At 64.5% G+C, this 112,373-nt stretch carries 107 protein-coding genes and 1 tRNA gene (2 of these 108 cut by a window edge); 50 read left to right on the plus strand and 58 right to left on the minus strand.

What is annotated here, in order from left to right; all coding sequences use genetic code 11:
* Positions 1 to 144, minus strand: partial view of an N-formylglutamate amidohydrolase gene (locus ACTEK7_RS18295; RefSeq protein ID WP_036021434.1) — the start only. It extends 747 nt beyond the left edge of the window; 144 of the gene's 891 nt are visible here — the first part of the coding sequence; its start codon is at positions 142 to 144; its stop codon lies beyond the left edge, outside the window.
* Positions 145 to 477: 333 nt separating this feature from the next.
* Here ACTEK7_RS18295 and cpdR point away from each other — a divergent pair, with 333 nt between their 5' ends.
* The 4 genes from cpdR (at position 478) to ACTEK7_RS18315 (ending at position 1,925) form a co-directional block, all read left to right on the plus strand.
* Positions 478 to 837: a cell cycle two-component system response regulator CpdR gene (gene cpdR, locus ACTEK7_RS18300; protein ID WP_007597092.1), complete on the plus strand. Its 360-nt coding sequence runs from the start codon at positions 478 to 480 to the stop codon at positions 835 to 837.
* 74 nt (positions 838 to 911) lie between these two features.
* A tRNA-Val gene (locus tag ACTEK7_RS18305) sits at positions 912 to 986 on the plus strand.
* Positions 987 to 1,200: 214 nt separating this feature from the next.
* Positions 1,201 to 1,674 (plus strand): L-2-amino-thiazoline-4-carboxylic acid hydrolase, encoded by a 474-nt coding sequence (locus ACTEK7_RS18310; protein WP_225146359.1) that lies wholly within the window; start codon positions 1,201 to 1,203, stop codon positions 1,672 to 1,674.
* 8 nt (positions 1,675 to 1,682) lie between these two features.
* On the plus strand, positions 1,683 to 1,925 hold the full coding sequence (locus ACTEK7_RS18315; protein ID WP_036021432.1) for a hypothetical protein: 243 nt from the start codon (positions 1,683 to 1,685) through the stop codon (positions 1,923 to 1,925).
* Between the two features lie 11 nt (positions 1,926 to 1,936).
* Here the strand turns inward: ACTEK7_RS18315 and ACTEK7_RS18320 are convergent, their stop codons facing one another.
* The 3 genes from ACTEK7_RS18320 to ACTEK7_RS18330 all read right to left on the minus strand — a co-directional run bounded on the left by ACTEK7_RS18320 (position 1,937) and on the right by ACTEK7_RS18330 (position 4,650).
* Positions 1,937 to 2,998, minus strand: coding sequence for a glyoxalase superfamily protein (locus tag ACTEK7_RS18320; RefSeq protein ID WP_225146360.1), 1,062 nt, complete (start codon positions 2,996 to 2,998; stop codon positions 1,937 to 1,939).
* A gap of 3 nt (positions 2,999 to 3,001) precedes the next feature.
* The gene (locus ACTEK7_RS18325; protein ID WP_225146361.1) at positions 3,002 to 3,478 is read right to left on the minus strand and encodes an NUDIX hydrolase; all 477 of its coding nucleotides are present in this window, start codon (positions 3,476 to 3,478) and stop codon (positions 3,002 to 3,004) included.
* Between the two features lie 80 nt (positions 3,479 to 3,558).
* A complete protein-coding gene (locus ACTEK7_RS18330; RefSeq protein WP_036021436.1) occupies positions 3,559 to 4,650 on the minus strand; it encodes an enolase C-terminal domain-like protein in 1,092 nt (363 codons plus the stop codon).
* 192 nt (positions 4,651 to 4,842) lie between these two features.
* On the opposite strand from ACTEK7_RS18330, the gene ACTEK7_RS18335 reads away from it, so the two are divergent.
* Positions 4,843 to 6,405: an adenylate/guanylate cyclase domain-containing protein gene (locus ACTEK7_RS18335; protein WP_225146362.1), complete on the plus strand. Its 1,563-nt coding sequence runs from the start codon at positions 4,843 to 4,845 to the stop codon at positions 6,403 to 6,405.
* Between the two features lie 222 nt (positions 6,406 to 6,627).
* On the opposite strand, the gene ACTEK7_RS18340 is transcribed toward ACTEK7_RS18335, so the two are convergent.
* The 3 genes from ACTEK7_RS18340 to ACTEK7_RS18350 all read right to left on the minus strand — a co-directional run bounded on the left by ACTEK7_RS18340 (position 6,628) and on the right by ACTEK7_RS18350 (position 9,717).
* Positions 6,628 to 7,854, minus strand: coding sequence for an ABC transporter substrate-binding protein (locus ACTEK7_RS18340; RefSeq protein WP_225146363.1), 1,227 nt, complete (start codon positions 7,852 to 7,854; stop codon positions 6,628 to 6,630).
* A gap of 134 nt (positions 7,855 to 7,988) precedes the next feature.
* Positions 7,989 to 8,918 (minus strand): alpha/beta hydrolase, encoded by a 930-nt coding sequence (locus ACTEK7_RS18345; protein WP_225146364.1) that lies wholly within the window; start codon positions 8,916 to 8,918, stop codon positions 7,989 to 7,991.
* Between the two features lie 229 nt (positions 8,919 to 9,147).
* Entirely contained in the window at positions 9,148 to 9,717 is a 570-nt protein-coding gene (locus ACTEK7_RS18350) for an alpha-ketoglutarate-dependent dioxygenase AlkB (protein ID WP_225146365.1), read from the minus strand.
* A 79-nt stretch (positions 9,718 to 9,796) separates the two neighbouring features.
* Between ACTEK7_RS18350 and ACTEK7_RS18355 the strand changes: the two genes are divergently transcribed.
* Positions 9,797 to 9,937 (plus strand): hypothetical protein, encoded by a 141-nt coding sequence (locus tag ACTEK7_RS18355; protein ID WP_167361649.1) that lies wholly within the window; start codon positions 9,797 to 9,799, stop codon positions 9,935 to 9,937.
* On the opposite strand, the gene ACTEK7_RS18360 is transcribed toward ACTEK7_RS18355, so the two are convergent.
* From ACTEK7_RS18360 to ACTEK7_RS18370, 3 genes are read right to left on the minus strand one after another with little or no spacing between them, the layout of a single operon-like run.
* Positions 9,934 to 11,520 (minus strand): ATP-binding protein, encoded by a 1,587-nt coding sequence (locus tag ACTEK7_RS18360; RefSeq protein ID WP_225111643.1) that lies wholly within the window; start codon positions 11,518 to 11,520, stop codon positions 9,934 to 9,936. The two genes, ACTEK7_RS18355 and ACTEK7_RS18360, sit on opposite strands and share 4 nt — an antisense overlap.
* Positions 11,517 to 12,221: a response regulator transcription factor gene (locus ACTEK7_RS18365; protein WP_109142397.1), complete on the minus strand. Its 705-nt coding sequence runs from the start codon at positions 12,219 to 12,221 to the stop codon at positions 11,517 to 11,519. Before ACTEK7_RS18365 ends, ACTEK7_RS18360 begins: the two co-directional genes overlap by 4 nt.
* 19 nt (positions 12,222 to 12,240) lie before the next feature.
* Entirely contained in the window at positions 12,241 to 13,749 is a 1,509-nt protein-coding gene (locus ACTEK7_RS18370) for a DUF4153 domain-containing protein (protein WP_225146366.1), read from the minus strand.
* Between the two features lie 188 nt (positions 13,750 to 13,937).
* Between ACTEK7_RS18370 and ACTEK7_RS18375 the strand changes: the two genes are divergently transcribed.
* Positions 13,938 to 15,281 (plus strand): glycoside hydrolase family 3 N-terminal domain-containing protein, encoded by a 1,344-nt coding sequence (locus ACTEK7_RS18375; RefSeq protein WP_225146367.1) that lies wholly within the window; start codon positions 13,938 to 13,940, stop codon positions 15,279 to 15,281.
* Here ACTEK7_RS18375 and ACTEK7_RS18380 read toward each other — a convergent pair.
* From ACTEK7_RS18380 to ACTEK7_RS18395, 4 genes are all read right to left on the minus strand, one after another.
* Positions 15,278 to 16,900: an ABC transporter substrate-binding protein gene (locus ACTEK7_RS18380; RefSeq protein ID WP_225146368.1), complete on the minus strand. Its 1,623-nt coding sequence runs from the start codon at positions 16,898 to 16,900 to the stop codon at positions 15,278 to 15,280. The two genes, ACTEK7_RS18375 and ACTEK7_RS18380, sit on opposite strands and share 4 nt — an antisense overlap.
* 127 nt (positions 16,901 to 17,027) lie before the next feature.
* The gene (locus ACTEK7_RS18385) at positions 17,028 to 18,299 is read right to left on the minus strand and encodes a DUF892 family protein (protein WP_225139339.1); all 1,272 of its coding nucleotides are present in this window, start codon (positions 18,297 to 18,299) and stop codon (positions 17,028 to 17,030) included.
* Between the two features lie 120 nt (positions 18,300 to 18,419).
* Positions 18,420 to 19,874: a dihydropyrimidinase gene (gene hydA, locus ACTEK7_RS18390; protein ID WP_225146369.1), complete on the minus strand. Its 1,455-nt coding sequence runs from the start codon at positions 19,872 to 19,874 to the stop codon at positions 18,420 to 18,422.
* Positions 19,875 to 19,944: 70 nt separating this feature from the next.
* Positions 19,945 to 20,574 carry a TetR/AcrR family transcriptional regulator gene (locus ACTEK7_RS18395; protein ID WP_074447688.1) on the minus strand — a complete coding sequence of 210 codons (630 nt, stop codon included), beginning with the start codon at positions 20,572 to 20,574 and terminating at the stop codon, positions 19,945 to 19,947.
* A 99-nt stretch (positions 20,575 to 20,673) separates the two neighbouring features.
* Between ACTEK7_RS18395 and ACTEK7_RS18400 the strand changes: the two genes are divergently transcribed.
* From ACTEK7_RS18400 to ACTEK7_RS18410, 3 genes are all read left to right on the plus strand, one after another.
* Positions 20,674 to 21,369, plus strand: coding sequence for a PspA/IM30 family protein (locus tag ACTEK7_RS18400; protein ID WP_225146370.1), 696 nt, complete (start codon positions 20,674 to 20,676; stop codon positions 21,367 to 21,369).
* A gap of 52 nt (positions 21,370 to 21,421) precedes the next feature.
* Positions 21,422 to 21,697 carry a YiaA/YiaB family inner membrane protein gene (locus tag ACTEK7_RS18405; RefSeq protein ID WP_035997898.1) on the plus strand — a complete coding sequence of 92 codons (276 nt, stop codon included), beginning with the start codon at positions 21,422 to 21,424 and terminating at the stop codon, positions 21,695 to 21,697.
* 119 nt (positions 21,698 to 21,816) lie between these two features.
* Positions 21,817 to 22,023, plus strand: a complete 207-nt coding sequence (locus ACTEK7_RS18410; RefSeq protein ID WP_025033895.1) for a hypothetical protein — start codon at positions 21,817 to 21,819, stop codon at positions 22,021 to 22,023.
* Between the two features lie 83 nt (positions 22,024 to 22,106).
* On the opposite strand, the gene ACTEK7_RS18415 is transcribed toward ACTEK7_RS18410, so the two are convergent.
* The 4 genes from ACTEK7_RS18415 to ACTEK7_RS18430 all read right to left on the minus strand — a co-directional run bounded on the left by ACTEK7_RS18415 (position 22,107) and on the right by ACTEK7_RS18430 (position 25,841).
* Positions 22,107 to 22,568, minus strand: coding sequence for a DUF3237 domain-containing protein (locus ACTEK7_RS18415; protein WP_035997901.1), 462 nt, complete (start codon positions 22,566 to 22,568; stop codon positions 22,107 to 22,109).
* A gap of 203 nt (positions 22,569 to 22,771) precedes the next feature.
* The gene (locus ACTEK7_RS18420; protein WP_225146371.1) at positions 22,772 to 24,091 is read right to left on the minus strand and encodes a TRAP transporter large permease; all 1,320 of its coding nucleotides are present in this window, start codon (positions 24,089 to 24,091) and stop codon (positions 22,772 to 22,774) included.
* Positions 24,092 to 24,093: 2 nt separating this feature from the next.
* Complete coding sequence (locus tag ACTEK7_RS18425; RefSeq protein WP_035997911.1) at positions 24,094 to 24,603, minus strand: TRAP transporter small permease; 510 nt, start codon at positions 24,601 to 24,603, stop codon at positions 24,094 to 24,096.
* 221 nt (positions 24,604 to 24,824) lie between these two features.
* Complete coding sequence (locus ACTEK7_RS18430; protein ID WP_225146372.1) at positions 24,825 to 25,841, minus strand: TRAP transporter substrate-binding protein; 1,017 nt, start codon at positions 25,839 to 25,841, stop codon at positions 24,825 to 24,827.
* Between the two features lie 415 nt (positions 25,842 to 26,256).
* Between ACTEK7_RS18430 and ACTEK7_RS18435 the strand changes: the two genes are divergently transcribed.
* On the plus strand, positions 26,257 to 26,676 hold the full coding sequence (locus ACTEK7_RS18435) for a PaaI family thioesterase (protein WP_225146373.1): 420 nt from the start codon (positions 26,257 to 26,259) through the stop codon (positions 26,674 to 26,676).
* 84 nt (positions 26,677 to 26,760) lie between these two features.
* Here the strand turns inward: ACTEK7_RS18435 and ACTEK7_RS18440 are convergent, their stop codons facing one another.
* Positions 26,761 to 27,645: a LysR family transcriptional regulator gene (locus ACTEK7_RS18440; protein ID WP_225146374.1), complete on the minus strand. Its 885-nt coding sequence runs from the start codon at positions 27,643 to 27,645 to the stop codon at positions 26,761 to 26,763.
* A 121-nt stretch (positions 27,646 to 27,766) separates the two neighbouring features.
* Here ACTEK7_RS18440 and ACTEK7_RS18445 point away from each other — a divergent pair, with 121 nt between their 5' ends.
* Complete coding sequence (locus ACTEK7_RS18445) at positions 27,767 to 28,375, plus strand: pyridoxamine 5'-phosphate oxidase family protein (RefSeq protein WP_225126449.1); 609 nt, start codon at positions 27,767 to 27,769, stop codon at positions 28,373 to 28,375.
* Positions 28,376 to 28,589: 214 nt separating this feature from the next.
* Here ACTEK7_RS18445 and ACTEK7_RS18450 read toward each other — a convergent pair whose 3' ends face one another.
* The 3 genes from ACTEK7_RS18450 to ACTEK7_RS18460 are packed head-to-tail and all read right to left on the minus strand — an operon-like array spanning position 28,590 to position 32,133.
* A complete protein-coding gene (locus ACTEK7_RS18450) occupies positions 28,590 to 29,321 on the minus strand; it encodes an ABC transporter ATP-binding protein (protein ID WP_225111652.1) in 732 nt (243 codons plus the stop codon).
* Positions 29,318 to 31,087: a branched-chain amino acid ABC transporter ATP-binding protein/permease gene (locus tag ACTEK7_RS18455; RefSeq protein WP_225146375.1), complete on the minus strand. Its 1,770-nt coding sequence runs from the start codon at positions 31,085 to 31,087 to the stop codon at positions 29,318 to 29,320. The genes ACTEK7_RS18450 and ACTEK7_RS18455 overlap by 4 nt, the downstream gene beginning before the upstream one ends.
* A 5-nt stretch (positions 31,088 to 31,092) precedes the next feature.
* Positions 31,093 to 32,133: a branched-chain amino acid ABC transporter permease gene (locus tag ACTEK7_RS18460; RefSeq protein WP_035997923.1), complete on the minus strand. Its 1,041-nt coding sequence runs from the start codon at positions 32,131 to 32,133 to the stop codon at positions 31,093 to 31,095.
* A 173-nt stretch (positions 32,134 to 32,306) separates the two neighbouring features.
* On the opposite strand from ACTEK7_RS18460, the gene ACTEK7_RS18465 reads away from it, so the two are divergent.
* Positions 32,307 to 32,828 (plus strand): MarR family winged helix-turn-helix transcriptional regulator, encoded by a 522-nt coding sequence (locus ACTEK7_RS18465; RefSeq protein ID WP_036021509.1) that lies wholly within the window; start codon positions 32,307 to 32,309, stop codon positions 32,826 to 32,828.
* Between the two features lie 31 nt (positions 32,829 to 32,859).
* Here the strand turns inward: ACTEK7_RS18465 and ACTEK7_RS18470 are convergent, their stop codons facing one another.
* The 10 genes from ACTEK7_RS18470 to ACTEK7_RS18515 all read right to left on the minus strand — a co-directional run bounded on the left by ACTEK7_RS18470 (position 32,860) and on the right by ACTEK7_RS18515 (position 44,183).
* Positions 32,860 to 34,143, minus strand: a complete 1,284-nt coding sequence (locus ACTEK7_RS18470; protein WP_225146376.1) for a glycerate kinase type-2 family protein — start codon at positions 34,141 to 34,143, stop codon at positions 32,860 to 32,862.
* Between the two features lie 190 nt (positions 34,144 to 34,333).
* Positions 34,334 to 35,563 carry an ABC transporter substrate-binding protein gene (locus tag ACTEK7_RS18475; RefSeq protein ID WP_035997932.1) on the minus strand — a complete coding sequence of 410 codons (1,230 nt, stop codon included), beginning with the start codon at positions 35,561 to 35,563 and terminating at the stop codon, positions 34,334 to 34,336.
* A gap of 178 nt (positions 35,564 to 35,741) precedes the next feature.
* Complete coding sequence (locus ACTEK7_RS18480) at positions 35,742 to 36,971, minus strand: ABC transporter substrate-binding protein (protein ID WP_035997935.1); 1,230 nt, start codon at positions 36,969 to 36,971, stop codon at positions 35,742 to 35,744.
* Positions 36,972 to 37,219: 248 nt separating this feature from the next.
* The gene (locus ACTEK7_RS18485) at positions 37,220 to 38,446 is read right to left on the minus strand and encodes an ABC transporter substrate-binding protein (protein ID WP_225146377.1); all 1,227 of its coding nucleotides are present in this window, start codon (positions 38,444 to 38,446) and stop codon (positions 37,220 to 37,222) included.
* Between the two features lie 116 nt (positions 38,447 to 38,562).
* Positions 38,563 to 39,798: an ABC transporter substrate-binding protein gene (locus ACTEK7_RS18490; protein WP_036021515.1), complete on the minus strand. Its 1,236-nt coding sequence runs from the start codon at positions 39,796 to 39,798 to the stop codon at positions 38,563 to 38,565.
* Positions 39,799 to 39,828: 30 nt separating this feature from the next.
* The gene (locus ACTEK7_RS18495; RefSeq protein ID WP_036021517.1) at positions 39,829 to 40,848 is read right to left on the minus strand and encodes a branched-chain amino acid ABC transporter permease; all 1,020 of its coding nucleotides are present in this window, start codon (positions 40,846 to 40,848) and stop codon (positions 39,829 to 39,831) included.
* 2 nt (positions 40,849 to 40,850) lie between these two features.
* Positions 40,851 to 41,729, minus strand: a complete 879-nt coding sequence (locus ACTEK7_RS18500) for a branched-chain amino acid ABC transporter permease (protein WP_035997949.1) — start codon at positions 41,727 to 41,729, stop codon at positions 40,851 to 40,853.
* 13 nt (positions 41,730 to 41,742) lie between these two features.
* A complete protein-coding gene (locus ACTEK7_RS18505; RefSeq protein ID WP_035997952.1) occupies positions 41,743 to 42,456 on the minus strand; it encodes an ABC transporter ATP-binding protein in 714 nt (237 codons plus the stop codon).
* The gene (locus ACTEK7_RS18510; RefSeq protein ID WP_225134601.1) at positions 42,453 to 43,250 is read right to left on the minus strand and encodes an ABC transporter ATP-binding protein; all 798 of its coding nucleotides are present in this window, start codon (positions 43,248 to 43,250) and stop codon (positions 42,453 to 42,455) included. Before ACTEK7_RS18510 ends, ACTEK7_RS18505 begins: the two co-directional genes overlap by 4 nt.
* 66 nt (positions 43,251 to 43,316) lie before the next feature.
* Positions 43,317 to 44,183 (minus strand): IclR family transcriptional regulator, encoded by an 867-nt coding sequence (locus tag ACTEK7_RS18515; protein WP_198399743.1) that lies wholly within the window; start codon positions 44,181 to 44,183, stop codon positions 43,317 to 43,319.
* A 130-nt stretch (positions 44,184 to 44,313) separates the two neighbouring features.
* Here ACTEK7_RS18515 and ACTEK7_RS18520 point away from each other — a divergent pair, with 130 nt between their 5' ends.
* From ACTEK7_RS18520 to ACTEK7_RS18550, 7 genes are all read left to right on the plus strand, one after another.
* Entirely contained in the window at positions 44,314 to 46,410 is a 2,097-nt protein-coding gene (locus ACTEK7_RS18520; protein ID WP_225146378.1) for a 3-hydroxyacyl-CoA dehydrogenase NAD-binding domain-containing protein, read from the plus strand.
* A 158-nt stretch (positions 46,411 to 46,568) separates the two neighbouring features.
* Positions 46,569 to 48,263 (plus strand): dicarboxylate--CoA ligase PimA, encoded by a 1,695-nt coding sequence (pimA, locus tag ACTEK7_RS18525; RefSeq protein ID WP_225146379.1) that lies wholly within the window; start codon positions 46,569 to 46,571, stop codon positions 48,261 to 48,263.
* A gap of 19 nt (positions 48,264 to 48,282) precedes the next feature.
* A complete protein-coding gene (gene pimC, locus ACTEK7_RS18530; protein WP_035997966.1) occupies positions 48,283 to 49,473 on the plus strand; it encodes a pimeloyl-CoA dehydrogenase large subunit in 1,191 nt (396 codons plus the stop codon).
* Positions 49,474 to 49,656: 183 nt separating this feature from the next.
* Positions 49,657 to 50,799 carry a pimeloyl-CoA dehydrogenase small subunit gene (gene pimD / locus ACTEK7_RS18535; protein ID WP_225134604.1) on the plus strand — a complete coding sequence of 381 codons (1,143 nt, stop codon included), beginning with the start codon at positions 49,657 to 49,659 and terminating at the stop codon, positions 50,797 to 50,799.
* 121 nt (positions 50,800 to 50,920) lie between these two features.
* On the plus strand, positions 50,921 to 51,694 hold the full coding sequence (locus ACTEK7_RS18540) for an SDR family NAD(P)-dependent oxidoreductase (protein WP_225134605.1): 774 nt from the start codon (positions 50,921 to 50,923) through the stop codon (positions 51,692 to 51,694).
* Between the two features lie 378 nt (positions 51,695 to 52,072).
* Complete coding sequence (glpK, locus tag ACTEK7_RS18545; protein WP_225146380.1) at positions 52,073 to 53,578, plus strand: glycerol kinase GlpK; 1,506 nt, start codon at positions 52,073 to 52,075, stop codon at positions 53,576 to 53,578.
* A 268-nt stretch (positions 53,579 to 53,846) separates the two neighbouring features.
* Positions 53,847 to 54,440 (plus strand): GNAT family N-acetyltransferase, encoded by a 594-nt coding sequence (locus ACTEK7_RS18550; protein WP_225146381.1) that lies wholly within the window; start codon positions 53,847 to 53,849, stop codon positions 54,438 to 54,440.
* 130 nt (positions 54,441 to 54,570) lie between these two features.
* On the opposite strand, the gene ACTEK7_RS18555 is transcribed toward ACTEK7_RS18550, so the two are convergent.
* Positions 54,571 to 54,990, minus strand: a complete 420-nt coding sequence (locus ACTEK7_RS18555; RefSeq protein WP_225146382.1) for a DUF6636 domain-containing protein — start codon at positions 54,988 to 54,990, stop codon at positions 54,571 to 54,573.
* Between the two features lie 11 nt (positions 54,991 to 55,001).
* A complete protein-coding gene (locus ACTEK7_RS18560; protein WP_225146383.1) occupies positions 55,002 to 55,985 on the minus strand; it encodes a threonine/serine dehydratase in 984 nt (327 codons plus the stop codon).
* Between the two features lie 27 nt (positions 55,986 to 56,012).
* Here ACTEK7_RS18560 and ACTEK7_RS18565 point away from each other — a divergent pair, with 27 nt between their 5' ends.
* Both ACTEK7_RS18565 and ACTEK7_RS18570 read left to right on the plus strand, forming a co-directional pair.
* Complete coding sequence (locus ACTEK7_RS18565) at positions 56,013 to 56,315, plus strand: ArsR/SmtB family transcription factor (RefSeq protein ID WP_036021541.1); 303 nt, start codon at positions 56,013 to 56,015, stop codon at positions 56,313 to 56,315.
* Between the two features lie 130 nt (positions 56,316 to 56,445).
* Positions 56,446 to 57,075, plus strand: coding sequence for a glutathione S-transferase family protein (locus tag ACTEK7_RS18570; RefSeq protein WP_225146384.1), 630 nt, complete (start codon positions 56,446 to 56,448; stop codon positions 57,073 to 57,075).
* Positions 57,076 to 57,356: 281 nt separating this feature from the next.
* Here ACTEK7_RS18570 and metH read toward each other — a convergent pair whose 3' ends face one another.
* Together metH and metF are read right to left on the minus strand one after the other, a co-directional pair.
* Positions 57,357 to 61,199: a methionine synthase gene (gene metH / locus ACTEK7_RS18575; RefSeq protein ID WP_225146385.1), complete on the minus strand. Its 3,843-nt coding sequence runs from the start codon at positions 61,197 to 61,199 to the stop codon at positions 57,357 to 57,359.
* A 6-nt stretch (positions 61,200 to 61,205) separates the two neighbouring features.
* Positions 61,206 to 62,126 (minus strand): methylenetetrahydrofolate reductase [NAD(P)H], encoded by a 921-nt coding sequence (gene metF / locus ACTEK7_RS18580; protein ID WP_225139323.1) that lies wholly within the window; start codon positions 62,124 to 62,126, stop codon positions 61,206 to 61,208.
* Between the two features lie 374 nt (positions 62,127 to 62,500).
* Here metF and ACTEK7_RS18585 point away from each other — a divergent pair, with 374 nt between their 5' ends.
* Positions 62,501 to 63,514: an LLM class flavin-dependent oxidoreductase gene (locus tag ACTEK7_RS18585; protein ID WP_225146386.1), complete on the plus strand. Its 1,014-nt coding sequence runs from the start codon at positions 62,501 to 62,503 to the stop codon at positions 63,512 to 63,514.
* Positions 63,515 to 63,698: 184 nt separating this feature from the next.
* Here the strand turns inward: ACTEK7_RS18585 and ACTEK7_RS18590 are convergent, their stop codons facing one another.
* Positions 63,699 to 64,556, minus strand: coding sequence for a prephenate dehydratase (locus ACTEK7_RS18590; protein ID WP_057028168.1), 858 nt, complete (start codon positions 64,554 to 64,556; stop codon positions 63,699 to 63,701).
* Positions 64,557 to 64,577: 21 nt separating this feature from the next.
* Positions 64,578 to 65,318, minus strand: coding sequence for a 3-deoxy-manno-octulosonate cytidylyltransferase (locus tag ACTEK7_RS18595; protein WP_035998024.1), 741 nt, complete (start codon positions 65,316 to 65,318; stop codon positions 64,578 to 64,580).
* A 231-nt stretch (positions 65,319 to 65,549) separates the two neighbouring features.
* Here ACTEK7_RS18595 and ACTEK7_RS18600 point away from each other — a divergent pair, with 231 nt between their 5' ends.
* From ACTEK7_RS18600 to ACTEK7_RS18625, 6 genes are all read left to right on the plus strand, one after another.
* On the plus strand, positions 65,550 to 66,101 hold the full coding sequence (locus ACTEK7_RS18600) for a c-type cytochrome (RefSeq protein ID WP_035998026.1): 552 nt from the start codon (positions 65,550 to 65,552) through the stop codon (positions 66,099 to 66,101).
* A 209-nt stretch (positions 66,102 to 66,310) separates the two neighbouring features.
* Positions 66,311 to 68,224 carry an extracellular solute-binding protein gene (locus tag ACTEK7_RS18605; protein WP_225146387.1) on the plus strand — a complete coding sequence of 638 codons (1,914 nt, stop codon included), beginning with the start codon at positions 66,311 to 66,313 and terminating at the stop codon, positions 68,222 to 68,224.
* A gap of 14 nt (positions 68,225 to 68,238) precedes the next feature.
* Positions 68,239 to 70,125, plus strand: coding sequence for an extracellular solute-binding protein (locus ACTEK7_RS18610; RefSeq protein ID WP_057028564.1), 1,887 nt, complete (start codon positions 68,239 to 68,241; stop codon positions 70,123 to 70,125).
* A 2-nt stretch (positions 70,126 to 70,127) separates the two neighbouring features.
* The gene (locus ACTEK7_RS18615) at positions 70,128 to 71,237 is read left to right on the plus strand and encodes a microcin C ABC transporter permease YejB (protein ID WP_035998032.1); all 1,110 of its coding nucleotides are present in this window, start codon (positions 70,128 to 70,130) and stop codon (positions 71,235 to 71,237) included.
* Positions 71,237 to 72,415 (plus strand): ABC transporter permease, encoded by a 1,179-nt coding sequence (locus ACTEK7_RS18620; RefSeq protein ID WP_035998035.1) that lies wholly within the window; start codon positions 71,237 to 71,239, stop codon positions 72,413 to 72,415. The genes ACTEK7_RS18615 and ACTEK7_RS18620 overlap by 1 nt, the downstream gene beginning before the upstream one ends.
* Positions 72,416 to 72,419: 4 nt before the next feature.
* Positions 72,420 to 74,057 carry an ABC transporter ATP-binding protein gene (locus tag ACTEK7_RS18625; protein ID WP_225146388.1) on the plus strand — a complete coding sequence of 546 codons (1,638 nt, stop codon included), beginning with the start codon at positions 72,420 to 72,422 and terminating at the stop codon, positions 74,055 to 74,057.
* Positions 74,058 to 74,064: 7 nt separating this feature from the next.
* Here the strand turns inward: ACTEK7_RS18625 and ACTEK7_RS18630 are convergent, their stop codons facing one another.
* Positions 74,065 to 74,919, minus strand: coding sequence for a C40 family peptidase (locus tag ACTEK7_RS18630; protein WP_109142425.1), 855 nt, complete (start codon positions 74,917 to 74,919; stop codon positions 74,065 to 74,067).
* Positions 74,912 to 76,285, minus strand: coding sequence for a leucyl aminopeptidase family protein (locus tag ACTEK7_RS18635; protein WP_225146389.1), 1,374 nt, complete (start codon positions 76,283 to 76,285; stop codon positions 74,912 to 74,914). Before ACTEK7_RS18635 ends, ACTEK7_RS18630 begins: the two co-directional genes overlap by 8 nt.
* A gap of 450 nt (positions 76,286 to 76,735) precedes the next feature.
* On the opposite strand from ACTEK7_RS18635, the gene ACTEK7_RS18640 reads away from it, so the two are divergent.
* The gene (locus ACTEK7_RS18640; RefSeq protein ID WP_225146390.1) at positions 76,736 to 78,241 is read left to right on the plus strand and encodes a metallophosphoesterase family protein; all 1,506 of its coding nucleotides are present in this window, start codon (positions 76,736 to 76,738) and stop codon (positions 78,239 to 78,241) included.
* Positions 78,242 to 78,337: 96 nt separating this feature from the next.
* Positions 78,338 to 79,165 (plus strand): tetratricopeptide repeat protein, encoded by an 828-nt coding sequence (locus ACTEK7_RS18645; RefSeq protein WP_036021589.1) that lies wholly within the window; start codon positions 78,338 to 78,340, stop codon positions 79,163 to 79,165.
* A gap of 48 nt (positions 79,166 to 79,213) precedes the next feature.
* On the opposite strand, the gene ACTEK7_RS18650 is transcribed toward ACTEK7_RS18645, so the two are convergent.
* The 10 genes from ACTEK7_RS18650 to ACTEK7_RS18695 form a co-directional block, all read right to left on the minus strand.
* The gene (locus ACTEK7_RS18650; RefSeq protein WP_036021591.1) at positions 79,214 to 80,188 is read right to left on the minus strand and encodes a type II secretion system F family protein; all 975 of its coding nucleotides are present in this window, start codon (positions 80,186 to 80,188) and stop codon (positions 79,214 to 79,216) included.
* A gap of 9 nt (positions 80,189 to 80,197) precedes the next feature.
* Positions 80,198 to 81,175: a type II secretion system F family protein gene (locus ACTEK7_RS18655; protein ID WP_057028159.1), complete on the minus strand. Its 978-nt coding sequence runs from the start codon at positions 81,173 to 81,175 to the stop codon at positions 80,198 to 80,200.
* A 16-nt stretch (positions 81,176 to 81,191) separates the two neighbouring features.
* On the minus strand, positions 81,192 to 82,661 hold the full coding sequence (locus tag ACTEK7_RS18660; RefSeq protein ID WP_036036829.1) for a TadA family conjugal transfer-associated ATPase: 1,470 nt from the start codon (positions 82,659 to 82,661) through the stop codon (positions 81,192 to 81,194).
* A gap of 21 nt (positions 82,662 to 82,682) precedes the next feature.
* The gene (locus ACTEK7_RS18665) at positions 82,683 to 83,951 is read right to left on the minus strand and encodes a CpaE/TadZ family protein (RefSeq protein WP_035998070.1); all 1,269 of its coding nucleotides are present in this window, start codon (positions 83,949 to 83,951) and stop codon (positions 82,683 to 82,685) included.
* Complete coding sequence (locus ACTEK7_RS18670; RefSeq protein WP_035998073.1) at positions 83,948 to 84,682, minus strand: CpaD family pilus assembly protein; 735 nt, start codon at positions 84,680 to 84,682, stop codon at positions 83,948 to 83,950. Before ACTEK7_RS18670 ends, ACTEK7_RS18665 begins: the two co-directional genes overlap by 4 nt.
* 20 nt (positions 84,683 to 84,702) lie before the next feature.
* Complete coding sequence (locus ACTEK7_RS18675; protein WP_085971991.1) at positions 84,703 to 86,193, minus strand: type II and III secretion system protein family protein; 1,491 nt, start codon at positions 86,191 to 86,193, stop codon at positions 84,703 to 84,705.
* Positions 86,190 to 86,987 carry a Flp pilus assembly protein CpaB gene (gene cpaB, locus ACTEK7_RS18680; protein WP_036021604.1) on the minus strand — a complete coding sequence of 266 codons (798 nt, stop codon included), beginning with the start codon at positions 86,985 to 86,987 and terminating at the stop codon, positions 86,190 to 86,192. Before cpaB ends, ACTEK7_RS18675 begins: the two co-directional genes overlap by 4 nt.
* Before the next feature lie 129 nt (positions 86,988 to 87,116).
* Positions 87,117 to 87,641: an A24 family peptidase gene (locus ACTEK7_RS18685; RefSeq protein ID WP_036021607.1), complete on the minus strand. Its 525-nt coding sequence runs from the start codon at positions 87,639 to 87,641 to the stop codon at positions 87,117 to 87,119.
* Positions 87,642 to 87,763: 122 nt separating this feature from the next.
* A complete protein-coding gene (locus tag ACTEK7_RS18690; RefSeq protein ID WP_225146511.1) occupies positions 87,764 to 87,904 on the minus strand; it encodes a hypothetical protein in 141 nt (46 codons plus the stop codon).
* Between the two features lie 77 nt (positions 87,905 to 87,981).
* Positions 87,982 to 88,146, minus strand: coding sequence for a Flp family type IVb pilin (locus tag ACTEK7_RS18695; protein WP_025033956.1), 165 nt, complete (start codon positions 88,144 to 88,146; stop codon positions 87,982 to 87,984).
* A 272-nt stretch (positions 88,147 to 88,418) separates the two neighbouring features.
* On the opposite strand from ACTEK7_RS18695, the gene ACTEK7_RS18700 reads away from it, so the two are divergent.
* The 4 genes from ACTEK7_RS18700 to ACTEK7_RS18715 all read left to right on the plus strand — a co-directional run bounded on the left by ACTEK7_RS18700 (position 88,419) and on the right by ACTEK7_RS18715 (position 91,425).
* Positions 88,419 to 89,246 (plus strand): sterol desaturase family protein, encoded by an 828-nt coding sequence (locus tag ACTEK7_RS18700; RefSeq protein WP_225146391.1) that lies wholly within the window; start codon positions 88,419 to 88,421, stop codon positions 89,244 to 89,246.
* Positions 89,247 to 89,496: 250 nt separating this feature from the next.
* Entirely contained in the window at positions 89,497 to 90,000 is a 504-nt protein-coding gene (locus tag ACTEK7_RS18705) for a pilus assembly protein N-terminal domain-containing protein (protein ID WP_057028157.1), read from the plus strand.
* A gap of 205 nt (positions 90,001 to 90,205) precedes the next feature.
* The gene (locus ACTEK7_RS18710; RefSeq protein WP_035998094.1) at positions 90,206 to 90,787 is read left to right on the plus strand and encodes a TadE/TadG family type IV pilus assembly protein; all 582 of its coding nucleotides are present in this window, start codon (positions 90,206 to 90,208) and stop codon (positions 90,785 to 90,787) included.
* 5 nt (positions 90,788 to 90,792) lie between these two features.
* Positions 90,793 to 91,425 (plus strand): TadE/TadG family type IV pilus assembly protein, encoded by a 633-nt coding sequence (locus tag ACTEK7_RS18715; protein WP_225146506.1) that lies wholly within the window; start codon positions 90,793 to 90,795, stop codon positions 91,423 to 91,425.
* 91 nt (positions 91,426 to 91,516) lie between these two features.
* Here the strand turns inward: ACTEK7_RS18715 and ACTEK7_RS18720 are convergent, their stop codons facing one another.
* The 3 genes from ACTEK7_RS18720 to ACTEK7_RS18730 form a co-directional block, all read right to left on the minus strand.
* The gene (locus tag ACTEK7_RS18720) at positions 91,517 to 91,729 is read right to left on the minus strand and encodes a cold-shock protein (RefSeq protein WP_035998097.1); all 213 of its coding nucleotides are present in this window, start codon (positions 91,727 to 91,729) and stop codon (positions 91,517 to 91,519) included.
* A 259-nt stretch (positions 91,730 to 91,988) separates the two neighbouring features.
* Positions 91,989 to 92,276, minus strand: coding sequence for a translation initiation factor IF-1 (gene infA, locus ACTEK7_RS18725; protein ID WP_035998101.1), 288 nt, complete (start codon positions 92,274 to 92,276; stop codon positions 91,989 to 91,991).
* A gap of 23 nt (positions 92,277 to 92,299) precedes the next feature.
* Entirely contained in the window at positions 92,300 to 93,883 is a 1,584-nt protein-coding gene (locus ACTEK7_RS18730; protein ID WP_225146392.1) for a DEAD/DEAH box helicase, read from the minus strand.
* A 480-nt stretch (positions 93,884 to 94,363) separates the two neighbouring features.
* Here ACTEK7_RS18730 and urtA point away from each other — a divergent pair, with 480 nt between their 5' ends.
* The 15 genes from urtA to ACTEK7_RS18805 all read left to right on the plus strand — a co-directional run bounded on the left by urtA (position 94,364) and on the right by ACTEK7_RS18805 (position 108,346).
* Positions 94,364 to 95,686 (plus strand): urea ABC transporter substrate-binding protein, encoded by a 1,323-nt coding sequence (gene urtA / locus ACTEK7_RS18735; protein ID WP_035998103.1) that lies wholly within the window; start codon positions 94,364 to 94,366, stop codon positions 95,684 to 95,686.
* Positions 95,687 to 95,770: 84 nt separating this feature from the next.
* Entirely contained in the window at positions 95,771 to 97,378 is a 1,608-nt protein-coding gene (urtB, locus tag ACTEK7_RS18740; RefSeq protein WP_035998106.1) for an urea ABC transporter permease subunit UrtB, read from the plus strand.
* A complete protein-coding gene (urtC, locus tag ACTEK7_RS18745; protein ID WP_225146393.1) occupies positions 97,375 to 98,544 on the plus strand; it encodes an urea ABC transporter permease subunit UrtC in 1,170 nt (389 codons plus the stop codon). Before urtB ends, urtC begins: the two co-directional genes overlap by 4 nt.
* A gap of 6 nt (positions 98,545 to 98,550) precedes the next feature.
* Positions 98,551 to 99,312, plus strand: coding sequence for an urea ABC transporter ATP-binding protein UrtD (urtD, locus tag ACTEK7_RS18750; protein WP_036021617.1), 762 nt, complete (start codon positions 98,551 to 98,553; stop codon positions 99,310 to 99,312).
* Between the two features lie 88 nt (positions 99,313 to 99,400).
* Positions 99,401 to 100,096: an urea ABC transporter ATP-binding subunit UrtE gene (gene urtE / locus ACTEK7_RS18755; RefSeq protein WP_225141073.1), complete on the plus strand. Its 696-nt coding sequence runs from the start codon at positions 99,401 to 99,403 to the stop codon at positions 100,094 to 100,096.
* Between the two features lie 43 nt (positions 100,097 to 100,139).
* On the plus strand, positions 100,140 to 100,958 hold the full coding sequence (locus tag ACTEK7_RS18760) for an urease accessory protein UreD (RefSeq protein WP_463671648.1): 819 nt from the start codon (positions 100,140 to 100,142) through the stop codon (positions 100,956 to 100,958).
* Between the two features lie 38 nt (positions 100,959 to 100,996).
* Complete coding sequence (locus ACTEK7_RS18765; protein WP_007605424.1) at positions 100,997 to 101,299, plus strand: urease subunit gamma; 303 nt, start codon at positions 100,997 to 100,999, stop codon at positions 101,297 to 101,299.
* A 9-nt stretch (positions 101,300 to 101,308) separates the two neighbouring features.
* Positions 101,309 to 101,614 (plus strand): urease subunit beta, encoded by a 306-nt coding sequence (locus ACTEK7_RS18770; protein ID WP_026202067.1) that lies wholly within the window; start codon positions 101,309 to 101,311, stop codon positions 101,612 to 101,614.
* A 57-nt stretch (positions 101,615 to 101,671) separates the two neighbouring features.
* Positions 101,672 to 102,211 (plus strand): HD domain-containing protein, encoded by a 540-nt coding sequence (locus ACTEK7_RS18775; protein ID WP_036021623.1) that lies wholly within the window; start codon positions 101,672 to 101,674, stop codon positions 102,209 to 102,211.
* A gap of 34 nt (positions 102,212 to 102,245) precedes the next feature.
* Positions 102,246 to 103,961 carry an urease subunit alpha gene (gene ureC / locus ACTEK7_RS18780; RefSeq protein WP_057028153.1) on the plus strand — a complete coding sequence of 572 codons (1,716 nt, stop codon included), beginning with the start codon at positions 102,246 to 102,248 and terminating at the stop codon, positions 103,959 to 103,961.
* 129 nt (positions 103,962 to 104,090) lie between these two features.
* Entirely contained in the window at positions 104,091 to 104,390 is a 300-nt protein-coding gene (locus ACTEK7_RS18785; RefSeq protein ID WP_035998129.1) for a putative quinol monooxygenase, read from the plus strand.
* Between the two features lie 13 nt (positions 104,391 to 104,403).
* Complete coding sequence (locus tag ACTEK7_RS18790) at positions 104,404 to 105,015, plus strand: urease accessory protein UreE (protein WP_225146395.1); 612 nt, start codon at positions 104,404 to 104,406, stop codon at positions 105,013 to 105,015.
* Entirely contained in the window at positions 104,996 to 105,724 is a 729-nt protein-coding gene (locus ACTEK7_RS18795) for an urease accessory protein UreF (protein ID WP_225146507.1), read from the plus strand. The genes ACTEK7_RS18790 and ACTEK7_RS18795 overlap by 20 nt, the downstream gene beginning before the upstream one ends.
* A gap of 39 nt (positions 105,725 to 105,763) precedes the next feature.
* Positions 105,764 to 106,387, plus strand: coding sequence for an urease accessory protein UreG (gene ureG, locus ACTEK7_RS18800; RefSeq protein WP_025033975.1), 624 nt, complete (start codon positions 105,764 to 105,766; stop codon positions 106,385 to 106,387).
* Positions 106,388 to 106,687: 300 nt separating this feature from the next.
* Positions 106,688 to 108,346: a CHASE domain-containing protein gene (locus tag ACTEK7_RS18805; protein WP_225146396.1), complete on the plus strand. Its 1,659-nt coding sequence runs from the start codon at positions 106,688 to 106,690 to the stop codon at positions 108,344 to 108,346.
* On the opposite strand, the gene ACTEK7_RS18810 is transcribed toward ACTEK7_RS18805, so the two are convergent.
* The 5 genes from ACTEK7_RS18810 to ACTEK7_RS18830 form a co-directional block, all read right to left on the minus strand.
* Positions 108,343 to 108,951, minus strand: coding sequence for a TetR/AcrR family transcriptional regulator (locus ACTEK7_RS18810; protein ID WP_225146508.1), 609 nt, complete (start codon positions 108,949 to 108,951; stop codon positions 108,343 to 108,345). The genes ACTEK7_RS18805 and ACTEK7_RS18810 overlap by 4 nt on opposite strands.
* Positions 108,952 to 109,041: 90 nt before the next feature.
* Positions 109,042 to 110,190: an OpgC domain-containing protein gene (locus ACTEK7_RS18815; protein ID WP_225146397.1), complete on the minus strand. Its 1,149-nt coding sequence runs from the start codon at positions 110,188 to 110,190 to the stop codon at positions 109,042 to 109,044.
* Positions 110,191 to 110,358: 168 nt separating this feature from the next.
* Positions 110,359 to 110,814: a hypothetical protein gene (locus ACTEK7_RS18820; RefSeq protein ID WP_057028148.1), complete on the minus strand. Its 456-nt coding sequence runs from the start codon at positions 110,812 to 110,814 to the stop codon at positions 110,359 to 110,361.
* An 88-nt stretch (positions 110,815 to 110,902) separates the two neighbouring features.
* Positions 110,903 to 111,274, minus strand: a complete 372-nt coding sequence (locus tag ACTEK7_RS18825) for an ElaB/YgaM/YqjD family protein (protein WP_225146398.1) — start codon at positions 111,272 to 111,274, stop codon at positions 110,903 to 110,905.
* A 78-nt stretch (positions 111,275 to 111,352) separates the two neighbouring features.
* Positions 111,353 to 112,373 carry the 3' portion of an AI-2E family transporter gene (locus ACTEK7_RS18830; RefSeq protein WP_035998174.1) on the minus strand. The gene runs 92 nt beyond the window's last position, so only the last 1,021 of its 1,113 coding nucleotides appear in the window; its start codon lies off the right edge, out of view; the stop codon is at positions 111,353 to 111,355.

The following is a 112,373-nucleotide window of genomic DNA, read 5'->3' on the forward strand; positions in this document are numbered from 1 at the left end:
GGGCAGGTCGATCCGCGACGCCGCCAGGAATTCTTCAGGATAGGTCGAGCCGGAATGCGGCGAGTTGAAGATGACGGGCGCGCGCCATTCGGCAGGCTCGAAGATCTCGAAGGCTGGCGACATGTCGCCGTCAAAGCGGGTCATCTTCTCAGGCTTCGTCCCTTCGTGCCGCACGATCCGGACAAGCTCCGGGTCCAATGATTCGGCCGATCTCGCGGCTCTTATGTGTCGTCATTGTCCGGAATCGCAACCATTCTGCCAAGCGAAAAGATGTCATGGCCCCTTGGAACACGTCTTAACCGTGCAGGCATCGGGATGGGGACGCGCCGGTCCGGCTCGATTGATCTGGACCTCGTTCCGGTCCACAAAGAGCCGGCAGCGGGGCCGGCGCAGGGTTAAGATTTTCACCCCAAATTTACCCTCTGTCGGGCTTAGTGACCTCTGCTGATATCCTCTGGGGATTCGACGTTTCCTGCCATGCCAAAGATCCTGCTCGCCGAAGACGACAACGACATGCGCCGTTTCCTGGTCAAGGCGCTGGAAAACGCCGGTTTTCAGGTCTCGTCCCACGACAACGGCATGGCCGCCTATCAGCGGCTGCGGGAAGAGCCGTTCGAGATGCTGTTGACCGACATCGTCATGCCGGAAATGGACGGCATCGAGCTCGCCCGCCGAGCCTCGGAACTCGACCCCGACATCAAGATCATGTTCATCACTGGCTTTGCCGCGGTCGCCCTGAACTCGGATTCGGACGCCCCCAAGAACGCCAAGGTCCTGTCCAAGCCGGTGCATCTGCGCGAATTGGTCAGCGAAGTGAACAAGATGCTGGCGGCCTGAATCGGCCCCCTTCCGTCCTTGCGCCGGCTCCCCTGAGCCGTTATAGGGACCCCACCCGACACAAGTGGACTTTAGGGCACGTAGCTCAGCGGGAGAGCACTACCTTGACATGGTAGGGGTCACAGGTTCGATCCCTGTCGTGCCCACCACGCTTCGCCTTCGGCTTCGCGTGGCACAGCCTGGAAGATTGCGGCGAAGCGTGTCCGGCGTAGCTCGAAGAGCGAAGACGGACTGGTGCGGCTTGCTCGAAAGCTTCTAGCCCGTTGCAGCGACGCGCAATCCGGCCGCAGTTTCCCGGCCGCTGTCCCGGATGACCCTGCACTCCATCCGGGCTACAATGACATCTCCGACACGAGGCCGCCCATGACCGTGTCCGTCATCGAGCAAGCGAAGATCCAGGCGCAGGTGCTGGTGCCGCTGATCAAGACGTTGCAGGCCGAGCTCGGCGAGGCGCGCGCCAATGCGCTGGTGCGCAAGGCGCTCGGCGATCTCTATCGCGGCTTCGGCGAGGCGTTCTGGAAGGCCAAGAACGAGAGCAATCTCGGCAAGGCCGTGTCGTCGGCCTTCAAAACTTATGCCCGCGACGATGCGCTCGCTTATGACATGATCGAACAGACGGCGGACGCCTTCGCGTTCGACGTGACGCGCTGCGCCTATGCCGAGTTCTACAAGGCCCTGGGCGAGCCCGAACTCGGCTTCCTGCTGATCTGCACCGCGGACTTTGCGACCGCGGAGGGGTTCGGTCCCGACGTCAGGCTCACGCGCACGCAGACCATCATGCAGGGCGCCTCTCATTGCGATTTCCGCTACCGCCGGGATGGAGGCGGATCACAGTGAGAGGAGCGATGCGGACGATCTGTCTCGCCATGGCGATGCTGGCGCTGATGGCGCCGCGCGCCGACGCCGCGATCGTCGACTGGCAAGCCGAGCTCCAGCGCTGCCGCAGCTTGCGCCAGAACGTGGCGCCGCTGCTTCAGGCCGGCGAGGGGATCTCCGCCGTCGGCCGCTCCAGCAGGTCCGTCCGCCGCTGCATCTGGATCCAGCGGATGGCGGTGCGGAAGAGAATTCCCGGCGCGGAGGTGTGGTAGCCTGACCGAGCTCATGGCCCCGGCGTGACGAAGGCGGAGATGATCGTGCCGTCGTTGCCGAGCGCGATGTGCCAGTGCGAGGCTGCGCCACCCTGATGCCAGACGGAATAGACGTCCTGTCCTTGTGCGTTCACACCGAGGAATTCGATCGAGGTGATCGGACCCATTTCGGCAAGGCCCGGCTGCAGGCGCGGCAATTGCTTGCGTGTCGCCTCGGCCAAGTCGGCGCTCATCTCGCCGTAATTGGGCTGGCCCGATGCGACGCTCTCGATCAGACGGCGAAGCGCGGCCGCGGTCCCGGGATTGGCGGACCGGCTGCTCATACGAGACTCGATCGCGCGTTGGAGCTCTTGCGCCGTGCTCGTGTCGATGCGTGGCATGGTGTGATCGTTGCCGTGCTGGCGCAGGATCACGGCGGTAGGCACCCCATCCGGCCCGAGGGTAAACCGTAGCTCGACATCGATCTCCCGCGCGGCGAATTCCGTTTCGCCCACCGCGTAATATTGCGCCGAGCTTTGACCGCTCAGCCGTCCGGACAGATGATCCTGTTCACGCGTCACGGTGAAGACGGCGCTATGGAATTGGTATGTTCCGGCATAACGATCCAGCACCGCCTGCGGCAACTGAGTTTCTTTGGCTCTCGAGCGGAGCTGATCCGCAGCATCGGTCTTGGTGCTTTCCTCGTTGCTGCGGCCCGAGCCGGCCTGCTCCGCAGAACGGATTCGGGCCGCCAGGACATTCCAATCGGCCAGCCCGAACAACCTCGCGATGAGCTCGAGGCTCTCGCTGACGGTGAGGGAGACCGATCGGGCGTTGAGGGATTCTCGGAGCGTCTGCGCCATGGCTTTGGCGTCGCGGAAATCGCGCATACTCTGTTCCTTTGCAACATGAACGGAGAATGTCAGGGCTTGCGTTACTGACCCGTTCGCGTGAGCAAAGGAAGCGGGCGGCGGTCCGATACACTTCACCATACCCCGAAGGGCGCAAGCGGCCGGCGGTATCAACCTTTCGAAATTTTGCTTGAGAGCGCCATGCTTGTCAACCGACGTCGTCGGCGTCTCGACAAGGATCACGCATCACTCTTCCGTTGATGCACGACGCGCAGGCTGCAGCAGCAAGTCCTTCAGTCCGGTCGGATAGAGCTTCGGCCCGCCGTCCAGGTCGAGATCGGCAAGGTCGAACCACCGCGCGACGATCTGCTCTCCATTGTCCTCGCGGAAGTCGATGCGCTCCCGGCCGGCGAATGCGCCATCCGGAAACGCGACCTCCGCGATGTACATCACCTCGTGCCCGGTCGATCCCTCGTGCACAAAGATGTTCTCCAGCATCAAGGGCTCACCCACGATGCCGACGTCGATGCCGAGCTCTTCGTTGAATTCCCGCACCAAGGCCGCGCGCCAGCTCTCGCCGAACTCGATCGCGCCGCCGAGCGGGCGCCCCCCCTTGATCCGCCCCGCGTCGTCGCGCACCTCGGCCGCCAGCAGCCGCCCGCCGCGCCAATGCAGGCCGATCGCGACGACGCGGATACCGGGATGTGGGCGCCAAGTGGTCATGGCGGATCGTTAATCCGTGTCGCATGCTTTCGCAACGAGGGACGAGATCGTGTGCTTGCGATGGCGAGATGAGAGACCCGTCACTCCACCAGATACTTTTTCACCGCCGCTTCGTCCCACGCGATCCCGTTGCCCGGCTCCTCGCTCGGCAGCGCAAAGCCGTCCTTGATCTGCAGCCGCGTTGCCAGCACCGCGTCGGCCCAGTCGACATATTCCAGCCAATGCGCGGTCGGCGTCACGCAGAGCAGATGCGCGCTGACTTCAGAGAACAGGTGCGACGACATCTCGATGCCGGCAGCATGGGCAAGCGAAGCGGCGCGGAGCCAGCCGGTGACGCCGCCGATGCGCTGGACATCAGGCATCACGTAGTCGCAGGCCTCTGCCGAGAGCGCGGCTTGCATGGAAAACGCGCTGTCAAAATTCTCGCCGATCTGGACCGGCGTCTGCAGCGCGTCGGCAATGCGGGCGCAGCCGGCATGATCGTCGTGGCGGATCGGCTCCTCGATCCAGCTGAGGCCCTCGTCGTCGAGCATCTCACCGCGGCGGATCGCTTCGGTGACCGTCAGCGCCTGGTTGTAGTCGCACATCAGCGTGACCTCGTCGCCGACGGCCTTGCGCACCGCGCGCACGACGGCGAGATCCTCCCGCGCATCGCGTCGGCCGACGCGGATCTTTGCGGCGTGAAACCCCTCGGCCAGCAGCTTGTGGGCTTCCTCCACCGCGGCGCCTGCCGGCATGATGCCGAGCCCCTTCGAGTTGTAGGCGCGCACCGGCTTCGGCGTGCCGCCGAGCAGGCGGGCGAGCGGCAGGCCGCGCGAGCGCGCCAGCGCGTCCCATGCCGCCATGTCGATGCCGGATTGCGCCAGCCGCTGCAGGCCGGCGAGGCCCAGCAGCGTGAAGCGCTGGCTCAGCTTGCGCTCGATCTCGAACGGCAGCAGCTCGTCGCCGGCGACGAGGTCCGACATTTCCGTGACCATCGCCGCCAGCGGCTTCAAGGCCGAGGGCGTGAGCGAGAACAGATAGGAATGACCCACCGCGCCGTGGTCGGTCTCGCAGTCGATCAGCACCAGCGGTGCCTTGGCGACCGCCCCGGTCGCGGTCTGGAGCGGCAGGTTCATCGGCACGATCACGGGACGTGCCTGGAAGCGCTTGATGCGGACGGTCTCGGTCATGGCTCTCTCCCGGCGGAGCGGATGCAGGTCGGCGCCGATCTTAAGCATCCGTGATCAAACGAAAAGGCGCTTGCTGCGACCACCATAAAATGGGGTTGCGCCGGCCGGCAATTCTTGGCTCTGTGCCGCCGCATGCATTGTCTCGGATTCCGGAAGGATTTGCGACAAAATCGCACAGAACGGAGCCACAGGGTGAAACAAGAGATCTCCGAACAACAGCGCAAGAGTGGCATTCTCACGGGTGCCGCGATCGTCTTCCTCCTGCTCGCCCTGCCGGTCGCGGTGTGGCTGGACCTGACCGAGCTCAGCAAGACGGCGCTGCGCCGGCAGGCGATCGATCTCAACTCGGTGATCACGAGCGTGCGCAGCTACTACGCCTCCAACGTGGTCGGCCGCGTGCTGGCCAATCCGAACGGCAGCACCAAGGTCGTTCACAACTACGAATCCGTGCCCGGCGCGATCCCGATCCCCGCGACGCTGTCGCTGGAGCTCGGCCGGGTGATCGGAGCCCAGCAGGAGAACATCACTTATCGCTTCGTCTCGGACTTCCCGTTCCAGAACCGCGCTCCGCACCAGCTCGACAAGTTCGAGAAGGACGCGCTCGATGCGCTGCGCCGGGATCCCGAGCAGAAGATCGTGGAGACCGAGACCTCGCTGTTCAACGACAAGGTCCGCCTGGTTGCGCCCGTCACGATGGGTCCGGCCTGCGTCAGCTGCCACAACAGCCACCCCGAGAGCCCGAAGAAGGACTGGAAGGTGGGGGATGTCCGCGGCATCCAGGAGGTGATCATCGCCCAGCCGATCGCCGCCAACATCTTCTCGTTCAAGTTCCTGCTGGCCTATTTCGTGATCGCCGCCGGGAGCGGACTGGCGTTCCTGTCATTGCAGCGCCGTCAGGCGCGCCGCATCAAGAACATGAACAAGGAGCTCGAATCCGCCAACGACTTCCTGGCCTCGCTGTCGATGAAGATCTCGCGCTACATCCCGCCGCAGGTCTACAAGAGCATCTTCTCGGGCCAGAAGGACGTCACCATCCATACCGAGCGCAAGAAGCTCACCATCTTCTTTTCCGACATCCAGAATTTCACCGCCACCGCCGAGCGGCTGCAGCCGGAGCAGCTGACCCAGCTCCTCAACGAATATTTCACGGAGATGTCGGCGATCGCCCACGAATATGGCGGCACCATCGACAAGTTCATCGGCGATGCCATGCTGATCTTCTTCGGCGACCCCGAGACCAGGGGCGACCGTGCCGATGCACAGGCCTGCCTGCAGATGGCCTGGCGCATGCAGCAACGCCTTGCCGAGCTGAACGCGAAATGGCGGGCGTCCGGCATCGAGCAGCCGTTCCGCTCGCGCATGGGCATCAACTCGGGCTATTGCAATGTCGGAAATTTCGGGAGCGCCGACCGTATGGACTACACCATCATCGGTGCGGAGGCGAACCTCGCCGCGCGCCTGCAATCGATCGCTGAGCCCGGCGGCATCGTGCTGAGTTACGAGACCTTCGCCCTCGTCAGCGACATCGTCCGCGCCCACGCGCTGCCGGCGATCACGATGAAGGGCATCAGCCGCGAGGTGATCCCCTATTCGGTGGATGCACTGAGCGACAAAGCTGCGGAGAACAGCGGCATCATCACCGAACGCGCGCCGGGCCTCGAGCTCTATCTCGACCCCGCCGTGGTGAAATCAGGCGATGCCGCGCGCGTCCGCTCGCTGCTGGAGAACGCACTGGCCTCGCTGAAGCCGGCGTGAGGGTTTCTTACCCTCCCCTGGAGGGGTCCGGGACGAGCGTAGCTCGCCCGTAGGTCGATCGCGCGCAGCGCGAGCGGGGTGGGGTGATCTCTCAACACGGGCAGTTTACGACGTGGAGAGACCGTCACCCCACCCCGCTACGCATTCCGCTTCGCTGCATGCGTAGCGACCTACGGGCGAGCTACGCTCGTCCCGGACCCCTCCAGGGGAGGGTAAGTGACCTCACCTTGCCGCCCCTTCCGTGAACGCCGTCTCGATCACATCCCCAAACGGCTGCCACGACCGCCCGTCGAACTGCACCAGCCGCATCTGCCGGATCGGCAGGTAGCGACTGGGCGAGGTGTTCATCCTGATGTTGGGCAATGCGACCGAAGGCTGATAGTCCCTGAGCGAAGCCGCCTGGCGCATGATGTTGTCGCGTGAAAAATCGTCGCCGCATTGCTTCAGCACCTGCGTCAGCGCCTCGGCCGCGGCGTAGCCATAGACGGCCGCACTGTTGTTGGTGCTTTCGACCCGATGGTATTTGTCCATGAAGGCGAACCAGTCCTTCATGCCGGGATCGTCCTTCCAGGCGGGATCGCTCGGATCCTTCAAAAAGGCCGCCGAAATCACCCCGGCAGAGTTTTCCAGCCCCGCGGGCGCCATCGCGTTGGCGATCGAGGCGGAGGCATCGTTAACGATGAAGACGGGACGCCAATTCAGGGACGCTGCCAGCTTGATCACCTTGGATGCGGTCGAGGGCACGCCGAGGAAGACGAAGATGTCGGCGCCGGCGCGCTTGAGGATCGAGACGTGCCCGTCGAGATGCTCGTCGGCAAGGTCGAAGGCGATGTCGACCAGGACGTGACGGTTGAGATCGCCGAGTCCCTCCTGGATGCCCTTGTAGAGCATGCGCCCGAACTGGTCGTTCTGCCAGAGCACGACGATCTTCTTCCTCGGGTAAGAGGCCTGGATGTAGTTGGCGTAGATGCGCCCTTCCGACCGGAACGACGGCTGCCAGCCCATGGTCCAGGGAAACGCGCTCGGCTGGCTCAGCTCCTCGTCGCCGGAGGCGACGAACAGTTGCGGGATCTTCTTCTCGTTCAGGTACGAGCGCGTGACGAGATTACCGGGCGTGCCGAACGAGCCGAACATCAGGTGCACGCCGTCCTTCTCGACCAGCTTGCGCGTCAGCTCGAGCGCGGTCGCCGGATCGGAATTGTCGTCGCGGGTGATGAAGCGGATCTTGCGGCCATTGATGCCGCCGCGCGCGTTGACCATGTCGAAATAGGCCGCTTCCGCCTGGCCGATCGCGCCGAATTCCGAGAGCGGCCCCGAATACGGCATGACATTGCCGATGCGGATTTCCTCATCGCTTGCGGGTTGATCCGAGTGCTGCTGCCGCGACATCGCGCCCAGCGATGCGATGGCAATCACGGAAACGAACAGCATCCTGCCGATGACGCGCATGTTCGATGCCTTGTGGTTGGCCCCCAACGAGGTCGGCTCAGTCCCCACCAAGGCCGCTTGATCTAGGTCAAGCGTTTGGCAATCGTGTGGCTGTCGCGCTTCGATGAAAGCGGCAGGCGTGCTGCCGCAACGCGTTACGGCAACCCCCGCGCCTCGAGCTGACGCACCAGCAGCAGCGTCGGCTCCGCGAGGCTGTCGCCGGAACCATCGAGGCCGAAGGCGTTCGCGATGCCGTCGCGGCTGCGCAGCAGCGTGCTGCGCGGGCAATGGCCGGCGCCGCACAGCGTCTTCTTCAGCGTCTCGCCTTGCGCCACGAGGCCGGCGGAATCATCCGCGGCCCAGGCCAGCACGATCGGCACGTCGACATTGAGGATGCCGGGGAATACCGAGCGCTTGTCGTACTGGGTGGCATCGCCGCCGAGATAGGCCTTCTCGCTGTCGCTCGCGTCCTTGTCGACGCGGTAGATCCCGGACACCAGCACCACGCCCGCGACGTCGGCGCCGGCTGTCTGCAGCTCGGGATGCGCCAGCATGGTCGCGACGTGGAAGGCGCCGGCGCCGTAGCCGACCGCGACGATCTCGCGGGCATCGCCGTTGAAGAGGTCGATATTGCCATGAACCCAGGACAGCGCCGCGGCCACATCGGACGCGCCGGCCGGCCAGGTCGCCACAGGCGCCAGGCGATAATTGACGCGGACCCCGATCATGCCGTTGCGCGCGGCAAAGCACATGGCCTGGTCCTGGATCTGGCGCGCCAGCTCCGGCGCTCCGCGGTCGCCGGTGAAGGTATCCCCAGTCACGAACAGCAGCACCGGCCGCGGCGTATCGGCCTTGGTCGCGCTGGCCGCGACATCGAGCACATTGGCCTCGCTCTCGCCATAACGCAGGCCGCGCGAGAAGGTGACCTGCTCGCAGAGTCGCGCGGTGCCGCCGGCGCTGGTGTCGGAATCGGTGAGGCCCACCTGCACGAGACCCGAGGGCGGCCGGAGCCGGCCCGGCACGGGTCCGTGCGCGGAGGCCGCGGTCATGGCCAGAAACAGGAAAAATGTCAGATAATGCTTCATGGGTGTGGCGGCCTTGCGGGGCTCCATATCGGCTCGCTGATCTGGCCCGTCTTTTCAATTCATCTCATTAGTCAGCCGGCCTTGAGGCGAATTCGCGGCACCTTGGATGCGCAGCCGCCGTTTATCCCGATCCGTCAGGCCGTTGTCCAGCGCCGCCGAGGCTCGCGCCTGAAACGGCTTTCTACTGTGCATGGGGTTGTTTTCGCACCTTTTGTTTTGGCCTGGTCCGTCAGGCCCGCTTCATCGTCCGGAAGGTGATGGAATAGCGCCGCGCCGCGACCGGGGGGATGCTGTGCTCCCACTGCGACCGCGCCTCGCCGTCCATCATGTAGAGCGAGCGCGGCAGGGCGGTGAGCGTGTGGCGCTCCCAGGTCTCGCCCTTGCGGCGGCGGAAGCGGAAGTTGCACGGCGAGCCCAGTGACAGGCCGAGCACCTTGTCGAAATGCGGCTTGTCGCGATGCCAGCCGATGCCGACGCCGACCTCGTATTCGGTGCACAGCACCTGCCGGACGCTGCCTTCCGGCAGCGCCGCCCAGGCCTCGGCCTGCCGCGCGACCGGCCGCACCCAGTCCGGGATCGGATCGGCCTCGGCGAGACGCTGCAGCGTGTAGTCATAGCGATAGCCGAACGACGCCACCCGGCGGTTGCCCTCGAACGCGCCGAACTGAAAGCGCTGGAGCGGCAATGCTGCGATGCGGCCGATCAGATCCTGCTCGGCGGCCCGATCGATAAAATCGTCCGTGTAGCGAAGTCCGGCCGGGCCTTTCTGCGGGTCGGCGAACAAACCTAGCTGCGTCATGCCTCGCATTTCCGTGATGGAACCTCTTTGCGGCTGATGCGACTTATCTATGACGCGGGAAGAAACGTGCGAGGCTGTCATGGCAGAGAAGCATACCGCCGATCCGGTTGAGATCATGCGGGCGACCGGTCATCCTGAGTTGGAATACGCCGCCGGCTGGACCATCGCCGGTCTCGCCACCATCGGCACCATCGTCGCCGTCTGGGTCTTTGCGATCTAGGCAACCGGAAACTGGAGCTCGAAGGCTGCGCCCTCGTCGGTCGGCTTAAGCCTGATCGAGCCGCCATGGCTCGCCATCACCGCGCGCGCGATCGCCAGCCCCATCCCGGTGCCGCCCTGGTCGCGGCGGGTGGTGAAGAACGCATCGAAGATCCTGTCGCGGTTCGGCGCCGAGATCGGCTCGCCGTCATTGCTGACCGTCACAAGCACGGTCGTCCGTGCGTCGACCGCCTCCAGCCTGATCGTGCCGGCCTTGTGCCGCACCGCATTGTCGGCGATGTGCGACAGCACGATCAGCGCCTTCTCCGAGGACATTCCGATCGCCCGGTCGAGGCTGCCGCTGGCCTCGATCGCGCTTGCCGGAAACCGGCTTCTGAGATCGGCGATCACGGGTGCCAGCTCGGTGCGCTCGTTCTGCGGCAGGCTCTCGGCGCGGGCGAGCTCCCGCAGCCGCTGCGCCATCGCCTCCAGCCGCTGGGTATCAGACAGGATGTTGGCGATGAAGGTGTTCTGCTCGGCCGGCGTCAGGCCCTCGGCCTTGCCCTGAACCGAATCCTGCAACAGCTCGGCTGCGCCCTTGATCGAGGTCAGCGGCGATTTCAGCTCGTGGGTGAGATGGGCCGAAAAGGTCGCGATATAGTCGGAGCGCCGCGCCAGCTGCTCGGCCATGCCGAGGAAGCTGTGCGAGAGCTGGGCGAACTCGCGCGTGCCGTAATGCTTCAGCGGCTGGAACGCCTCCCGGTCGCCGCGGCCGATTCGGGCGGCGCGGTCGATCAGCTCGCGCATCGGCAGCGTGATGGTGCGCGAGAACACGAGGCCGATCGCGATGGTGCCGAGGATGACGGCAAGGCCGGCCAGCACGAACTTGGCCCGCTCCTGGTAGAGATGGTCGAAAATGTTGCTCGGCGTGCGCGTCGTGTAGATCACGCCGGCGACGCGGTTGTTGACGATGACGGGCATCGCCGAAAACACGTGCACGCCGAGGCCGCGGCTGAAGGAATAGATCGGCGGCGGCGGCTTGTCCGGCACGCGGTTGCGTAAAGTCGCGCGGTATTGCCCGTGCAGGGCGTCCGCGACTTCCTCGATATGGGCGAGCGACTGCCCGACCTCCTGCCGCCCGGCAATCACGACGCCTTGCGGATCGAGGATGCGAAAGCCGGCCAACGTCACCTTCTGGGTCTCGCGGATGATCGGCGTCAGCCTGGCCCCGATCTCGACATAGGCTGCTTGCGCCTGCCCGGGCGCGGGCAATGCGTCGGGCCGCCGCCGCAACAGGTCGTTCGCGGTGAGGTCGAGCGCGGGGCGGATCGGTGTGACCTGGTCGCCGGGATCGGGCAGCACGCCCGGCGGCACCTCGGCGCCGAGCACGAGGCCGCTGTCGAGCCGGGCCGTCACCTCCTGCGCATAGATCGTCGCCAGCACGCGGCTCTGTGCGATCAGCTCGGCCTGGGTCTGGCGGATCAGCTGGTTGTCGTAGAGACGGAAGAAGAACAGGCCGACCAGCGGCAATATGCCAACCGTCGCCAGCACCGTGAAGATCACGAGGGTGAGTGACGGCCGCCATTTGTCGGGCGCGGCGCTCATGCCTCTTTCTCGCAGCGGCCGAGCTTGAAGCCGACGCCGTGGATGGTCTCGATCACGTTGTCGCAAGCAAGCGCCGCGAGCTTGGCGCGGATGTTGCGGATATGGCTGTCGATGGTGCGGTCGGAGACCTGGATGTTGAGCTGATAGGCTGCGCGCATCAACTGCTCGCGGTTGAACACCGATGTCGGCCGGGACAGGAACGCGCGCAGGATGCCGAACTCGATCGCGGTCAGCTTCAGCGGCGTGCCGGCAAAGGACGCGACATGCTGTTCGGGATCGATCAGCAGCCCGCCTTGCGTCAGCGCGGTGGGCCCGGCCTTGGCCTCGCCGTTGCGCGGGCTGAGGCGGCGCAGGATGACATTGACCCGCGCCACCAGCTCGCGCGGGCTGAACGGCTTCGTGACGTAGTCGTCGCCGCCGATCTCGAGGCCCAGGATACGGTCGATCTCCTCGTCGCGCGCCGACAGGAACAGGATCGGCACGTCGGAGCCTTTGCGAATCTCGCGGCAGACGTCGAGGCCGTCGAACTCGGGCATGCCGATGTCCAGCACGATGAGATCGGGCCTGTCGGCGGCAAAGCGGAGAAGCGCCTCCTTGCCGTCGCGGGCCTCGATCACGTCCATGCCGGCCTTCTTCAGGGCGACGCGGATGACCTCGCGGATGTGGCCTTCGTCGTCGACGATGAGAATGCGATGCGCCAAGAAACTCTCCGTGTCCTCGTCAACTCGCCGGCTGGCTGCCGGCCTGAGCTTTCGCCTCGGCGTCCAGCCTGCGCTGGAGTCGCCAGTTGCGAAAGCCCCAGCTTCGCCAGGCCAGGTCCTGACGCTGCTGTTCTACAAGGCGGTCGCGGCGTGACACAAGGCAGCCCTCTTTGACGGCGGGCCGTAGCGCGATCGCCTTGTCGATGGCTGGCACCGCCTGCGGCCCGAGCGTCAGGAGATAGTCGATGTCGATCTGCACGCCTTTTCCCGAAACTTCCCGGCTGTGGACGACATTGTAGTCGGCGATGAAGGCGTCGAAGTTCACGAGCGAGCAGCCATAGAGCACGATCGCCAATGCGGCGAGATTGGCGCCGATCAGCCATTGATTGGACCTGTCGAGCACGATGCGCGCGACGATCAGGATCAGGCCGAGCGCTACCAGTCCCATCCAGACGAACGCTGCAATCCGCCAATAGGTCAGCATGTAGATGTCGACATAGAGATCGAGCCGGCGGATGGAGGAGACGACCAGCAGCACGTTCTGTCCGACCCAGAGATAGACCAGCGGCCGGATCACCTTCGATTTCTCGGCCGGCCCGCCCGGACGCATCGCCACCAGCACGAAGGCAGCGGCGAGGAGGGCGGTTGCGATCAGCGGATAGGCGCCGCGATGGGCGTAGGCCGCATAGGTCATGTTGTCGGGCAGCGCCGCGTGGCCCCAGAGATAGATGCCGTCGAGAATGGACTGTGCCGCGAACAGCAGGTTGAACAGGATCAGCGAGCGCAGGATGGTGGAGGCGCCGAGAAATTCCGCCGAGACCATGGGCGGCAGCGGCGGTGGCACGGGGCCCTCGGCCACGGCGGCGGCGACGACCGCCCTGCGCCGCCAGCGCACATGGATGAACGGCCAGACCAGAGCCAGCATCAAGGTCCAGAACAGGACGCGCCACATGTTGACATAGTCGAGCATGACCTTGGGATTGAGCAGCGACACCCATTGCTCGATCACCGGATTTGCGGCGGCGAACAATGCGATGAAGACGGTGCTGAGCGCCGCGGGCATCAGCCAGAGCGCGATGCCGCGGGTGAAGGCCGACATGTTGAAGGCTTGGGGCGCATCGAGGAAGAACCTGAAGGGACCGAGCAGGAGGAAATTGCACAGCGCGCGGGCGCGGTCGGTGAGCCCGGTCGTATCGGGATTGGTTGCAAGCAACAGCGCAATCGTCAGCGACGCGACGAGGATCAGGAACGATAGCGTGTTGAGCTCTTCCATGGCCGGCACAAGGCCGAGCACGAGGATCGCGCCGCTGATCGCCGCGCGCCGCCAGTCCACGGCCGCGTGATTGAACAGCACCGACACGCAGGCGGTCGCGACCGCAAACAGCGTCAGCGACAGCCCGATCCGCTGACCGTAGAACAGCCAGTCGGCGAGCCCGGCCAGCAGCAGCGCCATTGCGAGCTTGGCCGACAGTGCAGACGGCCTGATCGGTTGGATGTCCGTCGTCGACGTCGAAGCCAGGCTCGTCATGTCCAGAAAGTCTCCGTGAATGGTGGCATCACGAACTCTGAACGGTGCTTGCGCAGAAGCCGCGGCCATCGTCTGCACGGTTTCAGGAGTCTTTTGCAGTTTTCGTGCAGGCGCGCTTTTGCCTCTCGCGCGGCGCGATTCGCCTTGTTAGGTGCGAAGCGTTCATCGCCCATCGCACGTGGTGCATCATGCAATTCCTCCGCCGTATTTGTCTCGTCCTGCTCTGGCTGGCCGCCCCGATCGCTGCATTTGCGGCTGCGAACAAGAACGATCCCTATCTGCTCGTGCTGCGCGGCGCCGGAAACATCTCCCTTGTCGTCGCAAGCATCGCAATCGTCGCTCTTCTGCTGCGCGGAGGTCACTGGCGCACCTTCGCCGGCAAGGCGCTCGTCGTGCTCTGGTGCGTGCCGCCTGTCTTGATTTCCGCCGCGCATCTGAAGTTCGAGCTGCGCAAGCATGACGTTCTCGGCGCCGGCGCCGCCCAAGCGCGGCAGCTCGGGCCGCACTTCATGGTCGGCTATTCCTCCTTTCCCGAGGTCGCGCGTCTCGCCAGGCAGGGCCTGATCGGCGGCGTCTATGTCACCCGGCACAACATCCGCGGCCGTGCCATCGAGACGCTGTGGGCCGAGATCGCGGCGCTGCAGGATCTCAGGCGCGCAGCCGGCCTGCCGCCGCTGATCGTCGCCGCCGATCAGGAGGGCGGCATCGTCGGACATCTTGCGCCGCCGCTGACGAAAGTGCCGGCGCTGGCGACGCTCACGGGACTGGCTTCCGATGAGCAGCAGGCCAAGGCCGAGGAGTTCGGCCGCATCCACGGCCGCGAGCTCGCCCACGTCGGCGTCAACCTCAATCTTGCGCCGGTGCTCGACCTCAAGCCGCCGGCGCGGCGCAACCGCCTCGATTTTCACACGCTGATCGGCCAGCGCGCGATTGCGAGCGATCCCGCCGTCGTCAGCACCATCGCGAGCGCCTATGTGCGCGGGCTGGAAGAGACGGGCGTCGGCGCCACGCTCAAGCATTTTCCCGGCATTGGCCGCGTGCGCGCCGACACGCATCATTTCAGCGCCAATCTTGACACGCCGGTGAAGGAGCTGGAAGCAACCGACTGGCTCCCGTTCCGCGAGGTGCTGTCGCATTCGCGCAGCGCCCTCATGGTCGGCCACGTCACGCTCACAGCCGTCGATCCCGATCGCGCCGCCTCGCATTCGAAGCGCGTCGTCGAGGGGATCATTCGTGGGACGTGGGGTTACCAGGGCGTGGTGATGACCGACGATCTCATCATGGGCGCGATCTACCAGAACGACGTCTGCAAGGCCGTGGTCGAGGCGATCAATGCCGGCGTCGATCTGCTGCTGGTCGCCTACGACGGCGCGCAGTTCTACCGTGTCTTTGCCTGCGCCCTGGAAGGATCGCGACAGGGCAGGCTCGACGCGGCGATGCTGCATGCGAGCACCGCGCGCCTGGAGCGCGGCTTTTCGACCATGCAGGCACGAGCTGCCTCACGCGCCATCAGCGTCGCCCGGCAGAACTAGCCCTTCGCGAACTGGCGGTAGTCCGGTTCACGGTGAAACCAGAATTCGTAGCCGGAGATGCCCTTTTGCATGGCAACGTCGTGGATCGGCTGGTTGAGCGGAACCACGGGGACGTCGCGCATACAGAGCGCGATGAAATCCTTCACCGTCCTGTCGTATTCGGCGGCATCGGTGGTGAAGCGCGCCTTGTCGATCAGGGCGTCCATCTCCTTGTTCTTGTATGAGGAGATGTTGAAGATCGAGTTGTTGCCGTGGAAATTCCAGTAGAAGTAATATTCGGGATAATCGAGCCAGCCGCTGAAGCGGTTGAGCGCGAGCGGCAGCTCCTTCTTGTTCAGCGTCGTGCGCCAGTTCGCGCCGGGAATCTTTTCGATTGCCGCCTTGATGCCGATCTTGGCGAGATTCTCCTGGATCAGGATCGCGGTCGGCTCGCCGACGGTGGCGGTGCCGGCGTCCAGCGACAGCATCGTCTCCAGGCCGGATTCGAAACCCGCTTCCTTCAGCAGAGCCCTGGCCTTGTCGAGATCGGTGACGTAAGGAAACGGTTGCGGCCACACCGGCTTTGAGACTTCGGCGGTGCCGCCATACATGGGAACGGCGCGGCCGAAGAAGGCGCTGGTCTGAATCTGCTCGTACGGCATGGCCCAGGCGATGGCCTGGCGCAGCTTGACATTGTCGAACGGCGGCTTGGCGGTGTTCAGCGCGACGTACCACAGCGCGTTCGGGATCGGCACGCCCGAGACCTTGACCTTGCCCTCCTTGATGATCTGCTCGAAATCGCGCGGGGCAAAGCCGCTGGAAATATCCGCATCGCCCCGCTCCAGCATGGCACGGCGCGTGCCGGCGGAGGGAACGTCGCGGGCAATCACGCGCTTGACCTTCGGCAGCGGCCCGCTCTTCCAGTCGTCGAAGCGCGTCAGCACGGTCTCGCTGCCCGGCTTCCAGCTCTCGATCTTGTAGGCGCCGCCGCCGGCCTCGTTGTTCTTCAGCCAGGCCAGCGCCCACGGATCTTCCGGCGTCGCGTTCTTCCTGGCGAGCTCGGAATTGATGATGAAGGGCACGACGACGGCCACGTTGAACAGCAGCATCTTGTCATTGCGGACATAGTCGATACGGAAAGTGTGGTCGTCGACCACCACGAACTGCTCCGGCTTCTCCAGCGATCCCGCCGACATCTGGAAGGTCGGAAAGCCGCCGACCTTCACGGCGCGGTCGAACGACCATTTGACGTCCTTGGCGGTCACAGGCGTGCCGTCGTGGAATCTGGCATCCTTGCGAAGCTTGAAGGTGCAGGACATGCCGTCGGCGGCGACCTCCCAGCTCTCGGCGAGCTCGGGCGCGAGCTTCTCGCGGTCATACGACAACGTGCCGTCCGGCAGTGTCTTGGAGGCGTAGGTGAGCAGGCGGTCGTAGCAATTCCAGGACAGGCCGTTCACGGTCTGGTTGGAGCCGACGCCCTGCATGTCCAGCGAATTCGGCCCCAGCTCCTGCACCACCAGCAACGTCTCGCTGCGTCCCTGCGCCCAGGCAAGACGCGGCGCAAAAGCTGCCGTACCGGCGACACCGAGGCCGCCGAGCATGACGCTCCGGCGGTTCAAATCGAGGGGTGAAATGCTCAAGAGTGCCTCCCGTTCCGGAATTGTCCGGCATCGAGAGGCAAGCTGTATGCCAGAGCCAGGAAGCCCCAAGCCGCCCCGCGACAAGGCGAGGCGGCTTGGATCGATAGGTGTTGCGCGTCGGCGCGGACTACTCGGCCTGCTCCAGCGCGGCGGGCATCTTCGCCACCGACATCAGCGATCGCGCGACCTGGTTGAGCAGGAGATCGGCATTCTCTTCTTCCGCAAGGGATTTGGAGAGCAGGGCGACGATCGCGCTGTGGCGCAGCTGCTGCGCGAGGTTGCGCGCGGTGGTGTAGCCGGACATCTCGTAATGCTCGACGCGTTGCGCCGCAGAGATCAGCGCGAGGTCGGCGGCTGCATCCTCCTTCTCTTGGCTTTCCTTCATGACCTCCTGGCCTTCCTCGATCAGGCCCATCATGCCCTTGCAAGGCTTGGCGCGCGCGTTCTCGCCGAGCAGCTCGAAGCACTCGTTGATGCGCTCGACCTGATTTTCGGTCTCGGCCAGATGCTGCTCGAACAGTTCCCGCAACTGGTCGAAGCGGGCGGACTGCGCCATCTTCGGGAGCGCCTTGGTCAGCTGCTTCTCGGCATGGAGGATGTCACGCAGCTCATGGAGCAGCAGATCGGTCAGGCCGGCCTCGTCGACAGGCGGCGAGCTCTCCGTGACGATCGGGGTGGCAGCGCCGGGATCGGCGGATTGCAGCGCAGGCGATTCCGTGAACACCCAGTCCTCGCCCTCGTTCCACGGGCCGCGGGTGTCGATTTCGCCGTGGTCGCCGCTGCCGGTGGAATCGTTGAAGTACTGGTTCACGAGGCCGGGCGTCGGGGCAATCCGGCCGATGCTGAAGGCCGGCTTCGACAGGCTCTCGAGTGCGCGCGCGAACGCCTTCATATGCGTGATCTCGCGTGTCATCAGGAATTGCAGCGCGTCCTTGCTGCCGGCATCGTCGCAAAAATTGATCAGGCGCTCGTAGACGATCTTGGCACGCGCTTCGGCGGCGATGTTGCTGCGGAGATCGACGTCGAGCTCGCCCGTGATCTTGAGATAATCGGCGGTCCAGGGATTGCCTTGCGAGTTGAACAGATTGACGCCGCCTCCGCCGGCAATCGCTATCAGAGGATCGGCCTCCGCCGCCTGGCGGTCATTCCGCGAGGGCGCAAGATGCATCCGGGCGAGGCAACCGACGACCTCGAGATGGCTGAGCTCTTCGGTGCCGATATCCATCAAGAGGTCCTTGCGGTCGGGATCCTCGCAATTCAGTCCCTGAATCGAATATTGCATCGCAGCCGCAAGTTCGCCGTTGGCGCCGCCGAACTGCTCGAGGAGCATATTGCCGAAGCGCGGATCGGGTTCGTCGACGCGCACGGTGAACATCAGCTTCTTGACGTGGTGATACATGGGGAGACTCGCGTGCTGGAGAGAAACTACGCGACAACGAGGCCTCCAGCCGTTCGTTCCTAAGTCTCTCCAGGATCGAGGCTGTCGTTGCCCCGGACCTCTGCCAGGGAGCGCGATGGCTTACGGCGTCACCGCACTGCGCGCGACGGCGCGCGGGGCCGTCAGTTCCTTCCAGGTCGAATTTGCCACATGCACCGGCGAGAAGGCGGGACGTTCGACGTATTGTCCATCGCCGGCCTCGGCGCGCAGGTCGCCATCCTTCCAGACGATACGGCCGCGCGACAGCGTCGCGGCCGCACCGCCGGTGCAGGCAAAACCCTCGAACACGTTGTAATCGATCCGGCTCATCTGCCGCTTGGCGCTGATGGTCTTGCTCGCCTTGGGATCCCACACCACGATATCGGCATCCGAGCCGACGGCGACCGCGCCCTTGCGCGGATAGATGTTGAGGATGCGGGCGATGTTCGCCGAGGTCACCGCGACGAATTCCTCTTTGGTCAGCCGCCCCGTGGCGACGCCCGCGGTCCAGAGCAGCGCCAGGCGATCTTCGAGGCCGCCGGTGCCGTTCGGGATCTTCCTGAAATCGCCGCGCCCGAACCGCTTCTGCTCGGTGGTGAAGGCGCAATGATCGGTCGCAACCACCTGGAGCGAGCCGGCTTGCAGGCCGGCCCAGAGGCTGTCCTGATGCTGTTTGTCGCGGAACGGCGGCGACATCACGCGCTGTGCGGCATGATCCCAGTCCTTGTTCTGATATTCACGCTCATCCAGCAGCAGATGCTGGATCAGCGGCTCGCCATAGACGCGGTTGCCGGCGGCGCGTGCCCGCGCGATGGCCTCATGCGCCTCGCGGCAGCTGGTGTGCACGATATAGACCGGCGTGCCTGTCATATCGGCGATCATGATGGCGCGGTTGGTGGCTTCGCCCTCGACCTCCGGCGGCCGTGAATAGGCGTGGCCTTCCGGGCCCGTGACGCCGCGCGCGATCAGGGCGTCCTGCATCAGGGCGACGACGTCGCCGTTCTCAGCATGGACAACCGGCATGGCGCCGAGATGGGCGCAGCGCGCGAACGAATTGTAGAGCTCGTCGTCGTTCACCATCAGCGCGCCCTTGTAGGCCATGAAATGCTTGAAGGTGTTGATGCCGTAGGTTTTGACCACAATCTCCATCTCGTCATGGATCTGCTTCGACCATGACGTCACCGCCATGTGGAAGCCGTAGTCGCTGGCCGCCTTCTCGGATTTGTGCCGCCACTCCTGATATGCCGCGAGCATGGATTGGCCGGGATCGGGCAGGCAGAAATCCACCACCATCGTGGTGCCGCCGCTCAGCGCCGCCTTGGTTCCGGATTCGAAGTCGTCGGCGGTGACGGTGCCCATGAACGGCATTTCGAGATGGGTGTGCGGATCGATCCCGCCCGGGATGACGTAGGCGCCGCCTGCATCGATGACCTCGCTACCTGTCGGCGCATCGAGCGCTGCGCCGATCGCGACGATGGTCTCGCCGTCGATCAGCACGTCCGCGCGGCGCGAATGATCGTGATTGACGACGGTGCCGCCGCGGATGAGGAGGGGCATGAGGTGCTCCGAGAGGTGAAGGGACGGCTCGAAGGCTAAGCGCGCGACTGGCGATGCGACAGGTGAAATTTTAGTCAGCCGCCGCCGCTCCTTTCACGTCGTGCGCGATCAGCCCGTCGATCATCGCGCGCACGAGGCCCGTGATCTCCTTGCGCAGCGCCGGCAGCGGCACGGCCACCAGCTTCCGCTCCAGCCCGAGCGCCGCCATGCCATGCACGGCCGAGAACAGGCTGCGTGCGGTGATGCCGAGTTCCTCCGGGCTGCGCCCAGGAAACAGTGCGGCCAGCGGCTGGTAGATATGACGGAACAGCTGCATCTGGTCGTGCACGGACCAATCCGGCACCAGCTTGCCCGTCTCCATCCGGTGCTCGAACAGCGCGCGCCAGAGCTGGAGGTTTTCGGCGGCGAAATCGCAATAGGCGAGGGCGATGCGGACCAGGGATTCCCGTGGCGATGGCTCGCCGGCATTTGTTGCGAGAGTCAGCGTCTCGTCGAGCCGGAGCAGCGTGCGCGAGCCGACCCGCAGGATCAGTTCGTCGACATCAGCCACGAGATTGTAGACCGCGCCATTGGCGCAGCCGATCTCGCGGGCCAAATCGCGGGTCTTGAGACCCGCCAGCCCCCGCTCGGCGATCATCTGTTCGGCCGCCTGGATCAGGGCCGCACGCAATTTCTCTCGCCGTTCCAGGGCCTTAGTCATTCTTAACCAAATTCTTGAGCGTCGCTCAAAATAATATTGAACGATGTTCAAGGTTCCTGCTACCATCTGTGAGCAACGCTCATAGACAGGGAGCAACCAATGTTCAAGACCGTCGTGACCCTCTTCCGCGGCAGCGTCGCCGCTGCGGGCGAGGGACTGGAAGATCGCACCGCCCTTCTGATCCTGGATCAGCAGATGCGCGATGCAGCCGCAGCCGTCGAGCGCAGCAAGCGCACGCTGGCGCTGGCGATCGCGCAGGACCAGCAGGAAGGCCGCAAGCTCGAGGCAACGAATGCGCGCATCGCCGATCTCGAGACCCGTGCCGTTGCGGCGCTGGATGGCGGCCGCGAGGACCTCGCCAAGGAGGCCGCCGAAGCCATTGCGGCGCTGGAGGCCGATCGCGATGCGGCCATGACGGCGCGCGCGCTGTTCGCGACCGAGATCATCAGGCTGAAGCGCCACGTCGCCAACGCGCAGGCCCGCATCACCGAGCTCGATCGCGGTCGCCGGATCGCCCGCGCCTCGGAAGCGGTGCGCTCGCTTCGCCGCAGCGGCATCGAGGCCGCGCGCCCCTATGAATCGACATTGCCGGAGGCGGAGGGGACGCTGAGGCGTCTGCGCGAGCGGCAGATGGAGGCTCAGGCGGCCGACGATGCCCTGGTCGAGCTCGACGCGGCCACCGGCCCGCTCGCCACCGCCGAACGACTCGCCGAGCAGGGCTTCGGCCCGCGGCTCAAGACGACCGCCGACGATGTGCTGGCGCGCTTGAAGTCCAGGCGCATGCCGGCGGGCTGATCTCAAGTTCCAATCCGAACGCAATCATCATTCCAATCGACAGGAGACCATCATGAACCAGAATGGCCAGCCCCACAGCGGCGCCTGGGTGAGCTTCACCTACGCGTCCTTCGCAGCTTCCGCCTTCCTCGTCGCCATCGGCATCTTCTTCCTGCCGATCGACCTCTGGATGAAGGGTTATCTCACCATGGGCATCGTGATGATGATCCAGACCTGCGTCACCCTGACCAAGACCGTGCGCGACAATCATGAGAGCAGCCGCCTCGTGAACCGCATCGAAGATGCCAAGGCCGAGCGGCTGCTGATGGAGGTCTCCAAGGCGGCGTAAGGCGAACGGTCGCAGCGCGCGCTCTGGGGCGACAGGGGCGCGCGCGGCAGGCAGGGTGCATTGTGCTTCGCGTGCAGGTGCGATATGGCTCTCGCGCTTTCCAGAGGCGGAGACGAGCTTTGTCGAAACAATCCCTGCGCGAGGAGGCCGAGCGCCTGATCCGCGAATCGATGGAAAAGAAGACCATCGTGGTCAAGCAGGGCACGACCCGCATCGAGGCTGTCTGCGGCAAGTGCGGAGCGCCGAACCGGGTGCAGGCGGAGAAGGGCCAGACCCGCGTCAAGTTCGCCTGCAAGAACTGCGGGCATAAGCAAGAGACGTTGTAGGCGTCTTCGCCTCTACCGGGGTCGCTTCGGCGATGCGCAGCATCGTCTGCCGCGATCCGGGTGAGGGCCCTACGGCCTCTCCCTCACATCACCTGATGCACGTCGATCACGACGCGATCCGCATGGCGCGCCGCTGACGCCACGAAGATGTGCTCCATCAGCCAGCGGTACGTCTCGTGCCCGGTCTCGAACTTCGGCACGGTGCGGAAATAGATCAGCTTCGGATCGACCGGCTCGCCGCGCTTGAGCTTGTGCAACAGCTCGACCGGGCCGAAGCGCATACCCTTGTTCTCGACGTAGACGGTCGCACCGTCGTCGGTCTCGAAGGCGTATTTCGCTTCGAGATCGATCAACTCGTTGGGCCGGATGGTCTGGAAATCGGCGCCGAAGGGGAGCACCTTTCCGCTGACCGCGCCCGTCACCTCGCCGCCGATGATCGGAATGATGCGGCGGACGCCGATCCCGGTCTCGCCCGCGGTCACGACGTCGCCGATCCGCGCGGTGATGGTGAAAACGTATCTTGTTTCGAGGGTCGGGGTGGTCATCTCTGCCTCCAATTATCGACGAGCCTTCCCTTCTCCCCTTGTGGGAGAAGGTGGCGCGAAGCGCCGGATGAGGGGTCTATCTCCACAAGCGTGCTCGCGGAGAGAGATCCCTCACCCGTCTCGCCGCTATCGCGGCGAGCCACCCTCTCCCACAAGGGGAGAGGGGAAGCAGCCACGCCGTGCGGCATTCAATCTTGTCACCTCTAATGCGCCATCATCCGCGTCGGCAGCCAGGTTGCCAGCAGCGGGAAGGCGATCAGGATCACGAGGCGCACGAGGTCCGTTGCCACGAACGGGCTTACGCCCTTGAAGATGGTGGAGAAGGAGACGTCCTTCACCACGCTTTTTATGACGAAGACGTTCATGCCCACGGGCGGAGTGATCAGGCCGAGCTCGACGGTCACGACGATGATGATGCCGAACCAGATCGGATGGAACCCCAGATGCATGATCACCGGGAAGATGATCGGCACGGTCAGGATGATCATCGCCATGGCATCCATCAGGCAGCCGAGCACGAGATACATCACCATGATCAGCGCCAGCACGCCGTAGGGGCCGAGGCCGAGCCCGGTGAGGAATTCCGTCACCTTCTGCGGCGTCTGCGTCACCGTGAGGAAATAGCCGAAGATCAGCGCGCCGATCAGCACGGTGAACACCGCAGCCGCGGTGCGCGTCGCCTGCAGCAGCGAGGCCAGCACCTTCTCGCGGTCGAGCCGGCCGGTCAGCACGCCGATGATGAAGGCCCCGGTCGCGCCGACGCCGCCGGCCTCGGTCGGCGTGAAGCGCGGCAGGAAGGGCAGGCCGTAGAGGCCGCCGATGACGAAGATGAACAGCAGCACCGGTGCCCAGATCTCCTTCAATCCGGCAAAGCGCTCGCGCCACGGCGTCACCTTGCCCTTGGGCAGGAACTCGGGGCGGAAATAGCCGATCAGGGAGATCGTGATCATGTACATGGTCATCGCGAGCAGGCCCGGGATGATGCCGGCGATGAACAGCTTGCCGATGTCCTGCTCGGTGATGATGCCGTAGACGGCGAGCACGGTGGAGGGCGGCAGCATCGCGCCCAGGGTGCCGCCGGCCGCGATCACGCCGGTGGCGAAGGATTGCGGATAGCCGAAGCGGCGCATCTCGGGATAGGCGACGGCGGAGAAGGTCGCGGCGGTCGCGACCGAGGAGCCGCAGATTGCGGCAAAGCCGCCGCAGGCGCCGACGGTGGCAATGCCGAGTCCGCCGCGCAAATGTCCGACGAAACCGTTGGCGGCGCGGAATAGCTCGCGGCTCATGCCGGAATTGCTGACGAAGGAGCCCATCAGCAGGAACATCGGGATGACGCCGAAGGTGTAGTCGGTCACCGTGCGCATGGTGACCTGACCGACCATCTTCAGGGCCGGTGTCGAGCCCACGAGATAGCTGAAGCCGCACACGCCGACGAGGCCCATGGCCATGCCGACCGGCACGCGCAGCAGCATCAGGGCGAACAGGGCGACGAAGCCGATGACGGCGACGGCGTCGGTACTCATGGTTACTCCGTCACCTTGATCTTGGGTTCATGCATGTCTTCGGGGTGGAAGATCAGCCGGTACGTGCGGATCGCGATCAGCAGCACGGCGCAGACGTCACCGATCCACGCGACGAGGAAGAACGGCCATGTCGGCATGTGCAGGTCGAAGGTCTGAACGTTGTCGTTGTAGGTCAGCCGGACCTTGTCGAACAGCGTCCAGGTCTGCACGGTGACGACGAACAGCAGCACCAGGGTCGCGAACACGTCGATCCAGCGCTGATGGCGCGGCCCGACATTGCCCCAGACCAGGTCGACGGTGATGTGGGTGCCGCGATAGGAGGTTGCCGCGATGCCCCAGAAAATGAGGATGCCGAGCAGCATTCGGCCGATGTCGAAGCTGTCGGGGATCGAATAGTTCAGCGTGTTGCGCAAGAGCACCGACAGGAAGATGTCGAGCGCGACGATGCCGACGAAGCCGGCCGCGATCCATTCGATCGAGTCGATCACGCGATCCATCCAGGAGCGCTTCATGGGGTGGTCCTACCGGGTGAGGTGATTCGTTTAAGCCAGATGTCGCCGCGCACTTCGCCTCTCCCCGCGTGCGGGGAGAGGTCGCAGCGCATCGAAGATGCGATGCGGGTGAGGGCGACTCTCCGCGAGTCCGTCTGTCATCATCTTTGCAGAAGCAGCCCCTCACCCCGACCCTCTCCCCGTAAGGACGGGGAGAGGGGGAGAGAGAGCTCGCCACCACGTCACTCCGCCAGCGCGTTGTACTTCTTCAGCGAGGCTTTGAGCTCCGCGAGCGCCGCATCCGGTTCGGCGCCGGCCTTCTTGGCGCCGTCGCCCCAGGTCTTGACCAGCGGCTCGGCGGCCTTCTTCCAGGCGGCGATCTGCTCGGGCGTCAGCTTGTAGACCTCATGGCTGGATTCCGCCTTCACCTTGGCGATGCCGGCGTCCTCGAACTTGCCCCAATGCTCGCCGACCGCGCCTGCCATCTCGACCGTGCAGTTCTTGTCGATCGCGGCCTTCTGCTTGTCGGACATCGCATTGTACTTGTCCTTGTTGATCACGAACACGAAGGTCGTGGTGTAGAGCGGCGCCTCCATGTCGTATTTGGTCACCTTGTCGATGCCGAACAGCACCAGTGAGCCCCAGGGGAAGGTGACGCCGTCGGCGACGCCGCGCTCGATGATGTCGCGCACTTCCGGCGCCGAGGACTGCACATTGGTGCCGCCAAGCGAGGTGACGAAGTTCGCCATGGTAGCGTGCGCCGGGCGGATCTTCATGCCCTTCACGTCCTCGGGGTTGACGATCTTCTTGGTGCGGGAATGGAACGAGGAGGGCGAGTGGACGAAGGCGAGGCAGTATTTGACGTCCTTCATCTCCTTCTCGGCAAATTTGCGATACCACGCGTCGAGCCCCATCGAGCCGCCCTTGGCATCCGAGATCAGGAACGGCAATTCCCCGGCGCCGATGATCGGGAAGCGGCCGGGCTGGTAGCCGGGATTGACATAGGTGACGTCGGCGATGCCGTCGCGCGCCATGTCGTAATGGTCGAAGGCCTTGCCGAGCTGCTGGGCCGGAAACACCTTGCCGGTAATGGTGCCGCCGGAATCCTTGTTCACCGCAGCCACCCAGTCTTCCAGCGATTTCTGCAGCGGATGCGATGCCGGCACCCAGTGCGAGACCTTCAGGTCAAATGTCTTGTCCTGCGCGAGCGCGGGGCTCACGCTTGCTGCCAGCAGCAAGGCCAGACAGGCTTTCCTCATCACGCGTCTCTCCCTTTTGCGACGGCGGGCTTCGTTGGCCCGGTCTCGTTAATTAACATGTTATCTAATTCGCCGGCGCGTTCAAGCCGGAACTGAGGCCCGCCGTGTCGCGCCATCTACGTCAGTCATGTTGCATGGATTTGTCGCTGCTCGGGCGACCACCGCTCTCCCTTTGCGCAAACGTTATATGGTATAATTATCGCCTGCGAGCCTTTGCCACAAGCAGGCTGCGGCCAAAGCCTAACAGGATCGGAAGCAGCATGTATTGCGGACAAAGGTCGCAATCGTCGGGCCGTTGCGGCGATGGCGGGGCTCGTTTCAAACATCTGCACAAATTCCGTTTAAATCTTTGTAGGTGATGCATTCCTCGCGTCATTCGCTTCCAATGCAGCCGAGGCAATGAAGCGAGACCGCCATGACCCCCACCGACATCCCCGCCGGCTACGAGCCACATTTCCGCAAAGCGCCGCTGACCGATCCCTGGGAGCCGCTCTATTCGAAGAAGACCGATAAGGGCGTCACTGTCGGACTGCGCCTGGCGACGCCGCACACCAACGCCCGCGGATTGATCCATGGCGGGCTGATCGCGGCGCTCGCTGACGCCGCCATGGGCTACAGCTGCGCCCAGGCGACGGGCTGGACCACGTCATTCGTCACCATCTCGCTGTCGGTCGACTATGTCGGCGCCGCCGAGATCGGCCAATGGCTGGCGGTCGAGGGCGAGGCGATCAAGACCGGGAACACGATCTGCTTCGCGCAATGCCTGGTGAAGGCGGACGACGCCGTGATCGCGCGGGCCAGCGGCACGTTCCGCGTGGTGCCGAAGAAGGGGTAGTGTCGTTCCGGGGCGGTGCGAAGCACCGAACCCGGAACCTCGAGATTCCGGGTTCTGGCTTCGCGAGCCCCGGAATGACAATGATCACCCAAACCTCCACTCCGCGGTCTCCACCACGAGGTCGACGAACGCGCGCACCTTGGCCGAGAGCAGGCGCGAGGTCGGGTAGACGATGTGGATCGGCAACGCCGGCTGCTCGTATTGCGCCAGCACGATCTTCAGGCGTCCGCGCTTCAGGCCCTCGGCGGCCTGATAGGCCAGCACCCGCGTCACGCCGCCGCCGGCCTCGGCATATTGCAGGGCGGCGTCGGCGCTGTTGCTGATGAAGCGAGGCGACAGCGGCAGCCCGATATCGCGGCCGTCGCGCAGGAAACGCCATTCGGACCAGGGGCCGAACTGGATGGTCTGGTGCGTGGCGAGCGCTTCCGGCGTCTTCGGCTCGCCGTTGCGCTTGAGATAACCGGGCGCGGCCACCACGACCCGCCGCATCTCGCCGACCTGGCGCGCCACAAGCGAGGAATCGGCGAGATGGCCGATCCGCACCGCGGCATCGACGGCGTCCTCGACGAGGTTGACGAGATGGTCGGACAGCCTGAGTTCGGCGGCGACCTCGGGATAGCGCTTGAGATAGGCGGTCATGAGAGGCCCGACATGCAGCCGGCCGAAGCCGACCGGCGCGGACACGACGAGACGCCCGCTCGGCTGGTTGCGCTCCTCCCGCGCCGAGCCGTCGGCCTCCTCGACGTCGGCGAGGATGCGCCGCGCGCGCTCCAGGTAGCGCGTGCCGACGTCGGTCAGCGCCACCTGCCGCGTGGTCCGCTGCAGCAGGCGCGCGCCGAGATGCTCCTCCAGCGCCGCGATCATCCGCGTCACCGCCGACGGCGACAGCCGCAGTTTGCGCGCGGCCGGCGCGAAGCCGCGCAGGTCGGCGACCGTGACGAAGACGTGCATGGCTTCCAGGCGGTCCATGGACACTATTGCATAAATCGCAATGATGAAGTGTCAAGCTGCTCAATTGTTTTAGACGCCGAAAGGTCCAGATTAGGCGCGGAAGACGCAGCAATGCGCCGGAATTTCAGGAGACGTTCCGATGACGGCAGTTCACACCTATGCCAGCGACGTGGCCTTTTCGCCGGCGGTGAAGACGATCCAGGCGCGCAAGGGCTCGCGCGAGGCCTATGCGCGCAGCGAGCAGCGCGGCTGGCGCACCGAGGTCGACGACAATCTCGCCGCGTTCCTGGCCGACGCCAACAGCTTCTATTTCGCCACGGCTTCAGCCGACGGCCAGCCCTACATCCAGCACCGCGGCGGCCCGAAGGGCTTTCTCAAGGTGCTGGACAAGCAGACGCTCGCCTTCGCCGACTACGCCGGCAACCAGCAGTTCATCACGCAAGGAAATCTCTCGGAGAATCCCAAGGCCTACATCTTCGTGATGGACTACGCCCACCGCCGCCGGGTGAAGATCTGGGGCGAGGCGCGCGTGGTCGAGGACGACGAAGCCCTGACCACGTCGCTGATGCCGAAAGGCTACCGCGCCCGGCCCGAGCAGGTGATCCTGTTCAAGATCGCGGCCTGGGACACCAACTGCCCGCAGCACATCCCGCAGAAGTTTGATGCAGCCGATGTCGCGGCCGCGCTCGCCGCGAGGGATCAGCGGATCGCAGAGCTGGAAGCGGAGGTTGCGGCGCTGAAGGGGTAGGCGGCGAGCTTAGCCTCTAACGAAAGCTGAAGCAGGCTGCGCGGTGCACCCTCTCCCCTTGTGGGAGAGGGTGGATTCGATGCGAAGCGAAGCATCGAAGCCGGGTGAGGGGTTCTATCCTCTCGGACGGTCTCACGCGCGGAGAGAACCCCTCATCCGGCGCTTCGCGCCACCTTCTCCCACAAGGGGAGAAGGGAAGAAGAGCGCTGAATCGCTAAATCGCACTCTCGCCTTCGTGCTGGAAGCCGAGATAGCTCGCGGCCACCCGTTCGTTGGCGGCGATGTCGCTGGCCTTGCCGCTGAGCACGAACTCGCCGAGCTCCATGACGTAGGCGTGGTCCGCGATCTTCAGCGCGGCCTGCGCGTTCTGCTCGACCAGCAGCACGGAGACGCCGGCGGCGCGGAGCTCGGTGACGATGCGGAAAATGTCGGCGACGATGATCGGGGCCAGGCCCAGGCTCGGCTCGTCCAGCATCAAGAGCTTCGGCTCGCCCATCAGCGCGCGGCCCATCGCGAGCATCTGCTGCTCGCCGCCGGAGAGCGTGCCGGCGAGCTGCTTGCGCCGCTCCTTCAGCCGCGGAAACAGCGCATAGACCCGCTCCATCGAGGCTTTGGCCTTGCTGCGCTCGATCCGGAACGCGCCCAGCTCGAGATTGTCCTCGACGTTCATGGTCACGAACAATTCGCGGTGCTCGGGAACGAGACCGAGCCCCATCGCGACACGGTCCTCGATGTCGAGCCGGGCGAGATCCTGCCCGGCAAAGGCGACGCGGCCCTTCAGCGGCAGGATGCCCATGATGGCCGAGAGCAGCGTGGTCTTGCCGGCGCCGTTGGCGCCGACAATGGTGACGATCTCGTTGGCGCCCACCTCGAGCGAGACCGAACGCACCGCCTCGACCTTGCCATAGGCGACATGCGCGTCGGTGACGGACAACAGCGTGCTCATGCCGCCACTCCGAGATAGGCCTTGATCACTTCGGGATTGGTCTTGATCGTCGCCGGCGTGCCCTCCGCGATCTTGGTGCCGAAATCGAGCACCACGATGCGGTCGGCAAGGTTCATCACGAAGCCCATGTCGTGCTCGACCAAAAGGACGGACATCCCGCCGTCGCGCAGCTCGCGGAGCAGTGTTGCCAGCCGCTGCTTTTCCATGTGGCGCAGTCCGGCTGCCGGCTCGTCGAGCAGCAGCAGCATCGGATCGACGCAGAGCGCACGGGCGATCTCGACGATGCGCTGCTGGCCGAGCGAGAGCGAGCCTGCCAGCTGGTGCATCTGCTCGGCGAGGCCGACGCGCTCGATCTGGCGGGCGGCCTCGGCGAGCAGCTTGGCCTCGTCAGCGCGGTCGAGCCGCAGCATCGAGGAGATTGGGCCGGAATGGCCGCGCAAATGTGCGCCGATCGCGACGTTCTCCAGCACGGTCATGTCGGGGACGAGCTTGACGTGCTGGAAGGTCCTGCTGATACCGAGCTTGACGATCTCCTGCGGCGGCGCGTTGTCGACCTTCCTGCCGAGCACCGAGATCGAGCCCGAGGTCGCCGACAGCACGCCGGTAATCAGGTTGAAGGTCGTGCTCTTGCCGGCACCGTTCGGGCCGATCAGCGCGACGATCTCGCGGGCCTGCACGTCGAAGGACACGTTGTTCACCGCGACCACGCCGCCAAACTGCTTTCGCGCCTTCTCGACCTGAAGCAGGACGCCGGTCTCGGCGGGCGCGCGGGTGCGATGCTCCAGCTTCAACGAGGTGTCCGGCTTCCTGCCGTCGGTGCGCTCGGGCAAGAACGACATCAGCCAGGGCCAGAGGCCGCCGGGCGCAAGCTGCAGCAGCGCCACCAGCATGATGCCGAACACGATGGTCTCGACCTGGCCGGAGCCCGGCAGGATCAGCGGCAGATAGCTCTGCAGCACCTCTTTCAGGATCACGACAATCGCGGCGCCCAGCACGCCGCCCCAGACATAGCCGGCGCCGCCGACCACTGCGATGAAAAGGTATTCGATGCCCATATGCGCACCGAACGGCGTCGGGTTCACGGCGCGCTGGAGATGGGCGTAGAGCCACCCGGACAGGCCCGCGAGCACCGCGGCATGGATGAACACCAGCAGCTTTGCACGCGGCGTGTGGACGCCGAAGGCCTCGGCCGCGACATGGCCGCGGCGCAGCGCGCGGATGGCGCGGCCGGTGCGGGAGTCCAAGAGGTTCATCGTCAGCAGGGCCGAGAGGATCACGGCGATCCAGATCGCGTAATAGATCGAGCCGGGCGAGAGCATCTTGAAGGCACCGATCGACAGCGGCGGGATCGCCGAGATGCCGTCGTTGCGTCCGAGAAACTCCAGCTTGCTGAACAGGTAGAATAGCCCGAGCCCCCAGGCGAGCGTGCCGAGCGGCAGATAATGCCCCGAGAGGCGCACCGTGATCAGCCCGAGCAGCACCGCGAGCGAGCCGCTGACCAGAAGCGACAGCGGCAGCGTCAGCCAGGGCGACAGGCCATAGGCCGTCGTCAGCACGGCGGTGGTGTAGGCACCGAAACCGACGAAGGCGGCCTGGCCGAACGAGGTGAGGCCGCCGACGCCGGTCAGCAGCACGAGGCCCATCGCGACCAGCGCGGCAAGGCCGATATTGTCGAGCAGCACGATCCAGAACGGGGGCACGCCCGGGATGAGCGGGATCGCCGCCATGAGAATCGCAAAGACGAGGATGGGAAGCCGGCTCTGCATCGGGCTCAGTCCTTCTCTTCCTCGACCGCGGGTGCGGCGAGCGAGCGCAGCAGCAGCACGGGGATCAGCAGCATGAAGACGATCACCTCCTTGTAGTTGGAGGCATAGAAGGACGAGAACGCCTCGACGATGCCGACCACCAGCGCCGCGACGGCGGTGAGGGGATAGCTGACGAGGCCGCCGATGATCGCGGCAACGAAGCCCTTCAGCCCGATCAGGAAGCCGGAGTCGTAATACAGTGTCGTGATCGGCACGATCAGGATGCCGGAGAGTGCGCCGATCACGGAAGCCAGCAGGAAGGCGATCTGGCCCGACAGCGTGGTGCGGATGCCGGCAAGCCGCGCCCCGAGCCGGTTGACCGCGGTCGCGCGCAGCGCCTTGCCGTAGAGCGTCAGGCCGAAGAACAGCCAGAGCGCGACGATGAAGGCGATGGTGATGGCATAGACGGTGATGCTCTGGCCGGTGAAGCGCAATGCGCCGGCGGTGAAGGCGCCGGACAGCACGGCAGGCCCGCGCTGGCCTTCGGCGCCGAAGAACAACAGGCCAAGTCCCTGCAGCGCGAGGTGGACGCCGACCGAGGCGATCAGCAGCACCAGCACCGAGGTGTGCGCCAGCGGCTGGAAGGCGATGCGATAGAGATAGAGGCCGATCATCGCCACGATCACCAGCGACAGCGCGATGCAGACTGCGACCGGCGGCTTCTGCGCGGCGAGCGACAGGGTCAGCGCCAGCACGATCGCGGGCAGCACGACGTTGGCGATGAAGCTGCGGACGACCAGCCGCCCGTGCAGCGCCTTGCGCGCCACGAACAGGTCGAAGACGAAGGCGCCGATGCCGAGCGCCAGCGCCAGCTTTGCCGTGCCCGGCATCTGGCCGGCGGCCAGCGAGGCATAGGTCAGCGCGCCGTAGGTGACGAATTCGCCCTGGGGAATGAGGATGACGCGGGTGACGGCGAACACCAGCACCAGCGCCAGGCCGAGCAGCGCATAGATCGCGCCATTGGTGATGCCGTCCTGCACCAGGAACAGCATGATGGTGGTATTCAAGACCGGACGCTCCCCCTAATCCGGACCGGTCCCCTCGATTGCGGTGGACGGTCCGCTCACAGCCATTGAAAAACGCAGGCGATATTTGGTATGGTCCATAACAATTATCAAATATAACTTCAAGGGTGGGAACGACCCGCCCCGGAATTTAGCGGGATTACGAGCACGAGGCGATGACCGTTTCCAAAACCGCTGAAAAGTCCTCCGACAAGCCGGCCGACGTGGCCAAGGGCCGCAAGGACGCGAGCGAGCCGCAGGCGGAGGCCCTCCAGCTCGGCGAGCTTTCCGAGCAGCTCGGCTATGTCCTGAAACGTGCACAGCTCAAGGTGTTCGAGAATTTTCTGCGCTGCATGGCCTCGCTCCAGCTGACGCCGGCGCAGTTCTCGGTGCTGCTGCTGGTCGAGAAGAACCCCGGCCGTAACCAGACCGAGATCGCCTCCACGCTCGGCATCCTCAGGCCGAACTTCGTAGCCATGCTCGACAATCTGGAGAGCCGCGACCTCTGCGCGCGGATCCGCTCCACCAACGACCGCCGCTCGCACATCCTGGTCTTGACCGACAAGGGCAAGGCCGTGCTGGCGCGCGCCAAGAAGCTCGTCGCCACCAAGCACGAGGCCCGGCTGAACGACTTGCTCGGCCAGGCCAACCGCGAAGCCCTGATCGGGATGCTCGCGAAGATCGCCAACGAGTTTTGACTCTTACCCTCCAGGGGAGGGTAAGCGAACGTCAATCCACCAAAATCACCCTGATGTCGTTCACGTTGGTCAGCGTCGGTCCAGGCTGTAGCAGGTCGCCGGTCGCCTCGAAAAACGTGGTGGCGTCGTTGTTGGCGAGATAGGCCTGCGGCTCGAGCCCCAGCGCCTTCATCTTCGCGAACGTCGCCGCATCGATCAGCGCGCCGGCGGGGTCGGTCGGGTGGCCGGCGCCGCCATCGGCGCCGTCGGTGTCGCCGGCCAGCGCCGCGATGCCGGAAGTGTCCTTCAAGAGCGAGGCCAGGGCCAGCGCGTATTCCTGGTTCGGCCCGCCGCGCCCGTTGCCGCGCACGGTGACCGTGAGCTCGCCGCCGGAGAGAATCGCGACGCGCTTGCCCTGGCTGCGTGCCTGAAGCGCCAGCCTGGCGTGATCGGCGGCGACCTCGCGCGCCTCGCCTTCGAGATCGGCGCCGAGATCGATGGTCTCGTAGCCGGCCTCGCGCGCGAGCTTGACCGCAGCGTCCAGCGACTGCTTGGGCCGCGCGATCAGCTCGAACGACGCGTGCGCAAAGGCGGCGTCGCCCGGCTTGCAGCTCTCGTTGTTGGGATCGTCGAGCGCGCGCCGCACCGCATCGTCGATGTCGAGCCTGTATTTCGCCACGATCGCGCGCGCATCCGCCAGCGTGGTCGGATCGGGCACGGTGGGGCCGGAGGCGATCGCGGACGGATCGTCATGCGGCACGTCGGAGATCGCGAGCGTCACGATCTCCGCGGCGTTGCTGCCAGCGCGGGCGAGGCGGCCGCCCTTGATCCGCGACAGGTGCTTGCGCACGACGTTCATCTCGCCGATCGGCGCGCCCGAGCGCAGCAGCGCCTTGTTGACCGCCTGCTTCTGCGCGAAGCTGATGCCCTCCACCGGCGCGATCCAGTTGGCCGAGCCGCCGCCGGTGAGCAGCACCAGCAGGAGATCGTCCGGCCCGGCCTCGCCCGCGAGTGCGAGCGTGTCGGCCGCGCCCTTCAGGCCGGCTTCGTCAGGCACGGGATGACCGGCCTCGACCACGCGAATGCTGCGCGTCGGCACGCCGTAGCCGTGGCGCGTGGTGGCGATGCCGACGAGGCGCTCCGGCGCCAATCCCAGCGCATCGAGATAATGCCGCTCCGCGGCTGCGGCCATCGCGCCGGCGCCCTTGCCGGCCGCGAGGCAGATCACGCGCCCCCTGGGCGCAGGTCGCAGGTGAGGGGCCAGCACCATTTCGGGATGGGCGGCGGCGACGGCCGCGTCGTAGAGCGCGCGGAGCAGGGGACGTCGGTCGGTCATGGACAATGGCCTTGCGCAGACTGGACTGGCGGCGACGAGGTCGCCGCCATCTGCCTACCGCATCGTGTGCCAAAGCGTAAGCGCCTTCGCCGTCATTCGATTGTGCAATCGCGTGATCACAATTGCCACACAAAGCAAAAGCCCCCTGCGCGATCAGCGCAGGGGGCTCGTCGTCCGCGCGTTGCAGTTTCTAGCCGCCGGCGTCGGCGCTGATCACCTCGCCGAACAGGTCCCACTTGTCGCCCTTGAACTTCATCAGCTGCAGCGAGCTGATCGGCGCGAAGTCGTTCGGCCCGGTACTGATCTTGATGCCGGGCAGCAGCACTTCGGTGCGGAAGTCCTTCAGGCTCGCCGCCTGCTTCATGACGTTCTCGCGCGTGAGATTGTCGCCGCACTTCTTCAGCACCTCAACCAGCGTCTGCGCGACGCCGTAGCCGACGATGGTGCCGCCGTCGAGCTTGTCGCCCTCGGGGAAGTACTTCGTCATGAACTCCAGGAACGCCTTCATGCCGGCGTCGTCCTTCCACTGCGGATCGGAGACGTCCTTCAGATAGGCGGCCGAGATGATGTCCTGCGAATTCTCGAAGCCGGCGGGCTTGATCACGCTGCCGACCGAGGCCGAGACGTTGTTGAGGAAGTGGGTCGGCTTCCAGCCGATCTCGGAGATCTTCTTGATCGCCTGCGCCGCGAACTTCGGCGTGGTGATGTTGATGAAGACGTCGGCGCCGGTGGCTTTCAGCTTGACGATGTGGTTGTCGATGGTCGGCTCCGAAGTCTCGTAGCTTTCCTCCAGCACGATCATGCTCGCGGCCTTGGCCCCCAAGCCGTCCTTCAGGCCCTTCAGGTAATCCTTGCCGTAATCGTCGTTCTGGTAGAGCACGCCGATCTTGGCGTTCGGCATGGCCTTGAGGATGTATTTCGCGTAGATCTGCGTCTCGCTCTGGTAGTTGGGTTGCCAGCCCATGGTCCACGGGAAGTTCTGCGGATCGTTCCACTTGGTGGCGCCGGTGGCGACGAACAGCTGCGGCACCTTCTTCGAGTTCATGTATTTCTGGATCGCGGAGTTCGGCGGCGTGCCGAGCGAGTTGAAGACGAGCAGCACCTCGTCGCTCTCGACCAGCTTGCGTGCCTGCTCCACCGTCTTCGGCGGCGAGTAGGCGTCGTCGTAGGAGACGAAATTGATCTTGCGGCCGTTGATGCCGCCCTCTTCGTTGATCTTCTTGAAATAGGCGGCTTCGGTGCGACCGATGATGCCGTAGGCGGAGGCCGGTCCGCTGTAGGGCATGATGTTGCCGATCTTGATCTCGGTGTCGGTCGCACCGGTATCGTATTTTTTCTGGGCCGTTGCGGTTGAGGCCGAGGCCGCGATGAGCGCGAGCGCCAATGATGCGGCCGCAAGCTTGCCGGTGACAGCAGGCATTCCAATCTCCCTGTTTTTTCTTTGTGTGTGCGTCCCTTTTCTTGTCTCGTTTTTCTTCGCGACGCGGCCGCAATTCAATACGATTTGCCTGAACGCTTCAAGGAAAAGCCCCTGCGGCATGGCCGCAGGGGCTGCGTCTTTAGTCGATTTGGCTACATCTTGAGCAAGTGGTTAATGGTCAGCCGCCGACGTCGCCGCTCAGCACCTCGCCAAATGGCACCCAATGCTCGCCCTTGAACCGGATCAGCTGCAGTTGCGAGAGCGGCGCGAAATCGGTCGCCGAGGTGTTGACCTTGATGCCCGGCAACAGGCCCGCCGGCTCGAAGTCCTTGATGTTGGCGGCCTGCTTCATGATGTTCTCGCGGGTGAGATTGTCACCGCAGGCCTTGAGCACGTGAACGAGGCCTTGGGCGACGATGTAGCCGTACATTACCGAGGCATCGGCGCGGTTCGCTTCCGGATAGTACTTATCCAGAAATTCGTTCCAGGCGATCATCGCCTTGTCGTTTTTCCACTGCGCGTCGGTCGGATCCTTGAAATATTGCGACGAGATGATGTCCTGCGCGTTCTCGAATCCGGCCGGCTTGATTACGCTGCCGATCGAGGCCGAGACGTTGTTGAGGAAGTGCAGCGGCTTCCAGCCGATCTCGGCGTTCTTCTTGATCGCCTGTGCCGCGAATTTCGGCGTCGTGATGTTGAAGAACACGTCGGCGTTGGTCGACTTCATCTTGACGATGTGGGAGTCGATGGTCGGCTCGGAGACTTCGTAGCTGTCCTCGATGACGATCATCGAGGCGGCCTTGGCTCCGAGCCCGTCCTTGAACCCCTTCAGATAGTCCTTGCCGTAATCGTCGTTCTGGTAGAGCACGGCGATCTTGGCGTTCGGATGGTTCTTCAGGATGTACTTGGCGTAGATGATCGACTCGATCTGGTAGTTGGGTTGCCAGCCCATCGTCCACGGGAAGGTCTGCGGGTCGTTCCACTTCGTGGCGCCGGTGGCGACGAACAGCTGCGGAACCTTCTTCTGGTTCATGTACTTCTGGATCGCCGAGTTCGGCGGGGTGCCGAGCGAGTTGAAGATCAGCAGCACCTCGTCGCTCTCGACCAGCTTGCGCGCCTGCTCCACGGTCTTCGGCGGGGAATAGGCGTCGTCATAGGTGATGAAGTTGATCTTGCGGCCGTTAATGCCGCCTTCTGCGTTGATCTTGCGGAAATAGGCCTCTTCGGTCTTGCCGATCACGCCGTAGGCGGACGCGGGACCGCTATAGGGCATGATGTTGCCGATCTTGATCTCCGTGTCGGATGCGCCGGTGTCGTATTTCTTCTGCGCGAGCGCTGTCGTGGACAGCGTGGCGGCTAGCACGAGGGCAGCCGAGAAGGCCCCCAATCGCACATGCATTGCAGGCATTTTGATCTCCCTGGACAGGATTGAATGTGTCGTTTGTTCTTATTGGGAGCGATCGTTGCGCGTCGCTCCGTCACGCATTCAATACCTATCCACGGCCGTCAGCAAGAAGAACGCCTGCACGGGCCTCGCGCAGGCGGCGATCTCGTCGAAGGCGGTGCTGAATATTCCGGCGCGTGAGATTCTTTTTGCGGGGCAAACTCACCGCTTGAGTTGCTTTACGAGAAGGCGGCTATTTTGAATTGCGTCGTTCAGTGGCTCATCTCGCTCGAGATGATGTCGCCGAACAGCTCCCATTTCCTGCCCTTGAAGCGCATCATCTGCAGCTGCTCGATCGGGGCGAAATCGTCGGGCGCGGTGTTGATCTTGATGCCTGGCAGCAGCGTGTCGGGTGCGAAGTCCTTCAGGCTGGCGGCCTGCTTCATGACGTTCTCGCGGGTGAGATCGTCGCCGCACATCTGCAGCACCTTCACGATGGTCTGTGCGGCGGCATAGCCGTACACGACGCCGGCATCGAGCTTGTTGGCCCTGGGCTCGTATTGCGCGAGGAAACTGTAGAACTTCTTCATGCCGTCGTCGGCATTCCACTGCGGGTCGGAGCCGTCCTTGGTGTAGGTCGCCGACAGGATGCCTTGCGAGACTTCAATGCCCGCCGGCTCCAATACGCCGCTGACCGAAGCCGAGACGTTGGAGATGATGTGCATCGGATGCCAGTTGATCTCCGCGGCTTTCTTGATTCCCTGCGCGGCGAATTTCTGGTTGGTGAGGCTGATGAAGATATCGGCGCCGGCCGCCTTCAGCTTCACGACTCGCTCGTCGATTGCGGGCTCGGACGTGTCGTAGGCTTCCTCCCGCACGATCATCGAAGCCTTGGCGCCGAGGCCCTCCTTCAACCCGTTTAGATAGTCCTTGCCGAAATCGTCGTTCTGGTAGAGCACGCCGATCTTTCCGTTTGGCTTCTCCTTCATGATGTATTTGGCATAGATCCGGGCCTCGCTGACGTAGCTCGGCTGCCAGCCCATGGTCCAGGGATATTGCTTGGGGTCGTTCCATTTCGAGGCGCCGCTCGCCACGAACAATTGCGGCACCTTCTTCTCGTTCATGTACTTGCGGATGGCGCTGTTGGTGGAGGTGCCGAGCGAGCCGAACATCAGCAGCACGTTGTCGCTCTCGATCAGTTTTCGCGCCTGTTCCACCGTCTTCGGCGGCGAATAGCCGTCGTCATAGGAGATGAATCTGATCTTGCGGCCGTTGATGCCGCCCTCGGCATTGATCTTGTTGAAGTAGGCTTCCTCGGTCCTGCCGATCGCAGCATAGCCGGAGGCCGGACCGCTGTAGGGCATGATGTTACCGATCTTGATCTCGGTATCGGACGCGCCGCTGTCGTATTTCTTCTGCGCCAGCGCCTCGCCGCTCATTGCAGTGCACAAGGCAAGCGCGGCCCAGAGCGTCGCAACCTGGGAACGAACGGCGGCCATTGCTCTCCTACCCCGGGATGGATCGATCGCATTGAACAAGATTGGCGCCTGTCGTCAACAAAAAGCCCCCGCGACTGTCCGCGGGGGCTCCTCGTCCTCGATCATCGCGTCACGCGTCACTCGGAGGCGACGTCACCGCTGATGATCTCGCCGAACAGTTCCCACTTCTCGCCCTTGAAGCGCATCATCTGCAGCTGCGCGATCGGAGCGAAGTCGGTGGCGCTGGTGTTGATCTTGACGCCGGGCAGCAGCGTATCCGGAGCAAAGTCCTTCAACGAGGCGGCCTGCTTCATGATGTTGGCGCGGGTGAGATCGTCACCGCACATCTCCAGCACCTTGGCCAGCGTCGAGGCGGCGCCATAGCCATAAACCATGCTGGTGTCCGACTTGTCGGCACCCGGCATGTACTTGTCGACGAACTCGTTCCACTTCTTCATGCCGGGGTCGTTGGCCCATTGCGGATCCGTGGAGTCCTTGGCGTAGGCGGCCGACAGCACGCCCTGCGCGTTCTCGAAGCCGGCCGGCTTCATCACGCTACCGACCGAGATCGACACGTTGGTGAGGATCTGGAGCGGCTTCCAGCTGAGCTCGGCGGTCTTCTTGATGGTCTGGGCCGCGAACTTCGGCGTGGTGTAGATCAGCAGCACGTCGGGATTGGCGGCCTTGATCTTGACGATATGGCCGTCGATCGACGGCTCGGAGACCTCGTAGCTCTCCTCCATGACGATCATGGACGAGGCCTTGGCGCCGAGGCCGTCCTTGGTGCCCTTGAGGTAGTCTTTGCCGAAATCGTCGTTCTGGTAGAGGATAGCGATCTTGGCGTCCGGCTTCTCCTTCATCAGCCATTTCGCGTAGATCTGCGCTTCGCTCTGGTAGGAGGGCTGCCAGCCCATGGTCCAGGGGAAGTTCTTCGGGTCGTTCCACTTGGTGGCGCCGGTCGCGACGAAGAGCTGCGGGATCTTCTTGGAGTTCAGATACTTCTGGATCGCACTGTTCGAGGGCGTGCCGAGCGGATTGAAAACGACCAGCACCTCGTCGCTCTCGACCAGCTTGCGGACCTGCTCGACGGCCTTCGGCGGCGAATAGCCGTCGTCATAGGTGACGAAGTTGATCTTGCGGCCGTTGATGCCGCCCTTGTCGTTGATCATCTTGAAATAGGCTTCTTCGGTCTTGCCGATGATGCCATAGGCCGACGCCGGACCGCTGTACGGCATGATGTTGCCGATCTTGATCTCGGTATCGGACGCGCCGGTGTCGTATTTCTTTTGGGCGAGTGCAGCGCCGGAGGTGAGAGTGATGGCCGCCGTTGCCGTGATCAGCGCGGCGGCTCGCAGTGTTCTTCCAAAATACAATTCGGTCTCCTTGGTTAATTCAACGGGTCTTCAGTTCTTCCTGAGCTTGCCGACGAGTTGCTGGCCCAGGATCGCCACCTGCCTTGCGCCATGCGGCACGAGGTAGATGACGAGGAACAGCAGCACGCCGAACACTGCGCCGGAGAGGCCCTTGGAGATGCTCTCCGCCATGTTCGGCACGAAGATGATGAAGGCCGCGCCGACGAACGAGCCGGGCAGCCAGCCGACGCCGCCGACCACCATGCCGAGGAACAGCGAGATCGCGAGCGTGATGGTGTAGCTGTCGGGCGCGACGAACTGCACCGCGATGGCGCCGAGCGAGCCGGCAACGCCGGTGATGCCGGCGGACACGCCGAAGGCCAGCGTCTTGTATAGCGCGACGTTGACGCCCATGGAGGAGGCCGCGATCTCGTTGTCGCGGATCGCCATGAAGGCGCGGCCCGAGCGGGAGCGCAACAGGTTCACCGAGAAGATGTAGATCGCGACCGTCACGGCGAGCGTGAAGTAGTACAGCCACATGTCCTGCGACATCGGCAAGCCGAACGGTGCGTCCGGCTTGGTGACGACGAGGCCCTGCACGCCGCCGGTCCAGTGCTCGAGGAAGTTCAGCTTGAGCAACTGCGGCATCGCGGTCGCGAGCGCAAAGGTCGCGAGCGCGAGATAGATGCCCGACAGCCGCAGCGCCGGCTTGCCGAACAGGTAACCGAATCCGAAGCAAATCACGGCGGAGATCGGAATGGTCAGCGCGTAGTTGACGTTGGCATGTTCCATCAGCACCGCAGACACATAGGCGCCGACGGCGTAGAACGCGCTCTGGCCGAGCGAGAACTGGCCGCTTCCGCCGGTCAGGATGTTCAGCGCCAGCACCGCGAGCCCGTAGATCAGGAGCATCGTCATCTGGAAGATGATGAAGTTCTTGACGAACATCGGCACGATCAACAGCGCGGCCAGCACCACCAGCGAGGTGCCGGTGCCCAGCGTCATGGCCCGCTTCGGAACCGCCTCGACCGCCTCGTGGCCCTCAGCGACGACTTCTTCTGCTGCGCTCATGATCAAACTCGCTTGACGATATGCCGGCCGAACAGACCAGCGGGTTTGACGACCAGGACGGAGATGATCAGCGCGAGCGCGATCGGGAGTTTCAGCTCATTGCCGACGCCGGGAATGTAGGTACCGGCGAGATTCTCGAACACGCCGACCAGGAAGCCGCCGACCACGGCGCCGAACGGGCTCGACAGCCCGCCGAGCACCGCCGCGGCGAAGCCGTAGATCAGCACGCCGCCCATCATGTTCGGCTCGAGGAACACGACAGGCGCGATCAGCATGCCGGCGATCGAGCCGATCGCGGTCGCCATGCCCCAGCCGAGCGCGATCATCCAACTCGTGTTGATGCCGACGAGGCGGGCCGATTCGGGCACCGACGCTGCGGCTCGCATCGCAAGGCCAATGCGCGTGTACTGGAAGAAGAAATAGAGCGCGAGCAGCAGCGCCACGGTGACGCCGATCATGCCGGCCTGGTGCGTCGAGATCAGCTGGCTGCCGAGGAACGGTGCGGAGCCGAACGGGGTCGGATATTGCTTGATCGTGAAGTCCCAGATCAGGCCCGCCGAGGAGTTGATGATCGCAAACAACGCGATGAAGCCGGCGACGTTGGTGAGCACCGGCGCCTTGACGAGCGGCTTGAACAGGATGCGCTCGATCGCGATGCCGGCAACGAAAGAAAATGCCAGCGTGATCAGGAAGGCAGCCCAATAAGACACGCCCCACTGCATCAGCTGCCATGAGATGAAAGTCGAGAACATCGCCATCTCGCCTTGCGCGAAGTTGAGATGGTCGATGGCCTGGTAGATCATGACCACGGCGAGCGCCATGCAGGCATAAATCGCCCCCGTGGCGATGCCGGCCAGGACCTGGTTGGTGAACAGCTCCATTGTGCCGGCTCCCTCAGTAACCCAGATAGGATTTGCGGATTTCTTCGTTGTTCGCGATGTCCTTGGCCTTGCCCGACATCACGATGCGCCCGGTCTCGATCACATAGGCCTGGTCGGCGAGTTCGAGCGCGAGCTGGGCGTTCTGCTCGACCACCAGGATCGAGACCTTGTCCTCGCGGTTGATCTTGCCGAGGATGCCGAACAGGTCGCGCACCACCAGAGGCGCGAGGCCGAAGGAGGGCTCGTCGAGCAGCATCAGCCGCGGCCGCAGCATCAGCGCGCGGGCGACCGCGAGCATCTGCTGCTCGCCGCCGGAGAGCGTGCCGGCCTGCTGGGTATGGCGCTGCTTCAACACCGGGAAATGCGCGTACATGCGCTCGATGTCGGAGACGATGCCGGCGCGGTCCTTGCGGGTGATGGCCCCGAGCTGGAGGTTCTCTTCCACCGTCATGTTGGTGAAGGTGCCGCGGCCCTGCGGCACGTGGGCGATGCCGAACCGCACGATGCTCTCGGTCGAACGGTTGTTCAGCGGCTTGCCTTCGAACTCGACGCCGCCGGTGGAGCGCACCATGTTGCAGATCGCGCGCAGTGTGGTGGTCTTGCCGGCGCCGTTGGCGCCCAGCAGCGTCACGAGCGAGCCCTCGTTGAGCGAGAAGGAAAGGCCATGGAGCGCCTGGACCTGGCCGTAATAAGCGCGCAGGTCCTTGACGTTGAGCAGTGGCGTCATTGATCCTTGCTCCCGAGATAGGCCTTGATGACGTCCGGGTCCGCCTGCACCTGGGCGGGCGTGCCTTCCGCGAGCTTCTTGCCGAAATTCAGCGCGACGACATGGTCGGCGATCGACATCACGAGGCCCATGTGATGCTCGACCAGGAGCACGGTCATATGGCGCTCGTCGCGGATTTTGCGGATGAGATCGCCGAGCACATGAACTTCCTCGTGGTTGAGGCCGCCGGCGGGTTCGTCGAGCAGCAGGATCTTCGGATCGGCCGCCAGCGCACGCGCCAGCTCGACCCGCTTCTGCGTACCGAACGGTAGGCCGGACACGACGGTATGGGCGACGTCCTCGAGGTCGAGGTAAGCAAGGATCTCGTGCACCTTCTTGTTGATGCTGGTCTCGCTGCGCCGGACCCAGGCAAGCTTCAGGGAGTCGCTGATAATGTCGCTCGAGGTCTTCGAATGGGCGCCGACGCGGACGTTGTCCATCACCGAAAGGTTGGGAAACAGCGCCACGTTCTGGAAGGTGCGGCCGATGCCGATCTCGGCGATCCGGTGCGGCGGCCGCGTCAGGATGCTCACGCCGTCCATCAAGATGTCGCCGGACGACGGCTGGTACAGCCGCGACAGGCAGTTGAAGAGCGTGGTCTTGCCGGCGCCGTTCGGGCCGATCAATCCGAGGATGGCTCCCTTGTGCATGTCGAAGGACACGCCGTTGAGCGCGACGATGCCGCCGAACACGACGCTGACGTCGCGAACCGCGAGCAGGGGCGATCTACCCTGCGCGAGCTGTGCCTGCGTCATCTCGTCTCGCTCACGACGTTCAGTGAGCGATGGGGCGATGCGAGCCGCTCCCGATGATGACAAAGGCTATCTGAATCCCTCGGCCACACGCGCAACTTTTCCTCCTGATTTCAGCTTTTTGCTGCTGTCTTTTTTTGAATGCGGCATCAGACCCCCGAGCGCCGCCTCGATGTTCCTTACCATCGCTAAGAGACGCGGTCCAATGTCGTTGATCAAACGCTCTTCCGTGAAACGGAATGCGGGCGCGCCGCAATTGAATGCGTAAGGTCCGGTTCCGTCGTTGAGCTTGAGTGCGACGCCGGCGGCGCCGATGTCGTCGTGCCAATCGCCGACCGAAATCGCAAAGCCGTACTTCGCGACCGTCTCGCCGGAACGTTCCAATCCCTCGCGCATCTTCGGCCAGCGGCTGCCGTAATGTTCGCGCAGGATGCGCGACACTTCGGCGCGACCTTCGTCATCGAGTGCCCAGAAATAGGCGCGGCCCATCGCGCTGGTTGCAATCGGCACGCGCGAGCCGACGTCAAGTTGAACGCCGACGGTCTCGCTGCCGCGGCTCTGCCCGAAATAGATCATGCTGTGGCGGTCACGGCCGCCGACGGCGACGGCGCCGCCGGTCGCGCGCATCACCTCTTCGCGGAACGGCTCGGACAAATGCCGAACGCCCAGATTGGCCAACGCCGCGTAGCCGAGCGACATCGCTGCCGGGGCGAGCTGGTACTTCTCGAAGCGGGGAACCGGCGTCAGATAGCCAAGCTTGGTCAGCGTGTAGGTCAGCCGCGACACGGTGGGCTTGGGCAGATTGGTGCGGGACGCAATCTCCTGATTGCCCAGCAGGCCGTCATTGGGTTGGAACGCGCGCAATACTTCCAGTCCGCGGGAAAGCGCGACGACGAAATTCCGATCGGTCGCGGTCTTCTTTCCTGTACGCTTCATCCCTGATCTGCTTCTTGCGCGGAGTCGTTGACAACGTCCGTGCTTCAAAATAACCCTGCCGTCAAGATGCGGAATTAAATTCCGCAATGCGAAATCGAATAAAAGTAAATCCCCACCAAGGAGGGACACCGTGAGCGAAGTGGTCAAGCTTGAGCGTCATGATGAAGTCGGGATCGTCACGGTCAACAGCCCGCCGGTCAATGCGCTGAGTGCCGCAGTCCGCGGCGGGATCCTCGAGTGCATCAAGGCCGCGATCGCCGATCCCGCCATCAAGGGCATCGTGCTGACCTGCGCCGGTCGCACCTTCATTGCCGGTGCCGACATCACCGAGTTCGGCAAGCCGCCGAAGCCGCCCGCGCTCAACGACGTGCTGTCCGAGATCGAAAACTCGCCCAAGCCGGTCGTTGCCGCGATCCACGGCACCGCGCTCGGCGGCGGCCTCGAGGTCGCGCTGGCCTGCCATTTCCGCGTCGCGGTGAAAGAGGCCAAGCTCGGCCTGCCCGAGGTGAAGCTCGGACTTCTGCCCGGCGCCGGTGGCACCCAGCGCCTGCCCCGTGCGGTGGGCCCGGAGCTTGCGGTCAAGATGATCGTCGGCGGCGACCCGATCGGGGCGGCGGAGGCGCTGAAGAACGGCCTGATCGAGGAGATCGTCGAGGGCCCGGCCTCCGGCGGCGAGGCTTTCGTGCGCAAGCTGCTCGCGGAGAAGCGCCCGCTGCGCCGCCTGCGCGACGACGATTCCAAGCTCGCAGCCGCCAAGGCCGACCGCTCGATCTTCACCAATGCGGTCGCCGCCATGACCAAGAAGTCGCGCGGCCTCGAGGCGCCGTTCGCCGCCGCCGATGCCGTCGGCTACGCCATCGACCTGCCGTTCGACGAAGGCCTGAAGAAGGAGCGCGAGGGCTTCCTCAAGCTCGTCGCCAGCGACCAGTCCAAGGCGCAGCGTTACGCCTTCTTCGCCGAGCGCGAGGCCAACAAGATCGCCGGCGTTCCTGAAGGCACCAAGCCGCGGCCGGTGAACCGCGTCGCCATTCTCGGCGCCGGCACAATGGGCGGCGGCATCGCGATGTCCTTCGCCAATGCCGGCATTCCCGTCACCCTGATCGAGACCGGCGAGGAGCAGCTCAAGCGCGGCATGGGCATCATGCAGAAGAACTGGGAGGCGACCGCCGCGCGCGGCGGCATCCCGGCCGATGCGCCCGCCAAGCGCATGGCGCTGATCAACGGCGTCGTCGGCATCGAGAATGTCGGCGATGCCGATCTCGTCATCGAGGCCGTGTTCGAGACCATGGCGGTCAAGAAGGAGGTGTTCGGCAAGCTCGACCAGTACGCCAAGCCGGGCGCCGTGCTCGCCTCCAACACCTCGTATCTCAACATCGACGAGATCGCGAAGTCGACCAAGCGTCCGCAGGACGTGCTCGGCATGCACTTCTTCTCGCCGGCCAACGTCATGAAGCTGTGCGAGATCGTGCGTGCGGACAAGACCGCGCCGGATGCGCTGGTGACTGCGGTGACGATCGCGCGAAAAATCGCGAAGGTGCCGGCCGTGGTCGGCGTCTGCGACGGCTTCGTCGGCAACCGCATGCTCGCCCAGCGCGGCAAGCAGTCCGAGAAGCTGCTGTTCGAGGGCGCGCTGCCGCAGCAGGTCGATGCCGTCGTCACCAAGTTCGGCATGCCGATGGGCCCGTTCGCGATGAGCGATCTCGCCGGCCTCGACATCGGCTGGCGCTCGCGTAAGGACCGCGGCATCAAGTCGGAGATCGCGGACGCGCTGTGCGAGGCCGGCCGCTTCGGCCAGAAGACCGGCAAGGGCTATTACAAGTACGAGCAGGGTTCTCGTGCGCCGCTGCCCGACCCCGACGTCGAGAAGCTGATCGACGAGACCTTGCTGCGTCTCGGCCGCAAGAAGCGCATCGTCAGCGACGAGGAGATCCTCGAGCGCATGATGTATCCGATGATCAACGAGGGCGCGAAGATCCTGGAAGAGGGTATCGCCGCGCGTCCCAGCGACATCGACGTGGTCTGGCTCTACGGCTATGGCTGGCCGATCTACCGTGGCGGCCCGATGTTCTGGGCCGACAGCATCGGCCTCAAGCACATCGCCGAGCGCCTCGCCTTCTACGCTAAGGAGACCAACGATCCGAGCCTCGAGCCCGCCCCGCTGCTGAAGAAGCTCGCCGCGGAGGGCAAGACGTTTGCGTCGCTGGCTGCGGAGTCTAAAGCAGCGTGATCGGGGCTTCGTCCCAACCTTCGTCATTCCAGGATGCGCCGCAAGGCGCAGGCCCGGAATCCATAACCCCAGCTGGTGGTTATGGATTCCGGGCTCGCGACTTCGTCGCGCCCCGGAATGACGGTCTGTGTTAGTTGTTCGCTCGAGCAATCAGGAAAATGACCCATCCCGGCGAACAGTTTTACCCCGAGGGCGTGCGGTGGGACGACACCATCGTCCAGGGCACGCTGCCGGACCTTCTCGCCAAGGCCGCCGCCGATTACGGCCCGCGCACCGCGCTGGAATTCCGCGACCGGCCGATCAGCTACACCGAGCTCGTAAGCTTGGCCGATCGCGCCGCCGCAGCGTTCCTGCGCGCTGGCATCGGCAGGAACAGCTCGGTCGCGCTGTTCCTCGGCAACACGCCCGATCATCCCGTCAGCTTCTTCGGCGCGCTGAAGGCCGGGGGCCGCGTCGCGCATCTGTCGCCGCTCGACGGCGAGATCGCGCTGACGCACAAGATCACCGATTCCGGCTCGCGCCTGCTCGTCACCTCCAACCTCCAGGCCCTGCTGCCGACCGCGCTGAAATTCCTGGAGAAGGGCCTGATCGACACGCTCGTCGTCTGCGAGGACGATCATTGGGGCAAGGTCGGCACGCCGCAGGCGGCAATCCCCGACGATCCCCGCATCGTCACCTTCGCGGCTTTCGTCGAGGGCGCCGCCGCGCCGGCGCAATGGCCTGTCGTTGCGGCCGACGACGTCGCGCTGCTGCAATATACCGGCGGCACCACCGGCCTGCCGAAGGGCGCGATGCTCACGCACGGCAATCTCACCTCGGCGGTGTCGATCTACGACGTTTGGGGCAGGCCGGCCCGCGCCGCCCGCGGCGAGACAATCGAGCGCGTGATCTGCGTGCTGCCGCTATTCCACATCTACGCGCTCACGGTGGTGCTGCTGTCCTCGCTCCGCCGCGGCAATCTGATCTCGCTGCATCAGCGCTTCGACGTCGAAGCCGTGATGCGCGACATCGAGGTCAAGCGTGCGACGTATTTCCCAGGCGTGCCGACGATGTGGATCGCGATCGCCGCGCTGCCCGATCTCGACAAACGCGACTTCTCCTCGCTCGTCACCATCGGCTCCGGCGGCGCGCCGCTGCCGGTGGAGATCGCGAGCTTCTTCGAGCGCAAGGTCGGCAAGAAGCTGAAGAGCGGTTGGGGCATGACCGAGACTTGCTCGCCCGGCACCGGCCATCCGCCCGAGGGCCCCGAGAAACCGGGCTCGATCGGCCTGACGCTGCCCGGCATCGAGCTCGACGTCGTCGCGCTCGACGATCCCAGGCGCGTGCTGCCGCCGGGCGAAATCGGCGAGATCCGCATCAAGGGCCCGAACGTCACCAAGGGCTACTGGAACAAGCCGGAGGGATCCACGGAAGCCTTCGTCGATGGCCGCTTTCTCACCGGCGACATCGGCTATGTCGATGCCGACGGCTATTTCTTCCTGGTCGACCGCAAGAAGGACATGATCATCTCCGGCGGCTTCAACGTCTACCCGCAGATGATCGAGCAGGCGATCTACACCATTCCGGGCGTGCACGAGGTGATCGTGCTCGGCATTCCCGACCCCTATCGCGGCGAAGCCGCCAAGGCCTTCATCAAGTTGAGGCCCGAGGCAAAGCCGTTCACGCTCGACGAGCTGCGCGCGCAGCTTGCCGGCAAGCTCGGCAGGCACGAATTGCCGGCCGCGGTCGAGTTCGTCGACGACCTGCCGCGGACGCCGGTCGGGAAATTGTCGCGCCACGAATTGCGCCAGCAGCAGAAATCGTCTTCCGGGATTCGCGCTGCTGATGCCCCCGCAATGACGAAGATGAAGTAACGTTTCACAGGAGGATCCGATGGATCTCGCATTCACTAGAGAAGAGCAGGCGTTCCGCGACGAAGTGCGGCAGTTCTTCCGCGACAACGTGCCGCCGGATACGCGGCGCAAGCTGGTCGAGGGCCGTCACCTCTCCAAGGACGAGATGGTGACGTGGTGGCGCATCCTCAACAAGAAGGGCTGGGGCGTCAGCCATTGGCCGAAGGAATATGGCGGCACCGGCTGGACCAGCGTGCAGCACTACATCTTCAACGAGGAGCTGCAGTCCTATCCGGCGCCGCAGCCGCTCGCCTTCGGCGTCAGCATGGTCGGCCCCGTCATCTACACCTTCGGCAACGAGGAGCAGAAGAAGAAGTACCTGCCGCGCATCGCCAATGTCGACGATTGGTGGTGCCAGGGCTTTTCGGAGCCCGGCTCCGGCTCCGACCTCGCCTCGCTCAAGACCAAGGCCGAGCGCCGTGGCGACAAATGGATCATCAACGGCCAGAAGACCTGGACCACGCTCGCCCAGCACGCCGACATGATCTTCTGCCTCTGCCGCACCGACAACAACGCCAAGAAGCAGATGGGCATCTCCTTCATCGTGTTCTCGATGAAGTCGAAGGGCGTCACCGTGCGCCCGATCCAGACCATCGACGGCGGCCGTGAGGTCAACGAGGTCTTCTTCGACGACGTCGAGGTGCCCTACGAGAACCTGATCGGCGAGGAGAACAAGGGTTGGGACTACGCCAAATTCCTGCTCGGCAATGAGCGCACCGGCATCGCCCGCGTCGGCGTCTCCAAGGAGCGCATCCGCCGCATCAAGGACCTGGCGTCGAAGGTCGAATCCGCCGGCAAGCCGATCATCCAGGATCCCGCCTTCCGCGAGAAGCTGGCGGCCTGCGAGATCGAGCTGAAGGCGCTCGAGCTCACCCAGCTGCGCGTCGTCGCCGACGAAGGCAAGCACGGCAAGGGCAAGCCCAATCCGGCCTCCTCGGTGCTGAAGATCAAGGGCTCGGAGATCCAGCAGACCACCACCGAGCTGCTGATGGAAGTGATCGGCCCGTTCGCCGCGCCCTACGACGTACACGGCGACGACGGCTCGAACGAAGCCATGGACTGGACCGCCCAGATCGCGCCGAGCTATTTCAACAACCGTAAGGTCTCGATCTACGGCGGCTCCAACGAGATCCAGCGCAACATCATCGCCAAGGCGGTGCTGGGGCTGTGATCTGCCACCTCTCCGCGACCGCGGGGAGGGCAACATTCCACCGTCATTCCGGGGCGCGACGAAGTCGCGAACCCGGAATCCATCGGGCCGCATACGCTGAGGCGAAATGGATTCCGGGCCTGGCCATTCGGGCCATCCCGGAATGACGAAGCCAAATAAGTCCGGGTACGAGGAACCAAAGAAATGGATTTTGATCTGAACGAGGAGCAGCGGCTTCTCAAGGAAAGCATCGACGGCCTCTTGACCGATTCCTACGATTTCGAGCAGCGCAAGAAGTACATGGCGGAGAAGGGCGGCTGGAGCAAAACGGTCTGGCTCAAGCTCGCCGAGCAGGGGCTTTTGGGCCTGCCCTTCAGCGAGGCCGATGGCGGCTTCGGCGGCGGCGGCGTCGAGACCATGATCGTGATGGAGGCGCTCGGCAAGTCGCTGGTGCTCGAACCCTATCTCGCCACCGTCGTGATCGGCGGCGGCTTCCTGCGTCATGCCGGCACCGATGCGCAGAAGGCCGCGCACGTGCCCGGGATCATCGACGGCAGCAAGACGTTTGCGTTCGCCCAGCTCGAGAAGAACTCGCGCTACGATCTGTTCGACGTCGTCACGACCGCGAAGAAGAAGGGCGACGCCTACGTGATCGACGGCGAGAAGTTCGTCGTGCTGAACGGCGAGAACGCGGAGACCCTGATCGTCACCGCGCGCACCAAGGGCGACCGCCGCGACAAGTCAGGCATCGGCGTGTTCCTGGTTCCGGCCAATGCCAAGGGCGTCGCGAAAAAGTCCTATCCGACCCAGGACGGCCTGCACGCCGCCGACATCACCTTCACCGGTGTCGAGGTCGGTCCCGACGCCGTGCTCGGCAACCCCGAGGATTCGCTCGCGCTGATCGAGCGCGTGGTGGACGAAGCCCGCGTCGCGCTCTGCGCCGAGGCGGTCGGCCTGATGGACGAATCGCTCAAGACCACGGTCGAGTACATCAAGACGCGCAAGCAATTCGGCGTCGCGATCGGCTCGTTCCAGTCGCTGCAGCACCGCGCCTCCGACATGTTCGTCGCCACCGAGCAGGCGCGCTCGATGTCGATGTTCGCGACCATGGCGAACGACTTCGAGGACGCCAAGGAGCGCAGCAACGCGATCGCCGCGGCCAAGGTGCAGATCGGCAAGTCGCTGAAGTTCGTCGGCCAGCAGTCGATCCAGCTTCACGGCGGCATCGGCATGACCATGGAGGCCAAGATCGGCCACTACTTCAAGCGCCTCACCATGATCGAGAACACCTTTGGCGACACCGACTACCACCAGCGCCGCGTCGCAGACGCGGGCGGGTTGATCTGACCTGTCATCCCGGGGCGCGCGAAGCGCGAGCCCGGGATCCATAGCCACGATCGGGAGTATGGATTCCGGGCTCGCGCCAAGAGGCGCGCCCCGGAATGACGAAGCATCTGAGGCAACAGCAATGCAAAACACCCCGTTCGATCTCACCGGCAAGGTCGCCGTGGTCACCGGCTCCAGCCGCGGCATCGGCCGCTCCTCCGCCGAGTTGCTCGCCAAGTTAGGCGCCAAGGTGGTTGTCTCCTCGCGCAAGGCCGACGCTTGCAAGGAAGTCGCCGACGGCATCAATGCCGCTGGCGGCGATGCCATCGTCATTCCCTGCAACATCGCGCGCAAGAACGAGGTCGAGGCGCTGATCGCGGGCGCGACGAAGCATTACAGCAAAATCGACATTCTCGTCTGCAACGCCGCCGTGAATCCCTATTACGGCCCGCTGCTCGACATATCAGATGAAGCCTTCGACAAGATCATGGGCTCGAACGTCAAGAGCAACATCTGGCTCTCCGCGCTCGCGATCCCTGAGATGGCCGAGCGCGGCAAGGGCTCGGTGATCATCATCTCCTCGATCGGGGGCCTGCGCGGCTCCACCGTGATTGGCGCCTACGGCATCTCCAAGGCCGCCGACTTCGCGCTGTGCCGTTCGCTCGCCGGCGAATGGGGTCCGAAAGGCGTCCGCGTCAACTGCATCGCGCCCGGCCTGGTCAAGACCGACTTCGCCCGCGCGCTCTGGGAAGACGAAGCCAATCTGAAGCGCCGCACCGCCACCACGCCGCTCCGCCGCATCGGCGAACCCGACGAGATCGCCGGCGCCGTCGCCTACCTCGCCTCCGACGCCTCGAGCTTCATGACCGGCCAGACCATCGTCATCGACGGCGGCGTGACAACGGCGGCGGTGTAGGGTTCTTCCCCTCTCCCCTTGCGGGAGAGGGTGGCATAGGCGGCCTTCGGCCGCCGTTCTCAAGAACGCCGATGCTTCGCATCGGCTATGGCGAAGCGGCGAGACGGGTGAGGGGTATCCCTCCGCGTGTGACTCTTTTGCGGCTGTGTTCGCCGAAGCATACCCCTCATCCGGCGCCGTAGCCGAAGTCTTGCTTCGGCGTTCTTGAGAACGGCGGCCGACGGCCGCCTATGCCACCTTCTCCCACAAGGGGAGAAGGAAGGGCAGCGGCCCCCACTGATCCAAACCTTGACCTTGCCGCCCTAATCCGCTCCCTTTGGCGCGACACAATGACCCCTCCAGGGAAGACGCCCAAAGAAAACGCCAAGGTAAGCCGCCATGTCTTTTGTCCTCGCCATCGACCAGGGCACCACCTCCTCGCGCGCGATCGTGTTTCGCTCCGATATTTCCATTGCGGCGAAGGCGCAGGCCGAGTTTCCGCAGCACTTTCCGGCCTCCGGCTGGGTCGAGCACGAGCCGGAGGACATCTGGACCTCGACCGTGATGGTCTGCCGCGAGGCGATCGAGCACGCCGGCATCAGCGCAAAGGACATCGCCGCGATCGGCATCACCAACCAGCGCGAGACCACCGTGGTGTGGGACCGCGCCACCGGCCAGGCCGTGCACCGCGCCATTGTCTGGCAGGACCGCCGCACCGCCGACATCTGCGCCAAGCTCAAGGCAGAAGGCCGCGAGCCCGTGATCTCTGAGAAGACCGGCCTGATCATCGATCCCTATTTCTCCGGAACCAAAGTCGCCTGGATCCTCGACCACGTTCCCGGTGCGCGGGCCCGCGCCGCGCGCGGCGAATTGATGTTCGGCACCATCGATTGCTATCTGCTCTGGCGCCTTACCGGCGGCAAGGTGCACGCCACCGACGCCACCAACGCCTCGCGCACGCTGCTGTTCAACATCCACACTGGCGCGTGGGACGACGAGCTCCTGGAGATCATCGGCGTGCCACGCTCGATGCTGCCCGAGGTGAAGGATTCCTCCGCCCGCTTCGGCGAGAGCACGCCGGACCTGTTCGGCGGCCCGATCGTCATCGCCGGCATCGCCGGCGACCAGCAGGCCGCCACCATCGGCCAGGCCTGCTTCCGCCCGGGCATGATGAAGTCGACCTACGGCACCGGTTGTTTCGCGCTGCTCAACACCGGCACCACGCCGGTCGTCTCCAAGAACAAGCTGCTCACCACCGTCGCCTATCAGCTCGATGGCAAACGCACCTACGCGCTGGAAGGCTCGATCTTCGTCGCCGGCTCCGCCGTGCAATGGCTGCGCGACGGCCTCGGCATCATCAAGCATGCCGCCGAAACCGGACCGCTTGCCGATCAGTCGGACTCCATGCAGAGCGTCTACCTGGTCCCCGCCTTCGTCGGCATGGGCGCGCCCTATTGGAATCCGCGCGTCCGCGGCGCGCTGTTCGGCCTCACCCGCAACACCGGCCCCGCCGAGCTCGCCCATGCCGCGCTGGAAAGCGTCTGCTACCAGACCTTCGACCTCTGGGCCGCAATGCGCGCGGACTGGCCGAGCTCGGAAACCGTCAGCGTCGTGCTCCGCGTCGACGGCGGCATGACCGCCTCCGACTGGACCATGCAGCGTCTCGCCGATCTGCTGGATGCACCGGTCGACCGTCCCGTGATCCAGGAAACCACGGCGCTGGGTGCCGCCTACCTCGCCGGCCTCCAGGCGGGCGTCTATCCCGAGCCGACCAAATTCGCCGACAATTGGCGCCTCGAGCACCGCTTCAAGCCGAACATGAGCCAGGCCACGCGCGAGCGGAAGCTCGCCGGCTGGGCGCGCGCGGTAAAGGGCGTGCTGGCGAGCGACGAGGGGGAGGGGTAGCGGCAAATGTCGTAGCCCGGATGGAGCGCAGCGTAATCCGGGTCCGCTGTCGATGGTGGCACAAATCCCGGATTGCGCTGCGCTCCATCCGGGCTACACCACCGCCTCTACACCGTCATTGCGAGGAGCTCTTGCGACGAAGCAATCCAGACTGCCTCTGCGGAAAGATCCTGGATTGCTTCGCTGCGCTCGCAATGACGGAGTGTGGCGCTGCTGTGGTGCCTCCAACGGCGCCGCCCGCAACCGCTAACAAAAGAAGAAACGAAACATGATCGTCCCCGACGGCTATTCCGACGTCCCGAACGGCAAGATCGCCGCAATCGTCACCCATCTGGAGATGACTGCACCGCCCGCGAGCCGCGACGATCCGCCCGGCGCCTGGACCCTGCGCAAGGTCGATGCCCCCGCGCTTCCCTGGTACCGCGATCTCTTCCGCCGCGTCGGCGAGGGCTGGCTGTGGTTCTCGCGCGCCCGCATCACCGACGCCGAACTCGCCGCGATCATCCATGCGCCTGGAATCGAGGTCTATGCCCTCGTCCTCGACGGCCGCGACGAAGGCCTGCTCGAGCTCGACTTCCGCGAGCCCGGCCAGTGCGAACTGACCTATTTCGGCGTCACCGCTCCCCTGATCGGCACCGGCGCCGCCCGCTTCCTGATGAACCGCGCGCTGGAGCGCGCCTGGTCGCGCGACGTCCGCCGCGTCTGGGTTCACACCTGCACCTTCGATCATCCCTCCGCCGTCGCGTTCTATCAACGCTCCGGCTTTCGCCCCTTCCGCCGCCAGATCGAAGTGGCGGATGATCCGCGGCTTGATGGCACGGCGCCGCGCGATGCGGCGAAGCACGTGCCGATCATTGAATAGTGCGCGACTGCCTCCTCACCGTCATTGCGAGGAGCCCTTGCGACGAAGCAATCCAGAGTCCGCACGGAGAGATTCTGGATTGCTTCGCTGCGCTCGCAATGACGGGAGTCTGCGCTGCCGTTCTACGATCTCAAAACACCTCCTGCCTCCCCCGCGCCAGCGAAAATCCCCGCTGCATCGCGCTAAAGCACGTCAGCCCCGACTGCTCCGACCGGCAGGTAAATCCCCCGCGCTGCCACACTTCGCCATAGGCCAGAACCGGCAGCGAGGGGTCCATCACGGTGTCGCCGGCGCAGATGCGGCCGGCGGTGCCCTTCGCGCTCATCTCGAAGGCGGGGCCCCAGTCGAACTCGCAATCGGCTGGTCGGCGCGGGCGCGCGTCCGTGTTCATGATGTCGCAGCGGAGCACGCCCTGACCGTTGTCGGTGAAGAACTGGCAGGCGATGTTCTTCGACGGCGTCAGAAAGCCGATCGGGCGGTCCTGCGCGTGGGCGGCGCCGATCATCGGCAGCAGGATCGCCATCAGGACCAGTCCGCGCGGTCGCGTCATGTCATTCCCGCTCAGCTCTCGAAAGTCACCGCCGTCGTGTTTGCCCCGCAGACCAGAACTGCGACGCGCTCGGTAGGTGAGGGACGATAGCGGCCGGAGAGCACCGCGGCAAATGCAGCTGCGCCGCCGGGCTCGGCCACGAGGCGCAAGTGCGACCATAGCGCGGCCTGGGCCTGCCGGATTGCATCGTCGCTGACCAGAACGACGCGCTCGACATGGGCTCGCGCGACCGGAAACATCAGCTCGCCGACGCGTCGCGGCGCAAGGCTGTCGGCGGCGATGCCGCCGGCCGGCGCATCGACCGGCGCGCCCGCCTCGAACGCGGCATGCAGCGTTGGCGATTGCTCCGGCTCGACCGCAACGATGCGTGTCCTGCCGGCGTACCACGCCGCAATGCCGCCGATCAGCCCGCCGCCGCCGACCGCAACCAGCAGCGTGTCGATGCCGGGAGCATCCTGCTCCAGCTCCAACCCGACGCTGCCCTGGCCGAGCAGGGTTTCGGCCTGATCGAAGGCATGGACGGCCAGCGCGCCGGTCTTCGCGACATGCGCCTCGCTCGCGGTGAGCGCATCGGCGTAGCGGCTGCCCGCGATCACGAGCTTTGCGCCATAGGTCCTGATCCGCTCGGCCTTGGCCGGCGAGGTGATGTCGGGCACGAAGATCGTGGCGGGAATGCCGAGCCGCTGCGCCGCATAGGCCACGGCCGCGCCGTGATTGCCGCCGGACGCGGCGACGACACCGGACTGCGGCACCTGCCGCAGCAGCAGATTGGCAAAGGCGCCGCGCGCCTTGAACGATCCGGAATGCTGCAGCATCTCGAGCTTGAACGTGACGGGTGCTGCCGGCAGGCCGAAATCGGCGAGGTCGGCCTGAAGCAGCGGCGTGCGTCTGATATGTGGACGGATGACCGGCTCGGTCGCCGCGATCCGCTCCCGCGTGATGTCCATTGTCGCTGTCATGATGCCGTCCAGGATAGCCCAACTGAGAGTTGACATCAATTAGGTAATTAGCAAAATGGCTAAATGAAATTTGCCGTCGCCCTGCGCGCGCTCGCCAACGAACGCCGCCTGCAGATCCTGGAATGGCTGCGGGATCCGCGGAAGCATTTTCGCGAGCAGGAAGACGGCGACCTAGTCGAGGACGGCGTCTGCGGATTGCTGATCGCCGAAAAGCTCGGGGTCAGCGCGCCGACATTGAGCGAGCACATGCGGGTGCTGACGGCAGCCAAGCTGGTGCGCGCCAAGCGGATCAAGCAGTGGACGATGTACAAGCGCAACGAGACCGCCATTGCCGCGATCAAGCGCTCGATCCAGGACGGCCTTTGAGCGCAAGGCGGTCGCGGGTCGTTGCAGCCGGCGCAATGCTCCGTTTCCGAGATATTTGTTGCGCCGCGCCGAGCTGGTCGTGGAGACTGATCGGCCCTGTCGTGTTCAATGATCGAGAAGAGCGAGAACCATGTTCCTGATCGGCCAATATGATTCCCCCTTCGTCCGCCGCGTCGCGATTGCGCTGCGGCTCTACGGGCTCGCCTTCGAGCACAGGCCATGGTCGACCTTCGGCGATGCCGACAAGATCGCGCCGTACAATCCGCTCCGCCGCGTGCCGACGCTGGTGCTCGACGACGGCGAGGCCCTGATCGAGAGCATGATCATCCTCGATTATCTCGATGACCTCGTCGGCGCGGACAAGGCCATGCTGCCGCGCGGCGGCATCGAGCGGCGCAGGCATTTGCGCATCTGCGCGCTGGCTTCCGGTCTCGGCGACAAGGCGGTCAGCCTGCTCTACGAGCGCGTGCTGCGGAAGGAGCAGCTCGCGCTGTGGGTCGAGCGTTGCCAGGCGCAGATCGCGGACGTGCTAGAGGTACTCGAAGCCGAGCGCGCCAGGGTGACGACGCCGTACTGGCTGGGTGACCGCATCGGCCACGCAGACGTTGCCGTCGCCTGCGTCGTCCGCTTCACCCGCGAAGCGCATCCGCAGCTGTTCGATGCCGCGCGCTATCCGGCGCTCGCGGCCCATAGCGAGCGCTGCGAGGCGCTGGCCCCGTTCAACGAGATCGCGCAGCCGCTGTCCCCGCCGAAGGGGTGAAGCGCTCTGTCATTCCGGGGCGCGCGAAGCGCGAGCCCGGAATCCGTGCAGCGGATGATGTGGAGCAATGGATTCCGGGCTCGCGCCAAGAGGCGCGCCCCGGAATGACAGCGCGGGGCCTGGCGAGAGTATCGGACGGCCACCGCAGTCGATGATGCAATAATACCCCTGTTTTGCCCGACGCCGCAACCGTGTTTTCGGCAAGTCCGAAAACGTCAAGCCTTTCAACCCCATCGCTACTGTGCATGGGGTTGTTTTTCACGTTTGTGTTTCGGCGGCGTCTACCCCGCCCCCGCGCGCTTCTTCTGCCAGACCAAGTGCACCGCGCAGGTGCAGCCCGGCGGATGCGAGGCGAGGTCTTTCGGCATTTCGTCGTTCGCCGGCGTGGCGGCGAAGGGCTTGTCCTGCGAGGGGATGTAGTTCAGCACCGGCGCGAGCCAGCGCTCGGCTTCGGCCACGCTCATGCCCTTGCGCGCGGCGTAGTCCTCGACCTGGTCGCGCTCGATCTTGCCGACGCCGAAATAATAGCTTTCGGGGCTGGCAAAATAGAGCCCGGAGACGGACGAGCCCGGCCACATCGCAAAGCTCTCCGTCAGCTTCACCCCGGCGGTGGCTTCTGCGTCGAGCAGCTCGAACAGCGTCGCCTTCTCGGTGTGGTCGGGCTGGGCGGGATAGCCGGGCGCGGGGCGGATCCCGGAGTACTTCTCCAGGATCAGCTCCTCGTTGGAGAGCGCCTCGCTAGGTGCATAGGCCCAGAACTCGCGCCGCACGCGGGCGTGCATGCGTTCGGCGAAGGCCTCGGCGAGACGGTCGGCCAGCGCCTTGCACAGGATCGAGGAATAGTCGTCGTTGGCCATCTTGAAGCGGTCGGCGACTGCGTCCTCGCCGATCCCCGCGGTGACGACGAAGCCGCCGATGTAATCGGGCACACCGGCAGGCGCGATGAAGTCGGAGAGGGCAGCGTTGAAGCGGCCCTCGCGCTTCTCCAGCTGCTGGCGCAGCGTGTGTAGCGTCGCGATTGCCTTGGTCCTGTTATCGTCGGCATAGAGCACGATGTCGTCGCCTTGCGCGTTCGCCGGCCAGAAGCCGATCGTCGCCCGCGCCCGGAACCACTTCTCCTTGACGATCGTGTCGAGCATCTTGCGCGCATCGTCATAGAGCGAGCGCGCGACCTCGCCGACCTTGGCGTCGTCGAGGATGGCGGGGAAGCGTCCGGCGAGCTCCCAGGTCTGGAAGAACGGCGTCCAGTCGATATAGGGCACGAGCTCGGCGAGGTCGTAGTCGTCAAAGCTCCTAATACCGAGGAAAGTCGGCTTCACCGGCTTGCTCTTGGCAAAATCGACTGGCACGCGGTTGGCGCGCGCGTCAGCCAGCTTCAGCCGCTTCTTGTCGGCCTGCGCGCGCAGATGCGCCTCCGAGATCTTGGCGTATTCGGCCCGCACCTCGGCCGCATAGGCCTCGCGCTTCTCCGGCGAGAGCAGCGCGGAGGCGACGCCGACCGCGCGGCTGGCGTCGTTGACATGCACGACGGGACCGGCGCGATAGCTCGGGTCGATCTTGACGGCCGTATGCACGCGGCTGGTGGTGGCGCCGCCGATCAGCAGCGGCAGCCTCAAGCCCTCGCGCTGCAATTCGCCGGCGAAGAACGCCATCTCGTCGAGCGAGGGCGTGATCAGGCCGGACAGGCCGACGATGTCGGCCTTCTCGGCCTTCACGGTCTCGACGATCTTCGCCGCCGGCACCATCACGCCAAGGTCGATCACCTCGAAATTGTTGCACTGGAGCACGATGCCGACGATGTTCTTGCCGATGTCGTGGACGTCGCCCTTCACCGTCGCGAGCACGATCTTGCCGGCGGACGAGGAGCCCTCGGTGCCGATGCCGCTCGCAAGGTTGCGCGCCTTCTCCTCCTCCATGAACGGCATGAGGTAAGCGACGGCCTGCTTCATGACGCGGGCGGACTTCACCACCTGCGGCAGGAACATCTTGCCGTCGCCGAAGAGGTCGCCGACCACGTTCATGCCGGCCATCAGCGGGCCCTCGATGACGTCGAGCGGGCGCGAGGATTTCTTGCGGGCCTCCTCGGTGTCCTGCTCGATGAACTCGGTGATGCCGTGCACCAGCGAATGCGACAGCCGCTTCTCCACCGGCCATTCGCGCCAGGCGAGATCGGCTTCCTTGCTTTCCGTCTTCTTGCCGCGGAATTTCTCGGCGAGCGCGAGCAGCCGCTCGGAGGCGCCCGGATCGCGGTTGAGGACGACGTCCTCGCACACTTGCCGCAGCTCGGGATCGATGTCGTCATAGACGATCATCTGCCCGGCATTGACGATCCCCATATCCATGCCGGCCTTGATGGCGTGATACAGGAACACCGAGTGCATGGCCTCGCGCACCGGCTCGTTGCCGCGGAACGAGAACGACAAATTGGAGACGCCGCCCGAGACATGCGCGCCCGGCAGGTTCTGGCGGATCCAGCGCGTCGCCTCGATGAAGTCGACGCCGTAATTGTTGTGCTCCTCGAGGCCGGTCGCGATCGCGAAGATGTTCGGATCGAAGATGATGTCTTCCGGCGGGAAGCCGACCTTGTTCACCAGGATGTCGTAGGCGCGCTTGCAGATCTCGGTCTTGCGCGCGAACGTGTCGGCCTGGCCGACCTCGTCGAACGCCATCACGACAACGGCCGCGCCGTGGCGACGGGCGATCTTGGCCTCAAGGATGAACTTCTCCTCGCCTTCCTTCATCGAGATCGAGTTGACGACCGGCTTGCCCTGCACGCATTTCAGGCCGGCCTCGATCACCGAGAATTTCGAGGAATCGACCATGATGGGCACGCGCGCGACGTCGGGCTCGGCGGCGACGAGGTTGAGGAAGGTCACCATCGCCGCTTCGGAATCGAGCAGGCCCTCGTCCATGTTGACGTCGATGATCTGGGCCCCGTTCTCGACCTGATCGCGCGCGACCTGGAGCGCGGCGGTGTAGTCGCCAGCGGTGATCAGCTTGCGGAAGCGGGCCGAGCCGGTGACGTTGGTGCGCTCGCCGACATTGACGAAGGGAATCGCGTCCGTCAGCACGAACGGCTCGAGGCCGGAGAGCCGCAGGCGCGGGGTGATCTCCGGCACGATGCGCGGCTTGTGCGGCGCCACTGCGGCAGCAATCGCCGCGATATGGTCCGGGGTGGTGCCGCAGCAGCCGCCGACGATGTTGACGAGCCCGTCGCGCGCGAACTCGCCGATCAGCCGCGCCATGTATTCGGGCGTCTCGTCATACTGGCCGAACTCGTTCGGCAAGCCGGCATTGGGATAGGCGCAGACCAGCGTGTTGGCGACGCGGCCGATATCGGCGATATGCGCGCGCAGGTCTTCGGCGCCGAGCGCGCAGTTGAAGCCGATGGTAACGGGCTTGGCGTGCCGCACCGAATTCCAGAACGCTTCCGGCATCTGGCCCGACAGCAGGCGGCCGGACTTGTCGGTGATGGTGCCCGACACCATCACGGGAACGTCGATGCCGAGCTCTTCGGTGATCTCGGCGATCGCATAGAGCGCCGCCTTGGCGTTGAGCGTGTCGAAGATGGTCTCGACCAGCAGGAGATCGACGCCGCCGTCGATCAGGCCGCGGATCTGCTCGCCATAGGATTTTCGTAAGTCATCGAAGGTGACGGCGCGGTAACCGGGATTGGAAACGTCGGGCGAGATCGAGGCCGTGCGGTTGGTGGGGCCGATGGCGCCGGCGACGAAGCGCGGCTTGCTGTCCTCGGCTTCGACGCGCCGTGCGGCATTGCCGGCGAGGCGGGCGCCTTCACGCGCCATCTCGTAGACGATGTCGGTGAGGTCGTAATCGGCCTGCGCGATCGAGGTCGTCGAGAACGTGTTGGTCGCGACGATGTCGGCGCCGGCGCGCAAATAGGCGGCGTGGATGTCCTCGATCGCCTGCGGCTGCGTCAGGATCAACAAATCGTTGTTGCCGCGCAGGTCGCGATGGAAGTTCTTGAAGCGCTCGCCGCGGAAGGCGGCTTCATCGAGCTGGAGGTTCTGGATCATCGTGCCCATGGCGCCGTCGAGCACCAGGATGCGCTCGCGCGCGGCGTTCAGAAGGGCAGTTCGCTTCGGAGAGACGGTCACGGTCATGTTCTCTTACGCCGCCTTCTGCGCGCTCTTGGCGCGAATGCCGAGCAAATGGCTGATCGCGAACACGAGATCGGCGCGGTTCATGGTGTAGAAATGGAAGGTGTCGACGCCGTGCTTGGCGAGCTTCTGCACCTGGCCGGCCGCAACGGTCGCGGCCACCAGCTTGCGCGTTTCGGCATCGTCATCGAGCCCTTCGAACTTCGCCGCGAACCAGTCGGGCACTGTGGTGCCGGCACGGGTCACGAAATTGCGCGCCTGCTTGAAGTTGTGCATGGGCATGATGCCCGGCACTACGGGGATGTCGATGCCGCGCGCACGCACGCGGTCGAGATAGCGGAAGTAGAGATCGTTGTCGAAGAACACCTGCGTGATCGCGCGCGTCGCGCCCGCATCGACCTTCGCCTTGAGCGTGTCGATATCGGCATCGAAGTCGCGCGCTTCGGGGTGCTTCTCGGGGTAGGCAGAGACCGAGACCTCGATGTCGCCGTGCCGCTTCTTGATGCCGGCGACGAGCTCGGCCGAGCTCTGATAACCCTCGGGATGGCTCGAATAGGGCGTGCCGATGCCGCCGACGGGATCGCCGCGCAAGGCCACGATGTGGCGGACGCCGACCTCGTGATAACGGTCGACGATCTCGTCGATCTCGCCGCGCGAAGCACCGACGCAGGTCAGGTGCGCCGCCGGCAGCAGCGCGGTCTCTTTCAGGATGCGCGTGATGGTCGAATGGGTGCGCTCGCGGGTCGAGCCGCCGGCGCCATAGGTCACCGAGACGAACTTCGGCTCGAGCGGGGCCAGCCGGTTGATGGTCTCCCAGAGATTGCGCTCCATCTCTTCCGTCTTCGGCGGAAAGAACTCGAAGGAGATCGCGGGCCGCTTCAGGTGCCTGTCCTGCCGGTCGGCTGTCGCAGGCGTCGTCAGGTCAGTCATGGCGCCACTCACTCCAATGTCAGGCCGGCAATCGGGGTCTAGCCTCGGAGAGCTAAAATACGGCAAAGGCCCCTTGATCGACAGCCCATCATGCATGGGAAGTTGCCCATTCAGGTGCAGTTAGACGGGTCATTCTTGCGAATCATGTTTTGGGTGGGAAGCGCGCTGCATGACATAATGTGTTGAATTTTCAGATATTATCTCTCGTGAGCCATCTTTTATGAACGATTTTCTTGGTGGGCAGATCAGAATCGTCTGCAAAGTAGCGGCGGTTGTCCCAACTCCAGCCGCTGGCGTGCCAGCCCGTCCGTACACGTCAGGCCTGCGCAGCCTGCCCATTGTCGCCGCGACCGCCTCGATTACGTTAAGCCGCGATGATCCCGCTCTCCGTCCTCGACCTCTCCGTCGTCACATCAGGCACCAAGCCCGCCGCGGCGCTGCGCAACAGCATCGATTTGGCGCGTCACGTCGATGGCCTCGGCTATGTCCGCTACTGGCTCGCCGAGCATCACAATCTCGCCTCCGTCGCGAGCCCCGCGCCCGACCTGATGATCGGCCAGATCGCGGCGGTGACGAAGCACCTCCGCGTCGGTTCCGGCGGGGTGATGCTGCCCAACCATGCGCCGCTGGTCATCGCTGAGCGCTTCAAGATGCTGGAGGCGCTATTTCCGGGCCGGATCGATCTCGGTCTCGGCCGCGCGCCGGGCACCGATGGTGCGACGGCTTACGCGCTCAGGAGCCGGCTCGACCGCCGCGAGGGCGACGATTTCCTGGAGCGGCTGCACGAGTTGATCCTGTGGGAGACGCGCGAATTCCCCGCGGGGCACCCCTACAACAACGTCGTCGCAATGCCCGACGACACCAGACTGCCGCCTATCTGGCTGCTCGGCTCCAGCGATTATTCCTCGGAATTGGCCGCCCAGGTCGGCATGGGCTTCGCCTTCGCCCATCATTTCGCGTCCCACGACGCGATCGATGCGATGGTGCATTACCGCAATCGCTTTCAACCCTCGGCCTGGCGTGCGAGCCCACATGCCATTCTCGCGGTCGCCGTCATTGCGGCCGATACCGACGAGGAGGCCGAAAGGCTCGCCTCGTCCTTCGACCTCAACCGTCTTCGCCGCGACCGCGGTCAATATCTGCCGCTGCCGAGCGTCGAGGAGGCGATGGCCTATCCGTATACGGACGCCGAGCGCACCTCGATCCTGCGCAACCGCTCGCGCCTGTTCGTCGGCAGTCCCGCGACGGTGCAGAAGAAGCTGCAGCCGCTGATCTACGCAAGCAAGCCGGACGAGCTGATGGTGATCACGGCGGTGTATGAGCACGCAGCGCGAAAGAAGTCGTATTCGCTGCTGGCGGAGGCGTTCGGGCTCAGAGCGGCGGGGTAGCTTACCCTCCCCAGGGGGGCGCGATCGCGCGCAGCGCGAGCGGGGTGGGGTGATCTCTCCACTCGGGCAGTATTCGACGTGGAGAGACCGTCACCCACCCCGCTACGCATCGCGCTGCGCTCCATGGGGAGCGACCCACGGGCGAGCTGCGCTCTCCCGGACCCCTCCAGGGGAGGGTGAGGGATCAATCCTGCACTTCGCTGAACGTGGCGCGGAACGGATGGCCCGGATATACGCCGACAATGCGGAATTCGCGCGAGAAAAATTTCAGCTCCTCGATGGCGAAGGCGAGGCCCTTGTCATCGGGATGGCCGTCGACGTCGGCATAGAACTGCGTAGCGAAGAAATTGCCGTCGACCATGTAGCTCTCGAGCTTGGTCATGTTGACGCCGTTGGTGGCGAAGCCGCCGAGCGCCTTGTAGAGCGCCGCCGGCAAATTGCGCACCCGGAAAACAAAAGTCGTGACGAGCGGCCCGGCGCCTTGGGGAGCCCATTTCGGCTCGCGCGCCAGTACCACGAAGCGCGTGGTGTTGTGGGCCTCGTCCTCGATGTCCTCGGCGAGGATGTCGAGACCGTAGATCTTTGCAGCAAGGCGCGAGGCGATCGCGGCCACCGTCTTGTCCTTGCGCTCCGAGATGTCGCGGGCGCTGCCGGCGGTATCGGCATGCACGATCGGCTTGATGCCGAGCTTGCGGATGATGCGCCGGCACTGGCCGAGCGCATGCACATGGCTCTCGACGCTCTTGATGTCTTCGAGCTTGGTGCCCTTCACGGCCATCAGCTGATGCCGGACCGGCAGAAACCATTCGCCGACGATGAAGAGGCCGGACGCCGGCAGGAGGTGATGGATGTCGGCGACGCGGCCGGCGACCGAATTCTCGATCGGGATCATGCCGAGATCGGCCTCGCCCGACGAGATCGCCGACAGCGCGTCTTCGAATGTGGCGCAGGGCATCGGTTCGGCGTCGGGATAGGCCTCGACGATGGCGATGTGGGAATTGGCGCCAGGCTCGCCCTGGAATGCGATCTTCATCTTGCTCATGCTCGGCCTTGTAGCAGCGGCTCAGGATTTGGAAAGGATGCTGCGCGCGGTCTCGAGGTCCGCCGGCGTATCGACCCCGCGGGGCACGGTGTCGACGATGGTGAAATCGATGCGCATTCCGGCCTCAAGCGCCCGGAGCTGCTCGAGCTTCTCCTGCAATTCCAGCGGAGACGGCGGAAGAGAGACGTAGCGCTCCAGCGCGGCGCGGCGAAAGGCATAGAGGCCGATATGGTGATAACGCGGTCCGTCGCCGGTCGGGGCGGTCGCGCGGGTGAAATAAAGTGCGCGCATCCGCCTGCCGCCAACCGAGGTTCCGATCGCCTTCACCACGCTTGGGGCGAGATCCTCTTCCTCGGTGTGGATCCGCGAGGCCAGCGTCGCGATGTCCACGGCCGGGTCTTGCAGCGGCGGCAGCACCTCGCGGATGTTGTCGATCGTGATGGTCGGGAAATCCCCCTGGACATTGACCACGATCTCGGCCTTGCCCTCGGGATCGAGCTTCTGCATGGCCTCGTGGATGCGGTCGGAGCCGGAGGGGTGGTCGCCGCGGGTCATCACGGCCTCGCCGCCATGGGCGGTCACGACCGAGGCGATCTCGTCGGTGTCGGTGGCCACCGCGACCCTGCCGATTGCGGCGGCCTCGGCACGGCGCAGCACATGCACGATCATCGGCAATCCCGCGATATCGGCGAGCGGCTTGCCGGGCAGGCGGGTGGCGGCCATGCGAGCCGGGATCAGCACCAGGATGCGGGGATCGATCATCGGGTTCAAAGGTCTGAGGTCAAGAGCCTGAAAACGGAGCGTTTTCCGCACCGGGACATGGGATGGGGACGGGCCTGAAGCCGGGTCGCTTATACGGGTTGCCAGACCCCGGGCAAACCGATATCTCAATGGCAAAACTCGGGGAAACAATAAGGAACGTTTGATTCTCCGAGGCTCGTCCTGCGGCCATCCGGGCCGCTGTTTCCTTCTTGCGGTGGGGCCTGGCCGGAAATGGACTCTTTCGAACTCAACAAGATTCTCGGCGCCGTGTTCGGCACCTGTCTCTTCCTGCTGGTGACGAGCTTCACCGCGAGCGCGCTGTTCTCTCCCAAGATGCCGGAAAAGCCGGGCTTCGAGATCGCGGTCAAGCAAGATGCCGGCTCCGGCAAGGAGGGCGCCGCCGCCGCACCGTCCGAACCGATCGAAAAGCTGCTCCAAACCGCCTCCGTCGAGAAGGGCGCCGCGGCCGCCAAGAAGTGTGGCGCCTGCCACACCTTCGAGAAGGGCGGCCCGAACCGGGTCGGTCCGAACCTCTATGGCGTCGTTGGCGAGCCCAAGGGCCAGGGCCGTGGTGGCTTCAACTTCTCGGCAGCCATCAAGGCTAAGGGTGGCAACTGGAGCTTCGACGACCTCAACAAGTTCCTCGCCAATCCGAAGGGCTTCATTCCGGGCACCGCGATGGGCTTTGCCGGTGTTGCCAAGGATTCCGAGCGTGCCGATATCATCGCCTATCTGAATTCGCAGTCGGAGAAACCTCAGCCGCTGCCGACGGCGTCAAAATAAGGTCCCAAGAACCGGCGCTCGAATACGGCCAGGCTGAAAAGTCTGGCCGTTTCCTTATCCGGGCCTCGCGGCGACGTTATCGGGGCGTTTGGCCGCATCCGATAGGCCGGCCGGGCTTCCAAGATGAGGAAAAAGCAACATATTCGGTCGAAACCTCGCCTATATTGGGAACTTAAAGGAGTAGCCTCCTTCAAGACAGGGATGTTGATTTGGCCATTACCCGACGCGATCTCCTGCTCACCGGCACTGCAGCCGCAGCGCTTCCAGCCCTTGGCTCCCTCGCGGGCGTTCCCGTCGGCGTGGCGCATGCGCAATCCGCAACTGAGCTGCCTTCCGGCGGGTTGCCTTGGCGCCACGCGCTGTCGCTGTTCGGAAAGGTCAAGTACCCCGCCGACTTCAAGCGCTTCGACTACGTCAATCCGGACGCCCCCAAAGGCGGTGTCGCGCGCCAGATCGCCGTCGGCACGTTCGACAATTTCAACATCGTTGTCTCGGGCGTGAAGGGCCAGGTCGCTGGTGCCGTCGCGTTCATCTATGAATCGCTCCTGACGCAGTCGCTCGACGAGGTCTCGACCGAATACGGCGCGCTGGCCGAAGCGGTCAGCCATCCCGACGATTTTTCCTTCGTCACCTATCGCCTGCGCCCGCAGGCGAAATGGCATGACGGCAAGCCTGTTACGCCGGAGGACGTGATCTTCTCGCTCGATTCCTTCAAGAAGAACCATCCGATGTACTCGGCCTATTACAGCCATGTGGTGAAGGCCGAGAAGGTCGGCGAGCGTGACGTGAAGTTCGTGTTCGACGCACCCGGCAACCGCGAGCTGCCGCTGATCGTGGGACAGCTGATCGTCCTTCCGAAACATTGGTGGGACGGGACGGACGCGCAGGGCCGCAAGCGCGACATCTCCACCACCACGCTGGAAGTGCCGCTCGGCTCGGGCCCTTACAAGGTCAAGGAATTCGTCGCAGGACGCTCGATCGCGCTGGAGCGCGTCAAGGACTATTGGGGCCGCGATCTTCCCATCAATGTGGGCCGCAATAATTTCGATGAGCTGCGCTACGAATATTTTCGCGACGGCACCGTTGCGATCGAGGCCTTCAAGGCCGACCAGGTCGATTGGCGCACCGAGAACAGCGCGAAGAGTTGGGCGACCGCCTATGATTTCCCGGCCGTGACCGAAAAGCGGGTGATCCTCGAGGAATTCGTCAATCGCAGCTCGGGCGTGATGCAGGCCTTCGTGCCGAACCTGCGCCGCGCCAAGTTCAGCGATCCGCGCGTGCGTCGTGCGCTCAACTACGCGTTCGACTTCGAGGAGATGAACAAGCAGATCTTCTACGGCCAGTACAAGCGCATCAGCAGCTATTTCGACGGCATCGAGGAGCTGATGGCAACGGGGTTGCCGCAGGGTAAGGAGCTCGAAATTCTCGAGACCGTCCGCGCCCAGGTACCGCCCGAGGTCTTCACGACGCCCTACACCAATCCTGTCGGGGGTAATCCGGAGGCGGTGCGCGACAATTTGCGTGAGGCGCTGCGCCTGTTCAAGGAAGCCGGCTACGAGGTGCGAGATCGCAAGCTGGTCGACGTCAAGACCGGTGCGCAGTTCTCGCTGGAATTGCTCAACTCGGATCCCAGCTTCGAACGAATTACGCTGTTCTACAAGCCGTCGCTGGAGCGGCTCGGCATTGCGGTGAGCGTTCGGACGGTCGATCCGACCCAGTATGAGAACAGGACGCGCGAGTGGGACTTCGACATCGTGACGAACTCCTGGGGCGAGTCGCAATCGCCGGGCAACGAGCAGCGCGAGTTCTGGTCCTCCAAATCGGCCGACATCGCCGGGTCGCGCAACATCGCCGGTATCAAGAATCCGGCCGTGGACAAGCTGATCGAGCGGGTGATCTACGCCACTGATCGCGACGATCTCGTCGCGGCCACCAAGGCCCTCGACCGCGTGTTGCTGTGGAATCACTACGTCGTGCCGCAATGGACCTACAACAAGGTGCGCACCGCGCGCTGGGATCGCTTCGGCCGGCCGACGGAATTGCCCAGGTATGGTCTGTCCGGCTTCCCGTTCATCTGGTGGTACGACGCAGACAAGGCGGCACGGATCGCAAAGAAATCGTGAAGGACAATCCCCGCATGACGCAGATGTCACGCCGCCATGTGCTGGTCCTGGGTGTTGGCGGCGCCCTCGGGGCGTCCGTCGGCGCGCCGCTGCTGCGCAGCGCGCGAGCATCGGAAGCGGCGACCGAGGCGCACGGCATGTCGGCATTCGGCGATCTCAAATATCCCGCCGACTTCCGTCATTTCGATTACGTCAATGTCGACGCGCCGAAAGGCGGCACGTTCTCGCTGATCCCGTCGGTGCGGGCCTACAATCAGTCCTACCAGACCTTCAACTCGCTCAACGCGTTCATCCTGAAAGGCGACGGCGCACAAGGTATGGGTATGACGTTCTCGCCGCTGATGATCCGCGCAGCTGACGAGCCCGACGCAATGTACGGGTTGGCGGCCAAATCCGTGCAGATATCGCCGGACAAGCTGGTCTACCGCTTCGCGATGCGACCCGAGGCGAAATTCCACGACGGGACCAGGCTCACTGCCCACGATGCAGCCTATTCGCTGACGACTCTGAAGACCAAGGGGCATCCGCTGATCACCGTGCAGATGCGCGACATGGTCAGTGCCGAAGCCCTCGACGATGCGACGCTCGTCGTCACCTTCGCCAAGGGGCGTGCACGCGACGTGCCGCTCTATGTCGCCAGCCTGCCGATCTTCTCGAAGGCGTACTACGCCTCCCGCCCGTTCGATGAATCGTCGCTGGAGATTCCGCTCGGCTCGGGCCCGTACAGGGTCGGCAGGTTCGAGGTCAATCGCTACATCGAGTTCGAGCGCGTGAAGGACTGGTGGGCCGCTGATCTGCCGCCCTGCCGCGGCAGCTATAATTTCGATGTCGTCCGCTATGAATTCTATCGCGACCGCGACGTCGCCTTCGAGGGCTTTACCGGCAAGAGCTATCTTTATCGCGAGGAGTTCACTTCGCGCATCTGGGCGACGCGCTATGACTTCCCCGCGGTGAAGGAAGGCCGAGTCAAGATGGAGGTCGTGCCCGACGATACGCCCTCCGGTGCGCAAGGCTGGTTCATCAATACGCGGCGCGACAAATTCAAAGACCCCCGCGTGCGCGAGGCCCTGATCAACGCTTTCGATTTCGAATGGACCAACAAGACAATCATGTACGGCGCTTACGCTCGTACGGTGTCGCCGTTCCAGAACTCGGACCTGATGGCCGGCAATGCGCCGCCTTCGCCGGAAGAGCTGAAGCTGCTGGAGCCGTTTCGCGGCCAGGTTCCTGACGAGGTGTTCGCGGCGCCGTTCACGCCGCCGGCCTCCGACGGCTCCGGACAGGACCGCAGCCTGCTCCGCAAGGCGCAGCAATTGCTGACCGAGGCCGGCGTGCCCATCAAGGACGGCAAGCGGGTGCTGCCGAACGGCGAATTGTTCAAGATCGAGTTCCTGCTGGATGAGCCCTCGTTCCAGCCGCACCACGCGCCTTACATCAAGAATCTCGCGACGCTCGGCATCGAAGCGAGCGTGCGCCTCGTCGATGCCGTACAGCACAAAGCCCGGCAGGAAGATTTCGATTTCGACATGACCATCCAGCGCTTCAGCATGTCGGCGACGCCAGGCGATGCCATGCGCGCGTTCTTCTCCTCGCAGGTCGCAAACACCAAGGGCTCGTACAATCTGGCTGGCGTCGCCAGTCCGGCGATCGACGCCATGATCGAGAAGATCATGGCGGCCGACAGCCGCGAAGACCTGACCGTCGCCTGCCGCGCCTTCGATCGCCTGTTCCGCGCCGGCCGGTATTGGGTGCCGCAATGGTACAACAAGACGCACCGGCTGGCTTATTGGGATCAGTTCGGACATCCGCCGAAGCTGCCGCGCTATGCCAACGGCGTCGGCGCGCCCGACATCTGGTGGTATGAGCCCGCCAAGGCGGCCAAGCTCGAGCAGGCAAAATAGCCATGAGCGCCTATATCGCCCGCCGCCTCCTGCTAATGATTCCGACCCTGCTTGGGATCCTCTTCGTGTCCTTCGTCGTGGTGCAATTCGCGCCGGGCGGCCCGGTTGAACGCGTGATCGCGCAGCTCTCGGGCGCCGACACCGGCGGCACCTCGCGCATATCGGGCGGCAGCGATTTTGCGCAGCGCGCGCCGGGGCAGGTCGGTGCGGGCGGCGATTCCGTCAACTCGAAATATCGCGGCGCGCAGGGCCTCGACCCCGATTTCATCAAGAAGCTGGAAGTGCAGTTCGGCTTCGACAAGCCCGCGCCGGAACGCTTCCTGCTGATGGTGTGGAACTTCGCCCGCTTCGATTTCGGCAAGAGCTATTTTCGCGACGTCAGCGTTCTGCAGCTCATCAAGGAAAAGCTGCCGGTCTCGATCTCGCTTGGCCTCTGGCTAACACTTCTGACCTACCTGATCTCGATCCCGCTCGGCATTCGCAAGGCCGTGAACGACGGGGCGCGCTTCGACACCTGGACCTCGACGGTGCTCGTGCTCGGCTATGCCATCCCCGGTTTTCTGTTCGCCATTCTCCTCATCATCCTGTTTGCCGGCGGCTCCTTCTTCAACTGGTTCCCGCTGCGCGGACTGACCTCGGACGGCTGGTCGCAGTTTCCCTGGTATTGGAAGATCATCGATTATTTCTGGCATCTGACGTTGCCGCTGATCGCCATGGGGCTAGGTGCCTTCACCACCATGACGTTCCTGACCAAGAACTCGTTCCTGGATGAGATCCGCAAGCAATACGTCATGACCGCCCGCGCCAAGGGCTGCAGCGAGAACCGGGTGCTCTATGGCCACGTCTTCCGCAACGCGATGCTGATCGTGATCGCCGGCTTCCCCGGCACTTTCATCCACGCCTTCTTTTCCGGCTCGCTGCTGATCGAGACCATCTTCTCGCTGGACGGGCTCGGACTGCTCAGCTTCGAGAGCGTGCTCAATCGCGACTATCCCGTGGTGTTCGGCACGCTCTACATCTTCTCGCTGGTCGGCCTCGTGATCAACCTGATCTCCGACTTGACCTATATGTGGATCGACCCCCGGATCGATTTCGAAGCGCGGGAGGTCTGATGACGATCACCGCGCCGACGCCGATTGAGACCACAGCGAAGTCGCCGCTCGGCGATGCCGTTCCGATCACGGGCAAGCCGTTCGCTCCATCGCCGCTTAACCGGCGGCGGTGGCAGAACTTTAAGGCGAACCACCGCGGCTACTGGTCCTTCTGGATCTTCATCGGCCTGTTCGTGATCTCGCTGTTCGCCGAGCTGATCGCGAACGATCGGCCCTTCCTGATCAAGTTCGACGGTCGGCTATATTGGCCGGCCTTCGTGACCTATTCGGAGACGACGTTCGGCGGCGATTTCGAGACGGCGGCCGATTACCGCGACCCGTACTTGCAGAAGCTGATCAAGGACAAGGGCGGCAGCGTCGTCTGGCCGCTGATCCGTTACTCCTATGACACTCACAATCTCGATCTGCCGACGCCGGCGCCGTCGCCGCCGACCTGGATGCTGACGGAGAAGCAGTGCAAGCCGGTGGTGGAGAAGAAGGGACTGAAGAGCTGCCGCGATCTCGAATACAATTGGCTCGGCACCGACGATCAGGGCCGCGACGTGGTGGCGCGGCTGATCTACGGCTTCCGCATCTCGGTGCTGTTCGGCCTTTGCCTCACCATCGTTTCGTCGGTCATCGGCATCGCGGCGGGTGCGGTGCAGGGCTATTTCGGCGGTTGGGTCGATCTGATCTTCCAGCGTTTCATCGAGATCTGGACCGCGATTCCATCGCTGTATCTTCTCCTGATCCTGTCCTCGGTGCTGGTGCCCGGTTTCTTCGTGCTACTCGGCATCTTGCTGCTGTTCTCCTGGGTCTCGCTGGTTGGCCTCGTGCGGGCCGAATTCCTGCGCGGGCGCAATTTCGAATACGTCCAGGCGGCACGTGCGCTCGGCGTCTCCAATCCTCTGATCATGTTCCGCCACCTGCTGCCTAACGCGATGGTCGCGACCATGACGTTCCTGCCGTTCATCGTTTCGAGCTCGGTGATGACGCTGACGGCGCTCGATTTCCTCGGCTTCGGCCTGCCACCGGGATCGCCCTCGCTCGGCGAATTGCTCTCGCAGGCCAAGGCCAATGTGCAGGCACCGTGGCTCGGCTTCTCCGGCTTCTTCTCGGTCGCGATCATGCTCTCGCTGTTGATCTTCATCGGTGAAGCCGTGCGCGACGCCTTCGACCCGCGCAAGACGTTCAGGTAAGGCCATGGATGCGATCAACCAGCCCCTGCTCGCCGTTCGCGACCTCTCGGTGGCCTTTCACCAGGGCGGCGCCACCACGCTTGCGGTCGACAAGGTCTCGTTCCAGATCAAGCGCGGCGAATGCGTGGCGCTGGTCGGCGAATCCGGCTCCGGCAAATCGGTCAGCGCGCTCTCGGTCCTGAAGCTGCTGCCGTATCCGAATGCCTCCCATCCGTCCGGCAGCATCCGCTTCAAGGGCCAGGAGTTGATCGACCAGTCCGAGCAGCAGATGCGGGAGATCAGGGGCAGCGACATCTCCATCATCTTCCAGGAGCCGATGACCTCGCTCAATCCGCTGCACACGATCGAGGCGCAGATCGGCGAGATCATCCAGCTGCACAATCCGACCAGCAATGCGCAGGCCCGCAAGCGGACGCTGGAGCTCTTGACCCAGGTCGGCATTCCCGATCCAGAGACGCGGCTGAACAGCTATCCGCACCAGCTCTCCGGCGGCCAGCGCCAGCGCGTGATGATCGCGATGGCGCTCGCCAACGAGCCGGATCTTCTGATCGCGGACGAGCCGACCACGGCGCTCGACGTCACGGTGCAGGCGCAGATCCTGGCGCTGCTCGCCGAGATCCGCGCGCGGCTCGGCATGAGCCTGCTGTTCATCACCCACGATCTCGGCATCGTGCGCCGGATCGCCGACATCGTCTGTGTCATGAAGGGCGGCGTGATCGTCGAGCAGGGTCCGGTCGAGCAGGTCTTCAAGACCCCGAAACATCCCTATACACGCGACCTGCTCGCGGCGGAGCCCAAGCCCGATCCGGCGCCGCCGCAGCCGAATGCGCCGGTGGTGATGTCGGCCAATGACCTAAAAGTCTGGTTCCCGATCAAGCGCGGCCTGATGCGCAAAACGGTCGGTCACATCAAGGCGGTCGATGGGGTCAGTGTCGCCGTACGCAAGGGCGAGACGCTCGGCGTGGTCGGCGAATCCGGCTCGGGCAAGACCACGCTGGGGCTGGCGCTGCTGCGGCTGATCTCCTCGAACGGACGCATCGTGTTCTTAGGGAACGACATCCAGGGCCTGCGCTTCAAGGAGATGCGTCCCTTCCGGCGCGACATGCAGATCGTGTTTCAGGATCCGTTCGGCTCGCTCTCACCGCGCATGTCGGTCGCCGACATCATCGCCGAGGGCCTGTCCGTGCATCAGCCGGCGCTCTCGCGCGAGGAACGCGAGGCGCGCGTGGTCAAGGCACTCGAGGATGTCGGACTCAATCCGGAGACGCGCTTCCGCTATCCGCACGAATTCTCCGGCGGCCAGCGTCAGCGCATCTCGATCGCGCGCGCGATCGTGCTGGAGCCTGATTTCGTCGTGCTGGACGAGCCGACCAGCGCGCTCGACATGCTGTTCCAGGCGCAGATGGTCGATCTGTTGCGCGAGCTCCAGCGCAAGCGCGAGCTCACCTACATGTTCATTTCGCACGATTTGCGTGTCGTCGCCTCGCTCGCCAGCCACCTCATCGTGATGCGCGGCGGCAAGGTGGTCGAGGAGGGGCAGGCGGCCGAATTGTTCAGGAATCCGAAGACGGATTATACCCGAGCGCTGTTCGCGGCCGCGTTCCGGCTGGAGACGGCCGGGAACGGGGCGGTGGCGACGTAGCGCTCCGTCAGAGCCGCTTGATCGCGACGACCTCGCTGCCAGCCGCCTTGATCCGCGCGATCGCCGGCTCGATCGGCTCGATCACCGTTGCCATGTGATGCGCATTGGCGTGAACCATGGTGGTGGCGTCGCGCACGATGGCGACATGACCTTTCCAGAAGATCAGATCGCCGCGCTGCGAGCTGCTCCGCTCGTGCGGCTCCAGCGTGCGGCCGAGACCGGCGAGCTGCATGTCGCTGTCGCGCGGGCAGCCGATCCCGGCTGATGTCAGCGAGACCTGGACGAGGCCGGAGCAATCGATGCCAAAGCTGCTCTTGCCGCCCCAGAGATAGGGCGTGCCGACGAAGCGCTCGGCCACCGCGACGAAATCCGGCTCGCGATGATCGAGCGGGATGAGATGCGTTCTCGGCAGATATCTGCCGTCGTGCGTCACGGCGAAGCTGCCGTCCTCGCGCGCCACGGCAAGCTTCGATCCCATCACGAGCGTGTCGGCCGGCGGCAGCTTGATCGAGGGGCCGGGGAACGCAAACGTCCGCAGTGCGCCGACCAAGTGCGTTGCGGCAGCCGACGGTTTTGCGAGCGCCGCATCCGGGAGCCAGCCGACATAGCCATCGCTACTGAGCTGGCCCCAGGCCCAACCCTCGCCGTTGCGGTCGTAGATGGTGACGCGTTCGCCGCGCAGCGCTTCGGTCATCAACGTCGCGTTCGAGGACGGCTGCTCGCGTATGGGCGCGATCGGCTCGACGACCTCGAACTCGTCACCCTCGACGAAGCGCTGCGCCTCGACCTTGCCTTCGAGATATTTGGCGGCAAGGTCGCCCCGCGCCGGCGTCAGCCTCGGGTCGTGTCCTGGATCAGGCATAGCGCTCGCTCAGCAGTGCGTAGATGGCGCGTGCGGCCTGGCATTCGCCGCCCTCGGGCCGCGCCGGCTTCGCCGACGGCGTCCAGCCATAGATGTCGACATGGAGCCAGCTCTTGGCGTGCTCGACGAAGCGTTGCAGGAACAGCGCGCAGGTGATCGAGCCGGCGAAACCGCCCGAGGGTGCATTGGTGATGGTGGCGGTCTTGGAGTCCAGCCAGGCATCGTAAGGCGGCCACAGCGGCATGCGCCACAACGGATCGTTCTCCCTCATCGCGCAGCGCGCGAGGTCGGCAGCCAGCGTCTCATCATGGGTGTAGAAGGGCGGCAGATCCGGCCCCAGTGCGACGCGGGCCGCGCCGGTCAGCGTGCCCAGGTCGATCAGCAGATCGGGCTTCTCCTCATCGGCCAGCGCCAGCGCGTCGGCGAGAACGAGGCGGCCTTCGGCGTCGGTATTGCCGATCTCGACGGTGATCCCTTTGCGCGAGGTGAAGATATCGAGCGGACGGAAGGCATTGCCCGCGACGGCGTTCTCCACCGCCGGGATCAGCACGCGCAGCCGCACCTTCAGCTTCGCATCCATCACCATGCGCGCCAGCGCCAGCACGTTGGCGGCGCCGCCCATGTCCTTCTTCATGATCAGCATGCCGCTCGACGGCTTCAGGTCGAGCCCGCCGGTGTCGAAACAGACGCCCTTGCCGACCAGCGTCACCTTGGGATGATCAGGATCGCCCCAGATGATGTCGATCAGCCGTGGCGCGCGGCTGGAGGCCATGCCGACGGCGTGGATCAGCGGAAAGTTCTTCGCCAGCTCCTCGCCGACGGTGCAGGAAAAGCTCGCGCCGAACTCGGCGGCGAGCGCTTGCGCGGCCGCGGCGAGCTCATCCGGGCCCATGTCGTTGGACGGCGTGTTGATGAGGTCGCGCGCGAGCATTGCCGCATCGGCAATCCGCTCGATCTCGGCCGCGTCGACACTGTCAGGCGGCACCAGCCGGATCTCGGGGCGATCTGCCTTGCGGTAGCGGGCAAAGCGGTAGCAACCCAATGCGAAGGCGAGCGCGGCCAGCCGCGCATCGTGCGGTGCATTGGCAAACCGATAGGTGCCGGGCGGCAAGAGGCCGGGCAGGGCGCCGGGCCGAAACAGGTCGCGCGATCTTGCATCCTCTTCCTCGAGCCCGAACAGCACCTGCGCAATGGTGCCGTCGTTCGCGGGCAGCGCCAGATAGCTGCCCGGCTTGGCGGCGAAGGCGCTGGCACGCGCGAACTGGCGTCGCGCCGGCGGCAGCGTTTCGGCGACCTGATCCCAGCTCGATTTGGTGACGAAGGTGATCGGGGTGGCGGTGGATGACGTCTCGAAGACAGAAGGCATTGGCGGGTCCGGATCGTCAGTTCAGGCGAGTCATGCGAACGGACGAGACTTCGCAGAGTTTGGCCGCCGCTGCAATCGGCTTTGCCGTCACCGTTCAGCGAGCCGCTACTCGCCGCAAGGTGGGCATGCGGTTCGATGCGCTCGACGAGATCCGCGAGCGGCTTGCCATCGAGTATCGACCGGGCGCGACGAAACCGTCCGCGGACAAATCTCGTATCTCACGCCGAGAGCTGCCGTTCGCAACGCCACGGCCCCAGGGCTTTACTAGCGCTTCGGTTGTGGCATTATCGACGAACATTTTAGATTGTGTCGCTTGTTCTGCATGAACCCGAACGCAGACACGCGGCGGCATGGTGCCTGCCCAGGTTGGGTCGATACGGCTGAATCTGCTCGTCGAAGCATTTTTCTCATTGTTTGGGCGGCGCAGCATATGCAGATGAGCGGCGCAAAATGGATAGATCGTTCGTTGTTGCGCAGATTTCCGACCTGCATCTGGACGGGTCGGGCCGGCTGCTTCCGGCCATCGAGACGCTCAGGGCCGCGATTTGCGAGAAGATGGCGGCTGCCGCGAATGTTCCCGATCGCATCCTGCTGATCACGGGCGATCTGGTGGACGACCCAACGCCGCGCGCGCTCGACGAGGCGCTCGCCGTCATCGCATGCTTCCGGCAGACGGGGCTATTCACCGACATCCAAGCCGTGGCAGGCAATCACGACGTCAAGCGGCCGAGCCAGCGTGCGGGCCGTCACGACGCCTACGATTACCTGCACCTGCCGCGGACGGCGAAGAATGTCTATTACCGTCAGGCAGGCCTCGACCTGGTGCTGCTCGATTCCAATCGCGCCAACTTGAAGGCGCTCGCGAGCGGCAAGATCGACGAGAGCGCTTACAAGGCGATGGTCGCCGATTCCGCCCGGCTGAGCGCCGAGGTCGCGGGAAGCATCGGCTCGGCCGGGCGCGCCGACTACGCCGAGCCGGCGGAAAATCTGGTTCGTGTGCTGGCCCTGCACCATCACCCACTGCCGCAGGCCACCGGCGAAGGAAAGCGCTTTCTAGGCATGCCGGACGAGCCGCTGATGTATCTCGCCGCACCCGCGACCTTTCTCGAGGCCGCCACCTCGCTCAATGTCGATCTGGTTCTGCACGGTCATCGCCATGTCGAGGGGCTGACCCGCTATTCCATCCCCGATCCGCGTGCGACGTCGAGCGAGAGCGGTGAGGCGTTCTGGCGCACGATCTACGTGCTCTCCTGTCCGTCCTCGACCGGGCAAGCCGGCGACGATGCCCGTTTCAACCTCGTCCATTTCGGCCCCGCGTCCCATGCCGGCCGCAACGAGCACCGCTTCGCGATCGCCCGCTATACGAGGCTCCGCAACGATGCGGCCTTCAGGCCGCTCGATTCCAACCTGCCGGGCGGCGTCATCAGGCTGCCGGCGGGGCGGGATTTTTCCCGCGACCCGGCCGTCCAGTCGGCGATCGAGGCGGCCTCGTCCCGCACACTGAAACGCGACCAGGTCGCGGCGATCGTCCGCCGGCTGTTCATGCGTGGCAGCTTTTACGATGAGGCGGAGCCGAACTGGGCGATAGCGCTCTACACCTACATGGTCTCGGCCCATGCCTGGGCGGAGCTCGAGCGTAAGGCCGCGAGATCCCGGCCGGGATTCGACAGCGACGCGCTCGCCGCGGTGAAGACGTTGCTCGGCCGATTGATCGAGCAATCCGCTGACGTGCTCGGCATCGATCGCGCTCAGCTCGATGAGCTCTACGGGAGAGGCCTGATCAATTGTAACGACTTCCTGCGTCAGGTGCCGCGGCTGCCTTCTGAAGGTGTCGACGTTCAGCGGCGGGGGCGGCAGAGGCTGAAACTGCTGCTGGAGCTGGATCAGCAGGTGCAGGCGCTCGGCCCCGATCTCGGCCTCGGCGGCAAAGCGCCGCCGCAACCATCGCCGGCGTGAGAGAAGCGCGTCTGAGCGCTGTTAACCGGCCGTTAGGGTTAACATTCTACTGCTGACACGTTCGGCTCGATCGAGCAGCTCGAGAGTCAAAGCGTCATGCGTCAACGGATCAGGCTTACCCGGCTACTTGCTTCGACGTCGCTGGTCGCGACGGTGGCGATGAGCCTCGGCGGCTGCACGGCGATGTCGAAGCTCTCGGAGGTGACGGGCTCGGTCGGCCCCCGGGCGGACGCGGCCTCCGCCGATCGCGCGCCCACCGATCCGGCGCGTGCGGTCGAAGCCTATGGCGAGCGCTACCGCGCCAATCCCAAAGATGCCGACGCAGCGCTCGCCTATGGACAGGCCTTGCGCGCCAACGGCCAGCGCGCCCAGGCCGCCGCCGTGCTCGAGCAGGCGACCATCGCCAACCCCGGCAACAAGGCGCTGCTTGCCCAGTACGGCCGCGCACTCGCCGACAACGGCAATTTCCAGCAGGCCTTCGACGTGCTGTCGAAGGCGCATTCGCCCGACAATCCGGACTGGCGCCTACTCTCCGTGCAGGGCACCGCGCTCGACCAGATGGGCCGTCATGAGGAGGCGCGATCCTATTACGCGAGCGCGCTCAAGATCGCACCGGGTGATCCCGGCGTGCTCTCCAACCTCGGCCTGTCCTACATGCTGTCGAAAGAGCTGCCGAAGGCGGAAGAGGCGCTGCGGCAGGCGCATGCCTCGCCGCGTGCCAGCGCCCGGGTCCGGCAGAATCTCGGCCTGGTCGTCGGCCTGCAGGGCCGCTTCGCGGAGGCGGAGACCATCGTCAAGGCGGACCTGCCGCCGGACCAAGCTGCGGCCAATGTCGCCTATCTCAAGGAGATGCTGAGCCGTAGCGAGGCCCCGCGCGGCGCGCCGAAGCGGACGCCGGTCGCTTCGCTGAGCCAGCCCGGCTGATCATCTGACTTCCTGGCCTTGGTGGCGGACCGTACGGTCCAGCCCGGCTCATTGCATCTCGGTGACCTTGATGGCGGTGGGTCCGAGAATGACCACGAACAGCACAGGCAGGAAAAACAGGATCATCGGCACCGTGAGCTTCGGCGGCAGCGCGGCCGCCTTCTTCTCGGCCTCGTTCATGCGCATGTCGCGATTTTCCTGCGCCATGACGCGCAGGGAATGGCCGAGCGGAGTGCCGTATCGTTCCGCCTGTTGCAGCGCCAGACACACCGACTTGACGCCCTCGAGCCCGGTGCGCCGTGCCAGGTTCTCATAGGCGACCTTGCGATCCTGCAGGTAGGACAGCTCGGCCGTGGTCAGGGTGAACTCCTCCGACAGCGCGATCGACTGGCCCACGATCTCGGTCGCAACTTTCCGGAATGCCATCTCGACCGACATGCCCGATTCGATGCAGATCAGGAGCAAATCGAGCGCGTCGGGAAACGCACGCTTGATCGAGAGCTGGCGCTTGGAGATCGCATTCCTGAGGAACAGCATCGGCGCCTGGAGGCCGAGATAGGCGGCGCCGATACAGATGCCGATCTTGATCGGCATCGCCTGTTGCATGTTTCCGATCACGAACACGTAGAGGGCCGAGCCGATCAAGAACACGATCGGGGCGACCATGCGGGCAAACAGGAAGGTGATGTAGGGCGCCTGGCCGCGGTAACCTGCCATGATGAGCTTGTCCCGCGCAGCCTCTTGCGCGAGCCATTTGGTCAGGTTGAAGTCCTCGACCACCTTCGAGACGAGCTGCTTCGGCGTCTGGCGCAGCGAAACCTTCTCGCTCTTGTTGAGACGCTCACGCTCGCGCTGCCGGATGCGTTCACGCTCGCTCGCCACCGCCTTCATGCGCTTGGAGAGGCCCTCGCCGGCGAACAACGGCATCACCAGCGTATAGACGGTGGCGCTCGCGGCGATGGCCGCGAGCAGCATGGTCATGAAACGGACGTCGTGCAGTTTCGAGACGAGGAATTCGACCATGCGACACCGTCAGAAATCGAAGTTGATCATCTTCTTCATCACCAGGATGCCGATCGACATCCAGACGACGCAGCCGACCAGCATCAGCTGGCCGGTGGGATGAGTCCAAAGCACCGAGATGTATTGCGGCGTCGTGAGATAGACAAGGAACATCACGATCGGCGGCAGCGAGCCGATGATGCCGGCCGAGGCCTTGGCTTCCATCGACATCGCCTGGATCTTTTCCTTCATCTTCTTGCGGTCGCGCAGCACCTTGGAGAGGTTACCGAGCGCTTCGGAGAGGTTGCCGCCCGATTTCTGCTGGATCGACACCACGATTCCGAAGAAATTGGCTTCCGGCAGCGGCATGCGCTCGTAGAGCCGCGCGCAGGCTTCGCCCAGCGGCATGCCGATCGCCTGCGTCTCGATGATGGCCAGAAACTCGCTGCGCAGCGGCTCGGGCGAATCGGCGGCTACGACCTTGATCGATTCGAACAAGGGCAGGCCTGCCTTGATGCCGCGGACGATCACGTCGACCGCGTCGGGCAGTGCAGCCAGGAACTTGGTTTCGCGACGCTTCTTGAGGAAGCCGAGTGCCCAGCGCGGCAGGCCGAAGCCGCCGGCAAAGGCAAGACCGGCGGCGCCGATCAGGCCGCCGCCCGCGAACATAGCGGCCGCGAAAAAAACGCCGGCCACCACGGCGGATACGGTCCAGAACTTCTGGGGCGTCCAGTCGAGCCCGGCCTGCGACAGGCGGACGCTGAGCGGAGCGCTCTTCTCCTGGGCGCGCCGCGCCTCGAGGTCCTTCAGCGTGGACTCGACCTGCTCGCGGCGAGAGCGCTGGGTTTTCTCGGCCTGCCGGGCCGTGGGCGCTTCGGCGCGCGCGACCGAGGCACGGCGGCTTTCCGCCTTTCGCTCCCCAGACAGCACCGGATAGAGGAATACCCAGGCGATGCCACCAACTGCTGCGGTGGCGAGGAAGGCGAGGGCGAGGACCTGCATGTTCATGGCGCTGCCAATCTGCTCACGTCTTCGGCGCGACTTCCGCCGCGTCGAGCGCCGCGGCGAGGCGCTTCTCCTCGCCGTAGTAACGGGCGCGTTCCCAGAACTTCGGACGGCCGATGCCGGTTGAGCGGTGCCGGCCGATGATCTTGCCGTTGGCGTCCTCGCCGACCATGTCGTAGAGGAAGATGTCCTGGGTGATGATGGTGTCGCCTTCCATGCCCATCACCTCGGTGATGTGGGTGATGCGGCGGGAGCCGTCGCGCAGGCGCGCGGCCTGGATGATGACGTCGATCGAGGCGCAGATCATCTCGCGAATAGTTCGCGACGGAAGGGAAAAGCCGCCCATCGTGATCATGGATTCGCAGCGCGACAGCGCCTCGCGCGGGTTGTTGGCGTGCAGCGTGCCCATCGAGCCGTCATGGCCGGTGTTCATGGCCTGCAGCAGGTCGAAGGCTTCGGGTCCGCGGACCTCGCCGACGATGATGCGTTCGGGACGCATACGCAGGCAGTTGCGCACCAATTCGCGCATCGTGACCTGGCCCTCGCCCTCGATGTTGGGCGGACGGGTTTCCAGCCGCACCACGTGAGGCTGCTGCAGCTGGAGCTCGGCGGCGTCCTCGCAGGTGATGACGCGCTCGTCGTGCTCGATGTAGTTGGTGAGGCAGTTGAGCAGGGTCGTCTTGCCCGAGCCGGTACCGCCGGAAATCAGCACGTTGCAGCGGACGCGGCCGATGATCTGAAGGATCTCGGCGCCTTCCGGCGTGATCGCGCCGAACTTGACGAGCTGATCCAGCGTCAGCTTGTCTTTCTTGAATTTGCGGATGGTGAGCGCGGGGCCGTCGATCGACAGCGGCGGCACGATGGCGTTGACACGGGAGCCGTCGGCGAGGCGCGCGTCGCAGATCGGCGAGGATTCGTCGACGCGCCGGCCGACCTGGCTGACGATGCGCTGGCAGATATTGAGAAGCTGCTGGTTGTCGCGGAAGCGGATGCCGGTACGCTGGATCTTGCCGCCGACCTCAATGTAGACGGTGTTGGCGCCATTGACCATGATGTCGGCGATGTCGTCGCGCGACAATAGCGGCTCGAGCGGGCCGTAACCGAGGACGTCGTTGCAGATGTCGTCGAGCAGCTCCTCCTGCTCGGCGATCGACATCACGATGTTCTTGATCGCGATGATCTCGTTGACGATGTCGCGGATTTCCTCGCGCGCGGACTCCGAATCGAGCTTGGCGAGCTGGGCGAGGTCGATGGCCTCGATCAGCGCGCCGAAGATGGTCGCCTTGACCTCGTAATAATTGTCCGAACGCCGGCTCTCCATGGTCGGAGGCGGCGGAGCCTTGGCGGGCGCAAGCGGCGGCGAGGCGACGGCCGGCGGAGGCGGAGCGCGCGACACCGTCGGCGCCTGAGCCGGGGCAGGCTCGAGCGACACGGCGCCGGGCTTGGGCGCCCGAAGGTCGGTGTCTGTTCCGCTACGCTTACCGAACACTTAACAACTCCATGCGGCGGCTTATCTTCCCCGCAACTTCTCAATCAGAGGTGAAAGCAGGGACGACTTTTGCTTCTTGGTCTCGCTGCGGCCGGTCAGGCGCTGGGCGATCTGCAGGAACATCTCGATCGACTTGTGGTTGGCGGAGATCTCCGCGATCATCTGGCCGTTGTTGGCCGCCGAGCCGAAGATCTGCGGTTCGAACGGGATCGAGACGACCGGCTGGCTCTCGATTGCCTTGGCGAACTCCGCGGCGGCGATCTCGGGCCGTTTCGGCACGCCGACCTGGTTCAGGCAGTAGAGCGGCGGCCGGTCGTTGGGGCGCGCGGCCTTCAACAGATCGAACAGGTTCTTGGTATTGCGCAGATTGGCGAGGTCGGGCGCGGCCACGATCAGGATGTCGTCCGCCCCGATCAAGGCCCGCTTGGTCCAGCCCGACCATTGATGCGGAACGTCGAGCACGATGCAGGGCATGGTAGAGCGCAGCGTGTCGAATACGGCATCGAACGCGTCAGTGCCGAAATCATAGACCCGGTCGAGCGTCGCAGGCGCCGCCAGCAGGCTGAGATGGTCGGTGCATTTCGACAGCAGGCGGTCGATGAACGCGGTGTCGACGCGGTCAGGCGAGAACACGGCGTCGGCGATACCCTGCGGCGGATCCTGGTTGTAGTCGAGCCCGGCGGTGCCGAAGGCGAGGTCGAGATCGGCGACGACGGCGTCCATCGCGAGGTCTCGCGCGATCGCCCACGCGACGTTGTGCGAGATGGTCGAAGCCCCGACGCCACCCTTGGCTCCGACCACGGCGATGATGCGGCCGACTGCCTTGGCTTCGGGGGCCGAGAACAGGTTGCAGATCGAGCGTACGACGTCGATCGCGCCGACCGGCGCGAGCACGTAATCGCTGACGCCGCGGCGCACCAGCTCGCGATAGAGCGTGACGTCGTTGATGCGGCCGATCACCACCACGCGGGTGCCGGCATCGCAGACGGTGGCGAGCTGGTCGAGTCCGCCCAGCAGGTCGTTGCGACCGTCGCTCTCGAGCACGATCACGTTCGGCGTGGGAGCCGAGCGGTAGGCTTCGATCGCGGCCGCCATGCCGCCCATCTGGATCTTCAGGTGAGCCTTGCCGAGACGGCGATCCTCGCCGGCCGACTGCACCGCGGCGGCCGTCTCCACGGTTTCGCAGAAGGCCTGAACTGAGACGCGCGGCGCAGGCGCAATATGCTCCTCGACCGGCGGAGGAGCTGCTGCCGGCTGCTCTTCGTGTGTCTGGCGCGCGTAACTGATCATTTGCCGGTGTCGCTGAGTTTGGCCCTGTCGGCCTCGGGATAGGTGGTCGCCGTCGTCGTTCCCTTGCGATACTTCTCGAACCCGGTGATGCGCCGCGGCGTGTATGACGGAGTTTCGGGCCGCGGCTGCTCAAGATCCGACGGATTGTCGACCATGGCCGCGAGGTTGCGCTGATAAGCGCAGCCGTAGTTGTAATAGTCCTTGTTCTCGAACCAGCGCTTGTTCTTCATCGAGGGTCCGATGTCTTCCGGCCACAGGCCGCAGGGACCGGCGACTGCGGCAATCCTGGAATAGGTGAGCCGGATCGGGGGGAGGAAGCGCTTGTCTTGCGGCTGGTAGGGGTGAAGGCTGACGCCGCGCGGCGGAACGCCTGCCGCCGCCAGCATCGCCTGGATCTCACGCATCGTATCGGCGACCGGGCGAGCATTGGGCGTATTGGAGGGCACGTCGATGCGAATCGCGCCGGTGCCTTCTTGCAACCACGCCGATGCCACGCCCATCACGTCAGCGCGTTGGGCCGCGGTTAATCCGCCGCGGGCATGACCCACGAAGACGACGATCGAGCGATTCTGCTCCTCGACCGCGATCGGATGGCGCTGCTTGTAGTCGTCGGGAATGGACGCCGTGAGGACTTCGTCGTGCTGGCAGCCCCCGACCGCGAGCGCGAGGCCGATGAGCGCGCCACCGAGGCTGATGGCGCGCTTGCGAAGCTGGGGTGGTCTCGTGATCATCGTGAAATCCCCGTTCCGCCTCAGTCGGTAATGAAGCCGTAGGTGCCGCGGTAGTTCTTGGCCGCTTCGGTCCGGCCCGGCACGCCGTAGATCCGGTTGATATTGCCGATCAGCTGCGCCTGCGGGTCCGCAGGCGGGGCGAAGCCGTCATCCGGCCGCGACAGGTCCTTCGGCGCCACCGCGCGGACCACATAGGGCGTCACGATCACGACCAACTCGGTTGCATTGTTGACGAAGTCGCGGCTGCGGAACAGCGTGCCGAGGATCGGGAGCTGCATCAGCCCCGGCATTCCGTTGACAGCTTGCTTGGTCTGCTGCTGGATCAGGCCGGCCATCGCCATCGCGCCGCCGGACGGAATTTCCAGCGAAGTCTCTGCGCGGCGTGTCTTGATTGAGGGGACCGTCAGCGAGTTGACCGTGTTCGAGGTCACCGCCTGCGACAGCGTGATCGCATTCTCATTGGACAGTTCGGAGACCTCGGTCATCACCCGCAAGCTGATCTTGCCTTCGCTCAGGACCACAGGCGTAAAGTTGAGTGAGATGCCGAACTTCTTGAAGCTGATCTGAGTGGTACAGACGCGCGTGACGGGATCGCACGAATAACCTGCCGGCACCGGAAATTCGCCGCCGGCGAGGAAGGTGGCGGACTCTCCGGAGATCGCGGTCAGGTTCGGCTCGGCCAGCGTCCTGATCACGCCCGCGCTCTCCATCGCACGCAGGGTCGCCTGCACCGAAGGCGTCGCGCCGAAACTCGCAGTGAGATTGTTGCCATCCACCAGATTACGGCCGAGGGCCGTGAACGGGTTGGAGTTGCTGAAGCTCACCACCGATGTGCCGTAGTTGAGGTTGGCGGTGAGGTCGATACCGAGCTGCTTGACGATCGTACGCGCGACTTCGGCAACGGTCACCTTGAGCATGACTTGGTCGCGGCCGCGCACCACGATCGAGTTCACCACCTTGTCGACGCCGCCGGCCAGGCGCGCAGCGAGCTCGTTGGCCTGTTGCGCCTCCATAGGGTTGGCGGCCGTGCCGGACAGGACGATACCGTCGCCCAGGCCGTCGATCTGGATGTCTGAGTTGGGCAGAACCTGCTTCAGCGCAGCCCGCACGCCGTTGAGGTCGCGCTTGACCGCGATGTCGTAGGCCGCAATCTGCTGCCCGGCGGAATCGAAGAACACGATATTGGTCTGGCCGACCGCGGCGCCGATGATATAGGCGCGCTGTGCGGAGCGGACCACCGCATTGGCGATCTTGGGATCGGCGACCAGCACGTCCTTGATGTCGCGCGGCAGGTCGATCACGACCGACTTGCCGATGCCGAGCGAGAGGAAACGCGCGTTGATCTGGCCGTCCGCCGCGGCCTGCGGCACGGGGCGGTAATCGGCGGCGACCGCCGGGGCGATCGCCGGGTTGAGCGCCAGCGCGAGGGCGGCCGAAAACGACAGGGCGCGGACCAGTGAGGTCCGCATCGTCGCCGAATCTGCCCTGTATTTGATGTCGACTGTCTTCATCGTGCCTTAGCCGTCTGACTTGGAATGCCGTAGCGAATGATCGAGACACCGTCGCGCTTCTGCGCGGAGTCATCGAGCGTGATCTCGCTCATCTTGACGTCGACGATGCTGCGCAGCGCCAGCGACAGCGTGCCGCTCTGGCGCGCCGCGGAGAGCGTTGCAGTCTGCGCGGGATTGAGCTCGAGGGTGACGGTCTTGCCGATCACCGCGTTCTGCCCGTCCTTCTCCTTGGGTGCCTGGTCGATGGCCAGGACCCGGATATTGGCCAGGATGATCTCGGAGGTGACGATGTCGGGAGCGCCGCTGCTCTGATCCGGGTTCTTGAGCCGGCGGGTGAGCAGGACGTCGACGCGGTCGTTGGGCAGGATGAAGCCGCCCGCGCCGGTCTCCGGCGAGATCTCGGTCGAGATCGCCCGCATGCCGGTGGGCAGGATTGCCGCCATGAAGCCGGAACCTTCGGCCTTGACCAGCTTCTGGTCGCGGATCGGCTCGCCCTGGATGAAGGGCGCGCGCGCGATCGAGCCGGTCACCTGGGTCGCACCGTCGGGGCGCTCGTTGCGTCGGATGAAGGTGGCGCTGGCGGTCGCGGTCGGCCAGGTCTGCCATTGCACGTCTTCGGGCTTCACGGTCTGGCCGAGGCCGATATCGTTCTTGGCCACGAGGACGTCGACGGTCGGCAGCTGTGCGACCGGAACCGGAGGCGGCGCAGAATTGTCGGAGCCGCTCGCCAGGTACGCGGCGACGCCGCCGGCGCAGATGGCGACCGTCAGGACGACAATGCGTGCCCTATTCATACGCTTCAACTTTCCAACAATACGCCGCGACGCTGCCGCCGCCGTGATCGGCAGTTGACCAGCTATTCGTCAAAGCATGGTTAATGAGGCGTATCTAAATCGCCTTAACGCCGGGTTTACCCGGGGCGTTCAGCGCAGCGCGAGGCGAGCGAGGTCGATCGCCTTCACCCATTCGGTCTCCGGGTAGACCATCAGCGCGCTCAGCGCGAGCGCGATGCCGTAGGGAATGCCGCTCTCCTTGGCGTGCAGCCGTGCGAGCCAGGCCTGTCCTGCCAGCCCGTAAGGCAGCGGCCATTGCCGGAACTGCAGCAGGAGCAGCGTCAGCGCGCCGCCGAACAGCGAGGCGTAGAGCAGGAAGTTCATCAGATGTGGGAAGCCGAACCAGAGCGCGACGGAGGCAGCGACCTTGGCGTCGCCGCCGCCCACCCAGCCCATGGCGAAGCAGGTGAAGGCCACGACCAGAACGAGCGCACCGGCGCCGACATGACTCAGCATCTCGTAAGGTGCCATGCCCCCGGCGAGGGCGAGCGCGAAGAAGCCCGCCACCAGCGCCAGCGATACGCGGTTCGAGATCGTCATCGTGAAGAGATCGCTCGCGGCGGCGAACGCCATCAGGGCCGGGAAGAGCAGAAGGCGCGCAAGGTCGAGAATCATGGGCTGCGTCTTGAGGCCTGGGTTTGTCGCGGGAGCTGCTTCGGGCGATGCTAGCGCGCGATGCTAAACAAACCGACAACGGAGGCACGGGCGCGCCGGGGCCTCGGCCGACGAACGCGCTTTCACCAGAAGCTGGCAACACGTGCGGCGAGCGCGACCGTCGCAACCAGCAGCGCAAGGCAGATCCAATAGACCGACGAGCCGGCCTGCGCCGCTTCCGCCTCGTGCGCCGCGACCGCGGCATCGGTTCTGAACTCGTGCAACGCCACTGGAACTCGCCGTCTTCAGAAAAACAAACGCCCCGGAGGTCCGGGGCTTTTGCCGTCGTTCGTGGACCCGCTTACTTCAGCGAGGTGCTGATCGAGCTGAACTTGGCGTTCAGCGTGGTGCCGAGATTGTTGACGACGGTGATGATGGCCAGCGCGATGCCGGCGGCGATCAGGCCGTATTCGATGGCGGTGGCGCCGGATTCATCCTTCGCGAAACGCGCAATCAAGTTCTTCATGAACAAAACTCCGTCTGGGTGGGGACCGCCTCGTTCGGCGCTGTCGTTGACGCGACGACCATGAGAGCCGAGCTCTTTCGGGAGAGTTAATTCGACCGGGTAATCCCACGTCCGGCGCGATGCTTTTGCCCAGAGTGAATTTCGCCTTAAGACGGCACCTGCAAATTCGTTGCGGTTCCGGATGCGCCGCCAACGCGGCGCGTGCTTCACCCTCCCTTAAATTTCGCGGAGTAGGCCTTAAGCTACAGCGGAATTCGCGGAGAGAGGCGACGATGTCGAGCCTGCCCATGCAACTCGCCTTGATGCTCGGCGAGACCATCGTCAAGGTGATCCCGGTCACCTTGGTGCTCGCGGCGGTCTTCACCGTGCTGGAGCATTTCTGGGCCTGCAATCCCGGCGCGCCGTGGTGGCGCAAGCGGGAGATCGTCACCGACATCTGCTACTGGTTCTTCGTTCCGGTGTTCGCCCGCACCATGCGGATCGGGCTGCTGGTCGTCGGCGCCAGCGTCGTCTTCAACATCCACGACGCCGACGAGCTCATCGCCTTTTACGACAATGGCCACGGTCCGCTGGCGCAGCTGCCGCTGTGGCTGCAGGCCGTGCTGTTCCTGGTGCTGTCCGATTTCATGCTGTACTGGCTGCATCGGCTTTTCCACGACGGCGGCTTCTGGAAATATCACGCCATCCATCATTCGTCGGAGGAGATCGGCTGGATCTCCGCGGCGCGCTTCCATCCGGTCAATCTCTTGCTCGGGACGATCAGCGTCGACGTCGTGCTGCTGATGGCAGGCATCTCCCCGAACGTCATGGTCTGGGTCGGCCCGTTCACCACCTTCCACTCGGCCTTTGTGCACGCCAACCTGAACTGGACTTTCGGACCGTTCAAATACGTGCTGGCGACGCCGGTCTTCCATCGCTGGCACCACACCTCGCTCGAAGAGGGCGGCGACACCAATTTCGCCGGAACGTTCCCGATCTGGGACGTGCTGTTCGGCACCTTCCGCATGCCGGAGGGCAGGCTGCCACAGGATTACGGCAAGGACGAAGCGGCCATGCCCAAGGAGATCGGGGGCCAGCTCGCCTATCCGTTCCGGCACTAAAGCATAATCCGAAAAAGTGCGAAGCAGTTTTCCGGAAAGATCATGCGTAAACAACAACCTAAAGCGCGATGACGATTCATCCAAAACTCATCGCGCTTTAGGGGGCGGGCCCCGCAAATGTCCGTCCGTTCAAACAATACGCGGCGAGTTTGCGGAACGTTCACGAATTAAAGGCAGGTTAGCCGGGTCGGGCACCGGCTCCGCTGTATTCGTCGCTTCTGCCGGTTTGTGACGTCCCGGGGGTAAGAGTATGCGTAAAGAAATGCTGCGCCGTCATGTGCGCGTCTGTGTACTGGTTGCCGCTGCGGTGCTGGCCTCGCCGGCCGCCGGCCTTGCCGAGCCAGTCGCCGATACCATCGCCGTCAATGTCGACCAGGCCAAGCTGGTGCGGCTGCCCGGCAAGGTGGCGACCATCGTGGTCGGCAATCCCCTGATCGCCGACGTCACGCTCCAGCCCGGCGGCATGATCGTCGTGACCGGAAAGGGCTACGGAGCCACCAACTTCATCGCGCTCGACCGCGGCGGCGAGATTCTGGTGGACCGCCAGATCCAGGTCGAAGGTCCGAGCGACCGGCTCGTCACCGTCTATCGCGGGGTCGAGCGGGAGTCCTACAGTTGCGTGCCGCTTTGCCAGCGCCGCGTGACGCTCGGCGACAGCGACACCTATTTCAACAACGCGATGAGCCAGGCCGGTACGCTGAGCAGCAGCGCCAGCGGAGGTGCGGGTGCCGGCGCGGCTGCCAAGCCAAACTAGCCCACGGGCGGGCCTCGATCCCGCCAAGCCGCTCGATTCGAGGGCGGCACCTCGTTGCATGCCGTGCTTCCTCCCGCTTGCGGGCGCTGGTTAACGCGGTGTTAACGGCGCGGTCCGCCGGAAGCGGATCGTCTGAAACACTTAGACAATCAGTTTCCGCTATTGAACGGGCAGATGATCGCCGGCCGCTGGGGAATTTGACGAGATGCCATCGCCTGCACCTACGAGGTTCACGCTCCGGAAAGCGCTGCTCCGGTTTCGCGGCAACCGCCGCGGCTCCGCAGCCGTCGAATTTGCGCTGGTCGCACCGATGTTCTTCGCGCTGCTGTTCGCGATCCTCGAGACGGCGCTCATGTTCTTCTCCAGCCAGGTGCTCGAGACCATCGCGCAGGACTCCGCGCGCGCGATTCTAACCGGCCAGGCTCAGGCGCAGGGCGGCTCGGTGGCGGCCTGCCAGTCCGCGCCCAACACAGTCGCTGCATGCGATCAGACGACGTTCAAGACCTTCGTCTGCAGCAAGATTCCGGCGCTGTTCGATTGCAGCAAGCTGTACGTCGACGTCGTCAGCACCAGCTCGTTCGGGACGCTCAGCCTCACCAATTTCGGCAATTCCTGCACCTTCAATCCCTCCGGGATGCAGTACAGTGCCGGAACCTCCGGCCAGGTCGTCGTGGTGCGCCTGTTCTATCAATGGCCGCTCATCGTCACCGGCCTCGGCTACAACGCGGGATGCAGCAACAAGCGGCTGATGGTGGCGACGGTGGCGTTCAAGAACGAACCCTTCTGATGCAGATGGATCTGGGCGGACCGATGCGGGCGATTGCGAACATCTGGAGGAACGCACGCGGCTCCGTGCGCGGCTTCGTCGCCGACAAGCGCGCCCTGGCGGCGACCGAATTCGCGATCATCGTACCGCTGATGCTGGTGATGTTCTTCGGCACTGTCGAATTTTCGTCCGCCGTGGCGATCGACCGCAAAATCACGTTGATCGCGCGGACATTGTCCGATTTGACCTCGCAGTCGACGACGCTCAACGATGCCGGCATGAAGGATACGTTCACGGCAAGCATCTCCGTCGTCATGCCTTACGACGCTGCGCTCGTGAAGGGCACGATCTCCCAGATCTACATCGACGCCAACAGCATCGCCAAGGTCCAGTGGAGCAGGGCCGGCACGATTGCGAGCGGCGCGACGCAAGCCACGCTTGCGACCTCGGCTCGGAACGCCGGCGACACGGTCACCACGATGATTCCCCCGGCACTCTTGATTCCGTCGAGCTATCTCATCCTGAGCGAAGCCAACTACACTTACACGCCCACCATCGGCTACGTGTTGAAGTCGAGTGTAACCCTGAGCGATCTCTCCTACACGCGGCCGCGTCAGGTCACCTGCGTGCCCTACAACAACGTGCCGTTGACGTGTTGAGATCTGTCAGCCGCCCGTGACATGAAAAAGGCCGTGCGTTGCGCACGGCCTTTTTGCTTTGGCTCGCTGATCGGGCCGGCGCCCGGCGGGCTCAGCCCGCAGCGCGCAGGTTGTCCGCCGCAGACTTGCCGGAACGGCGGTCGGCCACGATCTCGTAGGAGATCTTCTGGCCCTCGCGGAGCGAGCCGAGGCCGGCGCGCTCCACGGCGCTGATGTGAACGAACACGTCTTGGCCGCCATCGTCGGGCTGAATGAAGCCATAGCCCTTGGTTGCGTTAAACCACTTCACGGTTCCCATGCTCACGGGGGTAGTCCCTCTCAGATAACACTATGTCGGAGCCCGCTCGCGCGGGCAGGGTTAGATCGAATTTCTGGAAGGGTCGTCAGCGTGTCTGAACCGGCTGTACCGGTGGATGCCAATGTCGTCCGGCCGAAAATCGATTAATTCATTTTATCGGAAGCAACGGTTCGAAACAATCCGGACGCGCACGATTTTTTGATCCGCCGTGATGTCAACGGCGGATCACCTAACAGATCGGAATTCGAACCCGCGCCGCAGCCGACTAGCGGCGGCGGAATTGGCCGCCGCGCTGTCCGGGACGGGGCGGTCCGCCCGGCGTGCTGGGACGTTCGTCCTTGTGGCGGAAAATCAGCCGGCCCTTCTCGAGGTCATAGGGCGACATCTCCACGGTCACGCGGTCGCCCGCGAGCGTCTTGATGCGGTTCTTCTTCATCTTGCCGGCGGTATAGGCAACGATCTCGTGTCCGGCGTCGAGCTGCACGCGGTAGCGGGCATCGGGGAGGATTTCGGTGACCAGTCCTTCGAACTGGATCAGCTCTTCCTTAGCCATTGATATCTCCAGGTCGTGGACGGCTAGTGCGAATAGGGTTTGCGGTTCGGTTGGCTGTTTGGCCGACTCTGGCGGCGCAAAAAGGCAACGCCTTGTATCCCATCAGGGGTCCCGGCGCTATGCGCGGAACGCTGTTCCGGACGGTCGACAGGCGACGAATGCATCTTACCACCGGAGCGGCGGCGGCGAGAACCCTTGGAGGCATTCGGGCCACTGCCGGGCCGTCCGTCGGCATGCCTCGCCTCGGCGTGCCGGCCTTCACCGTGCCTGCCGTCGCCTTGCTTACCGGCACTATGGTGGCGCCCGTCGGCATGCCGTTCGTCGGCGCGACGTCCGTCACCGTGGCGTGCGCCTTGCGGGCGCTGGCCCGGACGACCGCCCGGCCGGCCCTGTCGTTGCTGCGACGGGGCGGGACCAGCATCGCGGCGGCCGGAGTCGGTGCGGTGGTCCTCCCGCGGCAGGGCGACGCGAATCAGCCGCTCGATGTCGCGCAGATAGCCGAGCTCCTCGCCGCCCGCGACCAGCGAGATTGCGGTGCCGTCGGCTCCGGCGCGCGCGGTGCGGCCGATGCGGTGGACGTAGGTCTCCGGCACGTTCGGCAGGTCGAAGTTGATGACGTGACTGATGCCGTCGACGTCGATGCCGCGAGCGGCGATGTCGGTGGCGACCAGGGTGCGGATCTCTCCCGAGCGGAACTGGGCCAGCGTGCGCTCGCGATGGTTCTGCGACTTGTTGCCGTGGATGGCGTTGGCGGCGATCCCGGCCTTGGCCAGCGTCTTCACCACCTTGTCGGCGCCGTGCTTGGTGCGGGTGAAGACCAGCGCGCGGTTGATCGCCTCGTCCTGCAGCAGCTTGGTCAGGAAGGCCGGCTTGGCCGCGAAGTCGACCTGCAGGATGCGCTGGTTGATCCGCTCGGCGGTCGAGGACACCGGGGTCACCGCGACACGGGCGGGGTCGCGCAACATGGAATCGGCGAGCTCGGCGATGTCCTTCGGCATGGTGGCCGAGAAGAACAGGGTCTGCCGCTTGATCGGCAGCTTGGCGACGATCTTGCGAATGTCGTTGATGAAGCCCATGTCGAGCATGCGGTCGGCTTCGTCGAGCACGAGGAACTCGACGCTTGAAAGCTTCAAGCCGTTGCTCTGCACGAGGTCGAGCAGGCGGCCGGGGGTGGCGACCAGCACGTCGACGCCCTGCATCAGCGCGCGGACCTGGCGGCCCATCGGCACGCCGCCGATCGCGAGCGTCGAGGACAGGCGGATGTGGCGGCCGTAGGCGTTGAAGCTGTCGAGGATCTGCCCGGACAGCTCGCGGGTCGGCGACAGCACCAGCACGCGGGCGGTCTTGGGCTGCGGCTTGATGCGGTTCTCGAGCAGACGATGCAGGATCGGCAGCGCGAAGGACGCGGTCTTGCCGGTACCGGTCTGGGCGATGCCGACGACGTCGCGGCCGGTCAATGCCAGCGGGATGGTTTGGGCCTGGATCGGAGTGGGGGTGACGTAATTCTCTTCACGAAGAGCGCGCGCGATGGGTTCGGCGAGGCCGAAGTCCTGAAACGAAGTCAAAAGAGGGGTTCTTTCCATGTCAAAAGCGAACGCCCGGCGCATCAGCGCGGCGCGCGCAAAAGGGTGTCGAGAAGACACCTGCGTGTTTGGGGTGTCGGATGGCTTGGATGATATGGGGCAAGCCAGAGGCCCGTAGAGGGCTTAAGAACACGCGGCTCGCTACGACCCCTTGATTCGCAAGAGGTCTCGGACGCTCATATGGAACATCGAGGGGGCGCTTTCAAGGCACTTGCCTCCAAAACAGCGGGTGCGGTGCAAAAATACTGCTGCCAGAAATTTAGCCAGCGTTAGCGATTTGCTTAGAAAGTAGTCTGACTGCCGCTTTCGCATACATTTATGTTGCCTATGATTTAGGCTGCAAGTCTGCGGAGAAACTTCAATTTCTGGCAATTAGTTTTGCAAATTCAATAAGTTGATGGGTGCCCAGCCCATGGCATGGTTCTTGCGATTCCGTTAACCGCAGGCGGCCGTGGGGCCGTTTCGCAGCGTTTTTCACGTCTGCGTCAGGGAGATGAGGCACTCATGTTTAACAAATCCACTCACGATATAGCGGCGTCATTTAGCCGCCGCGGCGTGCTCGCTGCGACCGCCGGACTGATGCTCGGTCTGGCTTCATTGACTGGCGCAAAGGCCGCCGACGACACCATCAAGGTGGGTGTACTCCACTCCCTGTCCGGCACGATGGCAATCAGCGAAACCACGCTGAAGGACACCATCCTCTTCCTGATCGACGAGCAGAACAAGAAGGGCGGCGTGCTCGGCAAGAAGCTGGAGGCCGTCGTCGTCGATCCCGCATCGAACTGGCCGCTGTTCGCCGAGAAGGCGCGCGAGCTGATCACCAAGAACAAGGTCTCGGTCGTGTTCGGCTGCTGGACCTCGGTGTCGCGTAAGTCGGTGCTCCCGGTGTTCAAGGAGCTCAACAGCATCCTGTTCTACCCCGTGCAATACGAGGGTGAGGAGAGCGAGCGTAACGTGTTCTACACGGGGGCTGCGCCGAACCAGCAGGCGATCCCTGCCGTCGACTACCTCATGAAGGACGAGAAGGTGAAGCGCTGGGTGCTCGCGGGCACCGACTACGTCTATCCGCGCACCACCAACAAGATCCTGGAGGCCTATCTGAAGTCCAAGGGTGTCGCCCAGGAAGACATCATGATCAACTACACGCCGTTCGGTCATTCCGACTGGCAGACGATCGTGGCGGACATCAAGAAGTTCGGCTCGGCCGGCAAGAAGACCGCAGTGGTCTCGACCATCAACGGCGACGCCAACGTTCCCTTCTACAAGGAGCTCGGCAACCAGGGCATCAAGGCCAAGGACATCCCGGTGGTGGCGTTCTCGGTGGGTGAGGAAGAGCTCGCCGGCATCGACACCAAGCCGCTGGTCGGCCACCTCGCCGCCTGGAACTACTTCCAGTCGATCAAGTCGCCGGAGAACGAGAAGTTCATCAAGGCGTGGCAGGCCTACACCAAGAATCCGAAGCGCGTGACCAACGATCCGATGGAAGCGCACGTGATCGGCTTCGACATGTGGGTCAAGGCGGTCGAGAAGGTGAAGTCGACCGATCCCGACAAGGTCATCGACGCTCTCCCGGGCATCGAAGCCAAGAACCTGACCGGCGGCACCTCCAAGATGCTCCCGAACCACCATATCACCAAGCCGGTGTTCATCGGCGAGATCAAGGGCAACGGCCAGTTCGACGTGGTCTGGAAGACCCCGAGCCTCGTCCCCGGCGACGCCTGGTCGAAGGAGCTCGACGGCTCCAAGGACCTGATCGGCGACTGGGTCGGCAAGAAGTGCGGCAACTTCAACACCAAGTCCAACAAGTGCCTCGGCTCGGGCTCCTGATCCCGATCTGACGCTCCATTGCAAGACCGGAGAGGGCGGCGATCCCGCCGCCTTCTCCACTCATTTCTGCCGGGGTCATTCACAGTGCCAGCCCATTTGTCCGCTCGTCTCTGTTCGCTTGCACTCTCGTTGTTCCTGATTGCGTTCGCGCTGCCGGCCTTCGCCGGTCCGTTCGAGGATGCGGTCGCCAAATTCGCCAACGATGATTTTTCCGACACGGAAGAGGCGATCGGTGTGATCGCGGGCAGCGGCAGCAAGCTGGCTTTTCCGATCATCAATGCGCTTCAGGACGGTCGCCTCATGGCCGATCCCGACAGTAAGAAGGTCTACGTCACCGATGCGGACGGCAAGTCGATCGACGCTGCGACCGGCGAGGCCGTTGCCAGCGTTCCCGACAGTGCGAGCGCGGTTCGCCTCAACAACCGCCTGCGCCGCAGCGTCGACGCCGCACTCGGGAGCCTGACGCTGCAGTCTCCGGATCTGGGAACGCGCCTGCAAGCCGCGCAGTCCGTCTTCAAGTCGCACGAGGAGACCGCGCTCGAGGCGGTCGATGCCGCGCTTGCCAAGGAAGCCAACAAATCCGTCAAGGCGGCGCTCACTGAGGCCCGAGCCGCGATCCTGCTGTTCAAGTCCGACGCCACCGAGGTCGAGAAGCTCGAAGCGGTCGCAACCCTCAAGGCGCGGGGCGACCAGGATGCGCTGGCGCTGCTCACCGGCATGGGCGACCAGCCGGCCTCGGTCACCAAGGCCGCCGCGAGCGCGATCGGCTCGATCCAGAATTCGCTCGCGGTCTGGTCGATGGTGCAGAATGCCTGGTACGGTCTCTCGCTCGGCTCGGTGCTGCTGCTCGCCGCGATCGGGCTCGCCATTACATTCGGCGTGATGGGCGTCATCAACATGGCGCATGGCGAGATGGTGATGATCGGAGCCTACACCACCTTCGTGGTGCAGGAGGTGATCCGCACCCGCTATCCCGGCCTGTTCGACTATTCGCTCTTGATCGCCGTGCCGCTTGCCTTCCTCGTCGCCGGCGCGATCGGCGTCTTGATCGAGCGCAGCATCATCCGCTTCCTCTATGGCCGCCCGCTGGAGACGCTGCTCGCGACCTGGGGCCTGTCGCTGGTGCTGCAGCAGGCGGTACGCACCATGTTCGGCCCGACCAATCGCGAGGTCGGCAACCCCTCCTGGATGAGCGGCGCGTTCGAACTCGGCCAGATCACCATCACCTATAACCGGCTCTGGATTCTTCTCTTCACGCTCGCCGTGTTCGCGATCCTGCTCGCGATGCTGCGCTACACCGCGCTGGGCCTCGAAATGCGCGCGGTGACGCAGAACCGCCGCATGGCGGCTTCGATGGGCATCGCCACCTCGCGCGTCGACGCGCTGACCTTCGGCCTCGGCTCGGGCATTGCAGGCATCGCCGGCGTCGCGCTGTCGCAGATCGACAATGTCAGCCCCAATCTCGGCCAGAGCTACATCATCGACAGCTTCATGGTCGTGGTGTTCGGCGGGGTCGGCAATCTCTGGGGCACGCTGGTCGGCGCCTTCACGCTCGGCATCGCCAACAAGTTCCTGGAGCCGGTCGCCGGTGCCGTGCTCGGCAAGATCGCGATCCTGGTTCTCATCATCCTGTTCATTCAAAAGCGGCCGCGCGGCCTGTTCGCGCTCAAAGGCCGTGCGGTGGAAGCATGACCCCTCACATGCTGACGCGATCGCTGGACCGCAGCGCGACGATCTTCCTTGCCGTCGTCGCGACCTGCGGCATCCTCATTCCGCTCTCCAACCTGCTGCTGCCCGCGGGCTCGTTCCTGCAGGTGCCGACCTATCTCGTCGCGCTCTGGGGCAAGTATGTCTGCTACGCCATCCTGGCGCTGTCGATCGACCTGATCTGGGGCTATTGCGGCATCCTCTCGCTCGGTCACGGCGCCTTCTTCGCGCTCGGCGGCTACGCCATGGGCATGTACCTGATGCGGCAGATCGGCACCCGCGGCGTCTACGGCAATCCGATCCTGCCCGACTTCATGGTGTTCCTGAACTGGGAGAAGCTGCCCTGGTACTGGTACGGCTTCGACATGTTCTGGTTCGCGGCGCTGATGGTGCTGGTCGTACCGGGCCTGCTCGCCTTCTGCTTCGGCTGGCTCGCCTTCCGCTCACGTGTCACCGGCGTTTATCTGTCGATCATCACGCAGGCGATGACCTACGCGCTGCTGCTCGCCTTCTTCCGCAACGACTTTGGTTTCGGCGGCAATAACGGCCTGACCGACTTCAAGGACATCCTGGGCTTCAACGTCCAGGCGGAGGGGACGCGCGCCGCGTTGTTCGCGCTGAGCTGTCTGGCGCTGATCATCGGCTTCCTGATCTGCCGCGCCATCGTCTCCTCCAAGCTCGGCAAGGTCTTGATTGCCGTGCGCGACGCGGAATCGCGCACGCGCTTCCTCGGCTACCGCGTCGAATCCTACAAGCTGTTCGTGTTCACGGTGTCGGCCTGCATGGCCGGCGTTGCCGGCGCGCTCTACGTGCCGCAGGTCGGCATCATCAACCCGAGCGAATTCGCCCCCGGCAATTCGATCGAGGCGGTGATCTGGGTCGCGGTCGGCGGCCGCGGCACGCTGGTCGGCGCGGCGCTCGGCGCCGTCGTCGTCAACTACGCCAAGACGTTCTTCACCTCGGGCGTGCTCGCGCCGTACTGGCTGTTCATGCTGGGCGCATTGTTCATCCTGGTGACGCTGCTGCTGCCCAAGGGCATCGTCGGCACCTTCAATGCCTGGTGGGATCAATCGAAGGAAAGACGCACCTCCGCCACCTCCATGAGTGCCGCGGCCGAAGACGGCGTCACCGAACCCAAGATGGCGGAGTAAGCGGTCATGAACGTCATGGACACCCGCGCGACCTCCGCGATGCTTTATCTGGACGGCGTGCACGTCTCGTTCGACGGCTTCCACGCCATCAACAATCTGTCGCTGACGCTCGAGCCCGGCGAGATGCGCGCCATCATCGGCCCGAACGGCGCCGGCAAGACCACGATGATGGACATCATCACCGGCAAGACCAAGCCGGATGAAGGCACCGTGCTGTTCGACGGCGTCACCGACCTGACGCGCCTCGACGAGACCCGCATCGCCGAGCTCGGCATCGGCCGCAAGTTCCAGAAGCCGACCGTGTTCGAGAGCCAGACCGTGCAGGACAACCTCCTGCTGGCGCTCAATGTCGACCATTCGGTCCGCGGCACGCTGTTCTGGCGCGGCAGCAAGGCGGAGGCCGAACGCATCGACAAGGTGCTGGAGACGATCCGCCTCACCGAGGCTCGCAATCGTCTCGCCGGCAGCCTCAGCCACGGCCAGAAGCAATGGCTGGAGATCGGCATGCTGCTGGCGCAGGATCCGAAACTGCTGCTGGTCGACGAGCCCGTCGCGGGAATGACCGACGTCGAGACGCATCTCACCGCCGAGCTGCTGAAGGAAATCAACAAGACCCACACCGTCATGGTGGTCGAGCACGACATGACCTTCGTGCGCGAGCTTGGCGTCAAGGTCACCTGCCTGCACGAAGGCACGGTGCTCGCGGAAGGGACCATCGACCAGGTCTCGTCCAACGAGCGGGTCATCGAAGTGTATTTGGGAAGGTAGCGAATGGCGAATACAGAATGGCGAATGGACTGGCCGCTTCTCCTATTCGCTACTCGCCATTCGCTATTCGCCCGCAAAGGTGTTTCCGATGCTTGAAGTGAAAGACATCAACCTGTTTTACGGTGCTGCCCAGGCGTTGCGCGGCGTCTCGATCTCGGCCGAGCCCGGCAAGGTCACGTGCGTGCTCGGACGCAACGGCGTCGGCAAGACCTCGCTGCTGCGCGCGATGGTCGGGCAATATCCGATCTCGTCGGGCGCAATCGTGTTCGACGGCAGCGATATCACCGGCCTCAGGCCGTACGAGCGGGCGCGCAAGGGCATCGGCTTCGTGCCGCAGGGCCGCGAGATCTTCCCGCTGCTGACAGTCGAGGAGAACCTCAAGACCGGCTTCGGCCCGCTCAAGCGCGAGGACAAGCACATTCCGGACGACGTGTTCTCGCTGTTTCCGGTGCTGCAATCCATGCTGGGCCGGCGCGGCGGCGACCTCTCCGGCGGCCAGCAGCAGCAGCTCGCGATCGGCCGCGCGCTGGTGATGCGGCCAAAACTACTTTTGCTCGACGAGCCCACCGAAGGCATCCAGCCCTCGATCATCAAGGACATCGGCCGCGCCATCTCGTATCTGCGCAATCTCGGCAACATCGCCATTGTGCTGGTCGAACAATATCTCGACTTTGCCTGCGAACTCGGCGACAGTTTCGCGGTGATGGATCGCGGCGCAGTGAAGTTCACCTGCGACCGCTCCAATCTCGATCCGGCCGAGATCAGCCGCCAGATGGCGCTGTAGGCCATTCTGCCGCGACCGGCTGGGGAGGCGGATGCGCAGCGAATTGTCAGTCACATCCACCGTGTTTGAGGCAAACCGTGCCCGCGGCGCGGTGCGCTTCGACGTGCATGCGCGCGACGGGGTGACACGGCGCGGCACCTTGCATGAATCCGGTTCGCTCCGCGTCCGCTTTCCCTCGCCGGAAGATCAGGGTCTGTCCGGCGTGTTCGTCAACACGGCCGGCGGTGTTGCCGGCGGTGATCGCTTTGATATCGAGATAGCGGCGGCGGATGCAGCGCGGCTGACGCTGACCACAGCGGCCGCCGAAAAGGTCTATCGCACGCCCGGAGCGGCAGCGCAGCTCAACATCGCCCTGAAGGTCGGCGCGGACGCGCATCTTGCCTGGCTGCCCCAGGAGACGATTCTGTTCGACCGTGCCCGCGTCCAGCGCCGCTTCGACATCGACCTCGACGAGGCGGCCTCGCTCCTGCTCTGCGAGATCGTGGTGTTCGGCCGCACCGCCATGGGCGAGCGGATGGAGCAGGGCGAGTTCGTCGACCGCTGGCGGCTACGCCGCGGCGGGCGGCTGGTGTTCGCCGAGACGGTCCGGCTCGACGGCGATATCGGTGCCAAGCTTGCACGGCCCGCGGTCGCCAAAGGTGGCGCGGCGATCGGCACAGCCCTGATCGTGCCCGGCGACGAAGCCCTGGTCGAGCGCATCCGCGAGGCGTCGGAATCGTTCTCCGGCGAAGCCGGAATCTCGGCCTGGAATGGCTTTGCAATGGCGCGGTTCTGTGCCCAAGATGCGGCGCGCTTGCGCGCCGACATGATGACGGTGCTGGCGCGCACCGGTGCGGCCCTGCCGCGGCTCTGGCTGAACTAGACTGGTTGAATTGACGTGTTGAACGGAAGAGATGTCGCATGAATCTGTCTCCCCGCGAAAAGGACAAGCTTTTGATCTCGATGGCGGCGATCGTGGCCCGCCGCCGGCTGGACCGCGGCGTCAAGCTCAACCATCCCGAGGCGATCGCGATCATCTCCGACTTCATTCTGGAAGGCGCGCGTGACGGCCGCACCGTCGCCGAGCTGATGCAGTCAGGCGCGCAAGTTCTGACCCGCGACCAGGTGATGCCGGGCATTCCCGAGATGATCCACGACATCCAGGTCGAGGCGACTTTTCCTGATGGCACCAAGCTCGTCACCGTGCACGAGCCGATCAGGTAGGAGCAGAGCATGATCCCCGGCGAACTCTTCATTCAGGACGGCGAGATCGAGCTCAACGCCGGCCGCAAGACCGTGACGCTGACGGTCGCCAATACCGGCGACCGCCCGATCCAGGTTGGCTCGCACTACCATTTCTTCGAGACCAATCCCGCGCTGAAGTTCGACCGCAAGAAGGCGCGCGGCATGCGCCTCGACATCGCCGCCGGCACCGCCGTCCGCTTCGAACCCGGCCAGACCCGCGACGTTCAACTCGTCGCCATGGCGGGGAAGAAGACGATCTACGGCTTCCGCGGCGATGTGATGGGGAAGCTGTGACCTCCGCAGGAACGAGCACGCCGCGGCATGGTTGAGGCGGAAACGGAGGTAATTTCCATGCTCTCGCCAATCCGCCTCGTCTCGGAAGCTGCCGAGCTCGCCGCGCAGCGCCATAACGGCATGGCGCGCAAGGGCCGCGGCAACGAGCCCTATATCAATCATCTCGCCGAGGTCGCGAACCTGCTCGCGACCGCGACCAACGGCGCCGATGCCGAGCTGGTCGCGGCCGGCTGGCTGCACGATACCATCGAGGACACCGACACCACGCGCGAGGAACTCGCGCAGAGATTTTCCGATCGGGTCGCGTCCCTCGTTGCCGAGTGCACCGACGACATGAGCTTGCCGAAAGCGAAGCGGCGGCAGAAGCAGATCGAGGACGCGCCCCACAAATCGCCGGGCGCCAAGCTGATCAAGATCGCCGACAAGATCAGCAATACGGGCGCGCGCATTCAAACCGATCCGAGTGCTGGGGAGCGCGAAGATCTCGCCGACTATATCGCCTGGGCCACGCAGGTCGTGGCGGGGTGCCGCGGCGGCAATGCGTGGCTCGACGAAAAATTCGATGACGCCGTGAAAGCAGCAAAGGCCTTGCTGTGACCAACCAGACATTCAATCGCAAACGGGGCTTGTGATGTCCGTCAAGATGAAGCGTTCCGTCTATGCCGACATGTTCGGCCCGACCACCGGCGACAAGGTGCGGCTGGCCGACACCGACCTCATCATCGAGGTCGAGAAGGATTTCACCACCTATGGCGAGGAGGTGAAGTTCGGCGGCGGCAAGGTGATCCGCGATGGCATGGGGCAGTCGCAGGTCACCAACAGGCAGGGCGCGGCCGATACCGTCATCACCAATGCGCTGATCGTGGACCATTGGGGCATCGTGAAGGCCGACGTCGCTATCAAGGACGGCATGATCGCAGGCATCGGCAAGGCCGGCAATCCCGACATCCAGCCCGGGGTCACCATCATCATCGGCCCCGGCACCGACGTGATCGCGGGTGAGGGCAAGATCCTCACCGCCGGCGGCTTCGACAGCCACATCCATTTCATCTGTCCGCAGCAGATCGAGCACGCGCTGATGTCAGGGGTCACCTCGATGCTGGGGGGCGGCACCGGCCCGTCGCACGGCACCTTCGCGACCACCTGTACGCCGGGGCCCTGGCATATGGGGCGGATGATCCAGTCGTTCGACGCCTTCCCGGTCAATCTCGGCATTTCCGGCAAGGGCAACGCCTCGCGGCCCGCCGCGCTGGTCGAGATGATCAGGGCCGGCGCCTGTGCGCTGAAGCTGCACGAGGATTGGGGCACCACGCCGGCCGCGATCGACAATTGCCTGTCGGTCGCCGACGATCACGACATCCAGGTGATGATCCACACCGACACGCTGAACGAATCCGGCTTCGTCGAGGACACGATCAAGGCCTTCAAGGGACGCACCATCCACGCCTTCCACACCGAAGGCGCCGGCGGCGGCCATGCTCCTGACATCATCAAGGTCGCCGGCCTGAAGAACGTGCTGCCCTCGTCGACCAACCCGACGCGGCCGTTCACCCGCAACACCATCGACGAGCATCTGGACATGCTGATGGTGTGCCACCATCTGGATCCGTCCATCGCCGAAGATCTGGCGTTCGCCGAGAGCCGTATCCGCAAGGAGACGATCGCGGCCGAAGACATCCTGCACGACCTCGGCGCGCTCTCGATGATGTCCTCGGACTCGCAGGCCATGGGCCGCCTCGGCGAAGTCATCATCCGGACCTGGCAGACCGCGGACAAGATGAAAAAGCAGCGCGGGTCGCTGCCGCAGGACAAGGGCAAGGACAACGACAATTTCCGCGTCAAGCGCTACATCGCCAAGTACACCATCAATCCCGCCATCGCGCACGGCGTGTCGAAGCTGATCGGCTCGGTCGAGAAGGGCAAGCTTGCCGACCTCGTGCTGTGGTCGCCGGCCTTCTTCGGCGTCAAGCCGGACTGCATCGTCAAGGGCGGCACCATCGTCGCGGCGCCCATGGGCGATCCCAACGCCTCGATCCCGACGCCGCAGCCGGTGCATTACCAGCCGATGTTCGGCGCGTTCGGCAAGGCGCGTACGGCATCCTCGGTGGTGTTCACCTCCAAGGCCGCGGTCACCGGTGGCCTCGCGCGAAAGCTCGGCATCGAGAAGAAGCTCTATGCAGTCCAGAACACCCGCGGCAAAATCTCCAAGAAGAGCATGATCCACAACGACGCCACGCCCGATATCGAGGTCGATCCGGAGACCTATGAAGTGCGCGCCGATGGCGAGCTCCTGACCTGTGCTCCGGCGGAGGTGCTGCCGATGGCGCAGCGATATTTCATGTACTGAAATAGCGCCTCGACGCATGTCCCCGGCGGTGTCCGGGGACGGCTTTTTGCGGTTTTGCGTTCGGTCCCGCCTGGTCTAATGTCCCGCCCGGTATCGTAACCCTCAGAAGAAAAGCCGGGAGGATTTCTCGTGATCTACGTCGTTGCAACCTTGACCATCAAGCCCGAGACGCGCGCCGAATTCATTGCAGCCGCCACCGCCTGCATCAAGGAGACGCGGAAAGAGCCCGGCAATATCGCCTATGACCTGCATGAGAGCGTCACCGACCCTGCCAAGATGGTGTTTGTCGAACAGTGGGAGAATATGGAAGCGCTGGGGCCGCATCGGGCTGCCGAGCACATGAAGACGTTCGGCCGTGTTGCTGTGAAATGCTTCACGGCGCCGCCGAAGATCGAATACATCACGCCCGAGAAGGTCGAGACACGGTAAAGAGGTAAGACGCATGATCCGGGCGACGCAGGTCAGGGGACAGCACCGCTTCACGGAAGCTCCGTCGGACACGGTCGTGCTCGATTTCGACGATCGGCACCGTCGTCGCATGGTGATGACGGGAACGCGTGGTCTCGAATTCCTGCTCGACCTGGAACATGCCGTCGCGCTGCGCGGCGGGGATGCGCTGGTGCTGGAGGATGGAAGGCTGATCGAGGTGGTCGCGGCGCCCGAGCCGCTGCTCGAAATCCGCGGCCGCGATCCGCACCACCTCGTGCGCGTCGGCTGGCATCTCGGCAACCGTCATCTGCCGACCCAGATCATGGCCAAGGCCCTGCGCATCCGCCGCGATCACGTCATCGAGGCGATGGTGAAGGGCCTTGGCGCGCGTGTGATCGAGATCGAGGCGCCGTTCGATCCCGAAGGCGGCGCCTACGCCGATGCCGGCCACGCGCATGGACACGACCATGCGCATCACGATCGCGGCCATCATCACCATGACCATGGCCACCACCATGATCATGGCTCGCACGACCATAGCCACGAGCACCACCATCACCACGACGAGCATTGCGATCATCCCGACCATCACCACGGCCACAAGCATGCTCATGACCACAAATGAGCCGGTCGGCGCCGGTGATCTTGCCGAGGGCGAGGCGGCGGCGCTGTACCGGTTGATGACCTGGCTGTCGCCGGCATTTCCGGTGGGCGGTTTCTCCTATTCCAGCGGCATCGAATGGGCGGTCGAGGCGGCCGACGTGATCGACACGACGACGCTGGCGGATTGGCTCGATGCGATGCTCGGCGACGGCTCCGGCTTCTGTGACGCGACGTTTCTGGTCCACGCCTATCGCGCCACGGAATCGGGCGAGACGGCCGCATTGAACGAGATCGCCGAGCTCGCGAGCGCCTTCGTGCCGTCGCGCGAGCGGCAGCTGGAGACGACCTCGCAGGGCCGCGCCTTCATCGATATCTCGCGCGCCGCGTGGGATGCCGACGGACTGGACGCGACGGTCGCGGCATGCGGCGCGCCATTGGTCTATCCAGTCGCGGTGGGTGTGGTTGCCGCGATGCACGCCGTGCCGTTGGCGCCGACGCTGCACGCCTTCCTGCATGCGCTGGTCTCGAACTGGATTTCCGCCGCCAGCCGGCTCATTCCGCTCGGCCAGACCGATAGCCAGCGTGTGCTGGTGAAGCTGGAAGCCGCCGTCGCCGCCACCGCCAATCGCGCGCTGAATGCAACCTTGGATGATCTCGGCAGCGCGACGTTCCGGGCCGATCTCGCCAGCTTGCGGCACGAGACGCAATATACCCGCTTGTTTCGGTCGTGAGCGGTGCGGCCGTCAAGTCATCAGGAGAGAACGAGTCACATGGCGAAATCTCACGGTCCCTTGCGTGTCGGCGTCGGCGGTCCGGTCGGATCGGGCAAGACCGCGCTCATGGACCTGCTCTGCAAGACCATGCGCGAGCGCTATGACATTGCGGCGATCACCAACGACATCTACACCAAATGGGATGCGGAGTTCCTGGTGCGTTCGGGATCGCTGACGCCGGATCGCATCGCCGGCGTCGAGACCGGCGGTTGTCCGCACACGGCGATCCGCGAGGATGCCTCGATGAATCTCGCTGCGGTCGCGGACATGCGCGCCAAGTTTCCCGGACTTGACCTTGTGCTGATCGAATCCGGCGGCGACAATCTCGCTGCCACTTTTTCCCCGGAGCTGGCCGACCTTACCATCTATGTCATCGACGTCGCCGCCGGCGACAAGATCCCGTCCAAGGGCGGCCCGGGTATCACCCGGTCCGACCTCCTGGTCATCAACAAGACCGACCTTGCGCCCCATGTCGGCGCCTCCCTGGAGAAGATGGAGACGGATGCCAGGCGCATGCGCGGCGAGCGGCCCTTCGTCATGACCAACCTCAAGAAGAGCGAGGGGCTCGACCGAATCGTCGGTTTCATCGAGGCCAAAGGCGGCCTGAAACGGGCGGGCTGACCGGACGCGACCAGTTGGCGCAGGCGTTTTTCGCCGTTAACGCTTGGGGCCATGCCGCAACCGCGGAACAAATTTCGGACACGGCGATTAACTACCTCCGGCGCCCGGGGCGAATTCATCCCGGCCAGACCATCGGCCGGGCGGAATTAAGCTTTTCAGGCGACCCAAGTTGCGTACTGATGCCTCCTCCTTCATTATCTCCGCCACTGGGGTTTACCCTGCTTCGGCCTCTGGCCGTTCGAGCGGCGTTCATGTGCTCCGTGTTCATTGCCGACCTCCTGCTTTCGCCTGAGTAATCGCGTGGTCAGGCTGGGTTTCATCATCGGCTTCATCGCTCTGCTCGGAGCCTTGCTCTCCGGGCTTGCGGCTTATCGCGTCCACGACCAAGAGCTGGCGCTGGACCGGATCGCCCTAGCGCGTGCGATCGACGTGCATGCGAGCCTGGTTCAGGACCGCCTGACCGAGCGCGAGCTGCTCGCGCGTGTCGCCTCGGGCCTGTTCCGCGCGCCGTCGGTGATCAAGCCGAACGTGCTGGAGCCGCTGCGCTCGGCGATCTACGCCTTCAAGACCGACTTCGTGGTGGCCGGCTGGATCGCCCGGCTGAAGCCGAACGAGCTTGCGGCGGCGCAGGCCGCCATCGCCAGCGCCGGCTTCCCGAATCCGCAGATCCGCTCGTTTGACGACAAGCCGATCAACCCTGCCGATGTCACCCAGCCGATCGATGTGCTGTTGGATCTCGAGCCGCGCAGCAACGAGACCAAGACGTTGCCCGGCCGCAGCTACGATCAGGATCCGGTTCGCAGCGCGATGCTCACGCGGGCGCGCGCCGAAAAGAGGTCGGTTGCCTCCGACCCGGTGCCGTTGATCCGCGGAAACGGTCCGATCGGCATCATCGTGGCCGCGCCAGTCGTTCCCGAGGGTGCGACGGAGCCGGCCGGCTTCGTCACATTTTCCTACGAGCTCGCCTCGCTGATGCTGGCCAATGACGACATGTCGCTGTTCGCGGTGGCGCTCAGGGATCCGCGCAAGGACGGCGGCGAGCTGATCGCCAACGATCAGGGCGTGGTCTCGACCCGGATCGCGGCGGCGGACGGGGCGCCGTCGGCGATGCGCACGGTGAGCTTCGGCGGCCGCGATTGGCAGCTCGGCTATTACGCGAAGACCAATTCGGTGCGCCGCGCCGAGCAGACCGCCATCATCGTGGCGGCGATCGGCTTTGCCATCACCGCAATGGTGTGCGGCCTGTTCGGTTACGTCGCCTACAACAATCTGCGGCTCAGCCGGGAGATCCAGGTCAGGATCGGCTTCGAGCGGCGGTTGACCGCGGTGATCGACGAGCTCAACCACCGCGTCAAGAACATCCTGGCGGTGATCCAGTCGATCGTGACGCGCACCTTGCGCCACGGCTCGGATATCGATATTGCGCGCGAGCTCCTGATCGGGCGCATCCACGCCATGTCCAATGTGGTGTCGCTGCTCAGCGAGAGTCAGTGGCAGGGTGTCAAGTTGAAGGGCCTGTTCGAGGCGCGCGCGATTCCGCATGCCGATCGCATCGCCGTCACCGGCCCCGACATCGCGGTCAGCGCGCGTGCCGCACAGAGCCTGTCGCTGCTGTTCTTCGAGCTCGCCTCGCATTCCGACGAGGGCCTGTCGCTGGTCGGCAAGCATCCGCACATCACCGCCAACTGGACGGTGACCGGCGAGGAGGGCGATGAGGTCTTCCATTTCCGCTGGGAGGAGTTCAACACCAGCGAGGCGACACGCCGACCCGATTCCGATTTCGGCCTGATCCTGCTCGACCGCGTCGCGCCCGAGGCGCTGGGCGGGACCGCCAAGCGCTTCTTCACCGACGTCTCCTACGTCTATGAATTGACCGCGCCGATGGAGACGGTCGTCGACATGACCGAGCGCGACCGCACGGATAAAATCTCGGCGCCGGTCAGGCCGGTGCGCGGCTAACCTTTCGGTTGCAACACCAGATCGACGAGGCTGCGCGCGTAGCCGGGTGTGATCGGCGCGATGCCGAAGATATAGCGGTAGAACAGGCTGCCATAGATCGCGTCGTAGAGATTCTCAGGAGGACCCTCGGCCTGAATGCTGCCGTCCTTCTGGCCGGCGGCGATCATGTCCACCAGCGCGTCGCGGCGGAATTGCAGGTACCGGGCGTAGAACAGCTCGGCCGACCCGGTCTTGGAGATGCATTCGGAGACGACGGCGAGCTGCACCTTGCCGAACTCGCCCTGCAGCGCCTCGGCATAGGCGGCGGCGTGGCGCCGCGCGCGCGCCGCGGGCGTGCCGGCGCTCGCGGGCGGCAGCGGCAGCATTTGCGCGGCATGGTGGAGGAAGGCGTCGATCAGCAGCGCTTCCCGCGACGGCCACCATTTGTAGATCGTCATCTTGGACACGCTGGAGTGGCGTGCGATCGCATCGATGGTGGTGGCGGCAAGGCCGGTGGTCGCCATCAGTGCATAGGCGCTTTCGAGGATGGCGTTGGTGGTCTCAATCGACCTTGGCCGGCCGCGCCGGGGCGCGCGCTCCGCCTCTTCACGCCCGTCTTTCGCCATCGCCACGCCCGGTCTCCTCACGCAGGGTCCCGGCATAGCCCAGGGGCGGCATTCGGCCTAGCAGAATCGCACGATTTCGTCGCGAAGCGATCAGCTCTGGGCCTGCTGCCGCAGGGCTGCCGGCAGATCCTGCCGTTTCGACCAGGCGATGTAGTAGGCGAGCCCGGTCATCGCCGCGAAGCCGGTGATGCTCACCGCCACCTGCATCACCGCCAGGTTCGGCCCGGTGATCAGGATGAGGTGGCCAGCGAAGGATAGGAACACGGCGACGCAGAATACCGCGAGCCATTCCTCACCACATGCGATCACCGCTTGCAGCGGTTTCCATCTCAGGCCGGGGTGATCCGCCGGAATGAGATGGGTGGCAATGAATGCGAGGGCGAGGAAGTGGACCACCCGATAGGGAGCGAGGTTTTCCTTGTCGGTCGGAGCGATGCTGTTGAGGAGCAGATCGGGCAGGTAAGCCGACAGCGCCGGCGAATGGCGCATCAAGGTGACGGCCATCGCGAAGACCAGGTAGGCGCCGGCGAGGATCCGCAGCCAGGACATGCCGTGCAGCGCACGTCCCGGAGCGCCCGTCACGGCGAACCAGCCGCCCAGCACCATCAACATCTGCCAGCACAGCGGATTGAAGGTCCATTCCCCGTCCGGATAGATCCGAAAATTCCAGTCGAACCAGCGTGCGGCGAGATACAGCGCGACCGATGCCGCCAGCGTCAGGTTCGGGCCCCGCAGCAGGCCCCACAACGCGAACGGAAAGAACGCCATCAGCGGGACCATCAGCTGCAGCAGGTCGAGGTTCAGCGGCTCTTCCTGGAGCACGAGACCGCGGACCAGGATGCGCAGTGGATGCTCGAGAATTCCGGAGATGTTGTATTGGTGGATGATCTCCGGCGCCGTCGATTGCCTTGCGACATAGGCGATGGCATCGATATAGATCACGAACAGTACGACATAGGCGGCATAGAGCCGCCAGACCCGGCGAAAGATGCGCGTCGCCGCGACCAAGTAGCCGCGTTCCAGCGCCATCCTGCCATGGATGATGGCAACCCCATACCCCACCACGAACACGAACAGGTCCGCCGCGCCGCTGAAGCCGAAATTGCGCAGCGTCAGCAGGTTGACGACGTTGTTGGGAATATGGTCGACGAATATGGACCAATTGGCGATGCCGAGCGTCAGATACAGCCTGGCGTCATGCTGGAATGCGGCGAGGTTCGCCTTGACGGACGGTTTCATTGAGCAAAATAGCTTTGGGAATCAGGATGATGCTTTTAACGGCAACCGCCTGCTCGTCCGAGTAGCGTTTGCGTGAGCAGGGAAGAACCGCGCCAAACGGCGTCAAATGTGCCGCTTGCTCTATGAAATGCAGATATATGCGCGCGCAGTAATTATAGCGCCGGACCTCTACTCGGCAGGTTCGGCCGACACCTCGTCGGACACGCCGGCGCGGCTCGCCAGGATGCCCAGGGCGACGCCCCCGATCGCCAGGATCGGCAGCAGCCGCTTGACGCCGATGGCACGAACGATCTGGAGCCCGGTGGCGAGGAGCATCGGATCTGCAAGCATGCTCTGCGCGGCCGATTTCGCGGCGCGCTCGGCCGCGATCTGGGCGCGTTTCTGCACCTCGCGCTTGTAGCTCCAATAGGAGCCTGCCGCGGCCAGGGTCAGCAGAAAGAAGATGCCGGCGCCGGCAAGACAAGCCTGCACCGGGCCATATTTCTGCAGCACCCAAATGAAGACGGCGGCACAGAGGAAGCCTGTGGTCACGAGCAGCGCGAAGGCAGCGCCCGCGGCAAGGGAGGTCAGCCGAACCGTCGTGCCGGTTGATGCGCTGATGCCGTCGATGATGCGCTGAAACATGGCCTTGCTCCTCAATCCCCGCCAGCCGAATGGTCACGAGCCAACAGCGGCGGCGTGCCGCCGCCGTATCAAATGGGCGTCGACATCCTTAGCGACGCCAGGCGACGCCGATCAGGAAGCCGACGCCGAGCGCCAGCCCGACGGTCGCCAGCGGCCGCTGCGTGATCGCCTCTTCCAGCGTCTCCTCGATCGAGCCGTAGGCGTCATGTGCAGCTTCCATCATCGCGCTGCCGCGCTCGGACATGTCGTCCATCGCGGAGTCCATGTTCTCGCGCGCCTGGCGATAGCCGCGGCGAGCCTGCTTGCTGGTGGAGTTGGCGAAAGTATTGAGCGCGTCGGTGATCTGGTCGGTGAGGGCGGCGATATCGCTTTTCACGGCTGCTACATCCTTTTCGAGGCGGTCTCGGGTGGCTTCGTCGGTCCAGTCTCTCATCCCGGCTTCGGCATTGGGCGTGGACATCGGGAGCTCCGAACTGTTGACGGCTGAGATGGGCGGAGAACGTTTCGTCGCCGGGTAAGTTCCGTTCGCTGAAACCGGTCAGGCTTGCGGCAGCTGCGGCGAATTCTCCGGCAGCAGGTGGTCCTTCAGGATCAGCGCGACGATCAGGAGCGGCGACGACAGGAACGCGCCCATCGGCCCCCACAGCCAGGTCCAGAATGCGAGCGCGAGCAGCACGGCGAGCGCGTTCAGGGCGAGCCGCCGCCCGATGATCGTCGGCGTGATGAAGTGACCCTCAAGAAAGGTGAGGCCACCGAAGGCGAGCGCGGCCATCAGGCCGCCGCCGAGGGTCGGGAAGGCGATCAGCCCGACCACGACCAGCACCACGAACATCGCCACGGGCCCGATGATCGGGATGAAGTTGAGCGTGGCCGCCAGTGCGCCGAGCCCGGCCGGATTGGGCATTCCGGTCAGCGCACAGATCAGGCCGGTGGCGACGCCGACGCCGACATTGATGAGGGTGACGGTCAGCAGATAATTGCCGAGATGGACCTCGATCTCGTTGAGGATCCGGAGCGTGCGCAGCCGCGCGTCGTGATTGCTGAAGGTCATGATCATGGCCCGCCGCAGGTCGCGCCAGCTTGCGATGAACAGGATCAGGGTGACGAAGAACAGCAGGAATTCGGTAAAGGTCGGTGACAGGAATTCCAGCGTCGGCTGCACCCACTCGATCTTGGGCATGTGCAGGCTCGGCAATCCCTCCGAGCCGCCGAGCATGGCTTGCAGCTCCCGCCAGAGCGCAAGCGGCCGGTCGAACACGTGCAGCTTGTCCTTCAATTGCGCGCCGAGCTCTGGCAGGCGCGTGCTCCACGCCATGACCGGCGAAGCGATCAACGCGACGGCGAAAGCGACCACCGCGCTCACTGCGACCACGATCAGCACGGCGCCGACGCTGCGTGGGACCTTGCTTCGCTCCAGGAAGGTGGCCGCCGGAGACAGCATGGTCCCGATGACGAACGCCATCACGACCGGCAGGAAGAACGCCCGGCCGACATAGAGCACGGCGACGATGGCGATCAGCAACAGCCCGGCCAGCGCGAACGCGACGAATTCAGTGCGG

The organism is Bradyrhizobium sp. JHI2711 (genome assembly GCF_056156565.1).

Bases quoted from the DNA above. Each gene is read 5' to 3' on its own strand.
- cpdR (WP_007597092.1), top strand. From the start codon at position 478: ATGCCAAAGATCCTGCTCGCCGAAGACGACAACGACATGCGCCGTTTC.
- ACTEK7_RS18310 (WP_225146359.1), top strand. From the start codon at position 1,201: ATGACCGTGTCCGTCATCGAGCAAGCGAAGATCCAGGCGCAGGTGCTG.
- ACTEK7_RS18315 (WP_036021432.1), top strand. From the start codon at position 1,683: ATGCGGACGATCTGTCTCGCCATGGCGATGCTGGCGCTGATGGCGCCG.
- ACTEK7_RS18325 (WP_225146361.1), bottom strand. From the start codon at position 3,478: ATGACCACTTGGCGCCCACATCCCGGTATCCGCGTCGTCGCGATCGGC.
- ACTEK7_RS18330 (WP_036021436.1), bottom strand. From the start codon at position 4,650: ATGACCGAGACCGTCCGCATCAAGCGCTTCCAGGCACGTCCCGTGATC.
- ACTEK7_RS18340 (WP_225146363.1), bottom strand. From the start codon at position 7,854: ATGCGCGTCATCGGCAGGATGCTGTTCGTTTCCGTGATTGCCATCGCA.
- ACTEK7_RS18345 (WP_225146364.1), bottom strand. From the start codon at position 8,918: ATGAAGCATTATCTGACATTTTTCCTGTTTCTGGCCATGACCGCGGCC.
- ACTEK7_RS18350 (WP_225146365.1), bottom strand. From the start codon at position 9,717: ATGACGCAGCTAGGTTTGTTCGCCGACCCGCAGAAAGGCCCGGCCGGA.
- ACTEK7_RS18355 (WP_167361649.1), top strand. From the start codon at position 9,797: ATGGCAGAGAAGCATACCGCCGATCCGGTTGAGATCATGCGGGCGACC.
- ACTEK7_RS18360 (WP_225111643.1), bottom strand. From the start codon at position 11,520: ATGAGCGCCGCGCCCGACAAATGGCGGCCGTCACTCACCCTCGTGATC.
- ACTEK7_RS18370 (WP_225146366.1), bottom strand. From the start codon at position 13,749: ATGACGAGCCTGGCTTCGACGTCGACGACGGACATCCAACCGATCAGG.
- ACTEK7_RS18375 (WP_225146367.1), top strand. From the start codon at position 13,938: ATGCAATTCCTCCGCCGTATTTGTCTCGTCCTGCTCTGGCTGGCCGCC.
- ACTEK7_RS18385 (WP_225139339.1), bottom strand. From the start codon at position 18,299: ATGTATCACCACGTCAAGAAGCTGATGTTCACCGTGCGCGTCGACGAA.
- hydA (WP_225146369.1), bottom strand. From the start codon at position 19,874: ATGCCCCTCCTCATCCGCGGCGGCACCGTCGTCAATCACGATCATTCG.
- ACTEK7_RS18395 (WP_074447688.1), bottom strand. From the start codon at position 20,574: ATGACTAAGGCCCTGGAACGGCGAGAGAAATTGCGTGCGGCCCTGATC.
- ACTEK7_RS18400 (WP_225146370.1), top strand. From the start codon at position 20,674: ATGTTCAAGACCGTCGTGACCCTCTTCCGCGGCAGCGTCGCCGCTGCG.
- ACTEK7_RS18405 (WP_035997898.1), top strand. From the start codon at position 21,422: ATGAACCAGAATGGCCAGCCCCACAGCGGCGCCTGGGTGAGCTTCACC.
- ACTEK7_RS18415 (WP_035997901.1), bottom strand. From the start codon at position 22,568: ATGACCACCCCGACCCTCGAAACAAGATACGTTTTCACCATCACCGCG.
- ACTEK7_RS18420 (WP_225146371.1), bottom strand. From the start codon at position 24,091: ATGAGTACCGACGCCGTCGCCGTCATCGGCTTCGTCGCCCTGTTCGCC.
- ACTEK7_RS18425 (WP_035997911.1), bottom strand. From the start codon at position 24,603: ATGAAGCGCTCCTGGATGGATCGCGTGATCGACTCGATCGAATGGATC.
- ACTEK7_RS18430 (WP_225146372.1), bottom strand. From the start codon at position 25,841: ATGAGGAAAGCCTGTCTGGCCTTGCTGCTGGCAGCAAGCGTGAGCCCC.
- ACTEK7_RS18435 (WP_225146373.1), top strand. From the start codon at position 26,257: ATGACCCCCACCGACATCCCCGCCGGCTACGAGCCACATTTCCGCAAA.
- ACTEK7_RS18440 (WP_225146374.1), bottom strand. From the start codon at position 27,645: ATGGACCGCCTGGAAGCCATGCACGTCTTCGTCACGGTCGCCGACCTG.
- ACTEK7_RS18445 (WP_225126449.1), top strand. From the start codon at position 27,767: ATGACGGCAGTTCACACCTATGCCAGCGACGTGGCCTTTTCGCCGGCG.
- ACTEK7_RS18450 (WP_225111652.1), bottom strand. From the start codon at position 29,321: ATGAGCACGCTGTTGTCCGTCACCGACGCGCATGTCGCCTATGGCAAG.
- ACTEK7_RS18455 (WP_225146375.1), bottom strand. From the start codon at position 31,087: ATGCAGAGCCGGCTTCCCATCCTCGTCTTTGCGATTCTCATGGCGGCG.
- ACTEK7_RS18465 (WP_036021509.1), top strand. From the start codon at position 32,307: ATGACCGTTTCCAAAACCGCTGAAAAGTCCTCCGACAAGCCGGCCGAC.
- ACTEK7_RS18470 (WP_225146376.1), bottom strand. From the start codon at position 34,143: ATGACCGACCGACGTCCCCTGCTCCGCGCGCTCTACGACGCGGCCGTC.
- ACTEK7_RS18475 (WP_035997932.1), bottom strand. From the start codon at position 35,563: ATGCCTGCTGTCACCGGCAAGCTTGCGGCCGCATCATTGGCGCTCGCG.
- ACTEK7_RS18480 (WP_035997935.1), bottom strand. From the start codon at position 36,971: ATGCCTGCAATGCATGTGCGATTGGGGGCCTTCTCGGCTGCCCTCGTG.
- ACTEK7_RS18485 (WP_225146377.1), bottom strand. From the start codon at position 38,446: ATGGCCGCCGTTCGTTCCCAGGTTGCGACGCTCTGGGCCGCGCTTGCC.
- ACTEK7_RS18495 (WP_036021517.1), bottom strand. From the start codon at position 40,848: ATGAGCGCAGCAGAAGAAGTCGTCGCTGAGGGCCACGAGGCGGTCGAG.
- ACTEK7_RS18500 (WP_035997949.1), bottom strand. From the start codon at position 41,729: ATGGAGCTGTTCACCAACCAGGTCCTGGCCGGCATCGCCACGGGGGCG.
- ACTEK7_RS18505 (WP_035997952.1), bottom strand. From the start codon at position 42,456: ATGACGCCACTGCTCAACGTCAAGGACCTGCGCGCTTATTACGGCCAG.
- ACTEK7_RS18510 (WP_225134601.1), bottom strand. From the start codon at position 43,250: ATGACGCAGGCACAGCTCGCGCAGGGTAGATCGCCCCTGCTCGCGGTT.
- ACTEK7_RS18515 (WP_198399743.1), bottom strand. From the start codon at position 44,183: ATGAAGCGTACAGGAAAGAAGACCGCGACCGATCGGAATTTCGTCGTC.
- pimA (WP_225146379.1), top strand. From the start codon at position 46,569: ATGACCCATCCCGGCGAACAGTTTTACCCCGAGGGCGTGCGGTGGGAC.
- pimC (WP_035997966.1), top strand. From the start codon at position 48,283: ATGGATCTCGCATTCACTAGAGAAGAGCAGGCGTTCCGCGACGAAGTG.
- pimD (WP_225134604.1), top strand. From the start codon at position 49,657: ATGGATTTTGATCTGAACGAGGAGCAGCGGCTTCTCAAGGAAAGCATC.
- ACTEK7_RS18540 (WP_225134605.1), top strand. From the start codon at position 50,921: ATGCAAAACACCCCGTTCGATCTCACCGGCAAGGTCGCCGTGGTCACC.
- glpK (WP_225146380.1), top strand. From the start codon at position 52,073: ATGTCTTTTGTCCTCGCCATCGACCAGGGCACCACCTCCTCGCGCGCG.
- ACTEK7_RS18550 (WP_225146381.1), top strand. From the start codon at position 53,847: ATGATCGTCCCCGACGGCTATTCCGACGTCCCGAACGGCAAGATCGCC.
- ACTEK7_RS18555 (WP_225146382.1), bottom strand. From the start codon at position 54,990: ATGACGCGACCGCGCGGACTGGTCCTGATGGCGATCCTGCTGCCGATG.
- ACTEK7_RS18560 (WP_225146383.1), bottom strand. From the start codon at position 55,985: ATGTCAACTCTCAGTTGGGCTATCCTGGACGGCATCATGACAGCGACA.
- ACTEK7_RS18565 (WP_036021541.1), top strand. From the start codon at position 56,013: ATGAAATTTGCCGTCGCCCTGCGCGCGCTCGCCAACGAACGCCGCCTG.
- ACTEK7_RS18570 (WP_225146384.1), top strand. From the start codon at position 56,446: ATGTTCCTGATCGGCCAATATGATTCCCCCTTCGTCCGCCGCGTCGCG.
- metH (WP_225146385.1), bottom strand. From the start codon at position 61,199: ATGACCGTGACCGTCTCTCCGAAGCGAACTGCCCTTCTGAACGCCGCG.
- metF (WP_225139323.1), bottom strand. From the start codon at position 62,126: ATGACTGACCTGACGACGCCTGCGACAGCCGACCGGCAGGACAGGCAC.
- ACTEK7_RS18585 (WP_225146386.1), top strand. From the start codon at position 62,501: ATGATCCCGCTCTCCGTCCTCGACCTCTCCGTCGTCACATCAGGCACC.
- ACTEK7_RS18590 (WP_057028168.1), bottom strand. From the start codon at position 64,556: ATGAGCAAGATGAAGATCGCATTCCAGGGCGAGCCTGGCGCCAATTCC.
- ACTEK7_RS18595 (WP_035998024.1), bottom strand. From the start codon at position 65,318: ATGATCGATCCCCGCATCCTGGTGCTGATCCCGGCTCGCATGGCCGCC.
- ACTEK7_RS18600 (WP_035998026.1), top strand. From the start codon at position 65,550: ATGGACTCTTTCGAACTCAACAAGATTCTCGGCGCCGTGTTCGGCACC.
- ACTEK7_RS18610 (WP_057028564.1), top strand. From the start codon at position 68,239: ATGACGCAGATGTCACGCCGCCATGTGCTGGTCCTGGGTGTTGGCGGC.
- ACTEK7_RS18615 (WP_035998032.1), top strand. From the start codon at position 70,128: ATGAGCGCCTATATCGCCCGCCGCCTCCTGCTAATGATTCCGACCCTG.
- ACTEK7_RS18620 (WP_035998035.1), top strand. From the start codon at position 71,237: ATGACGATCACCGCGCCGACGCCGATTGAGACCACAGCGAAGTCGCCG.
- ACTEK7_RS18625 (WP_225146388.1), top strand. From the start codon at position 72,420: ATGGATGCGATCAACCAGCCCCTGCTCGCCGTTCGCGACCTCTCGGTG.
- ACTEK7_RS18630 (WP_109142425.1), bottom strand. From the start codon at position 74,919: ATGCCTGATCCAGGACACGACCCGAGGCTGACGCCGGCGCGGGGCGAC.
- ACTEK7_RS18635 (WP_225146389.1), bottom strand. From the start codon at position 76,285: ATGCCTTCTGTCTTCGAGACGTCATCCACCGCCACCCCGATCACCTTC.
- ACTEK7_RS18640 (WP_225146390.1), top strand. From the start codon at position 76,736: ATGGATAGATCGTTCGTTGTTGCGCAGATTTCCGACCTGCATCTGGAC.
- ACTEK7_RS18645 (WP_036021589.1), top strand. From the start codon at position 78,338: ATGCGTCAACGGATCAGGCTTACCCGGCTACTTGCTTCGACGTCGCTG.
- ACTEK7_RS18650 (WP_036021591.1), bottom strand. From the start codon at position 80,188: ATGGTCGAATTCCTCGTCTCGAAACTGCACGACGTCCGTTTCATGACC.
- ACTEK7_RS18655 (WP_057028159.1), bottom strand. From the start codon at position 81,175: ATGAACATGCAGGTCCTCGCCCTCGCCTTCCTCGCCACCGCAGCAGTT.
- ACTEK7_RS18665 (WP_035998070.1), bottom strand. From the start codon at position 83,951: ATGATCAGTTACGCGCGCCAGACACACGAAGAGCAGCCGGCAGCAGCT.
- ACTEK7_RS18670 (WP_035998073.1), bottom strand. From the start codon at position 84,682: ATGATCACGAGACCACCCCAGCTTCGCAAGCGCGCCATCAGCCTCGGT.
- ACTEK7_RS18675 (WP_085971991.1), bottom strand. From the start codon at position 86,193: ATGAAGACAGTCGACATCAAATACAGGGCAGATTCGGCGACGATGCGG.
- cpaB (WP_036021604.1), bottom strand. From the start codon at position 86,987: ATGAATAGGGCACGCATTGTCGTCCTGACGGTCGCCATCTGCGCCGGC.
- ACTEK7_RS18685 (WP_036021607.1), bottom strand. From the start codon at position 87,641: ATGATTCTCGACCTTGCGCGCCTTCTGCTCTTCCCGGCCCTGATGGCG.
- ACTEK7_RS18695 (WP_025033956.1), bottom strand. From the start codon at position 88,146: ATGAAGAACTTGATTGCGCGTTTCGCGAAGGATGAATCCGGCGCCACC.
- ACTEK7_RS18700 (WP_225146391.1), top strand. From the start codon at position 88,419: ATGTCGAGCCTGCCCATGCAACTCGCCTTGATGCTCGGCGAGACCATC.
- ACTEK7_RS18705 (WP_057028157.1), top strand. From the start codon at position 89,497: ATGCGTAAAGAAATGCTGCGCCGTCATGTGCGCGTCTGTGTACTGGTT.
- ACTEK7_RS18710 (WP_035998094.1), top strand. From the start codon at position 90,206: ATGCCATCGCCTGCACCTACGAGGTTCACGCTCCGGAAAGCGCTGCTC.
- ACTEK7_RS18715 (WP_225146506.1), top strand. From the start codon at position 90,793: ATGGATCTGGGCGGACCGATGCGGGCGATTGCGAACATCTGGAGGAAC.
- infA (WP_035998101.1), bottom strand. From the start codon at position 92,276: ATGGCTAAGGAAGAGCTGATCCAGTTCGAAGGACTGGTCACCGAAATC.
- ACTEK7_RS18730 (WP_225146392.1), bottom strand. From the start codon at position 93,883: ATGCGCCGGGCGTTCGCTTTTGACATGGAAAGAACCCCTCTTTTGACT.
- urtA (WP_035998103.1), top strand. From the start codon at position 94,364: ATGTTTAACAAATCCACTCACGATATAGCGGCGTCATTTAGCCGCCGC.
- urtC (WP_225146393.1), top strand. From the start codon at position 97,375: ATGACCCCTCACATGCTGACGCGATCGCTGGACCGCAGCGCGACGATC.
- urtD (WP_036021617.1), top strand. From the start codon at position 98,551: ATGAACGTCATGGACACCCGCGCGACCTCCGCGATGCTTTATCTGGAC.
- urtE (WP_225141073.1), top strand. From the start codon at position 99,401: ATGCTTGAAGTGAAAGACATCAACCTGTTTTACGGTGCTGCCCAGGCG.
- ACTEK7_RS18765 (WP_007605424.1), top strand. From the start codon at position 100,997: ATGAATCTGTCTCCCCGCGAAAAGGACAAGCTTTTGATCTCGATGGCG.
- ACTEK7_RS18770 (WP_026202067.1), top strand. From the start codon at position 101,309: ATGATCCCCGGCGAACTCTTCATTCAGGACGGCGAGATCGAGCTCAAC.
- ACTEK7_RS18775 (WP_036021623.1), top strand. From the start codon at position 101,672: ATGCTCTCGCCAATCCGCCTCGTCTCGGAAGCTGCCGAGCTCGCCGCG.
- ureC (WP_057028153.1), top strand. From the start codon at position 102,246: ATGTCCGTCAAGATGAAGCGTTCCGTCTATGCCGACATGTTCGGCCCG.
- ACTEK7_RS18790 (WP_225146395.1), top strand. From the start codon at position 104,404: ATGATCCGGGCGACGCAGGTCAGGGGACAGCACCGCTTCACGGAAGCT.
- ACTEK7_RS18795 (WP_225146507.1), top strand. From the start codon at position 104,996: ATGCTCATGACCACAAATGAGCCGGTCGGCGCCGGTGATCTTGCCGAG.
- ureG (WP_025033975.1), top strand. From the start codon at position 105,764: ATGGCGAAATCTCACGGTCCCTTGCGTGTCGGCGTCGGCGGTCCGGTC.
- ACTEK7_RS18810 (WP_225146508.1), bottom strand. From the start codon at position 108,951: ATGGCGAAAGACGGGCGTGAAGAGGCGGAGCGCGCGCCCCGGCGCGGC.
- ACTEK7_RS18815 (WP_225146397.1), bottom strand. From the start codon at position 110,190: ATGAAACCGTCCGTCAAGGCGAACCTCGCCGCATTCCAGCATGACGCC.
- ACTEK7_RS18820 (WP_057028148.1), bottom strand. From the start codon at position 110,814: ATGTTTCAGCGCATCATCGACGGCATCAGCGCATCAACCGGCACGACG.
- ACTEK7_RS18825 (WP_225146398.1), bottom strand. From the start codon at position 111,274: ATGTCCACGCCCAATGCCGAAGCCGGGATGAGAGACTGGACCGACGAA.